The sequence below is a fragment of the Chitinivorax sp. B genome (assembly GCF_005503445.1).
In the GTDB taxonomy this organism is placed as follows: domain Bacteria; phylum Pseudomonadota; class Gammaproteobacteria; order Burkholderiales; family SCOH01; genus Chitinivorax.
The window spans coordinates 1-115,343 of sequence record NZ_SCOH01000012.1 but is presented as its reverse complement, the minus strand read 5'-3'; the positions used below and the strand labels follow the sequence as shown (position 1 = coordinate 115,343).

Annotated in this window: 107 protein-coding genes, 2 pseudogenes and 1 riboswitch (1 of these 110 running past the window's edge); of the genes and pseudogenes, 72 read left to right on the top strand and 37 right to left on the bottom strand. The window is 52.2% G+C overall.

Features of this window, described 5'->3' with window-relative positions; all coding sequences use genetic code 11:
- Window positions 1–63, top strand: the final stretch of a protein-coding gene (locus tag FFS57_RS09755) for an SGNH/GDSL hydrolase family protein (RefSeq protein WP_137937596.1). 1,293 nt of this gene lie to the left of the window's left edge; only the last 63 of its 1,356 coding nucleotides appear in the window; the start codon falls outside the window, past its left edge; it ends in the stop codon at window positions 61–63.
- Between the two features lie 24 nt (window positions 64–87).
- On the opposite strand, the gene FFS57_RS09750 is transcribed toward FFS57_RS09755, so the two are convergent.
- The 3 genes from FFS57_RS09750 to FFS57_RS09740 form a co-directional block, all read right to left on the bottom strand.
- A complete protein-coding gene (locus FFS57_RS09750) occupies window positions 88–1,230 on the bottom strand; it encodes a CaiB/BaiF CoA transferase family protein (protein WP_137937595.1) in 1,143 nt (380 codons plus the stop codon).
- 213 nt (window positions 1,231–1,443) lie between these two features.
- Complete coding sequence (gene cysK / locus FFS57_RS09745) at window positions 1,444–2,379, bottom strand: cysteine synthase A (protein ID WP_137937594.1); 936 nt, start codon at window positions 2,377–2,379, stop codon at window positions 1,444–1,446.
- Between the two features lie 137 nt (window positions 2,380–2,516).
- Window positions 2,517–3,659, bottom strand: coding sequence for an acyl-CoA dehydrogenase family protein (locus tag FFS57_RS09740; RefSeq protein ID WP_137937622.1), 1,143 nt, complete (start codon window positions 3,657–3,659; stop codon window positions 2,517–2,519).
- Window positions 3,660–3,796: 137 nt separating this feature from the next.
- Between FFS57_RS09740 and FFS57_RS09735 the strand changes: the two genes are divergently transcribed.
- Complete coding sequence (locus tag FFS57_RS09735) at window positions 3,797–4,807, top strand: AraC family transcriptional regulator (protein ID WP_137937593.1); 1,011 nt, start codon at window positions 3,797–3,799, stop codon at window positions 4,805–4,807.
- Between the two features lie 105 nt (window positions 4,808–4,912).
- Here the strand turns inward: FFS57_RS09735 and FFS57_RS09730 are convergent, their stop codons facing one another.
- Window positions 4,913–5,530 (bottom strand): lectin-like protein, encoded by a 618-nt coding sequence (locus tag FFS57_RS09730; RefSeq protein WP_171013797.1) that lies wholly within the window; start codon window positions 5,528–5,530, stop codon window positions 4,913–4,915.
- 520 nt (window positions 5,531–6,050) lie between these two features.
- Between FFS57_RS09730 and FFS57_RS09725 the strand changes: the two genes are divergently transcribed.
- On the top strand, window positions 6,051–6,950 hold the full coding sequence (locus FFS57_RS09725; protein ID WP_137937591.1) for an ATP-grasp domain-containing protein: 900 nt from the start codon (window positions 6,051–6,053) through the stop codon (window positions 6,948–6,950).
- Window positions 6,947–7,789: an EamA family transporter gene (locus FFS57_RS09720; protein WP_137937590.1), complete on the top strand. Its 843-nt coding sequence runs from the start codon at window positions 6,947–6,949 to the stop codon at window positions 7,787–7,789. The genes FFS57_RS09725 and FFS57_RS09720 overlap by 4 nt, the downstream gene beginning before the upstream one ends.
- 19 nt (window positions 7,790–7,808) lie before the next feature.
- Here FFS57_RS09720 and FFS57_RS09715 read toward each other — a convergent pair whose 3' ends face one another.
- The gene (locus FFS57_RS09715; RefSeq protein WP_249383957.1) at window positions 7,809–8,291 is read right to left on the bottom strand and encodes a WbuC family cupin fold metalloprotein; all 483 of its coding nucleotides are present in this window, start codon (window positions 8,289–8,291) and stop codon (window positions 7,809–7,811) included.
- Window positions 8,292–8,757: 466 nt separating this feature from the next.
- Between FFS57_RS09715 and FFS57_RS09710 the strand changes: the two genes are divergently transcribed.
- On the top strand, window positions 8,758–9,846 hold the full coding sequence (locus FFS57_RS09710) for a hypothetical protein (protein ID WP_137937589.1): 1,089 nt from the start codon (window positions 8,758–8,760) through the stop codon (window positions 9,844–9,846).
- Here FFS57_RS09710 and FFS57_RS09705 read toward each other — a convergent pair.
- Window positions 9,843–10,163: pseudogene (locus FFS57_RS09705) on the bottom strand (isochorismatase family protein); the annotation flags it as partial. The gene FFS57_RS09710 and the pseudogene FFS57_RS09705 overlap by 4 nt on opposite strands.
- 678 nt (window positions 10,164–10,841) lie before the next feature.
- Between FFS57_RS09705 and FFS57_RS09700 the strand changes: the two are divergent.
- The 4 genes from FFS57_RS09700 (at window position 10,842) to FFS57_RS09685 (ending at window position 15,104) form a co-directional block, all read left to right on the top strand.
- Window positions 10,842–11,792 carry an NHL repeat-containing protein gene (locus FFS57_RS09700; RefSeq protein ID WP_137937587.1) on the top strand — a complete coding sequence of 317 codons (951 nt, stop codon included), beginning with the start codon at window positions 10,842–10,844 and terminating at the stop codon, window positions 11,790–11,792.
- A gap of 91 nt (window positions 11,793–11,883) precedes the next feature.
- Entirely contained in the window at window positions 11,884–12,606 is a 723-nt protein-coding gene (locus FFS57_RS09695; protein WP_137937586.1) for a substrate-binding periplasmic protein, read from the top strand.
- Window positions 12,607–12,736: 130 nt separating this feature from the next.
- Entirely contained in the window at window positions 12,737–14,164 is a 1,428-nt protein-coding gene (gene pyk / locus FFS57_RS09690; RefSeq protein ID WP_137937585.1) for a pyruvate kinase, read from the top strand.
- Window positions 14,165–14,483: 319 nt separating this feature from the next.
- Complete coding sequence (locus FFS57_RS09685; protein WP_137937584.1) at window positions 14,484–15,104, top strand: hypothetical protein; 621 nt, start codon at window positions 14,484–14,486, stop codon at window positions 15,102–15,104.
- Window positions 15,105–15,182: 78 nt separating this feature from the next.
- On the opposite strand, the gene lpcA is transcribed toward FFS57_RS09685, so the two are convergent.
- Window positions 15,183–15,764 (bottom strand): D-sedoheptulose 7-phosphate isomerase, encoded by a 582-nt coding sequence (gene lpcA, locus FFS57_RS09680; protein WP_137937620.1) that lies wholly within the window; start codon window positions 15,762–15,764, stop codon window positions 15,183–15,185.
- Between the two features lie 487 nt (window positions 15,765–16,251).
- On the opposite strand from lpcA, the gene dapA reads away from it, so the two are divergent.
- Window positions 16,252–17,151, top strand: coding sequence for a 4-hydroxy-tetrahydrodipicolinate synthase (gene dapA, locus FFS57_RS09675; RefSeq protein WP_137937583.1), 900 nt, complete (start codon window positions 16,252–16,254; stop codon window positions 17,149–17,151).
- A gap of 173 nt (window positions 17,152–17,324) precedes the next feature.
- Here dapA and FFS57_RS09670 read toward each other — a convergent pair whose 3' ends face one another.
- The 4 genes from FFS57_RS09670 to apaG form a co-directional block, all read right to left on the bottom strand.
- Window positions 17,325–18,038 (bottom strand): hypothetical protein, encoded by a 714-nt coding sequence (locus tag FFS57_RS09670; protein ID WP_137937582.1) that lies wholly within the window; start codon window positions 18,036–18,038, stop codon window positions 17,325–17,327.
- Between the two features lie 88 nt (window positions 18,039–18,126).
- On the bottom strand, window positions 18,127–19,917 hold the full coding sequence (locus tag FFS57_RS09665; RefSeq protein WP_137937581.1) for an ABCB family ABC transporter ATP-binding protein/permease: 1,791 nt from the start codon (window positions 19,915–19,917) through the stop codon (window positions 18,127–18,129).
- A gap of 400 nt (window positions 19,918–20,317) precedes the next feature.
- A complete protein-coding gene (locus FFS57_RS09660; RefSeq protein ID WP_137937580.1) occupies window positions 20,318–20,794 on the bottom strand; it encodes a DUF1353 domain-containing protein in 477 nt (158 codons plus the stop codon).
- A 316-nt stretch (window positions 20,795–21,110) separates the two neighbouring features.
- Window positions 21,111–21,494: a Co2+/Mg2+ efflux facilitator ApaG/CorD gene (gene apaG / locus FFS57_RS09655; RefSeq protein ID WP_137937619.1), complete on the bottom strand. Its 384-nt coding sequence runs from the start codon at window positions 21,492–21,494 to the stop codon at window positions 21,111–21,113.
- A gap of 175 nt (window positions 21,495–21,669) precedes the next feature.
- Between apaG and rpe the strand changes: the two genes are divergently transcribed.
- The 7 genes from rpe to FFS57_RS09620 all read left to right on the top strand — a co-directional run bounded on the left by rpe (window position 21,670) and on the right by FFS57_RS09620 (window position 27,060).
- Window positions 21,670–22,353: a ribulose-phosphate 3-epimerase gene (gene rpe, locus FFS57_RS09650; RefSeq protein ID WP_137937618.1), complete on the top strand. Its 684-nt coding sequence runs from the start codon at window positions 21,670–21,672 to the stop codon at window positions 22,351–22,353.
- Window positions 22,354–22,356: 3 nt separating this feature from the next.
- Window positions 22,357–23,109, top strand: coding sequence for a (S)-benzoin forming benzil reductase (locus FFS57_RS09645; RefSeq protein WP_137937579.1), 753 nt, complete (start codon window positions 22,357–22,359; stop codon window positions 23,107–23,109).
- The gene (locus FFS57_RS09640) at window positions 23,106–23,984 is read left to right on the top strand and encodes a GNAT family N-acetyltransferase (protein WP_137937578.1); all 879 of its coding nucleotides are present in this window, start codon (window positions 23,106–23,108) and stop codon (window positions 23,982–23,984) included. The genes FFS57_RS09645 and FFS57_RS09640 overlap by 4 nt, the downstream gene beginning before the upstream one ends.
- Window positions 23,981–24,667 carry a phosphoglycolate phosphatase gene (locus tag FFS57_RS09635; protein WP_137937577.1) on the top strand — a complete coding sequence of 229 codons (687 nt, stop codon included), beginning with the start codon at window positions 23,981–23,983 and terminating at the stop codon, window positions 24,665–24,667. Before FFS57_RS09640 ends, FFS57_RS09635 begins: the two co-directional genes overlap by 4 nt.
- 131 nt (window positions 24,668–24,798) lie before the next feature.
- Window positions 24,799–26,265 carry an anthranilate synthase component I gene (gene trpE, locus FFS57_RS09630; RefSeq protein ID WP_137937576.1) on the top strand — a complete coding sequence of 489 codons (1,467 nt, stop codon included), beginning with the start codon at window positions 24,799–24,801 and terminating at the stop codon, window positions 26,263–26,265.
- A gap of 3 nt (window positions 26,266–26,268) precedes the next feature.
- Window positions 26,269–26,445 (top strand): chorismate mutase, encoded by a 177-nt coding sequence (locus FFS57_RS25790; RefSeq protein ID WP_349306726.1) that lies wholly within the window; start codon window positions 26,269–26,271, stop codon window positions 26,443–26,445.
- A gap of 159 nt (window positions 26,446–26,604) precedes the next feature.
- On the top strand, window positions 26,605–27,060 hold the full coding sequence (locus FFS57_RS09620) for a hypothetical protein (protein ID WP_137937575.1): 456 nt from the start codon (window positions 26,605–26,607) through the stop codon (window positions 27,058–27,060).
- Window positions 27,061–27,104: 44 nt separating this feature from the next.
- Here the strand turns inward: FFS57_RS09620 and FFS57_RS09615 are convergent, their stop codons facing one another.
- The 4 genes from FFS57_RS09615 to FFS57_RS09600 all read right to left on the bottom strand — a co-directional run bounded on the left by FFS57_RS09615 (window position 27,105) and on the right by FFS57_RS09600 (window position 30,515).
- Complete coding sequence (locus FFS57_RS09615; protein WP_137937574.1) at window positions 27,105–27,452, bottom strand: hypothetical protein; 348 nt, start codon at window positions 27,450–27,452, stop codon at window positions 27,105–27,107.
- Window positions 27,453–27,476: 24 nt separating this feature from the next.
- On the bottom strand, window positions 27,477–27,872 hold the full coding sequence (locus FFS57_RS09610; protein ID WP_137937573.1) for a hypothetical protein: 396 nt from the start codon (window positions 27,870–27,872) through the stop codon (window positions 27,477–27,479).
- Between the two features lie 115 nt (window positions 27,873–27,987).
- Complete coding sequence (locus FFS57_RS09605) at window positions 27,988–28,542, bottom strand: DUF5625 family protein (RefSeq protein ID WP_137937572.1); 555 nt, start codon at window positions 28,540–28,542, stop codon at window positions 27,988–27,990.
- Between the two features lie 266 nt (window positions 28,543–28,808).
- Window positions 28,809–30,515 (bottom strand): cation:proton antiporter domain-containing protein, encoded by a 1,707-nt coding sequence (locus FFS57_RS09600; protein WP_137937571.1) that lies wholly within the window; start codon window positions 30,513–30,515, stop codon window positions 28,809–28,811.
- Window positions 30,516–30,735: 220 nt separating this feature from the next.
- On the opposite strand from FFS57_RS09600, the gene FFS57_RS09595 reads away from it, so the two are divergent.
- Both FFS57_RS09595 and FFS57_RS09590 read left to right on the top strand, forming a co-directional pair.
- Window positions 30,736–31,467 (top strand): YoaK family protein, encoded by a 732-nt coding sequence (locus FFS57_RS09595; RefSeq protein WP_137937570.1) that lies wholly within the window; start codon window positions 30,736–30,738, stop codon window positions 31,465–31,467.
- Between the two features lie 559 nt (window positions 31,468–32,026).
- Window positions 32,027–32,803, top strand: a complete 777-nt coding sequence (locus tag FFS57_RS09590; protein ID WP_137937569.1) for a hypothetical protein — start codon at window positions 32,027–32,029, stop codon at window positions 32,801–32,803.
- A gap of 137 nt (window positions 32,804–32,940) precedes the next feature.
- On the opposite strand, the gene FFS57_RS09585 is transcribed toward FFS57_RS09590, so the two are convergent.
- A complete protein-coding gene (locus FFS57_RS09585) occupies window positions 32,941–33,756 on the bottom strand; it encodes a helix-turn-helix domain-containing protein (protein WP_171013795.1) in 816 nt (271 codons plus the stop codon).
- Between the two features lie 141 nt (window positions 33,757–33,897).
- On the opposite strand from FFS57_RS09585, the gene FFS57_RS09580 reads away from it, so the two are divergent.
- The 4 genes from FFS57_RS09580 (at window position 33,898) to FFS57_RS09565 (ending at window position 38,621) form a co-directional block, all read left to right on the top strand.
- Window positions 33,898–34,263, top strand: a complete 366-nt coding sequence (locus FFS57_RS09580) for a hypothetical protein (protein ID WP_137937567.1) — start codon at window positions 33,898–33,900, stop codon at window positions 34,261–34,263.
- Between the two features lie 253 nt (window positions 34,264–34,516).
- Entirely contained in the window at window positions 34,517–35,803 is a 1,287-nt protein-coding gene (locus FFS57_RS09575) for an MFS transporter (protein WP_171013793.1), read from the top strand.
- Window positions 35,804–35,862: 59 nt separating this feature from the next.
- Window positions 35,863–37,302 (top strand): TldD/PmbA family protein, encoded by a 1,440-nt coding sequence (locus FFS57_RS09570; RefSeq protein ID WP_137937565.1) that lies wholly within the window; start codon window positions 35,863–35,865, stop codon window positions 37,300–37,302.
- Window positions 37,299–38,621: a TldD/PmbA family protein gene (locus FFS57_RS09565; protein WP_137937564.1), complete on the top strand. Its 1,323-nt coding sequence runs from the start codon at window positions 37,299–37,301 to the stop codon at window positions 38,619–38,621. Before FFS57_RS09570 ends, FFS57_RS09565 begins: the two co-directional genes overlap by 4 nt.
- Window positions 38,622–38,726: 105 nt before the next feature.
- Here the strand turns inward: FFS57_RS09565 and murJ are convergent, their stop codons facing one another.
- Window positions 38,727–40,268, bottom strand: coding sequence for a murein biosynthesis integral membrane protein MurJ (gene murJ / locus FFS57_RS09560; RefSeq protein WP_137937563.1), 1,542 nt, complete (start codon window positions 40,266–40,268; stop codon window positions 38,727–38,729).
- Between the two features lie 119 nt (window positions 40,269–40,387).
- On the opposite strand from murJ, the gene rpsT reads away from it, so the two are divergent.
- The 3 genes from rpsT (at window position 40,388) to FFS57_RS09545 (ending at window position 43,756) form a co-directional block, all read left to right on the top strand.
- Window positions 40,388–40,651: a 30S ribosomal protein S20 gene (rpsT, locus tag FFS57_RS09555; protein WP_137937562.1), complete on the top strand. Its 264-nt coding sequence runs from the start codon at window positions 40,388–40,390 to the stop codon at window positions 40,649–40,651.
- Window positions 40,652–40,730: 79 nt separating this feature from the next.
- A riboswitch (cobalamin riboswitch) is annotated at window positions 40,731–40,933 on the top strand.
- Window positions 40,934–41,066: 133 nt separating this feature from the next.
- A complete protein-coding gene (locus FFS57_RS09550; protein WP_137937561.1) occupies window positions 41,067–42,872 on the top strand; it encodes a TonB-dependent receptor domain-containing protein in 1,806 nt (601 codons plus the stop codon).
- Window positions 42,869–43,756: a cobalamin-binding protein gene (locus FFS57_RS09545; protein ID WP_137937560.1), complete on the top strand. Its 888-nt coding sequence runs from the start codon at window positions 42,869–42,871 to the stop codon at window positions 43,754–43,756. The genes FFS57_RS09550 and FFS57_RS09545 overlap by 4 nt, the downstream gene beginning before the upstream one ends.
- A gap of 78 nt (window positions 43,757–43,834) precedes the next feature.
- On the opposite strand, the gene FFS57_RS25170 is transcribed toward FFS57_RS09545, so the two are convergent.
- Complete coding sequence (locus FFS57_RS25170; protein WP_171013791.1) at window positions 43,835–44,377, bottom strand: SPOR domain-containing protein; 543 nt, start codon at window positions 44,375–44,377, stop codon at window positions 43,835–43,837.
- Between the two features lie 615 nt (window positions 44,378–44,992).
- Here FFS57_RS25170 and ndk point away from each other — a divergent pair.
- From ndk to FFS57_RS09440, 20 genes are all read left to right on the top strand, one after another.
- Window positions 44,993–45,418, top strand: coding sequence for a nucleoside-diphosphate kinase (gene ndk, locus FFS57_RS09535; protein WP_137937558.1), 426 nt, complete (start codon window positions 44,993–44,995; stop codon window positions 45,416–45,418).
- A 27-nt stretch (window positions 45,419–45,445) separates the two neighbouring features.
- On the top strand, window positions 45,446–46,531 hold the full coding sequence (gene rlmN, locus FFS57_RS09530) for a dual-specificity RNA methyltransferase RlmN (protein WP_137937557.1): 1,086 nt from the start codon (window positions 45,446–45,448) through the stop codon (window positions 46,529–46,531).
- Window positions 46,528–47,274, top strand: a complete 747-nt coding sequence (gene pilW / locus FFS57_RS09525; protein WP_137937556.1) for a type IV pilus biogenesis/stability protein PilW — start codon at window positions 46,528–46,530, stop codon at window positions 47,272–47,274. The genes rlmN and pilW overlap by 4 nt, the downstream gene beginning before the upstream one ends.
- Before the next feature lie 108 nt (window positions 47,275–47,382).
- On the top strand, window positions 47,383–48,168 hold the full coding sequence (locus FFS57_RS09520) for a RodZ domain-containing protein (protein WP_249383955.1): 786 nt from the start codon (window positions 47,383–47,385) through the stop codon (window positions 48,166–48,168).
- A gap of 37 nt (window positions 48,169–48,205) precedes the next feature.
- A complete protein-coding gene (gene ispG, locus FFS57_RS09515; RefSeq protein ID WP_137937554.1) occupies window positions 48,206–49,483 on the top strand; it encodes a flavodoxin-dependent (E)-4-hydroxy-3-methylbut-2-enyl-diphosphate synthase in 1,278 nt (425 codons plus the stop codon).
- 14 nt (window positions 49,484–49,497) lie between these two features.
- Entirely contained in the window at window positions 49,498–50,757 is a 1,260-nt protein-coding gene (gene hisS / locus FFS57_RS09510) for a histidine--tRNA ligase (protein ID WP_137937553.1), read from the top strand.
- Window positions 50,758–50,780: 23 nt separating this feature from the next.
- Window positions 50,781–51,416 (top strand): YfgM family protein, encoded by a 636-nt coding sequence (locus tag FFS57_RS09505; RefSeq protein WP_137937552.1) that lies wholly within the window; start codon window positions 50,781–50,783, stop codon window positions 51,414–51,416.
- Complete coding sequence (bamB, locus tag FFS57_RS09500) at window positions 51,413–52,540, top strand: outer membrane protein assembly factor BamB (RefSeq protein WP_137937551.1); 1,128 nt, start codon at window positions 51,413–51,415, stop codon at window positions 52,538–52,540. The genes FFS57_RS09505 and bamB overlap by 4 nt, the downstream gene beginning before the upstream one ends.
- 12 nt (window positions 52,541–52,552) lie before the next feature.
- A complete protein-coding gene (gene der / locus FFS57_RS09495; RefSeq protein ID WP_137937550.1) occupies window positions 52,553–53,881 on the top strand; it encodes a ribosome biogenesis GTPase Der in 1,329 nt (442 codons plus the stop codon).
- A gap of 193 nt (window positions 53,882–54,074) precedes the next feature.
- Window positions 54,075–54,323: an RNA chaperone Hfq gene (gene hfq, locus FFS57_RS09490; protein ID WP_137937549.1), complete on the top strand. Its 249-nt coding sequence runs from the start codon at window positions 54,075–54,077 to the stop codon at window positions 54,321–54,323.
- A gap of 89 nt (window positions 54,324–54,412) precedes the next feature.
- Window positions 54,413–55,573 (top strand): GTPase HflX, encoded by a 1,161-nt coding sequence (hflX, locus tag FFS57_RS09485; protein ID WP_137937548.1) that lies wholly within the window; start codon window positions 54,413–54,415, stop codon window positions 55,571–55,573.
- On the top strand, window positions 55,574–56,773 hold the full coding sequence (hflK, locus tag FFS57_RS09480) for an FtsH protease activity modulator HflK (protein ID WP_137937547.1): 1,200 nt from the start codon (window positions 55,574–55,576) through the stop codon (window positions 56,771–56,773).
- Between the two features lies 1 nt (window position 56,774).
- Entirely contained in the window at window positions 56,775–57,659 is an 885-nt protein-coding gene (gene hflC / locus FFS57_RS09475) for a protease modulator HflC (RefSeq protein ID WP_137937546.1), read from the top strand.
- A complete protein-coding gene (locus FFS57_RS09470) occupies window positions 57,659–57,844 on the top strand; it encodes a DUF2065 domain-containing protein (protein ID WP_137937545.1) in 186 nt (61 codons plus the stop codon). Before hflC ends, FFS57_RS09470 begins: the two co-directional genes overlap by 1 nt.
- A 29-nt stretch (window positions 57,845–57,873) precedes the next feature.
- Entirely contained in the window at window positions 57,874–59,043 is a 1,170-nt protein-coding gene (locus FFS57_RS09465; protein WP_137937544.1) for an ATP phosphoribosyltransferase regulatory subunit, read from the top strand.
- A gap of 14 nt (window positions 59,044–59,057) precedes the next feature.
- Window positions 59,058–60,353, top strand: a complete 1,296-nt coding sequence (locus FFS57_RS09460) for an adenylosuccinate synthase (protein ID WP_137937543.1) — start codon at window positions 59,058–59,060, stop codon at window positions 60,351–60,353.
- A gap of 76 nt (window positions 60,354–60,429) precedes the next feature.
- Entirely contained in the window at window positions 60,430–61,137 is a 708-nt protein-coding gene (locus tag FFS57_RS09455; protein ID WP_137937542.1) for a TIGR01621 family pseudouridine synthase, read from the top strand.
- Window positions 61,138–61,503: 366 nt separating this feature from the next.
- On the top strand, window positions 61,504–62,151 hold the full coding sequence (locus FFS57_RS09450) for a class I SAM-dependent methyltransferase (RefSeq protein ID WP_137937617.1): 648 nt from the start codon (window positions 61,504–61,506) through the stop codon (window positions 62,149–62,151).
- A 113-nt stretch (window positions 62,152–62,264) separates the two neighbouring features.
- Window positions 62,265–63,275 (top strand): DUF2156 domain-containing protein, encoded by a 1,011-nt coding sequence (locus FFS57_RS09445; protein WP_137937541.1) that lies wholly within the window; start codon window positions 62,265–62,267, stop codon window positions 63,273–63,275.
- Between the two features lie 12 nt (window positions 63,276–63,287).
- Entirely contained in the window at window positions 63,288–64,832 is a 1,545-nt protein-coding gene (locus tag FFS57_RS09440; RefSeq protein ID WP_137937540.1) for a fatty acyl-CoA reductase, read from the top strand.
- A gap of 41 nt (window positions 64,833–64,873) precedes the next feature.
- On the opposite strand, the gene serB is transcribed toward FFS57_RS09440, so the two are convergent.
- From serB to FFS57_RS09425, 3 genes are all read right to left on the bottom strand, one after another.
- The gene (serB, locus tag FFS57_RS09435) at window positions 64,874–65,728 is read right to left on the bottom strand and encodes a phosphoserine phosphatase SerB (RefSeq protein ID WP_137937539.1); all 855 of its coding nucleotides are present in this window, start codon (window positions 65,726–65,728) and stop codon (window positions 64,874–64,876) included.
- A gap of 11 nt (window positions 65,729–65,739) precedes the next feature.
- A complete protein-coding gene (gene mfd / locus FFS57_RS09430) occupies window positions 65,740–69,144 on the bottom strand; it encodes a transcription-repair coupling factor (protein WP_137937538.1) in 3,405 nt (1,134 codons plus the stop codon).
- Between the two features lie 146 nt (window positions 69,145–69,290).
- Window positions 69,291–69,917: a C40 family peptidase gene (locus FFS57_RS09425; RefSeq protein WP_137937537.1), complete on the bottom strand. Its 627-nt coding sequence runs from the start codon at window positions 69,915–69,917 to the stop codon at window positions 69,291–69,293.
- A 259-nt stretch (window positions 69,918–70,176) separates the two neighbouring features.
- Here FFS57_RS09425 and FFS57_RS09420 point away from each other — a divergent pair, with 259 nt between their 5' ends.
- The 8 genes and pseudogenes from FFS57_RS09420 to FFS57_RS09385 all read left to right on the top strand — a co-directional run.
- Window positions 70,177–71,856: an ABC1 kinase family protein gene (locus FFS57_RS09420; protein ID WP_137937536.1), complete on the top strand. Its 1,680-nt coding sequence runs from the start codon at window positions 70,177–70,179 to the stop codon at window positions 71,854–71,856.
- 112 nt (window positions 71,857–71,968) lie between these two features.
- Entirely contained in the window at window positions 71,969–72,403 is a 435-nt protein-coding gene (locus FFS57_RS09415; protein WP_137937535.1) for a type IV pilin protein, read from the top strand.
- On the top strand, window positions 72,397–72,918 hold the full coding sequence (locus FFS57_RS09410) for a GspH/FimT family pseudopilin (RefSeq protein WP_137937534.1): 522 nt from the start codon (window positions 72,397–72,399) through the stop codon (window positions 72,916–72,918). The genes FFS57_RS09415 and FFS57_RS09410 overlap by 7 nt, the downstream gene beginning before the upstream one ends.
- Window positions 72,912–73,340 (top strand): type IV pilus modification PilV family protein, encoded by a 429-nt coding sequence (locus FFS57_RS09405; protein ID WP_137937533.1) that lies wholly within the window; start codon window positions 72,912–72,914, stop codon window positions 73,338–73,340. Before FFS57_RS09410 ends, FFS57_RS09405 begins: the two co-directional genes overlap by 7 nt.
- Complete coding sequence (locus FFS57_RS09400) at window positions 73,340–74,479, top strand: PilW family protein (protein WP_137937532.1); 1,140 nt, start codon at window positions 73,340–73,342, stop codon at window positions 74,477–74,479. Before FFS57_RS09405 ends, FFS57_RS09400 begins: the two co-directional genes overlap by 1 nt.
- Complete coding sequence (locus FFS57_RS09395; protein WP_137937531.1) at window positions 74,476–75,120, top strand: pilus assembly PilX family protein; 645 nt, start codon at window positions 74,476–74,478, stop codon at window positions 75,118–75,120. Before FFS57_RS09400 ends, FFS57_RS09395 begins: the two co-directional genes overlap by 4 nt.
- Window positions 75,121–75,180: 60 nt before the next feature.
- On the top strand, window positions 75,181–78,348 hold the full coding sequence (locus tag FFS57_RS09390; RefSeq protein ID WP_137937530.1) for a pilus assembly protein: 3,168 nt from the start codon (window positions 75,181–75,183) through the stop codon (window positions 78,346–78,348).
- Window positions 78,349–78,714: 366 nt separating this feature from the next.
- A pseudogene (locus tag FFS57_RS09385) lies at window positions 78,715–79,086 on the top strand (IS1634 family transposase); the annotation flags it as partial.
- Between the two features lie 301 nt (window positions 79,087–79,387).
- Here FFS57_RS09385 and acs read toward each other — a convergent pair.
- The 3 genes from acs to FFS57_RS09370 form a co-directional block, all read right to left on the bottom strand.
- A complete protein-coding gene (gene acs / locus FFS57_RS09380; RefSeq protein WP_137937529.1) occupies window positions 79,388–81,358 on the bottom strand; it encodes an acetate--CoA ligase in 1,971 nt (656 codons plus the stop codon).
- Window positions 81,359–81,643: 285 nt separating this feature from the next.
- On the bottom strand, window positions 81,644–83,308 hold the full coding sequence (locus FFS57_RS09375; RefSeq protein ID WP_137937528.1) for a cation acetate symporter: 1,665 nt from the start codon (window positions 83,306–83,308) through the stop codon (window positions 81,644–81,646).
- Window positions 83,305–83,613, bottom strand: a complete 309-nt coding sequence (locus tag FFS57_RS09370; RefSeq protein WP_137937527.1) for a DUF485 domain-containing protein — start codon at window positions 83,611–83,613, stop codon at window positions 83,305–83,307. Before FFS57_RS09370 ends, FFS57_RS09375 begins: the two co-directional genes overlap by 4 nt.
- Before the next feature lie 392 nt (window positions 83,614–84,005).
- On the opposite strand from FFS57_RS09370, the gene FFS57_RS09365 reads away from it, so the two are divergent.
- From FFS57_RS09365 to dacB, 5 genes are all read left to right on the top strand, one after another.
- The gene (locus FFS57_RS09365) at window positions 84,006–84,266 is read left to right on the top strand and encodes a BufA1 family periplasmic bufferin-type metallophore (RefSeq protein WP_137937526.1); all 261 of its coding nucleotides are present in this window, start codon (window positions 84,006–84,008) and stop codon (window positions 84,264–84,266) included.
- A gap of 108 nt (window positions 84,267–84,374) precedes the next feature.
- Window positions 84,375–85,217 carry an MNIO family bufferin maturase gene (bufB, locus tag FFS57_RS09360; protein WP_137937525.1) on the top strand — a complete coding sequence of 281 codons (843 nt, stop codon included), beginning with the start codon at window positions 84,375–84,377 and terminating at the stop codon, window positions 85,215–85,217.
- An 11-nt stretch (window positions 85,218–85,228) separates the two neighbouring features.
- Window positions 85,229–85,975, top strand: a complete 747-nt coding sequence (locus FFS57_RS09355; protein WP_137937524.1) for an HvfC/BufC N-terminal domain-containing protein — start codon at window positions 85,229–85,231, stop codon at window positions 85,973–85,975.
- A gap of 127 nt (window positions 85,976–86,102) precedes the next feature.
- Window positions 86,103–86,588, top strand: a complete 486-nt coding sequence (locus FFS57_RS09350) for a DoxX family protein (RefSeq protein WP_502705906.1) — start codon at window positions 86,103–86,105, stop codon at window positions 86,586–86,588.
- 18 nt (window positions 86,589–86,606) lie between these two features.
- Window positions 86,607–88,154, top strand: a complete 1,548-nt coding sequence (dacB, locus tag FFS57_RS09345; protein WP_137937523.1) for a D-alanyl-D-alanine carboxypeptidase/D-alanyl-D-alanine endopeptidase — start codon at window positions 86,607–86,609, stop codon at window positions 88,152–88,154.
- Window positions 88,155–88,202: 48 nt separating this feature from the next.
- On the opposite strand, the gene FFS57_RS09340 is transcribed toward dacB, so the two are convergent.
- A complete protein-coding gene (locus FFS57_RS09340) occupies window positions 88,203–88,982 on the bottom strand; it encodes an oxygen-binding di-iron domain-containing protein (RefSeq protein ID WP_137937522.1) in 780 nt (259 codons plus the stop codon).
- Window positions 88,983–89,481: 499 nt separating this feature from the next.
- On the opposite strand from FFS57_RS09340, the gene FFS57_RS09335 reads away from it, so the two are divergent.
- From FFS57_RS09335 to FFS57_RS09325, 3 genes are all read left to right on the top strand, one after another.
- Window positions 89,482–89,799 (top strand): PadR family transcriptional regulator, encoded by a 318-nt coding sequence (locus FFS57_RS09335; protein WP_137937521.1) that lies wholly within the window; start codon window positions 89,482–89,484, stop codon window positions 89,797–89,799.
- Window positions 89,792–91,030 (top strand): DUF1700 domain-containing protein, encoded by a 1,239-nt coding sequence (locus FFS57_RS09330; RefSeq protein WP_137937520.1) that lies wholly within the window; start codon window positions 89,792–89,794, stop codon window positions 91,028–91,030. The genes FFS57_RS09335 and FFS57_RS09330 overlap by 8 nt, the downstream gene beginning before the upstream one ends.
- Window positions 91,031–91,608: 578 nt before the next feature.
- On the top strand, window positions 91,609–92,598 hold the full coding sequence (locus tag FFS57_RS09325; protein ID WP_137937519.1) for a DUF1700 domain-containing protein: 990 nt from the start codon (window positions 91,609–91,611) through the stop codon (window positions 92,596–92,598).
- Window positions 92,599–92,649: 51 nt separating this feature from the next.
- Here FFS57_RS09325 and FFS57_RS09320 read toward each other — a convergent pair whose 3' ends face one another.
- From FFS57_RS09320 to creB, 4 genes are all read right to left on the bottom strand, one after another.
- Complete coding sequence (locus tag FFS57_RS09320; protein WP_137937518.1) at window positions 92,650–93,507, bottom strand: NAD(P)-binding domain-containing protein; 858 nt, start codon at window positions 93,505–93,507, stop codon at window positions 92,650–92,652.
- Window positions 93,508–93,621: 114 nt separating this feature from the next.
- Window positions 93,622–94,530, bottom strand: coding sequence for a LysR substrate-binding domain-containing protein (locus tag FFS57_RS09315; RefSeq protein ID WP_137937517.1), 909 nt, complete (start codon window positions 94,528–94,530; stop codon window positions 93,622–93,624).
- Window positions 94,531–94,760: 230 nt separating this feature from the next.
- Window positions 94,761–96,203, bottom strand: a complete 1,443-nt coding sequence (gene creC, locus FFS57_RS09310) for a two-component system sensor histidine kinase CreC (protein ID WP_502705907.1) — start codon at window positions 96,201–96,203, stop codon at window positions 94,761–94,763.
- An 11-nt stretch (window positions 96,204–96,214) separates the two neighbouring features.
- The gene (creB, locus tag FFS57_RS09305; RefSeq protein ID WP_137937515.1) at window positions 96,215–96,895 is read right to left on the bottom strand and encodes a two-component system response regulator CreB; all 681 of its coding nucleotides are present in this window, start codon (window positions 96,893–96,895) and stop codon (window positions 96,215–96,217) included.
- An 83-nt stretch (window positions 96,896–96,978) separates the two neighbouring features.
- Here creB and FFS57_RS09300 point away from each other — a divergent pair, with 83 nt between their 5' ends.
- Together FFS57_RS09300 and FFS57_RS09295 are read left to right on the top strand one after the other, a co-directional pair.
- The gene (locus FFS57_RS09300; protein WP_137937514.1) at window positions 96,979–97,743 is read left to right on the top strand and encodes a hypothetical protein; all 765 of its coding nucleotides are present in this window, start codon (window positions 96,979–96,981) and stop codon (window positions 97,741–97,743) included.
- Between the two features lie 108 nt (window positions 97,744–97,851).
- Window positions 97,852–98,550 (top strand): substrate-binding periplasmic protein, encoded by a 699-nt coding sequence (locus tag FFS57_RS09295; protein ID WP_171013785.1) that lies wholly within the window; start codon window positions 97,852–97,854, stop codon window positions 98,548–98,550.
- 50 nt (window positions 98,551–98,600) lie between these two features.
- On the opposite strand, the gene FFS57_RS09290 is transcribed toward FFS57_RS09295, so the two are convergent.
- The 3 genes from FFS57_RS09290 to FFS57_RS09280 form a co-directional block, all read right to left on the bottom strand.
- Entirely contained in the window at window positions 98,601–99,134 is a 534-nt protein-coding gene (locus FFS57_RS09290; protein ID WP_137937512.1) for an SRPBCC family protein, read from the bottom strand.
- 108 nt (window positions 99,135–99,242) lie between these two features.
- Complete coding sequence (locus FFS57_RS09285) at window positions 99,243–99,692, bottom strand: DUF2147 domain-containing protein (protein WP_137937511.1); 450 nt, start codon at window positions 99,690–99,692, stop codon at window positions 99,243–99,245.
- 172 nt (window positions 99,693–99,864) lie between these two features.
- Window positions 99,865–100,317: a DUF2147 domain-containing protein gene (locus FFS57_RS09280; protein ID WP_137937510.1), complete on the bottom strand. Its 453-nt coding sequence runs from the start codon at window positions 100,315–100,317 to the stop codon at window positions 99,865–99,867.
- Window positions 100,318–100,572: 255 nt separating this feature from the next.
- Here FFS57_RS09280 and FFS57_RS09275 point away from each other — a divergent pair, with 255 nt between their 5' ends.
- Genes FFS57_RS09275 through mnhG form a run of 7 tightly spaced genes read left to right on the top strand, consistent with a single transcriptional unit; the run spans window position 100,573 to window position 107,055 of the window.
- The gene (locus tag FFS57_RS09275; RefSeq protein ID WP_137937509.1) at window positions 100,573–101,355 is read left to right on the top strand and encodes a TatD family hydrolase; all 783 of its coding nucleotides are present in this window, start codon (window positions 100,573–100,575) and stop codon (window positions 101,353–101,355) included.
- 26 nt (window positions 101,356–101,381) lie between these two features.
- Window positions 101,382–104,135: a monovalent cation/H+ antiporter subunit A gene (locus tag FFS57_RS09270; RefSeq protein WP_137937508.1), complete on the top strand. Its 2,754-nt coding sequence runs from the start codon at window positions 101,382–101,384 to the stop codon at window positions 104,133–104,135.
- Window positions 104,135–104,464, top strand: coding sequence for a Na+/H+ antiporter subunit C (locus tag FFS57_RS09265; RefSeq protein WP_137937507.1), 330 nt, complete (start codon window positions 104,135–104,137; stop codon window positions 104,462–104,464). Before FFS57_RS09270 ends, FFS57_RS09265 begins: the two co-directional genes overlap by 1 nt.
- Entirely contained in the window at window positions 104,461–105,984 is a 1,524-nt protein-coding gene (locus tag FFS57_RS09260) for a monovalent cation/H+ antiporter subunit D (RefSeq protein ID WP_249383954.1), read from the top strand. The genes FFS57_RS09265 and FFS57_RS09260 overlap by 4 nt, the downstream gene beginning before the upstream one ends.
- Window positions 105,974–106,465, top strand: coding sequence for a Na+/H+ antiporter subunit E (locus tag FFS57_RS09255; RefSeq protein ID WP_137937506.1), 492 nt, complete (start codon window positions 105,974–105,976; stop codon window positions 106,463–106,465). The genes FFS57_RS09260 and FFS57_RS09255 overlap by 11 nt, the downstream gene beginning before the upstream one ends.
- On the top strand, window positions 106,459–106,728 hold the full coding sequence (locus FFS57_RS09250) for a K+/H+ antiporter subunit F (RefSeq protein WP_137937505.1): 270 nt from the start codon (window positions 106,459–106,461) through the stop codon (window positions 106,726–106,728). Before FFS57_RS09255 ends, FFS57_RS09250 begins: the two co-directional genes overlap by 7 nt.
- 3 nt (window positions 106,729–106,731) lie before the next feature.
- Entirely contained in the window at window positions 106,732–107,055 is a 324-nt protein-coding gene (gene mnhG, locus FFS57_RS09245; protein ID WP_137937504.1) for a monovalent cation/H(+) antiporter subunit G, read from the top strand.
- Window positions 107,056–107,099: 44 nt separating this feature from the next.
- On the opposite strand, the gene FFS57_RS09240 is transcribed toward mnhG, so the two are convergent.
- Window positions 107,100–108,335, bottom strand: a complete 1,236-nt coding sequence (locus tag FFS57_RS09240) for a choice-of-anchor Q domain-containing protein (RefSeq protein WP_137937503.1) — start codon at window positions 108,333–108,335, stop codon at window positions 107,100–107,102.
- Between the two features lie 572 nt (window positions 108,336–108,907).
- Between FFS57_RS09240 and FFS57_RS09235 the strand changes: the two genes are divergently transcribed.
- Entirely contained in the window at window positions 108,908–110,908 is a 2,001-nt protein-coding gene (locus FFS57_RS09235) for a neutral/alkaline ceramidase (protein ID WP_171013783.1), read from the top strand.
- Between the two features lie 4 nt (window positions 110,909–110,912).
- Here FFS57_RS09235 and FFS57_RS09230 read toward each other — a convergent pair whose 3' ends face one another.
- The 4 genes from FFS57_RS09230 to FFS57_RS09215 all read right to left on the bottom strand — a co-directional run.
- The gene (locus FFS57_RS09230; RefSeq protein WP_171013782.1) at window positions 110,913–111,662 is read right to left on the bottom strand and encodes a substrate-binding periplasmic protein; all 750 of its coding nucleotides are present in this window, start codon (window positions 111,660–111,662) and stop codon (window positions 110,913–110,915) included.
- Window positions 111,663–111,988: 326 nt separating this feature from the next.
- A complete protein-coding gene (locus FFS57_RS09225; protein ID WP_171013780.1) occupies window positions 111,989–112,672 on the bottom strand; it encodes a substrate-binding periplasmic protein in 684 nt (227 codons plus the stop codon).
- Window positions 112,673–113,301: 629 nt separating this feature from the next.
- Window positions 113,302–113,910: a hypothetical protein gene (locus tag FFS57_RS09220; RefSeq protein ID WP_137937499.1), complete on the bottom strand. Its 609-nt coding sequence runs from the start codon at window positions 113,908–113,910 to the stop codon at window positions 113,302–113,304.
- Between the two features lie 284 nt (window positions 113,911–114,194).
- A partial coding sequence (locus tag FFS57_RS09215; RefSeq protein ID WP_137937498.1) for an RHS repeat domain-containing protein occupies window positions 114,195–115,343 on the bottom strand: 1,149 nt, incomplete at its 5' end.

The window sequence follows — 115,343 nt, the reverse complement described above, 5'->3', positions numbered from 1 at the left end:
TTCCCGGCCTTGTTGCCCGGCCTTGGCGTAAAACCCGCCACGCTACTTTCACAGGAGCCTTGAGTCACGTTGCTAAGTCCGTCGAGCTTACCCGTTTGTGATCGGCTGTTCGCACAATATTGCTTGCGAATCTGCACCCAGGCTGCGTCCGACGAATCGATAGCTGGCATGGGTAGTGGAGAACTTGATTGGGCAAGCTAGTTGCGACTGACTCTGCTGGCCGGTTGGTACCTGTACTACCCAGCCTCGGGCTTGTGCATGAGGTTGCTGGCGGGCTTCATCGAAGGTCAGTACGGGTTCGACACAGGCATCCAATTGGTTGAATACGCTATGCCAATGCTCCAGAGTATGTTGACGGAACGCAGTACGGAGCTGGTGTTTGATATGTGCCTGTACGTTGGGGTCCGGTGACAGGCTGTGTTGGGCAATATCCGGTAAGACGAGTGCTGTCGCCAGTTGCTGCATGAACTGTGGTTCCAAGCTGCCGACGGCCAGCCAGCGATGATCAGCTGTCTGGTAATAATCGTAAAAGCTGCCGCCATTCAACATGTCTGATTCCAGGTGGGGTTGCTGGTTGGCAGCCAAGGCCCCGGCACCTGCCAGTGCGTTCAGGGCAAAGGCACAGTCGGTCATGCTGATGTCGATGTGTTGGCCCTCACCGGTCTGGTTGCGATGATTGACTGCTGCCAAAATGCCGATCACGGCGTGTAACGAGCCACCCGCTACATCGGCCAGCTGTACACCCAATGGCAACGGGCCGCTCTGCTGGCGGCCGGTGTAACTGGCGATACCGCTGAGGGCCAGATAATTGATGTCATGCCCTGCTCGATCTTTGAGCGGGCCGGTTTGCCCATAACCGGTGATGGAGCAATAGATCAGTCGGGGATTGATTGCCCGTAATGCCTCGTAGCCCAGCCCCAATCGTGCCATGACGCCTGGCCGGAACTGTTCGACCAAGATGTCATATTCAGCAAGCAAGCGGTGAATCAAGGGCAGTACTTCGTCGCTTTTCAAGTCCAGCGCCAGGGAGCGCTTGTTTCGGTTCAAATAGGCATTGGCTGTGGTATCGCCATCGGCATGCGGGGGTAGAATCCTGGCCAGGTCAGGTCGGGTTGGCGATTCGATCCGCAGCACATCAGCCCCCAGGTCGGCCAGCATCAGCGTGGCATAGGGGCCAGGTAGCAGGGTGGAAAAATCGAGTACTTTCAGATTGCTTAACGGGCCGGGCATGGTGTTTCCAGTTCGTTTTATGTAAGGCAAAGCCTGATAAGAGCCTATTCAATGTCCTATACATGACTATGATCAGCGGGGCTTGGGCAACTCAACACTTCATGTATCACACATGCATGCTGGTATTTGCGCCGTGGTTTTACCCCGCTGGTAGCGGCTCATGACAGGTCTTGAACAGGTTTCAAGGCATCACAAGTCTGCCCGGCCAATCGGTCAATCTGCCAGATTGGCAAACAGGGCGGTAGATAGATACCGCTCGCCGAATGAGGGGATGACCACCACAATCAGCTTGCCGGCATTTTCCGGGCGTTTGGCAACTTGCAAAGCCGACCACACTGCTGCACCAGAGCTGATACCGACCAACAGGCCCTCTTCACGCGCCACACGGCGGGCAGTGTCAAATGCGTCGTCGTTTTTCACCCGGATGATTTCGTCGTAAATGCTGGTGTTCAACACCTGTGGCACAAAACCGGCGCCAATACCTTGAATCGGGTGTGGGCCTTTCTGGCCGCCGGACAGGATCGGGCTAGCATCGGGCTCAACCGCAATACATTGGAATGACGGTTTGCGCGCCTTGATGACTTCGCCCACGCCTGTGATGGTGCCACCAGTCCCAATGCCGGAGACCAGAATATCCACTTGGCCGTCGGTATCGCGCCAGATTTCCTCCGCGGTAGTCTTGCGGTGTACTTCCGGATTGGCCGGGTTGTTGAACTGTTGCGGCATGAAATAGGTGGCCGGATCACCGGCTGCAATTTCCTCTGCCTTCCGGATTGCACCCCCCATGCCGTCCGGGCCGGGGGTCAGTACCAGCTCGGCCCCGTAGGCACGCAACAACATGCGGCGTTCCTTGGACATGGTTTCCGGCATGGTCAGAATACAGCGATAACCGCGCGCCGCGCAGACCATGGCCAGCGCGATCCCCGTGTTGCCGCTGGTCGGCTCCACGATGACTGTGCCGGACTTGATCAGGCCGGCTGCTTCGGCTGCATCGATCATCGCTGCACCGATACGGTCTTTTACGCTGTGTGCTGGATTGAAGAATTCCAGCTTGGCGGCAATGGTCGCCACGCAGCCATCGGTAACGCGATTCAGCTTGACCAGCGGGGTGTTGCCAATCAGTTCGGTGACATTGTTTGCAATACGCATGGCAGGTGTCCTGATAAGGTTGATTCAACCCCGCAAATGTAGTGCTTTTCGCCTGTGTTGATAACCTGCCACCTTAGAACTGTTGGCTAAATGCATATGCCCGAATGTGCACTTGCTGATTGATCTGGTTGGCTGAGTCAGGCCAATCCATTGGCCCGGCCGATGATTTCTTTCATGATTTCGCTGGTGCCGGCAAAAATGCGCTGGATGCGGGCGTTGAGGTACATCTTGCTGATTGGGTATTCCATCATATAGCCCCAACCACCATGTAGCTGCACGCATTGGTCGACAACCCGGCCCAGTAGCTCTGTAGTGAACAGTTTCGCCTCAGCCGCGATATCATCCCGCAGGCGGCCGGTGTTGTGATCCATAACACAACGGTCCACAAAGACTTGACCCACGTCGATCTCTGTCTTCATCTCAGCCATCTTGAAGCGGGTGTTCTGGAATTTGGCTATCTCCCGCCCAAATGCCTTGCGTTCCAACACGTATTCCCGTGTGGTCTGCCAGGCAGCTTGAGCACCGGCAATCGCCGAACAGGCTAATGCCAGTCGCTCTCTCCCCAGCATCTGCATCAGGTAGTAAAAGCCCTGGCCCGGTACACCCAGAATATTGGTTTTGGGGACGCGTACATTGTCGAAGAACAGTTCGGCGGTATCTTGTGAGTGCATGCCCATCTTCTTCAATCGTTGGCCCCGCACAAAGCCGGGCATGCCTTCTTCGACCACCATCAAGGTCATACTGTGCGGATTGGTGGGATCAGTCTTGGCAGCCACGATGACCAAATCCGCCAGAATGCCATTGGAGATGAAGGTCTTCGAACCATTCAATATCCACACATCGTCTTGCTCGATAGCTTGTGTCCGCATGCCGGCCAGATCGGACCCAGCGTGTGGCTCGGTCATGGCAACGGCCAGAATCCGCTCACCACTTACCAGACTAGGCATCCAACGCTGCTTTTGCGCTTCATTACCAAAAGTATCGATATAGGGGGCACACAAGGTGGAATGCAACGGCATCATGAAGCCGGCCTCGTTGATATAGGCCAGTTCCTCACTGATGATCTGATCATAACGAAAATCACGGCAGCCGGCGCCGCCATATTGGGGATCGGCGAAAGGGACCAGATAACCTGCATCGCCAGCCTTGCGCCATACTTCGCGTGACACCATGCCATCATGTTCCCACTGTGTCTGGAACGGGATGACTTCACGGGTCAGGAATGCCTTGAATGAATCACGAAAGATCGTGTGTTCCTGCTCGAAATGCTGACGTTCCATCATGATGGTGTCCTTTATTGTTGGTGTGCGTAACGGCGCGGTTGACGGCTAGCTTAGAAAACGCCTTCCTGCCACTCAATGACGGGAACACTCATCTGCATTGGCAAGAAGCACCAAGGTCGATAGGATGCAGCACCATGGAGCCACGCAAGCACACCATTCCCGTCAAGTTTGTCGATGCCGCCCTGCGCGGGGCACGTCGACAGGCTGTTGATATCGATGCCGTTCTGCAGTCTGCCGGCATTGCACCTGATTTGCTGGCAGCAGCTTCGGCACGGGTATCAACCGAGCAATACACCGCTTTGATGCAGGCGCTGTGGCAGCAGATGGCAGACGAGTTTGTCGGATTCTGCCCGCATGGCCGCTGCAAAATGGGTACATTTGCGATGATGTGTTACACCGCGATTCATTGCGGCACGCTGAAGCGGGCATTGTCGCGTGGTATGCGGTTCTATGGGTTGGTGACGGAGGCGTTTTCCATCGCGCTGACGCAGGATGATCAAGAGGCCACCATTACCTTTACCAATCATCAACTGGATGATCCGGACCACTTTCTGACGGAGTGCTGGCTGGTGATCTGGCATGGTTTGGCATGTTGGCTGACTGGTCGGCGTATCCAGTTGACCCATGCCAGCTTTACTTACCCGGAGCCAGGGCACATCGACGAATATCGGCGCATGTTCTACGCCCGTTCCATGCAGTTCAATGCTGCGACAACCAGTATCCGATTCCCAGTCAATGCATTGTCGCTACCGATCATCCAAAACGAGGTGACACTGAAGCAGTTTCTGAAAACCTCACCAGCCGATCTGCTGGTGCGGCCCAAGAACGACGATAGCCTGAACGGTCAGATCCGCGCCATGTTGCGCAAGCTGCATGACTACCCGGAATTCGAACACATCGCTGCTCAGCTCAACATGACCCCACAAACCTTGCGCCGGCGGCTAAAGGAAGAGGGAACTAGCTATCAGCAGATCAAGGACAACTTACGGCGTGATGCCGCAATCTACTACCTGTCCCGCCCTGAAATCGGCCTGGACGACATTGCGACCGAACTTGGCTTCTCCGAGCCCTCTGCTTTTCATCGTGCTTTCAAGAAATGGACAGGTGTGACGCCGGGGATCTATCGGCAGGAACACGTGAAATAGTGGTGTGTACCACAAAAATAAAACACCCTGACCATAGGCCAGGGTGTTGGAGCCGTGATCGTGTCTGACGTTAGTTGAAAACGCCTGACTGCTCGAAACGGATCATCAAGCTTTGCGCCGGCGTGCGGCAAGCAGGCCTGCCATGCCGATTCCGATCAGGCCGACAGTCATGGGGACAGGTACCTGTACTGTTGGGTTGCGGCTGTATTCGATCAGATAGCCATTCAACTGGCCCGGGTTACCTGGGCCACCATGGTCATTCCAAGCACCGTTACCAGACCACGCAAATTGCAGAAAGTCTTCACCACCGCAGCAGTTGTTTGGTTCACCAGCGGACCAATTGCTATAGCTGGTGGTCGTGCCTCGATTCCAGAAGACGGTACCTGCCTCGGGGCCGGTTACCCATTTCCAGACACCTTCGTCGTTTTCACTGGTCGCATCCCATTCATCGGAACCGCCGATCCAGGCCAAACCCGTGCCAACACTGCTGAAGATGAAATTCTGCTCTTCAGCGGAGATGATGGTAGCCAGATAGCCTGTCATGCCAAGATAGGTGGAAGCCGCTGCGTTGTTCTTGGCGGTTTCCCAGTTAACCGGTGCGGAAACGAATTCGTACCAATGACCATTTGCGCCAGCACCTGTGGTCCATTGAATGGGGGCAGCAGATGCGTTCGCCGCAAAGGTGGCGGCAATAATGGCAAATGCAAGTGACAGTTTGTGCATTTTGTTTTCCCTGATGTGTTGAGGCAGATAAGTCGTGGGTGGATATAAAGCAAAACGCATGCCTGTTGATGGATAGAATCACTATCGCACGCCACGTGCACCCAGCAGGGTTGGCCCATGTCACTTTACACGGTGGACGTAAAGTGAAGTTTAAAAACAATGGGTTGTGCGGTTTGTCTGTTGTGGTGATCTTTTTTGTAAAAATTCGAATATCTAAATAAAACATTATTCGATTGATGACATGAATCCTTGGATGGTTGGGATGATTTGTTAAAAAATCCGACACTTCGGCTAATCTCATACAGCAGTTGTTGTGGTTGCTTTGATGGTGTTGCTTCATCAGGATTGATCCTGATTGGTATGGCGCCGGAGTGCTGTGACGATTCACCTTGCTGCTAGCTGAGCATGGAGCGCCTGAAAGGGCAATGCTAACATCCGGCTGTTATCCACTCCTTATTGTCGTTGCATGCAGATTGGGCGCCATATTTGACGCGGCCAAATGCCAGACGGCCACAACACTATGCCCAAACTTGATGTCGCTATTCTCACTGATGCTCGCTTCATCAGCCCTGAATCAGACAACCCGTACAACTGTCAGATTTTCCTGGAAGAAGCCTGGGTAGCCCATTATCTGCGTCAACAGGGGTTGACCGTTGCCCGTGTAGCATGGGACCAACCAGATTTTGACTGGTCGAATGTGCGGGCGGCTGTGTTTCGCAGTACGTGGGATTATTTCGATCGTTTTGCCGAATTTGAGCCTTGGCTGGATCGGGTCGCGACTCAGACCTTGCTGGTGAATCGCTATGACCTGATCCGCTGGAACATGGATAAACACTATCTGCGTGATTTGGCAGAGCAAGGCGTTGATATTGTGCCGACCCGGTTTGTGGAAAAAGGCAATACGTTGGATCTGGCCGAGATGTTGCGCACATTCATGTGGACTGAAGCAGTGATCAAGCCAGCTATATCAGGTGGTGCCCGACTGACGTTCCGTGTCAATATTGAGAATGTGGCAGAGCATCAAGCCATTCTGAATGATTGCCTTAAAAGCGAAGCAATGATGATTCAACCTTTTGTCCCGGCGGTGCTGGAGCAAGGTGAGTTGTCGCTGATGGTGTTCGACGGTCGTTTCACCCATGCCATTCGTAAAACACCCAAAGCAGGGGATTTCAGGGTACAGGATGATCATGGTGGGGTGGTACACCCATTTTTCCCATCCCCGGATGAAATCGCATTTGCTGAACGTGCCGTGGCTGCATGCCCTGTCGTACCCAATTATGCGCGTGTGGATATTGTTCATCACCAAGGCAAGTTGCGCATCATGGAGCTTGAATTGCTGGAGCCTGAACTATTCTTCAGATTTTGTCCGCCAGCCGCTGAGCGGTTGGCGCTGTCGATCAAACATGTTATCAGCCGATGACAGCAGGTTTGGCATTGTGGGTGTTGTTTGGTGCACTGCTGCATGCCAGCTGGAATACGCTGATCAAAGGTGGGCAGGATAAACTGATGGATACGCTGCTGGTGGCATTGGGCAGCATGTTGATCGGTATGTTATGCCTACCATTTCTACCACTGCCGGCTCCGGCGGCCTGGCCATATCTGCTGGGGTCGGTGCTGGTACATGTCGCGTATTTCTATCTGATCATCCACGCCTATAAGGTAGGGGATCTCAGCGTGGTTTACCCGTTGATGCGAGGTGGCGCGCCATTGTTGACGGCGATCATCGCTGTGTGTTGGTTGGGTGAATCTGTTACAACTGGATCATTGGGCGGTATTGGTTTGCTTTGTAGTGGTATCTTGTTGCTGGCGGGCAATCATTGGCACAGTGGGGCGGATCGTCGAGCAATTGGTTTTGGGCTGACCAATGCGGTCGTCGTGGTAAGTTATACGTTATTTGATGGTTTGGGCGCGCGCCAATCAGGCCATGCTCTCAGTTATACCATGTGGTTGTTTGCGTTGAATGCACTGCCGTTGTTGTTATGGGCTTGCTGGAAGCGTGGCGGCGATAGCGTTGTCGCGGGCATACGGCAAGGCTATCGGCGGATGATGATTGGTGGCGCCTGTTCAGTCGGTGCTTATGGCATCACATTGTGGGCGATGACGCAAGCACCAATTGCGCTGGTCGCGACACTGCGTGAGACTGCAGTATTATTTGCCGCATTGTTTGGTGCCTTGTTGCTGCGTGAGCGATTGGGTCTCTGGCGCATCCTGGCTGCCCTGGCCGTCTGCAGCGGTGCCATGTTGATCAAGCTGGGTTGAGTGATGGCAGAAACGGGATTCAGAGGCCCGTGAATCTCGCCTGAAGACTGGCTAGGTAAGCGGGTGCCTCATTGGTGTTTTCCAAAGGCGCCCAGGCTGGTCGTTCGGCAGTCGTTGGCTGGGCATAGGGCCCGGCCTTGGCTTCAAAGAAGATGGACCCTGACTCCAGCCCAACCAGTGTGTGAAAGGTGCCAGGTGGCAGGTTGACCGCGACATTGTCACCACCGGCTTGCATGACAACTTGTTGGGTGACATTACCATCCTGATCAAATATCAACACCCCAATCTTGCCCCGAAGAATGATGATCGATTCTTCTTTGGTTGGGCTGATATGGCAGTGTGGTGGAATATAGGAACCAGGTTCGATCGCAATCATCAGTCGATGACAGGCATCCTCATTGTGCTGATGAAAGTTGCGATTCAGGCGTAACCGAGGCGTGGTGGCGGCTTGTGCGGCCAGTTGGTTCATGGCCAGTTGGTCGATGAAAACAGCATTGCTCATGAAGATGAATCATCCAAGTACAAAAGCACGAGCTTAAACCAGTGCGTGGGGATTGCCCAGTATGCGGCTATCGCACTCTGCAAGGACCCAACGGATTGGTAAGGGTAAAAGTGCTGGGAATCGCAGGCAAAAAAAAGCGCGAAGAATAAACTTCGCGCTGCAATCTACAAAGGAGAAATAGAGGAGAAACTATCAAGAACTAAAGCTGTGCGCTTGATAATTAGAATTATCTAATATTTTAATTAACTTGTCAACATATCTTGTTGCCTCGCACAACATGTGGGGGACATGCCGTTAAAACAAGCAGATAACTCAACCGTACACAGGTATAATTCCCGACGCTTGGAATGTAGACAGTTGAATGTTCGAATGCCATGCGTGTTTTTACCAGGAAATCAATCATATACGGATAATTTGACGTATATGTGCGAATGCCGAAGTCGATCTCCGCTAATCAGGATGTTTCATGTACTTGCCCGATCCCCGACAGTTCCCTCGTGTTGACCCGAAGAATCCTTTCATCCGCCAGGTAATGCGGGTGCTGACCGCCAGTGATGGAGCCGAGCGCGGTGATGCGAATCAGGTATTGCAGGCTTTGCTGCGTGATACGCTGAACAGCGATGATGACAGCCTACTTGAAGCCGGTTTGCAAAATGCACCTAGCCAGGAAGCTTACAAATACCTGTGGGGTGAACTACGGGAAGTCTTGGAGCAGCCGCCGGAATCGGGCCAACGTGTTGTATTGTTCGCCATTCCATTGCTATTGGTGGCTGCGGCCAGCAAGGGACAGGCACAGGTTATACCCACATTGAAGGACATGGCGCCGCTGGTCGGGATATTGCAACAGCATGGTGTTCTGGCCGAAACTGGCGAGCTGAGTCTCTCGCCCAAATTGGTTGACCTGACTACCTTGCAAGCGTGGCGAGCCAACCAGCAATGGCGCTGGATAGCCAATTTACAGGATGCGGCTCGCGGGCTACCGGTGGCATGGCAGGAAACGCCATTTGTTGCTGCCAGTGAGGCCGTACATCTACGTTTCATTGTTGGTGCCATCATGCACCAAGCAGGGCAACCTAGCCCCGTACGAATGAGTGCGGATGCCACGCAGTGGGGGATGGTGCTGTCACAGCAGATCAGCGAGCAGCTCAAGCAGGATGGCCTGTCTTTACTGGCTATTCCACGTGGCCCGCAGCCTTTGCTGCAGGCTGCGCACAGTGGCCGTTTTGCCCGTCTGGAGGCTGGTTTGCAACTGTTTGCCAGCGGGATGATCCGAAAATTGCGTCAGGCTGGCGAAACACCTGTGGCGGTCATTGCCTCGCATGAGCGCAACGAAGTGCGTATCACTGTTTCGGCCAAGGAAAATTCAGAACGTTGGGAAGGTTATGTCTGGCCTTTGCACCCACTGGATTCGGTTGAACTAATTCACGACAATGCAGCGGCATTGTTCCGCGAATGCCGGGTGGACGACATTCGCGTGTTACCTGACGTTCAGGCTGATATGCGGGATGCGCTGCCATTGTTTTTGAAAGCGCACGATACCTTGCCCAATACTTAAATGGTTTCATTGAGCCAAGGTTGCGGGTTTGGCAGCAAACAATGAGTGCCAAAGTGATCGACAATATGCTGCATGACATGATCTTTTTGTGCTGGAGTGAACGCAGCCAAAGCATCCGAAACCGGGGTGCTTTGGTAACCCAGATCATGTGTAGCAAGCAGCGTTGATTCAACACAGGCGTGAAGTGCGAAGCCGGCGCTGAGCAAGGTTTGAATGCCATGATGGTGTAGAAAGGCATCAAGCTTGGAGCTCGCAAATGCGCTGGCACCAGTACGGCTGTTAGTCACAAACTCTCCGTCCTTTGGTGTACGGGTGGCATGAAATCCGCACTGCCACCGACAAACGTACCTACTTTAGGTATGGCATTACGTAATCCAAGGCTTCCCTTACTCTGTTCGGGTCGGGGTGTCCGGCTTGAAAGTGGAGCCCAATGTGAATCACATGGATATGGTGTTGGCGGGCCAAGCCGAGCAGTTTCTCGCTGTTGGCAATATCCCCAAAAACTGAACCTCCTTCTGCATCAAATGTCGTAACTTGCCGTTCGGCGCCAACCATTCACGTTGATATTCAATGAGAATCAGCGCGGTACCGACAAGGTGGTTCAGCAATCGTGGTTGGTGTGTCTTGCTTGCCTCGCTACATGGTCTGCAAATACTTCCTTTGCAGCAAGCAGCGTGTTCAACCGCGCCGGGAGCCCGGCATAGATAGCTGTCTGCATCAATATTTCCACAATTTCCGCTTGAATTAACCTGACGTTCAATCCTGCATGCAGGTGCACATTCAATGGAGGGGTTGCATGCCCCAGTGCAGCCAATATACCGGGACTAAACACAGCCCCGAATTTCGATGAGAAATGGTCTATATGGCATGGCAATTTGGCCTGGGGGGCGAAGTACGTTGCTGTGAAGATTGAATGACCAAGTATGATTCAGTAGGCACGCTCATTGATCGAGACGTGTCATTGCCTCAAGTCTGGGAGATAGCAGGGAGATAAAATGAGAAAACTGATTATTTCGCTCTATGGGCTTTTGTCAGCCGCATACTCGTGGTCCGCCAACGAAATCACGTTACCTGAAGGGAGCCGCCCTGCCGGATTGGCTGCTGGCAAGGATGGTGGCATGTATGTCAGTAGTGCCAGCCTGGGCGCCATCTATCGGGTTATGCCTGGTAGTGCCAAGGGGGATGTGTTCATGACCGCGTCTTCATTGGGGGCCAGTGCAACCCTGGGTTTGGGGGTAGATGAACGTGCGCAACTGCTTTGGGCATGTACGATTACCGGCGATCTGGTAAAGCCGACTGGTTCTGCACTTAAGGCGATTGACCTGCCAGATGGCCGCGTCAAGGCCAGTTATGACCTACCGACAGGCTCTGTTTGCAATGATCTTACCATTGGTCGTGATGGTACGGTCTATTTGACCGATTCAGCCCAGTCTATGTTGTTGCGCTTGCGTAAAGGGGAGGACCGGGTTGGCGTGTGGTTGAAAGATGATCGTTTCCGTGTCGATGGGGCCGGCGTGGCCACAATTACCGATGGACGAGGTACCAATGGGATTACGGTGGACGGCATGGGAGCGATCATGGTGTTGGTATCCGCACCTGGGCGGCTCTTCAGGGTGCCGGTTCGGTGGGACGGTTCCGCTGGCATGCCGTTGGAGGTCAAGTTGAATCGACCGCTGGTGCAGGCAGATGGGTTGAGGTTGTGGAGCAAGCGTCGTTTACTGGTGGTTGAGGCGGATGGCGGGTTGGCTCGTATCGATTGGGTTGGCGAAACCGGCAGGGTGCAGACACTGGCTGAAAGTGTTGGTCGACCAAGTGCTGTGGTTGTCAGAAATGGCAAGGCCTATGTCACACATGCCAAGTCAGCCTCTGTGGTGACTGATACGTCAGTGGGCGAGCGTCCCCAAGGTAATGCAGGGGTTACTATGTTCGATTTACCCAAGAACTGAACGGTTGCCCCTGCGCCTATTTGTATGGGTGTCATGATCCGAATCTCGTTTTGCTACACTGAACGAGATCGCTCAATCAACTGGGAGTGGCATGTTACGTGTGGTGTTGTGCTGTTTGCTTGCGGCATGGGGGCAAGCCTGGGCAGTGTCGCCGTGGGTTGGTTTTGGCGTTAACAAGCCTCCTTATGTATTTGAAAGTACCCGTTCAGGCTTGGAGGTGGAAATCGTGTTGGCCGCATTCAAGGCGGCAGGCATCGAAGCACGCCCGCTGTTTGTGCCGCAAAATCGCTTGCATGTACAACTGGGTGCGGGGCAGATTGATGCCATTGCGACGACTTCTGAACAAAGTGGCGTCAACGCATTTTATTCCGATGTGTATCTGATTTATCACAATTACGCAGTCAGTCTGGCCAGTAACAAGTTGGTCATCAATCGTGTTGAAGACCTTGGCCGTTATTCGGTGACGGCATTTCAACGCGCAGCATCAATTCTTGGGCCGCGCTTTCGAGATGCGATCGCCAAGTGCCCCAGCTATACCGAACAAGCCCAGCAGCGCACGCGCAATCTATTGCTATACCTTGGTCGGGTGGATGTCATGGTGGGTGACAAGCGTATCTTCAATTACTTCAAGCATGATGTGGCAAGTCAGGTCGATACCGCTCAGCCGGTCGTCTTTCACAATATTTTCCCGCCAACAGGGTATAAGGTAGGTTTCAAGACCAAGGCCCTACGAGATGCATTCAACCAAGGTCTGGCGCAGATTCGGGAGGATGGTACCTATGCCATGATTGAAAAGCGTTACGATGACTACTGAGTTTGCATCAAACCATACCCAGCATGGGGTTTTTACTGATATGATGTAGCAAACTTACAAATATAATGGCCGTCAAGCCGAAGTAATCAGAAATAAAACTACTTCACCAAAGGCAAAAGGAGTCGAATTCATGCAGCGTAGCACCAAAATCGTCGCCACACTGGGTCCGGCATCAAATGATCCGGTAACGCTGGAGCGGCTGATCGCAGCAGGCGTGAATGTAGTCCGCCTGAATTTTTCTCATGGTGCTGCACAAGATCATATCAGTCGCGCTGCTGTAGTGCGCGATGTGGCCGCCAAACTGGGGGTGCCGGTTGGCATCATGGTGGATTTGCAGGGACCCAAGATTCGGGTCGGTAAGTTCGAAAAGAGCAAGATTACACTGAACAATGGTGACCGCTTCATTCTGGATGCCACCTGTGAGATGGGCAATCAGGAGCGGGCAGGGCTTGATTACAAGGAACTGCCAAATGATGTTGGGCCTGGGAACCTGCTGCTGTTGGATGATGGCCGTCTGGTGCTGGAAGTGCTGTCCGTCTCTGGCCCGGAAATCCATACGCTTGTGAAAATCGGTGGTGTGCTCTCCAATAACAAGGGGATCAACCGCCAGGGTGGCGGTCTTTCCGCCCCGGCACTGACAGCCAAGGATATGGATGACATCAAGGTCGCAGCGCAGCTGGAAGCCGATTATGTCGCGGTCTCCTTCCCCAAGAGCGGGGCTGATATGTATATGGCGCGGACCTTGCTGAAGGCTGCTGGGGGCAAAGGATTGTTGCTGGCCAAGGTCGAGCGTGCCGAGGCAATCGTCAATCTGGAAGAGGTGATTGAAGCATCTGATGGCATCATGGTGGCACGTGGTGATCTGGCAGTGGAAGTGGGAGATGCGGCTGTTCCTGCCTTGCAAAAACGCATGATCCGTTTGGCGCGTGACAAGAACAAGCTGACCATTACTGCCACGCAGATGATGGAGTCAATGATCACCAGTCCGGTGCCGACACGTGCCGAGGTATCTGACGTTGCCAATGCAGTGCTGGATGGGACGGATGCGGTGATGCTGTCAGCCGAGACGGCGGCTGGCAAATACCCCGTAGAGACAGTCGAAGCGATGGCGCGTGTGTGCCTGGAGGCTGAAAAGTCGTCCGATTATGTGCTGGACCGAGATTTCCTGCAGCGCGAATTCACACGGGTTGATCAATCGATCGCGATGGCAACGCTCTTTACCGCCAGTCATTTGAAGGTCAAGGCCATCGCGGCTTTGACACAGACAGGTTCGACAGCGCTATGGATGTCGCGTCTGAATTGTGGTGCACCGATCTATGCGTTGACACCGGAAGCCACGGCTTATCGCCGTATGTCCCTGTTCCGCGATGTGTTTCCGACCCACATGCCCTATCACGCCAAACACAGTGATGAGCTGATTCAGGAAGCGGAGCTGGAGTTGTTGCGTCAGGGGCTGGTACAGCCGGGTGACCTGGTGGTGATGACAGTCGGCGATATTGTTGGACAGGTGGGCCACACCAATACCATGAAGATCATCAAGATCGGCGAACGTCGCTGATCTCAGGTTTCATGCCATCTCCTTGTGGGGGCGCCAGGCCGGGGCGTGGGATGGTGTGATCGGCCGACGTGAGGGGCGCCGGGCATTTGCCCGGCGCGTCCAAACGTTATTGTTGATCGGATAATAAATTCGTTCTTCCATTCTTTTAAAAATCCCTGCAATCCTATATTTCTTGCGCTTTCAGGCAAGATTGGCCGTTCAGTCTTTATTTAATATTTGATTCTGGTTATTTCCAGTCCCAGTGGGTTGAATTAGAATGCCCGCCCCCTGAAGGTCAATTGGTTTGCCGTCAGGTTGTACAAGTAACAGGGATTGGAAAATGAAAAAATTGATGATGACCATGTCGATCAGCGCGGCATTGGTTTCGGCTCCCGCAATGGCAGATGAAGCTAAAGCAGGGCGTTCCTTTTTTGGCCTGGTCAGCACCGGTATTACCTATGGTGGCGACACGATGGGCTACATGGAATATACCAATGGTTCGCGGGCTGATCTCAAAGGCGGTGGTTTGTTCCAGCTGGGTGGCGGATTCATGTTTCGTCCCCACGGGGCGCCTTATTCGTTGATAGGGACCATCAACTATCATGTGGATCGGGCCAATGCCAAAAATGGTGAGGCGACATTTGATCGCAAACCACTGGAATTGATCGGTTATTACCATCTGGATCGCAACTGGCGAATTGGTGCCGGCGTTCGCCGTGTATTGGACCCGAAACTAAAAATGGAATTGGATGGCCGTCATCTGGATGTCGACTACAAAGACACCACAGGGATGGTGATGGAGGTCGGTTATGGTGTCGACCGCGCCTGGGCTGGTCTACGCTATGTCCATGAACAATACGAAGCCAAGCATTTCAATCGTCTGGGCCGCCCGCAAGAAACACAAAACTTGGGCAAACAGGATGGTTCACATGTTGGCTTGATCGGCTATTTTGCATTCTGATGTGAATGCTTAATGGCAACTTTGCCAAAAAAAACGGCTGCTTGGATGGCAGCCGTTTTTTATGAGGCAGGATACAGGTCAATGGTAACCCATGCCTTGTTCTACCAAACCAATGAGCAGGTGAATCACCTTGATGTGAATTTCCTGAATCCGGTCGGCATAGCCAAAATGTGGCACGATGATTTCCACATCAGCCAATCCCTTCATTTTCCCGCCGTCCTTACCGGACAGCACAATGACCTTCATGTCACGTTTGCGAGCGGCTTCAATGGCCAACATCACATTGCGGGAGTTACCGCTGGTAGAGATGGCCAACAATACATCTCCTTCTTGACCAACGGCTTCCACATAACGGGAAAACACATGATCAAAGCCGTAATCATTCCCTACGCAAGTCAAATGAGCCGGGTCGGAGATGGCCAATGCAGCCAGGGCAGGACGGTCATCACGGTAGCGGCCGGACAGTTCCTCGGCAAAATGCATGGCATCGCAATGAGAACCACCATTGCCGCAGGAGATGACCTTGTTGCTTGCCTTGAAGCGTTCGACAAGCAACTGTGCCGCATCGTTGATAGCTTGTACTTGTGCTGGATCGGACAAGAAGCGGTTCAGCAACTCGGCCGCTTCGTTCAATTGTTTGAGAATCTCGTTCTGATACATGCGTGAGATGGCCGGTTTTAGCCCAACCATGTGAGGTCATTGGGGGAGCACACATTGTAACCTATCCGACACCGCTTGGCCGCGATCTGCCCGCATTCGCAACGATTGGTCCTTTGACCAGTTTGTGTGGCCACGCTATAGTTTGGGCCATTGTCGATATTTGATGTCACCCGCCTGTGTCTGCTGTCTTCAATCTCTCTGCCACGCGTCATATTGTTGCTTTGTCAGCCGCTGAACGAGTGGAATTGGGCTGCGCGGTCAAATCAAAAAAACAGATGCTCATCTGATGGGCTGCTGTGTCCGTCAGGTGAGCTACCGGGCGGGTAATGTGGTCTTCCAACCTTCTTTCCTCCTGAACCAGTGTGCTCCTGACGGGTCGATATGGCGATTGCTGCCGGCGATTGGCAGCGGGGCGTGCTATCAACAATGAAATAATCGAAAGCCTTGGCCGGATTGCCCGGATAAGGCCTGCAAACGGGAGAAGAAAATGCGAGCTTTGGAAGGCATCTGGGTACCCATGATTACGCCGTTTCAACACGGTCACCTGGATTTGGATGCGGCAGTCAGCGTGGTCAAGCATCTGCTGGCCGGCGGTGTGCACGGTATTATCGTCTGTGGTACGACAGGTGAGGCCGCCACGTTATCGACGGATGAAAAGCACCTGCTTTTAAAAACCGTAATTGAAACCGTTGCCGGAAGGGCGGGTGTCGCAATGGGCGTGGCCGGTAACGATACGCAGACGGTTGTGGCGGATGTGGTGGCATTGACGGGTTTTGCGCTGGATGCATTGCTGGTTTCCGCGCCCTATTATGTACGCCCCGCACAGGAGGGGATTCGACTGCATTTTGAGGCAGTTGCCGCTGCGACCACCTTACCGATCATCATCTACAACATTCCCTACCGTACGGGTGTCAATATCGAAGTTGGCACGCTCAAGCAGCTGGCGCGTAATCCACAGTTTGCGGCAATCAAGGAAAGCGGGGCCGGCAATATGCCGCAAATGATGGATATCATCGGCGAGACACCACTCAAGGTATTGAGCGGTGAAGACAACCTGATCTTCCCGTTGCTGGCGTTGGGGGGGCATGGTGCAATTGCCGCTGCGGCGCATATTCACCCTGAACTTTATGTGGAACAGTACCAAGCGGTGCAACAAGGCAACTATGATTTGGCACGGGCTTTACATTTTGCATTGCGGCCATTGGTCAAGGCGTTGTTTTCTGAGCCGAATCCTGGCCCGGTCAAGGCTGCATTGGCCATGCAAGGTTTGATACAGGATGAATTACGTTTGCCGATGACCACTGTCACCGAAGCATGTCGGGAGCGAATCTCCGCAGCGCTGGGCGAATTGGACAAGGCGCTGGCCAACCTGCCCGTTTCGAATTGATCAGCAGTATCAGGCGGACGCAATACCCCAACGACCAATGTGCTGTTGGGGTATTGTATTTAGAGCCGCTAACAAAACCCAGCGAAGTGATTCTGGTTAGGTGTGCAAACGAAGGCAGTACGTGAGTACGACAAGTTTGCACAACAACACCAGAAGGATTTTGTTAGCGGCTCTTAGTCGTGGATGGGGTGTCGGACTGGCCGCTTGACAGCTTGCTTGAAATTTTCCTGCCGTGGTGAAAAAGCCAGGTTGCGGATAGTCGCATCCCATTGCAATGGTTGTCGAGTGTAGGGATCGATGCACCCCAATGCAATCAGTGCTGCGGGTGTTGTCTGTGCTAGAGTCAGGCCAAGCAGTTGCGCGCGGTTGACCCGGATTTGTTCTTTCAGATCAATGATGTTTCGGTAGTGGTTGTTGAATGACAGATGGCTGGCTGAAGCCAGTATTTTGCCAAGATAGTTATGTTGTGCGATTGCTGCATGATGCAGCTTGCTTTCCGCCACCAGAAAGCTATAGGCAGGCGTCTTTGCATCTGAAATGGTGATTCGGATGTCAGATGAAAAATGTGGCTGTGTCGATAACAGCCGGTATTGCTCAAGCCATTCTGCATGCTGTGTCAGCGTGTGCGCTACCGTTTCTGTTTGTGTCTGCCAGGTTTGCAAACAAACGCCCTGATGTTTTTCAGGACAAGGCAGGAGGGTACTGAGTGGTGCTGACAGTAGCGCGGAATCCGGGTGTTTCCTGCTGCTTGCAGGCTGGGTGTCTGCTGCCATCTGCTGAAGCCGCTCGGTACCCAGTCGTACCATGTCCTCCTTTTGTGCGGCATCCATGCCGACAACCATTGGGTAACCATTGTTGTCAGTATAAGGATAGGGCGATTCAGCCATCAGTGTTTTTGGCTGTACGAAATGATTGCTAGTGGCAGGGGCATCAGGCTGCTCGGTGAAGGCGCAACCTGATATACAGGCAAGGATGTTACAGAACGGCTTCCTGCTTTTTTTCCTCCTGCTGTTGCAGTGCCCACATCTGTGCGTAGTGGCCTTGCCGCTCCAGCAACTCGCGATGAGTGCCACGTTCTACTATGCGACCATGATCCATCACGATGATCTGGTCAGCATCCGCAATGGTAGAGAGCCGATGGGCAATGACCAGAGTGGTCCGGTCTTGCGAGATGGTTTTCAATTCGGCCTGGATGGCTTTTTCGGTACGTGAATCCAGTGCCGAGGTGGCTTCATCGAAGATCAGGATTGGTGGGTTCTTCAGGATGGTGCGGGCAATGGCCACTCGTTGCTTCTCGCCGCCAGACAACTTCAGGCCGCGCTCGCCGACCGTCGTGTCGTAACCATCTGGCAGTCTGCTGATGAAGTCGTGAATATGGGCTGACTTGGCTGCCTCGATGATTTCTTCATGCGTGGCGTCTGGGTGACCATAGGCAATGTTGTAATAAATGGTGTCATTGAAGAGAACAGTATCCTGCGGCACGATACCAATATGGCTGCGCAGGCTGGTTTGAGTCAGATCACGTAAGTCGTGCCCGTTGAGTGCGATGTGACCGGAATTAACGTCATAGAAACGGAACAGCAGCCTTGACAGTGTCGATTTGCCCGCGCCGGAACTACCGACCACCGCCACGGTTTTACCCGCGGGGATGTCGAAGCTGACATCATGCAGAATCTGTCGTTTGTTTTCGTAGCCAAAATCCACCTGCTCAAAGCGAATCGATGCGTGATCGGTGGCCAGTGTGATGGCATTGGGTTTGTCTTCCACTTCGGTGTGTTCATTTAGCAAGGCAAACATCTTTTCCATATCGGCCAGCGAGTGTTTGATCTCGCGATAGACAAAACCCAGGAAGTGCAATGGGGCATAAAGCTGGATCAGAAACGCGTTGACCAGTACCAAGTCACCTAGTGTCATGGTGCCATTGACCACACCGTTGGCGGCCAGTGCCATCAGGATGGTGACGCCAACTGCGATGATGGCGCTTTGACCTGCATTCAAGGCAGCCAGCGACACTTGGTTGCGGACCGCCGCATTTTCCCAACGTGACAGCGCTTCGTCATAACGGCTTGCCTCCCAATGTTCGTTGCCAAAATATTTGACGGTTTCATAGTTCAGCAGGCTGTCGATCGCCTTGGTGTTGGCCTTTGAGTCCATGTCATTCATGGTGCGACGGAACACCATCCGCCATTCAGTCACCAACAATGTGAAGCCGATATAGACCGCAATTGTGCCAATCGTCGTCACGGTGAACCAGATGTCGTATTTCACCAGCAGGATGGCGGTGACGAACGCGATTTCAATCAGCGTCGGCAAAATGTTGAACAATGTGAAATTCAGCAGAAATGCAATGCCACGGGTGCCACGTTCAATGTCCCGGCTCATGCCGCCGGTCTGCCGTGCCAGATGAAAGCGCAGGCTAAGCCGGTGCAGATGGTTGAATACCTTCAAGGCGATCGACCGAATCGCACCTTGTGTTACCTTGGCAAACACTGCATCCCGCAGCTCGCCAAAGGCGCTGGATGCAAGCCTCAACAAGCCGTAGCCAACGATCAGTACGACAGGCAGGGTAACAAGGGCCTGTTTGGTATCCAGATGGTCGACAATTTCCTTCAACATCAGCGGAACGCTGACGGTGGCCACTTTGGCCAGCACCAGGCAGCTCAGGGCAATGGTGACCCGCCATTTGTATTGCCAAAGGTAAGGAAGCAACGTGCGGATGGTTTGCCAGTCATTGCGTGGCAGGGGGTGTTGAGGGTTGGTTTGCATGGTGTTCTCGGGCGGTGGACTGCAGTGACGGGTCCGGATTGAGGGCGACTTCTCATACTATAGAACTCGCAAATATGGGCAGAACCGAGAATAACAAGCCAGTATTGGGCTGCATGCCAGACTGAATAAGGCTTGTGCTATATTGCTTCGATACCAATTTCATCGCCAGATGGTCGCCGGCATATCGGCTGAATACCGTGTGAAGGTGGTATGAAACAGACTGTTGGACGATGTGATGACAGGAAAAATCAGGAGACGATATGATTTGGTTGATACTGGAGGCGGGAATTGCCTTGGCATTGGCAGTTTTTATCGTATGGTGGACGCTGCCACGCAAACCCAAGGACAAATAAGCAGGATGCTCGTGTTGGCGAGCTGCAGATGTGCCTGGCGTCGGTGGTTACAGCATGCCAGCATCCAGCCCGTAATAGGTTTTGATATGCTGTGGCGTCAGGCCATCATTGGTTAGTGCGCCGAATACATTCTTGAGTACCATTCGATCTTCTTCATTGTTGTCCCAAACCGCACCGCCAGCCAGCTTGACTGCCGCAATCATCATCCGGCGCTTGGCCGAGCCAACACCGTTGCGGCGCAATAGGTCTTCCAGCGTGTCATCCGCATTATCGCGGCTGATGGCGTGACCGGCGATGTGGTGAGTGTAGTACAGCCAGTCGTGAACCAGCGCTGGCGCCATCACATCCGGGTGAAAGGGCGTGTAGGTGACTTGCCAGGCTAAGGCGGGTACCGATGCCCCATCATAATGAAAATGACTTGGGATGTTGACCAAACCAAATGGGGTGTCGATTTCGTAGTCGGCCAATAGGCGATAGTGTTCGGCTTCAGGCCAGGGACTCAGTTGTGGTTGTTTGGCTAGCATCGTCAATCCTTCATGAGGTTGATGGAAGTACCCATTCTTTGCAGATCGGGTGCTGTTTTGCTTTTAACCCAATTTAGAGCCGCCATCAAAACCCCGTAAAATCAGTTCCGGTTAGGTGTGATGCGAAACCATACGGAGATACGGTAAGGTTATGCAACGCCACCAGGGGACCAGTGCTTGGTAACAGTAAAACCGTACCAGGCTGCTGATGGCTGGTAGTGTGGTTCAGTTTGAACGCCGGGTTTCGGTGATGGTCGAGATGGGAACTTGGCCGGATGTAAACCGGCCAAGCCGGTAGGTTATTGCCATATTGGCGTCAGTGCAGGGTTCTCGGAATCGACAGTACAAATTCCGGAATCTCGGCTTCGAATGGTATGCCGTCCTCCGCCACCATCTGGTAACGACCATGCATGGTACCAACCGGGGTGCCCAGTGATATACCGCTGGTGTACTCAAAGCTTTGCCCGGGCTTGAGTATGGGTTGTTCACCAATCACACCCAGGCCACGTATTTCCTGCACACTGCCAGTGGCATCGGTGATGACCCAATAGCGGCTGATCAGCTTGGCTGCGGTCTCACCGGTATTGGTCATGCGGATATGGTAGGCGAACACATACTGATCAGCCTGTTCATCCGATTGTTCTTGCAGGTAGGCTGATTCAGCTTCAATGTCAATGCGGTATTTATTCGATTCACTCATAGTGCCGCATTGCACAACAAAACGCTCGGCAGGGCAAGCGGTTTGCGTATCAGGCTGAATGGCATGTGTTACGCGATGCATCATATTTGTTCACGCAAATTTACGGGGCAGTCGAGTCAAGCCGATGCATTGCGGTAAAATGCTGTTTTCTGTCGACACCGTGGATGCCCCTCCCATGCGCAACTTCCGTATTGCTCCCTCGATTCTGTCTGCCAATTTTGCCAAGCTGGGTGAAGAAGTCACCGCGGTAATCGATGCCGGCGCCGATATCATTCATTTTGACGTTATGGATAATCACTATGTGCCCAATCTGACCATTGGCCCTATGGTATGCGAAGCAATTCGCCCAATCACCCGTGCCCCGATCGATGTGCATTTGATGGTGAAACCAGTTGACACTTTGGCTACCATGTTTGCTAAGGCGGGCGCAGATATCATCACCTTCCATCCGGAAGCATCAGAACATGTCGATCGTACTCTGGGGGTGATCAAGGAAGCCGGCTGTAAGGCGGGGCTGGTGTTCAATCCAGCCACACCGCTTCATTATATGGATTACATCATGGACAAATTGGACATGGTGCTGTTGATGTCAGTCAACCCTGGTTTCGGTGGGCAAAAGTTTATTTCTGGTACGTTGGACAAGCTGCGTGAAGCGCGTCGCCGTATTGACGAATACACGGCCAGAACTGGCCGGGAAATCTGGCTGGAGATCGATGGTGGCGTGAAGGTTGACAACATTGCCGAAATTGCCCGTGCCGGGGCTGATACCTTTGTGGCTGGCTCGGCAATTTACAACACGCCGGATTACAAGGCTACTATCAACGCTATGCGTACTGAATTGGCCAGGGTGGCAGGTTGACCCATGCGCTGCTATGTGATTACCGGGGCATCACGAGGATTGGGCCTGGCATTGGTGCAGCAACTGGCGCAGGCAGGCCATCATCTGATCTGCCTGGCACGGCACGAAAGTGAGATGCTGAAGGTCGCAGGGCAGACCGCTGCCAGTTATCGATTCATCAAACAGGATCTGGCCGATACTGTTGCTGTTACCCAACTGGCGGAAGAGCTGTTTGGCTCTTTGGCGGCTATGCAATGGCAAGGTATCTATCTGATCAATAATGCAGGGATGTTGGCTCCTATCGCCAAGGCGGGCGATTACGATGACAGCGCATTGCAACAGGCAGTGGCTGTCAACCTGTTGGCACCCATTCAGCTGGCCAATGCGCTGATTCGTGCTTTCCGCGGATTGGCGTGTGACAAACGGGTGATGAATATTTCCTCAGGTGCAGCGCGCAAGCCTTATCAGGGATGGAGTGCTTACTGTACGACCAAGGCAGGATTGGATCACTATACCCGTTGTGTCGGTGCCGAGCAGGTTGGCGTGTCGCATGGCGTACACATGGTATCCATTGCGCCGGGCGTGGTCGATACCGATATGCAGGGGCTGATTCGCCAGGCTTCGTCTGAACAGTTCCCGTTACTGGAGCAGTTCAAGCAATATCAGGCCAGCGGTGGTTTGGCCAAACCGGAGCAAGTTGCACAAAAGCTGATTGCGGTCTTGCACAGTGAACGATGCGGCTTCGGTGATTTGCTCGATATCCGGGATGTGGCATGACTGGCCAAGTGTTGATTCGCCACCCAGCGCAGCGTGATGCTGAGCCACTTCGGCAATTTATTGAAACACACTGCGCCAATGGTTTTGATGTGGCGACGGCTTGGCGCGTGCTGACGGAAGTCTCGACTACCAGTGAGGATGTATTTGAGCTTTATCAGCACGGGAGGCTATCGGCCGTATTGACATTGGTACCGACTGGCTTTGGTGCTGCCATGATGGATTTACTTGGTTGGGATGGCCAATCGTTCGACGATGATGCCAAAATCCGGCTATTGAAAGCACTCACCAGACGCGCCCAAACTCAAGGCTGCAATGCCATTGAATTAGGTGTCGAGCAATGGCTGCTCGATTCAATCGGGCTATTGCAACAAATGGGGTTCACGCCGCATTTCACGCTGTATGGCATGAGTCGGCCGGCCGATTTGCCCTGTATGGTTTATACGCCGCCAGTACCGTTGACCTGGCGACGTTGTACCGAGGCAGATCTTGAACCCTATTACCAAATGCTCAAGCGCACCTTTGTTCATCCCGGCGTGGTGATTCCTTCGTTTGAGTCGACCGCCACTCATCAGCGCCAAACCCCGGGTTGGGTATTGGCGGACGGTCACCGCCTGGCGGGCTTTGTCAATGTAAAGACATACCAGCAGGCTGGTAGGTCTATTGGAGAAGTGGCCTCCATTGGTCGGGATCCGGATTACCAGAGTTACCATCTGGGAGAAGTGTTGATGAGCAAGGCATTGACTGAGCTCCAGCAACAGCCGTTGGATGAAATCACCTTGGTGATGACTGCGAGCAATCAACGTGCATTGGCGCTTTATCAACGGTTTGATTTCGCCGTCAGTGACGAAACTGATTTCTATCGAAAGGTACTATGACTCGACCAATCATCTGTGCTGTTGCCCTTGATCTGGATGGCACTTTACTCGATACCATCACGGATCTCGCCGGTGCGGCCAATGCCATGCGCCAGCAGTTGGGTTTTGACCCGTTGCCACTTGAGCGTGTCAAGACCTATGTCGGTGATGGTATGGTCAGTCTGGTCAAGCGAACCTTGGCTGACCAGCGTGATGGTGAGCCAACCGAGGCCTTGTTCGAGCAGGGGGTTAGCTTGTTCAAATCATGCTATGACCAGATGCTGCATGATGCGACCAAGGCTTATCCAGACGTGGACGCAGGTTTGCAGCGAATGCAGGCAGTAGGGTTGCGATTGGCATGTATTACCAACAAGCCCAAACGGTTTACCGAACCGTTGCTGATTTCCACGGGTTTGGCACCGTTTTTTGAATTGATTCTGTCCGGTGATAGCTTGGCTGAGAAAAAACCACACCCGCTACCCTTGCAATATGCCTGCCAGTTTTTTGGTATACAGCCGGCAGCGATGGCCATGATCGGCGATTCCATCAACGATATCCTTGCCGCCAAAAAGGCTGGTTGCCTGAGCATTGCGGTACCCTATGGCTATCGCCACGAAGGCCCGGTTGAGGCGTTGGGCGCTGATTATGTAGTATCGGGGCTTGTCGAGGCTGCCGATTTATTGTTGAATATTGGCTCTACCTGATTTGGCTCATTGAGTACATACCATCCATCATGACCTTCCTGACAGACCGTTTGATTCAGCGTTGGCGATGGCGCCGATAACGTCTCGCTTCTTTGTCCCCATCCCAATCAAACTGATTCTGCAGGATCATCATGACTGAACAAGAATTCAGCGTACTGGCCGCGCACGGCTATAACCGCATCCCCGTTACCCTTGAACTGCTGGCTGATGTCGATACACCGTTGTCGGTGTACCTGAAACTGGCCAACAAGCCTTATTCCTACCTGTTGGAGTCTGTGGTGGGGGGCGAGCGTTTCGGTCGCTATTCCTTTATCGGTTTGCCCGCAAAAAAGCGTATCCGCGTGGTTGGCCGCCAAGTGACGGTAGAAACCGATGAAGGGGTGATTAACACCTTTGAAGGGGATCCGCTCACTTTCATCGAGCAATATCAAGCCCAGTTCAATGCTGCACCTACGTCAGGTCTACCTCGTTTCTGTGGGGGCCTGGTAGGGTACTTTGGCTACGAGACCATCCGCTATATTGAGCGCAAGTTGGCGAACGCGAGTAAGCCAGATCCAATCGGCACACCGGATATCTTCCTGTTGCAAAGCGAAGAATTGGCTGTGGTTGATAACCTCTCCGGCAAGCTCTATCTGATTGTCTATGCCGACCCATCCCAGCCAGATGCCTATATCCAGGCACAGAATCGGTTGCAGGCATTGCGTATGTTGCTTCGACAGCCGGTTGCGATTCCATTTCAGCATGGTACTGCCAAATCCCAGGCTGTATCTGAATGGGGCGAGACCAATTTCAAGTTGGCAGTGGATCGCGCCAAACAGTACATCTTCGACGGCGACATCATGCAGGTCGTGCTGGCACAGCGCATGCACATGCCATTTGCAGCCAGCCCGATCTCGCTCTACCGCGCATTACGTACGCTGAACCCCAGCCCTTACATGTTCTACTACGACTTTGGCAGCTTTCATGTAGTGGGGGCTTCACCGGAGATTCTGGTACGCAGGGAGCAAGATACCATCACTGTTCGCCCAATTGCCGGTACGCGCCCGCGCGGCAAGACCCGTGATGAGGATCTGGCATTGGCTGAAGAATTATTGAACGACCCGAAGGAAATTGCCGAGCACGTCATGTTGATGGACCTAGGTCGTAACGACGCAGGCCGGGTCGCGCAGACGGGCTCGGTCAAGGTTACCGACAACATGGTGATCGAGCGTTATTCGCATGTGATGCACATCGTCTCCAGTGTCGAGGGTAAGCTCAAGCCACACATTGGCAATATGGATGTGTTACGTGCCACTTTCCCGGCCGGCACCGTTTCCGGTGCGCCTAAGGTACGTGCAATGGAAATCATCGATGAACTGGAGCCGACCAAGCGCGGCATCTACTCCGGTGCTGTAGGCTACCTGGGTCTGAATGGTGACATGGATGTGGCGATTGCATTACGTACTGCTGTAATCAAGGATCAAACCCTTTATGTACAAGCGGGTGCAGGGATCGTGGCGGATTCCATTCCTGACAGCGAATGGCAGGAAACCCAGAACAAGGCACGTGCCGTAGTGCGTGCTGCGGAGATGGTACAAGCTGGCCTGGACGGTGAGTGAACAATACAGGCTGCAACCTCGCAGGAAGCGATTCGTGCTGCGATTGACAGGCTCGACGCGGACATCGTCATGTCGATTGCAGCGCGTGCTCACCATGTCCAGCAGGCAGCGGCCTTCAAACGAGATACCAACAAGGTACGAGTCCCGGCGCGTGTCGAGCAGATCATGGCCAGGGTATAAGCCTTGGCGCTGGCCAGCGATGTATCCCCTGATCTGATCGAAGTTGTTTATCGCACGATGATTCAGTAGTTCATCGAGCAAGACTTGCGTACCCACGTCAATCTGCAACAGTTGTAAGCAATACCGTCTAATTTGTCCGAACATGTTTGAGGTGACCGTATGAAGCGCATTATCTGTACTCTTCAGCACTGCCTGCTGGTATCCGCATTATTGGTAATGCCAATGGTTGCCATCGCGGGTCCTGATGCGTCCGAACCGGCAACACTGACCATGCGTTTTCAAGCCAGCATGCCGCCCGCCCCAAATGACTTTCAGCTGCAGTTTGTTGGTTATCAGGATACTCGTTGTCCAGCCGATGTCGTGTGTGCTGTAGCTGGCGAAGCACAAGCTATCTTCTGGCTCACCGGTGCCCGTATCCGACCACAATTGATTGCCTTGCACTGGAATGGTGGTGAGCCCAACTGGCGCCTTGCAGTACGTGCTGCGGGGCGGGAGTTTCTGTTACGGTCGTTGGAGCCGCGACCGTTGATTAACGGTACGGTCAACCCAGCTGACTACACTGCTGTTGTGGATGTGCGTAGCTACCATGCCCAGTCGAAAGCAGTCAGGAAATAGTAGCGATTGGCTTGATGCTGTAACCACAAGCCTGGTAAAGCTGTTCATTCAACATATCGCAACACCAGCAATTTTTGCTGGCGAATGATCTGACCAAGCAAATTGGGTAAATTGTCTTCCTCGTCGTGATTGGGATAAAGGCGTAGCAGAAAGTCGATCAGTTTATCAACCTGCACCTCATCAAGCTCATTGGGTCGGATGAAGGCGATATGTGATGCGCCCAATCCCATCAATCGATAGCCAAATTCCACCTCCATGTACTTAGCTAGTAGCCAGTTCTCAAACGGACTCAGATCGCACGAGAAGTAGCCATTTGGAAATGCGTACAGCGTTTCGTAGTTGTGTTTGACGGGTACCAGCAAGATATAGGGCGGCTGGTCAAGGATGGACAACAGATTCAGGTTTGCTGAAGTGAATTAGTCGGGAGTATCGTCGAACAGGTTGATGCCCTTTTTGTAGAGATCTTCCAGCGATACGCCATCACAGTGTTTGCGGAAATTGCCTTCGCGAATGAAAAATTCATCCTTGCTGGTCAGGTAGCCTTGATGTTCACCATCTTCAAAGCAGTCCGGCCCCAGTGAGGAAAGGTCGTAGTCTGCTGTATCGTCCAGATCATGTTTATGCTTGGTGTGCATCGAGGTATAACCCGCCTGGTCGATGTCATCCAACGTCAGCAACACGCGGTGGTCTGGATGTTTCTCCGCCAGTTGCAGATAGCCTGCGATCAGATCTTCATGGTTGTCGATGTGATTAAGCTGATAGCGGTCACATAGAAACTGTTCGCTATGAGTGGTGATCAGTGTATATTCCATTGTCTATCGTATGGTCGGTTCGTTGAATCAAAATTAATTCCGCCTGTTTCGTGGATATTTGGGCAAGCGGGTTAAGTTGTTCTGTTATGTGAGCTTACCCTTGATGATTGAAACATCAAGGATAGCCCGCCCCAGCTCCAGTAAGCATTAAGGCAGCCTCTGTGCCGACTTCTTGTGGAACTGGTACGTGATTGATGATGGTGAGTTGATATTTTCCTTTGGTGAAGTCGATATAACCGAATTGACGCGTTTTGGTCAGATCGCCACTACTGTCCACACAACGTGACTGAAAGCGATGGCTATGTAGTGTTTTCCCGTCCAGGGATGCAACCACCACTTCCATATCCAGTGCAGCACCGGTTTCCCGTTTTTCAGCTTCAGATAAGGTGGCGTAGCGTGCTTCGTCTTTGCAGGCTTGGTGATGGGCGCCGGGTGCTTGGCCCGAGATGGCAGACTGTGCAGCCAGCTCCCGGTTCTGGAAGACGAATCGTAATTGGAACCGATAGCGTTCATCCATGGGGATGGAGACAACTTGTTGCAGGATGGTGCCGGTCTTGGATAGATCGACATGTGGTTTGTCCAATGCCTGATTGCTGAGGCATAGTCCTGATAGCCACATCAATAGGCCGGGAAAGGCTGATTTACAGAGGGCAAGCGTGGTCTCAGTCATGGGCAGTCACTTAGCCAGGGGCAGGCTTGCCATCTTATCGGATCATCTGGGGCTGTCAGAAGGATGATTGCTGTTTGGATGATGACGTATCGCTATTCGATACACCCAGTATCCGAGGGCGAGTCCAGCCACGTTGCATTTGGGTATTGGTGAATGGTGTCTATGACTGATTGAGCGGCGCTACGTTGCGCGCCGTCACTGCTCAAATCGATACTGGTGTATTCAGAAACAATGCGTTTTTGAGCTTATGAGACCAGTTAGTGGTATCAGTGCCCCGTCGCTTTACCGAATCGCGTCAACACATGCTGGCTGATACCACGTGCCAGCTCTTGCTCCCACAGGAAAACCTGCCCAATCTGATCTTGTTGCCACATGGCCGCTTCCTCATCGTTGTGCCCACGGAATACGATCTCGACTGTGGGATTGAGGGTTCGGGCAATTTCCACCATCTGTCTTGCCTTGAGCGAATCTGGTGCGGTGACGACCAGCATGCTGGCACGGGCGATATGGGCCTGGATCAGTACGGCAGGGTCTGATGCATCGCCGGACACGGCAGGGGTGTGGGTGGCGCGCAGTTGCTCGACCAGCTCTCGGTTCTGTTCGGCGACAACAAATGGAACTTGTTGCTCTCGAAGCGTTTTGGCAACCCGATGACCCACCCGGCCATAACCTACCAACACTACTTGACCAGTCAGCAGGGCGGGGTCCGTGGTCATGGGTAGTTCGGCAAGTGGGTCATCACGTTGTTCCAGGCGGCGGGCGAATTCAGATCGCATGCGGATCCAGGCCTGGGCTGGTTCGATGGCGGCAAACAACAGCGAATTGAGGGCTATCGAGATCAATGCACCTGCCAGGATCAGGCTTTGCCCAGCTGCGGGCAATAAGCCAAGTGACATACCCAACCCTGCCAGGATGAAAGAAAACTCACCAATCTGAGCCAGGCTGGCACCAACCGTCAGCGCGGTATTCAAGGGGTAGCGGAATGCCAGTACCAGCACAATGGCGGCAAGCGTCTTGCCAACGATAATGATGGCCGCAACAGTCAATACCTTGACCGGTTCCTGCAGCAGCACCTGTGGGTCGAACAACATACCGACTGATACAAAGAATAATACGGAGAACGCATCGCGCAACGGCAGGGATTCATCGGCAGCGCGATGGCTGAACTCGGATTCACGCATCATCATGCCGGCAAAAAAGGCGCCAAGCGCAAATGAAACATCGAACAAGACTGCCGAGCCATAAGCCACGCCAACAGCGGCGGAGATGACGCATAACGTGAATAACTCGCGTGACCCTGTGCGGGCTACCAACCATAACAGACGAGGGAACAACCGTTTACCGACCACCAGCATCAAGGCGATGAAGGTTGCTACTTTGGCAAAGGTAATGCCAATGGTCATCCATAAAGGCTGCATGGCAGATGTTGAGGCTGGGCTGTGGCCACCTAGTAAACCGGCCAGTGGTGGCAGCAGGACCAAAACCAGGACCATTACCAGATCCTCGACTACCAGCCAGCCGACAGCGATTCGACCATTCAATGATTCAAGTACGCCTTTTGATTCCAGTGCTCTAAGCAACACTACGGTGCTGGCTACCGACAACGCCAAGCCGAAAACCAGTGCGGCACCCAGGTTCCACCCCCACAACGCTGCGGTTCCCATACCCAGCGCAGTGGCCACGGCAATTTGCACAATGGCACCAGGGATGGCGATGCGTTTGACAGCCAGCAGATCTGCCAATGAGAAATGCAACCCCACACCAAACATCAGCAGCATCACCCCGATTTCTGCCAACTGGCCTGCCAGCTCCATATCGGCGACAAAGCCGGGTGTTGCTGGGCCGATCATGATGCCTGCCAACAGGTAACCCACCAGCGGGGGCATTTTTAGCCGAGAAGTGACATAACCGAAAATCATCGCCAAGCCAAAGCCGGCGGCGAGGGTGGTGATCAGGCTGACATCATGAGGCATAGGCAGTCTCGTAACGTGGAACAGGTTGATAGGGTAGGTCGTTGAATTGACCTGCTTACTGGGTAAAACGTTGCATGCCCGCACCATCTGGTCAGTACTACCATGTGTCAGCGGTGTGGGGTACTACCTGAATACAAAGCGACCTGTCTATCGTTTCCATCTGAAAAACGAATTAAACTGGCAGCCTGTATTAGTTTGTGACGAGCCCGCCTGGAGTCTCATGCCGCTTGACTATCTTTCTCAACTGACTGCACCGCAACGTAGTGCACGCGCCAATCTGCATCTGGGTCTTGCGCTGGCCTTCATTGCCGGGGCGTTGAATGCCGGGGGCTTTCTGGCGATTGGTCAATATACGTCCCACATGACTGGCATGCTGTCTTCTGCTGCCGATCATCTGGTATTGGGTCAAGTGATCATTGCGCTTGGGGCATTGTTGTCCATGGCTGCGTTTGTGGCCGGTGCCGCCACAACAGCACTATTGGTCAACTATACCAAGCGCAATCATCCACACAGCATCTATGCACCGACTTTGATGCTGGAGGCCTTGTTATTGCTATTGTTCGGCCTGATTGGTGGTGCCTTGTTGCCACATGAAATTGTCAGCACATCGCTGACTGCGATTCTATTGTGCTACATCATGGGTTTGCAAAATGCGCTGATCACCAAGATATCCAATGCCGAAATCCGTACAACACATGTCACAGGCTTGGTGACTGATATTGGTATCGAATTGGGCAAGCTGTGTTATTGGAACCAGCAACTGACTGGTGAAGATACCCAGCCGGTAGCGGCCAATCGCCGCAAACTACGCATTCACTTGGCCTTGGTGATCGCGTTCTTTCTGGGGGCGGTTCTTGGTGCTCTCGGTTTCAAGTTCGTGGGTTTTTCCGCCACCATTCCGCTCGCCATTGCACTGGTGGCGCTATCCTGCGCACACTTATTTCGTCATTGAGCACTCGCTCAAATCTTCCATTTTTCAGGCCTTGCATTATCTGTATCGGCCTCATATCGCGATATCAGGTGAGGCGCAAGATGGCGGCAAGGCCTCCGGAGCAACCGGCTTTTTCCTTGAGTACTCACCTGCATAAACCCTGACAGTAGGAATAGCAGGAAAGTTGCGTGGGCATGCCTTACTTTCTCGAAAAGTTGCACACCAACCAAGGCAATGCCAGAAAAGGTTTCTTCTATTTTTTGGAATATTATATAAATTTCAAAATAATGTATATATTTTTAATATTTTGATAAAGATCAAATATTGAACATTTTATGTGGTGATGAAATTCTGTTTCATTACAATCTGGTGCTGAAGTTTTGTGATGAAAATTTTTAAGAAAGTCACTATTTGTGACAGTGTAAATGAGTTTGTATCTGTAGTTTCGTAAGTTTTTAAAAGGTTTAAGTTTTTTTGTTTTTATGTAAAATCCGGCCGCTGCCATGACACGTGGTGGCGTCTGTTGGCCAATTACCGTTGGCCAACATATGTTCAATTTACCTTACAAAGGTTAGCAATCATGCAAAACAAAGCACTGAAATGGTTGGCGGGTGGTATCGTGGGCTTCGGTCTGGTGGCTGGCAGCGCATATGCCAATGATGACGATATCGCGGAATCAGCAGCTCTCCCGCGCAATACATTGACCGTGCGTATGGACAAGCTCAAACACTCGTTTGACTTTGTTGACGGTCTGCAAGGCTGGGAAACCGGGTTTGCCGATTATCCGAATGGTGAAGAATCGTTCTATCAATTGACAGCGATGCACGCCCGTTTGCCCGCACCACATAACAATAAATTCGGCATTTATTTGTCTGGCAACAACCATAGTGATGATCTGTTCATGTATGCACGTCGTCCACTGGGTGGGTTGCATCCGTTGACTTACTACAACGTGACTATTGATGTGAACCTGTTGGCCAATGTCGCCACGGGTTGCTATGGTATTGGTGGTGCGCCTGGTGAGGCTGTCGCGGTAAAGGTAGGTGCAACCAGCTTTGCGCCAGCTGATGCCGTTTACCTGGATGGCTGGATACGCTTTCTGGCAGACAAGGGTAATCAAATGAACAGTGGTGCCAATGCGGTTGTTGTCGGCAATCTGGCTGGCGCGGGCAAGTGTACTGCCACCAACCCATTCAGCATGCGTGTGCTGAACAATCGTGCCAAGCCGATCAAAGTTCGTACAGATCAATATGGCGCGTTGACCATCTTTGTCGGAACCGATTCCGGCTTTGAAGGTACTAGCAGCTATTACATCAGTAAAGTGCGGGTTACCGCCCGTAAGGCACTGGATCAATAACGATCCGCGTCAGGGTTTCTGTACTAGCGTGCGGTAGACAGCCTTTCATGATGATAGCCGTACCTCCCGCGATTCCGGCCCATCATGATCGTGTCAGACAGCAGGTCAGGTAAGGAATCTGTTGACTGCAGCCCCTGTCATGACGATATGTCAGGGGCTGTTGGCCAGAGCGGGGCTGCCCATTGCACAGCCTTGTCTTCTGTCGCTTGGGTAAAATAGGCGCCTGGTGTCTTGCCGAAATGGCGCTTGAATGCAGCGATAAATGCGCTGACACTGTCGTAACCCAGTGATAGCCCCACATCCGTCACGGGACGCCCCTCTGCTAACCATTCCAATGCCTTGACCAAGCGCGCCATCTGTCGCCATTGGGCGAAGGTCATGCCTGTTTCCTCGACAAATTTGCGGCTGATCGAACGAGCGCTGATGCCAGCCCATCGGGCCCATGCGGGCAAGTCCCGGTTATCTGCGACCTGATCCATCAGTGCATGTGCGATGGCGGCCAGTCGGCGGTCGGCCGGAAACGGCAGCCGGAGCGGCTCATTAGGGGCAACCTGAAGTTCATCCAACAGGACATCGATCAATCGTTGTTGTTGTGGTGTTCTTGGCTGTGTCGGATCCAGTTCGGCAATGCGTGCAATGAGCGGCGGGATCAGATCGCTGCTTTTCATGACTGCGGGTTGTTCAGGCAATTGCCGGCACAGCTGAGGAGAGAAATAGCTGGAGTAGCCAGCCGTGGGGCCATAACTGTGTGCTGAGTGTACGCAGTTGGGCGGTACCCAGCCAATCGCGCCAGGCGGCATGACCCAGCTGCTTTCTCCTGCATTGATGATGACAAGGCCACTGATCAGAAAGAACAACTGCCCTTCCAAATGGTGATGGGCCTGCGAGCGGTATGCCTCTTCCTGCCGAATTGAAAAGGCGAAAAGATCCGGTACGTTGGTCATGTTTGGCATGTTTGCGTTATCAGCCGTCATTATATCGATAGCAAGCCGTATGTGAATTTGGGTATGCTGCAAACCAATCTTATACGGATGTCTCCCATGCAATGTGATGGATCAAATCTTCAGCAGTCGCCATGCAGGTTGGTTCACTCGATGCAAACAGCCGACGGCCTGTCGCATTGCTCGTCAGCAGAAGCTGTATCCGGGCTGGGACTGGCTGCTTGGTCGACGGGCGAGCGTGAGGCTTGTTTGTCGGCAGTCCGCGACTGGGTGGCGTTGAGCCGCCTTGCCTACGATGTTGAGGCTGAACCAGCCGATCGTGCAGTGGCGCTGGGTAGTCTGCGCGAAGTGATGTGCGACTTGGCCGAGGCTGGTTTTTTTGAACTGTTTGCAATGCGCGATGGTGAAATGGCCTTGCAGTTGTCGTTGCCCATGCGGTTGCCCAGCCAACCGGTAAGCTGGTGGCCATCCGCCATGTTACGGACCATACCTGATCATACCGGTTCACGCGAGCGATAAAACAGATCTGATGGGTACGAGTGCATGTGTTGGGCGCAATGCACGGGAACTGTGCCTATCAAGTGCGGTCATACCTGCGCTAGTATCAGTTGTCCCCTAAAATGTTGGCGGCGGATGGGATGTGGCCGTTTCCAAACCCCAGTTGATGAACTGACTGGCCATCTGTGTAAACAGATGATGTCAGCTGGGGTTTGGGAATGGGATGCGTTCTGTTCGCCGTATTTTTTGCATTTGCAACGCTGGCACTGCCTCCATGCTTGAATCCTTGCGTCAATCGCTGCGCGAAACTGGGCACTCGTTCTCTTTGTTCATGTTGTCTGATTTGCTGACCCTGATCTGCCTGATGGCGGGAAAGGTCGGCCTGTCATGGTGGATCGCTAGTCACGGTGGAGCAAAGGATTTGGCCCTGTACGGTGCCTGTATCTCCATCGTCATACTGGTATTGACCCCGTTATTGTCACCATTTGCCGATCGCTTGGACAAGCGTCAAGTGATTGCATGGGCGCTGTTGGTAAAAACCTTGGGTGTCACTCTACTGGCGGTGGCTGCACAACTGCACTTCTATGATATTCGGCTGATCATCGGCCTGGAATTGCTGGGGGCGGCATGTCTGGCAATGATCATTCCGGCGTCGATGTCGGTTGCGGCCGATGTCGTGCCACCTGGCCACCTGCACCAGGCATTTGCCATGCAAAAGTCTGCGCAAGCATTTGGCCGTACCATCGGTCCTGCCTTGGGTGGGATGGCGCTGGCGGTGGCCGGTGAGGCTGCCGCGTTGTGGCTAGCTGTACTGGCCGGGCTGGTGGCAGCAGGTGTCACCTTCTATATTCCGCCCATGTTGCGCAAGGCAGCGGGCCGGCCCTCGCTCAAGCAATGGTGGCATGATTTTCAACAAGGTATCGTGGTCCGCTGGCGCATTCCGCTGGAGCGTTACTGGACCTCCTTGTCCTTCCTGTACATCATCTTTTTTGCGCCGGCGACCGGTATGTTGGTGCCCTTGCTGATCAAGCATCACGGCCTGTCGGGTGGATGGCTGGGTGTGGTGGAAATGGGGCTGTCGATCGGCATGATGCTGGGTCCCTTGGTCGTTGCGCGTCGGTTGAATGCACGCTTTGGGCGTTTCCACGTCAATCTGTTGTCGATCGCCGGCGAGTCGGTCGGCATCATCCTGGCCGGGGTATTGCAGCAACCGGTGTTGCTGTCGATCTGTTTTGCTTTGGTGGGTATTTCCTTATCCTGCTTTGTACTGAATGGCCAGACGCATCGGATGTTGGCTGTGCCGGAGAACTTCCGCGGTCGATTGATGGCAGTGAACATGGCCATTTACGAATCAGGTAGTGCCATTGGTGCGACTTTGGCTGGTATTGCATTGCTGAGGTTACAGGTCGATCAGCTGTATATTGCCTATGGCACCATTATGGGCATCATGATTACCGGCTACATGGTGTTACCCGGATTCAAGCACTTCCTGAGCCTGTCTCATGATGAGGTGAAGGACTATTACCAACGCACCTATCCGAGTGCGTTTGAACTCAAATAGCCCGGCCGTGACGGTAGGCTGTATCCGTTACGTACCGTGGCATCTCAGGAGAAAGCAGCATGATTGAGGAAGTCAGACAACGCTTCCGCCAGCTTAACCCTGGCGTGGAATTCTGTTCGCTGCGGTGGGTGGAGGAGCGCAGTGAAACCTATTCGGTGCGGCAAGACGTAGAGCAACCTGCCAGTATGACGCTGGATGGTGGGGTGATGATCACCGTTATTCATCGTGGTGGGTATGGTTATGCCGCTACTTCTGATGTGTCGGCCACAGGATTGTCCAAAGCGCTGGAGCGAGCCAAGGCCTGGGCGGATGCGAGTCGCCAGCACTCGGTATTTGACTACAGCAGCGTGGCCTTGCCCCGTCCGGTAGGCCGCTATCAAAGCCCGACACCTGTGGTGCCTCGTGCTTCACGTCGTGAACTACTTGATCTGCTAATGGCTGAATCGCAGGCTTGCAAAGTCAACGACAAGATTGTCGATTGGCATGCATTCATTGAATTCAAGCAAAGCCACCAGCTTTACCTGACACATGATGGTGCTGAGGTTGAGCAGCAGTTTGACTTCGTGGTGCCTGGTCTGGTGGTGACGGCTTTTGGCGATGGCGACAGTCAGTCGCGTAGTTTGGGGGGGCAATATAACGGTTATTGCCGCCAGGGCGGGATGGAGATCATCCATCAGTCTGGTTTGTTCGGCTCGGGGCGCCGTGTGGCAGAAGAAGCACTGGAATTGCTCGCGGCACCCAATTGCCCAAGTGGCAATATGGATCTTCTGCTGAAGCCGGAACAGATGATGCTGCAAATTCATGAATCCATCGGCCACCCGCTGGAACTGGACCGGATTCTGGGGGATGAGCGCAACTATGCAGGCACCAGTTTCGTCACGCTCGACATGTTTGGCCATTATCAGTACGGCTCGGCATTGTTGAACGTCAGCTACGATCCGACGTTGCAGAATGAATTTGCGGCCTATGGCTGGGACGACGATGGTACTGCTGTCCAGAAAACCTTATTGATCGAAAATGGCCTGCTGAAGCGTCCGTTGGGTGGCACCATCAGCCAGGCCCGTGCAGGGACTGATGGCGTTGCCAATTCTCGCGCCTGCTCGTGGAATCGCCCGCCGATCGACCGCATGGCCAATCTGAATGTCGAGCTGGGGGACAAGACCCTGGATGAGATGATCGGTGGCATAGAGTACGGTGTAATGATGGATACCAATGTCAGCTGGTCAATCGATGACTCACGCAACAAATTCCAGTTTGGTTGCGAAAAGGGATGGTTGATCAAGAATGGTCAGATTCAGCATGTAGTCAAGAATCCCAACTATCGTGGTATTTCGGCCACATTCTGGCGATCGCTGAAAGCAGTCGGTGACCATAGCACGTTTGATGTGATGGGTACGCCATTCTGTGGCAAGGGAGAACCCAGCCAGGTGATTCGCGTCGGACATGCGTCGCCAGCTTGCCTATTTGGTGGTGTGGATGTGTTTGGGGGGGAAGAATGAAAAGTTATTTTTACGACCTGGCCGATTTCATCCAGTCTCGCCTCCATGGCGGGGAAGACTACACCGCCTGGTTATCGGGTGAACGGTCTGACTTTGTCCGTTTCAATCATGGCAAGGTACGTCAGGCTGGCGAAGTACAACAACTGTATTTGAGCTTGCGACTGATTCGTGGCCAGAAGCATGTGGCCATCTCGCTGGCGCTGACTGGCATGGTCGAAGCTGATCAGAATCGCGTAGGCGGTGCGTTGGCACACTTGCGAGATCTGTTGGTGGACGTGGCTGACGATCCGCATCTGCTCTTGAACACCATCCCACAAGCTGGAGACCGATATGAATCATCCCGACTGCCTGCCAGTGAGGCCATGGTAGAGGATGTGGTCGCTGCGGCCAATGGGTATGACTTTGTCGGTTTTCTGGCCAGTGGTCCAATGTTCTCTGGTTTTGCCAACAGCTGGGGGCAGCGCAATTGGCATGAAACCGCCAGTTTTAGCCTGGACTGGAGCCTATATGCAGGTGGTGATAAGGCGGTCAAAGCAGGATATGCCGCAACTGAATGGCAACGCGAGCAGTTCCATCATAAATTTGATCATGCTGCGGCGCAGTTGCTGCTACTTCAGAAACCAGCCCGCACCATCGCACCAGGACAATATCGTGCCTATCTGACACCAGATGCAATGGGCGAGTTGATGGGCATGATGAATTGGGATGGCTTTTCGGAAAAAAGCTTGCGTACCAAACGTAGCTCATTGATCAAACTGGCTGATGATGAATTATCGTTGAATCCGATGGTTAATCTGCGGGAGCATACTGTAGAAGGACTGGCCCCTGCTTTTCAGGCGGAAGGATTCATCAAGCCAGCTCATGTTGATCTGATCAGGGAAGGGCGTTTTGCTGGTAGCTTGATCTCGCCCAGAACTGCCAAGGAGTATGGTGTTGTCACCAATGGGGCAGATGGCAGTGAGGGCTTCGAGTCTTTGCAAATGGCTGCTGGCGACTTGCCGCAAGACCGTGCCTTGGCAGAATTGGGTACGGGGCTTTATATCAGCAATCTGTGGTATCTCAATTTCTCGGATCGTATCAATTGTCGAGTAACAGGGATGACCCGCTTTGCCACTTTCTGGGTGGAAAATGGTGAAATTGTTGCGCCATTGAATGTCATGCGGTTCGACGATAGCTTGTTCCGGATGCTGGGTAGCAATCTCGCTGCCTTGACTCGTGAACGGGATTTGTTGGTGGAAACGCAGACTTATGATAGCCGCCAAAGCAATAGCATGTTATTGCCTGGTGCGTTATTGTCGGAAATGACGCTGGTGTTGTAAGCGAATCTGGCTGCAAAATGGAAAAGGCCATGCCTCGGAGGCATGGCCTTTCGTTTCGGCAAGTGTGAACCCAGTTGTTCTTTACAATAGCCTTGGGCTTTTCGCTTACTGTTCCTTGCGTGCAAATTGCCGCGGCCTGACGCCCATCGCCAGTAGCATTACAAAATAGCTGGCAGCACCCAGTGCAACTACCGCAGTCAACTGCCAAGCGCGGGTCAGTGCTGCAGCCTGTGTCCAGCCTCCAAGTTGCTGGGCAGTCCAGTAGCACAGCCCGGCCATGACTAGTGATGCGGCGCAAACCTTTGCCAGAAATTTGCGCCAGCCCGGTCGTGGCATGTAAAAACCTTGTTGGCGCGAGCGCAGGTAGAGCATGCCAGCGTTGAAGCAAGAGGCAATCCCGATCGATAGGGCCAACCCGGCGTGTTGCAATGGGATGATGAACATGAAGATCACATTCATCACTTGTGTTAGACCCAAGGTCACCATGCCGATGCGTACAGGAGTCTTGGTGTCACCTCGAGCATAAAAGCCGGGGGCCAGAATCTTGATGCTGATAAGACCCAATAAGCCGACTGAATAGGCGATCAATGCACGCTGAGTCATCTGCATGTCATAGGCAGAAAATTTGCCATGTACAAACAAGGTGCCAATCAGCGGTTCGGAAAGCACGGCCAGTGCGCACATGGCGGGTACCGACAATAGCAGACATAGTCGCAATCCCCAGTCCAGCAACCTGCTATATTCCTCGGTATTGTTTGAGGCATGATGTTTTGACAAGCTAGGTAGCAGAATTGTCCCCAGGGCCACCCCCAGCACACCTGTTGGGAATTCCATCAAACGGTCTGCATAGTTCATCCAGGAGATGCTGCCATCTGGTAGTAGTGATGCCAGCATGGTATTGATGATCAGACTGACTTGCGCAACCGATACCCCCAGAACGGCCGGCCCCATTTTCTTCAGGATGCGCATCACAGCTTCGTCTTTTAACCCAAGTCGAGGACGAGGCAGCATCCCAATTTGTCGCAAATAAGGTAATTGGAAAAACAGCTGGGCAACGCCGCCAACCAATACACCCCAGGCTAATGCCATAGCGGGGGGATCGAAGTATGGAGCCAGCCATACAGAAAACAGGATCAACGAAATGTTGAGCAAGGTTGGCGTAAATGCAGGGATCGAGAACTTGTTATAAGTATTGAGTATGCTACCAGCCAACGATGACAGGGAAATCAACAGAATATAAGGAAAGGTGACCCGCAGCATGTCACAAGCCAACGCAAACTTGTCGGCATTTTTGGAGAAGCCAGGTGCGGTCATGTAGATTACAGCAGGTGCAGCCAGCATACCGATGGCGGTGACAATAAAGAGTGCGAATGCCAAGGTGCCAGTAACCCGGGCAACCAAAAGTCGGGTTTCAGATTCGTCACGTTGGGATTTATATTCGGCCAAGACAGGGACAAATGCTTGAGAGAACGCACCTTCTGCAAAGATTCGCCGCAACAGGTTGGGGAGCTTGAACGCCGTAAAAAAAGCGTCCGTCGCGGCACTGGCGCCGAACGTATGGGAAATGATCGCCTCGCGCAGGAAACCCAGGATGCGCGAAACCAAGGTCATGCCGCTGACGGTAGTCAGCGCTTTCAATAGATTCATAAGTTTAAGCTGTGAACTCTCAGGCGCGGCGTATCATACGCGATTCTTGCATTGCCGGGTAAGAACACGTATGATTGCGCGTTTTTACAAATGCCTAATTCACTAGGAGTTGACTAAGCATGGCAAACAGCGCACAAGCCCGTAAACGTGCTCGCCAGGCTGACCTTGCCCGCGCGCGCAATGCCAGCCAGCGTTCTGCTTTCCGTACCGCGATCAAGAAAGTTCTCAAAGCAATCGAAGCTGGCGATAAAAACGCTGCTCAGCAAGTGTTTCAGGAATCGGTTGGTGTGATCGACCGTATTGCTGACAAGAAGATTTTCCACAAGAACAAGGCAGCGCGTCATAAGAGCCGCCTGTCTGCAGCGATCAAGGCTATGGCCTAATCGCTTCAAGCGGAATTCATGAAAAACCCGGCCTTTATAGGTCGGGTTTTTTATTGCCCGGTCAAATTTGAAACCTTGTATACTGCGCACCGCTTCAGGTGTCTGCCGTGTCATCGGCAGGTGAAACTGGGAATTGGGTGCGCTGCGGTTTTATCGTTGCTATGCCCAAGCTGCCCCCGCAACTGTAAGCAAGTGCGCCACGTCAATCATGCCACCAGCTCCCTGGGAAGGCGATGTGGAAGTCTTGCAAGCCAGGAGACCGGCCTGAACGTACGGTGGGAGGTCGCGGGGTGTCGACTGGTCTGGATTGTCTTTGGCGTGACCCGTTCTCGCGCTGCCTCCCGGTTGTTGATTTGTGCTTGCGAGGGGCAAGCATGTGGCAAGCTACCTGAGTGTAGCTTGCAGGGAGCCTGTTATGAAACATCACCAACTTGCCGGTCTGTTTACCGTCACCTTCTCTGTTACTTCATTCGCGGTAACGTCATCCACTGAACCAATTGTCGTTACCGCTGCTAGGTTGCCACAGCCCGTTGCCAAAGCGCTGGCTGATATCTCATTGATTTCACGTGATCAAATAGAACGCAGTGGCGCATCGTCAGTGCCAGAGCTGCTACGGCAGTTGCCCGGCGTGGAAGTTAGTCAAAATGGCGGTTTGGGGGCAATCAGTGGCGTATTTTTGCGCGGTGCCAATTCTAATCAGACGGTTGTGCTGATCGATGGCGTGCGGGTTGGATCTGCCACTAGCGGTGGTGCAGCGCTGGAACGGCTGAATCTGGATCAGATCGAGCGTATTGAGGTATTGCGCGGACCGTCCAGTAGTTTGTATGGGGCGGATGCGATCGGTGGGGTTATCCAGCTATTTACCCGTAAGGGGACAACTGCCAGTGCAAGGATTTTGCTGGGAAATGAAGGGCTTAGTGAGTTGTCTGCAGGATTGGCGGGCGGCAGTGCTGCGACACGTGCCAACTTGAATGTCAGTCATGTCTACACAAAGGGCATCAGCGCAACTAACGATCGGATTGAATCTGGTGCATTCAACCCGGATCGTGATGGATATCGCAACCTTGGGCTGGCGGCTGGTGTAACGCATGAATGGCGTGAAGGTCATGATATTGCGGCAACGCTCAATGCAAGTCGTGGTGAGGTTCATTACGATGGCAGTTACCCCGATCCCGCAGATAGCGACTATCGAGCAAGGCAACAACTGGCGTCGGCTCAATTGACATCAACCAATCAATTGGCAGCTGGATGGCGGAGCCGTGTTCAAGTTGGTCAAAGTAAGGATCGCTATGAGAATCTCTATATTGCCCAGAATGATCTGTTCGAGACTATGCAGCGCCAATTAACTTGGCAGCAAGATATCGATATCACTGGCGGGGTGTTCAGTGTGGTGGCTGATCACTTGTGCCAGGAGGTGACAAGTAATACGCGCTATGATGTCAGCACCCGCACCGTCAAAGGTTTGGCGGCGATGTTGCAGCAACGGATGGGGAAACTAAGCTGGCAGGCAAGCGTGCGTCGAGATCGTAACTCGCAGTTTGGTGGCCATAGTACTGGTGGCGCAGCGCTCGGTTATGAGTTTGGGGAAGGGTGGCAAGCAAGGGCCGCTTGGGCAAAGGCTTTCAAGGCGCCAACTTTTAACGATTTGTACTACCCGGGTTTCAATAACCCGAATTTGAAGCCAGAAAATTCACGTAATGCAGAGCTGGCCCTGTCCTATCGTAAGGGTGTCAATCGTTTTGGTTTGACAACTTACCGTAATCGGGTGGTTGACATGATTGCGATCGATCCGTTCACTTTTGATATTGGAAACATTCAACGCGCCAATCTGCGTGGCTCAACTATGGAGCTGGGGACGCGTATCGCAGGTTTTGAACTTGCTGGTAATGTTGACTGGCAGCAGCCCAAGAATATAGAAACGGGCAAGCTGTTGCCACGGCGTGCCAAGCGTCATGGCAGCATTCGCATTGCCAGTGATATGGAGGGCGCGCGTTGGCAGGTGGAGTGGCTGGCTAGTGGTGAGCGGTACGATGATGTTGCGAACACTCAACGCCTTGCAGGCTACGGATTGCTTAATCTTGGTGTGGATGTGCCGTTGGCCCGAGGGGTGGTGTTGGGTGCCCGTGTGAATAATGTTGCAGATAAGCGTTATGAACTTGCTCGGGGCTACAATCAATCTGGTCGTGGTGGTTTTGTCAGCTTGAGTTATCAGTTGAAATGATCAGATTGGGTTGGGTGATCTGGTGGCTGGGAATGGCTGGTGCTGTCGCCGCCCCTGTTCAAGTGACTGATGATGCCGGATTGGTGGTGCGCCTGCGGGCGCCTGCCAAGCGCATTGTGAGCTTGGCGCCCCATGTAACGGAATTGATATTTGCGGCGGGGGCTGGTGATCGGTTGGTGGCGGTGAGTGCTTATAGCGATTTCCCGCCCGAGGCTGCCAAGTTGCCGCAGGTGGCAGATTACAACAGTTTGGCCATAGAGCGAATTGTTGCGCTGAAGCCTGATTTGGTCGTTGCTTGGCAAAGCGGGAGTGCACCTAGGCAGGTTGCGAAGCTGGTTGAATTAGGGATCCCGATATTTTGGTCTCAGCCCAGTCGACTGGCTGGTGTGGCGGATAGTATTGAAGCGATGGGGATCTTGGCGGACACGCAAGTTGCCGCGAAGGCGGCGGCTTTGACGTATCGTCAAAAGTTGACGGAGTTATCTGGTTTGTATCGGCAACGTGAGTCAATCGCAGTGTTCTATCCCATTTGGGATAAGCCGCTAACTACCATTAATCAGATGCACCTGATTAGCGATGTGATTCACCTGTGTGGTGGGCGAAATGTGTTTGGACGGTTGGTGTCGTTGACCCCGCTTGTTTCATCGGAAAGTGTACTGGCTGCTGATCCTGAAGTGATATTGGAAGCAGGTCGGTCGCATGGTGAGCCGTCGGTATGGGGGCGTTGGCCCACAATGCGTGCAGTGCGTTATCGTAACCTGTTTTCCATTTCATCCAGTTTGATATCCAGGCCATCACCCCGTGTGTTGGACGGGGCTGTGCAAGTTTGTCATTTACTGGATCAGGCTCGTCAGCATCGACGGATAGTACGTAAACAACGTTAACACCTACTGGTGGCGAGTACTTCGGGTTGACTATTCATTTACCTCGTCCTGCGCAGGGAGCACTGTCATGATGTGGTGTTAGTTGTTTGTATTTCCAATTGATACTAGAACTGAGTGAATACCCATAGCCTTCAGTTTGCGCATGGTTTCGTCAGCTTCTGCCTTGTTCTTGAATGGCCCGACTTGTACACGACTTTCGATATGGGCATTTACACCATTTTCATTCAATCTTTCTGCTAATGACTTCGCATTTTCATAATTGGCAAAAATTCCCACTTGAACGGAAAAGGCTTGAGGGGCCACAGTTTTTGATCTAATCGGGTGGGGTTGCACGGTTGGTACGGTAGGGCTGGCTGGAGCCGCTGTTACTGGGGCGCTGGGTTGATTCGATTGGGCGCTTGGTTTGGATTTAGGGGGGATTGGAGAAGCGGTTGCCGGTTGGGCAATCGTCGGTTCGACCGGATGCGTTACCAGCTTGGGTGGTAGGCGGTGGGAGGTTGAAGTGGCTGATGGCGACTCAATCTGTGGTAGAGGTGGTCGATGGCCCGGTTTTTCACTTTCACTGGCTGATTCACTGGCTGATTTGTTGGTATTTTCGCTGTTTGCAATATTGGGTGCCAATGTGGGTGATATCCCCGGCTTGGTGGCTGAGATGGCCGGACTGATTGCCTCTGTCTGTGTGGTTGGGCTTACGGTTTCTGTTTCGTCGGGTTGTCTGTTGGTTGTCGACTCTGCAGCGATGGGTTGTGCAACGTCGGCGGTTGGGGTAACGATTTTCGGGGGAGCTGGCTGAGCGGGGGGCATTGGCTGGGGAGATGTAGGTTCAATAACCTTTTCTGGTGGAGTTTTCGTAAATAATTGGCCCAGATCGACTCTGTCGATCAGAGAGAGTGTCAGTGCAGTGCCACCAATTAGCGCTACTGCAATGCCAATGCGGCGTATCAAGCGTTGCTTGATTTCACGTTGTTCATCAACTGCATCTTGATCAAGGTCGGGTCGTTTTTGTTCTGCCACCTCAAGCTCCCTGGTTCATCGCATTGTCCATGCTGGTACGGCGTTGATTACGCTACTTGCGATGCATGACGCCCCGCGCTATCCGTTTGTGCATAAGTTTTGGGCGGATGGTTAAGCCGTGCTAAAATGGCGGGTCGCGTTTATTTTATAAGCAGTTCGCTTGTAAACGTAAAATAAACTTGCAGTTTGTTTCCTTGAATATTGATTTTATTGGAGAGTTTAATGGCTGTTGAACGCACGCTGTCGATTGTTAAGCCGGATGCCGTTGCCAAAAATGTAATTGGCCAGATCTATTCCCGCTTTGAAACTGCAGGCTTGAAAGTCGTCGCAGCCAAGATGACGCACTTGTCTCGTGCTGAGGCTGAAGGCTTCTACGCTGTTCACAAAGAGCGCCCTTTCTTCAAGGATCTGGTTGAGTTCATGATTTCCGGCCCAGTGATGATCCAGGCGCTGGAGGGTGAGGGTGCCATTGCTAAGAACCGCGAACTGATGGGTGCAACCGATCCGAAGAAGGCTGACAAGGGCACTATTCGTGCAGATTTCGCTGACTCGATCGACGCAAATGCCGTACACGGTTCTGATAGCGCTGAAAATGCTGCAATCGAAATCGCCTACTTCTTTGCATCATCCGAAGTTTATAGTCGTTAACTCGGATTCAGTAGGCAGTATCGCTGTATGAAAACCAACCTGCTCGACTTTGATCTCGATGGTCTGACCGCGTACTTTGCTGAAATCGGTGAAAAGCCATTTCGTGCCAAGCAAGTGATGCGCTGGATGCATCACTTTGGTGCGGCTGATTTCAACGAGATGACTGATATCGCCAAGGTGTTGCGTGAAAAGTTGAATGCGCAAGCCGAGGTACGTGTGCCTCGTGAAATGATTGGTCAGTCCTCTGAGGATGGTACGCGAAAGTGGCTGCTGGACGTCGGTATCGGGAACGGTATCGAGACTGTCTTCATTCCTGAAGATGATCGCGGTACATTGTGTGTGTCGAGTCAGGTTGGCTGTGCCCTGGAATGTACGTTCTGTTCGACTGGACGTCAGGGGTTCAATCGGAACCTGTCAGTGTCCGAAATCATCGGCCAATTGTGGTGGGCCAATAAGTCGCTTGGGCGTGACCCGAAAGGCGACCGCATCATATCCAATGTGGTCATGATGGGAATGGGTGAGCCGCTCGCCAATTTCGATAATGTCGTTACCGCGATGCGTATCATGTTGGATGACCATGGCTATGGCCTATCTCGCCGTCGTGTGACCTTGTCGACCTCCGGGTTGGTGCCGGCGATGGATCGCCTGCGTGAGGCCTGTCCGGTTGCACTGGCGGTTAGTCTGCATGCGCCTAATGACAAGCTGCGTGACGAGATCGTCCCAATCAACAAGAAATATCCGCTTAAAGAGCTGATGGCTGCTTGTCTGCGCTATCTTGAAAAGGCACCCCGTGACTTTGTCACTTTCGAATATGTCATGCTCGATGGTGTCAATGACACATTGGCACATGCGCAGGAGTTGGTCTCATTAACGCGTGATGTGCCATGTAAATTCAATTTGATTCCGTTCAACCCGTTTCCGAACTCTGGCTACGATCGATCGTCAAACGACCAGATTCGCCGCTTCCGTGATACGCTGATAGAGGCTGGCTATATCGTGACAACCCGCAAGACACGTGGTGATGATATTGATGCAGCCTGTGGTCAGTTGGCTGGTCAGGTTCAAGATAAAACGAAACGACAATTCAGAAGGTTGACGGAGATCAGGTCATGAATAAAACGATGTGTGGGGTACTGTCGGCTGCAGTGCTCGCCGTCGGTGTGGTAAGTTCCTCTGCGTATGCCGAGAGCAATGCGGCAATGAGTGCCAAACTGCATACTGAGCTTGCAGCTCAGTATTTCAGCTTGCGTGAGTTTTCAGTCGCCATTGATGAAGCCCGTGCAGCGCTGCGCGCAGCACCTGATTATGGGCCAGCTTTCAATATGTTGGGCCTGATCTTTGCGGAGCTTAAGGAGTATCAGGCAGCTGATGAATACTTCCGTAAAGCAGTGCAGTATGCTCCTGCCGACTCCAACGTCAATCACAATTACGGCCTATTCCTTTGCCGCTACCGGAAAGGTGAGGACTCGAACCGATATTTCCAAGCCGCCTTGCGAAACCCTTTGTATCAGACACCAGAAAAAACCTGGGTTGCATCGGCGGATTGCAAGTTGCAACGGGGCGATGCAGAAGGTGCTCGAAACGAATATGCCCAGGCACTTGCTATCAATGCTGATTTCCCGGTCGCATTGGCTGGGTTGGCATCCGCATATTTCCGATTGGAGAACTACAAGGAAGCACGAGCTTACTTTGGTCGTTTCTTCCAGAATTCGGATGGAACTGCGGAAGTGCTTTGGTTGGCAGTGCAAACTGAACGCAAGCTGAATGACACGCAGGCAGAAGCTCGATATCTGACCAAGTTGAAAAAATTGTACCCAAATTCTAAAGAAGCCGAGCTTGCAGCGAACGGACGATAGTGCATGAGCAACGAAACAACACTGATTGATCAGCCGGTTGTCAGACAAGGTCCCGGAAGTGAGCTGAAAGCGGAGCGTTTGCGTCAGTCACTCAGCATTGATGAAGTAGTGGCTAAACTCAAGCTGTCACGCCGACAAGTTGAAGCATTGGAAGCAGATCGCTTTGATGATTTGCCTGGTAATACGTTTGTCAAGGGATTTATCCGGAACTATGCAAAATTGTTGGGGCTGGATGCTGGGCTGCTGATTGACCGTGTCTCCCAGCTTCTGCCTGCTGATGCAGAGATGGCGCCTGTCAAGTTGGAAGGACGTATGCCGCGCATTACAGTTGAGCCTGGCTATTCAATGTCAGCTGATCGGGGTGGCTTTTCTGTGGTTTTAATGGGGACGGTGGCTGCTGTTGTGGCCGGTTTTGTGTTTTACTTCATATTTTTGCGTCCGACATCCGAACCAGAGCTTCATATGGCCGCCCCGGCAACATCGCAAGAAGTGGTTGAGCCGGTTGATGTTACGACCAGTGCGCCTTCGCTCGTGATGAAAACTGCGCCATCAGCGCCGGTTATGCCGCCTGCCAGTGCTCCACAATCTGTTTCTGTTGCTCCTCCCATGCCATCTTCTGCGGCGGTTCAAAATCAATTGCCCGGTCCCGTTAGTGGTGGCACTGCTATCAAGCTGAATTTTGATGGTGAATCTTGGGTTGACGTGCGTGATGCTGATGGTAGGAGGTTAATATCAAAGCTGTTCAGGCCTGGTCAGGAAGAAATACTACAAGGTAAGCCGCCATTCAAACTGATTGTTGGGAATGCAACACAGGTTAAGCTTACATATAACGGTAAACCAATTGATTTGGCGCCATATGTCAAAGTAAATGTGGCGCGCTTTGAGTTGAATTGATTGGGGTAACCCAGTGGAACGTGTATAGAGGTTGTGGATGTTTCGGACAGGAATTCCTCGGCGTAAAGCCAAGCAGGCTATTGTGGGTGGAGTGATCGTCGGCGGTGATGCGCCGGTGGTCATTCAAGCCATGACCAATACCGATACCGCAGATATCCAGGCAACCATTGCGCAGGTTGATGAGCTTTGGCGTGCAGGGGCTGAAATGGTCCGTATCACCGTCAATAGTATGGAAGCAGCTGCGGCTGTGGCAGCCATTCGAGAAGGATTGGATCGGCTGTTTTGTCCTGTTCCCTTGATCGGAGATTTTCATTTTAATGGTCATAAGCTATTGGCAGCGCATCCTGAGTGTGCACAGGCTTTAGCTAAGTACCGTATCAATCCCGGTAATGTAGGAAAAGGCGCCAGACGCGATGAGCAGTTTGCGCAAATGATTGAGTTTGCCTTGAGCTATGGCAAGCCAATCCGCATTGGTGTGAACTGGGGTAGCTTGGATCAGGCTGTCATGGCAAGGCTGATGGATGAAAATGCGGGTCGAGTGCAGCCTTGGGATGCGGATGCTGTCATGCGGGAAGCATTGATCACTTCCGCACTGGAAAGTGCCGCTCAGGCTGTTGCGCTCGGAATGAAGCCCGAAGATATCGTACTATCTTGCAAGGTGAGTGCATTACAGGATCTGATCATGGTCTACCGCGATTTGGCCAAACGTTGTGAATATGCACTTCACCTCGGCCTAACCGAAGCAGGGATGGGCGTAAAGGGGATTGTTGCTTCCAGTGCGGCGCTGGCCGTCCTGTTGCAGGAGGGGATCGGTGATACTATCCGTATTTCGCTGACACCTCAGCCTGGCGAGTCGCGCACGCAGGAAGTATTAGTTGCGCAAGAGCTGCTGCAGTCGATGGGGTTGCGTTCCTTCACCCCTCAGGTAACGGCCTGCCCAGGCTGTGGCCGCACTACCAGTACGGTATTTCAGGAGCTGGCTCGGGATATTCAGCGTTGGCTGCGTTTGCAAATGCCCGTCTGGCGGGATCGGTATGCTGGTGTGGCCGATATGAAAGTGGCTGTTATGGGATGTGTGGTGAATGGCCCGGGTGAGTCGAAACTGGCGGATATTGGTATCTCATTGCCAGGGACTGGTGAAGTGCCAGTCGCACCTGTGTATGTGGATGGTGAGCGCTATGTCACTCTTAAAGGTGAATCGATCGCTGTCGAATTTCAAGCCATCGTTGATGAATATGTCGCTGCCAGATATGGTCGTGGCGAAAAACTAAAACCCAAGGAGCCGCGTACGATTGCGGTCAAACCTGTCGCGTAACGATCACAATATCAATGTCAAAAGAAATTAGAGCCATAAAAGGCATGAATGATATTTTGCCCGGTGAAAGTGATACCTGGCAGTTTTTTGAAGCTACTGTCCGTGATTGGGCTGCAGCCTATGGTTATCAAAATATCCGTACCCCGATTGTTGAAGAGACAAGCTTGTTTGTCCGCTCGATTGGCGAGGTAACCGATATTGTTGAAAAGGAAATGTACAGCTTTGAGGATTCGCTTAATGGCGACAAGCTGACGTTACGACCAGAGGGAACCGCATCATGTTTGAGAGCAGTCATTCAACACAACCTGTTGCATAGTGGGCCGCAGCGCTTATGGTATTCGGGGCAAATGTATCGCCACGAACGTCCTCAAAAGGGGCGTTACCGCCAATTCCACCAAGTGGGTGTGGAGGCATTGGGGTTTGAAGGCCCTGATGTCGATGCGGAGCTTTTGTTGATGACCGCATCACTATGGAAGCGTTTGGGTCTTAATAATCTCGAGTTGCAATTGAATTCGCTTGGTACCAGCGACGAGCGTCTCCGTCATCGTGAGGCTCTGATTCATTATCTTGAGCAGCATCAAAATGTGCTCGACGAGGATGGTAAGCGTCGCTTACATACCAATCCGCTGCGTGTGCTGGATAGTAAAAATCCCGCAATGCAGTCAATCTGTGATGCAGCACCTAAATTGTCAGATTACTTGGGTGATTCATCTTGCACACATTTTGAAACATTGCAGCAGTTGCTGATGGCCTGTGGCATTACATTCACGATTAATCCGCGGCTGGTGCGCGGACTTGATTATTACAATCTGACTGTATTTGAATGGGTAACCAATGAACTGGGGGCGCAAGGAACGGTATGTGGCGGTGGGCGCTACGATGGCCTGATCGAACAGCTTGGTGGCAAATCGACACCTGCCTGTGGTTTTGGCATGGGTATAGAGCGGTTGCTGCTGCTGATGCAAGCACAGAGTATTGAGACGCCACAGGTACGGCCAGATGTCTATTTGGTTCATCAGGGGCACAATATTGGTGCCTATGTCATGCAAACGGCTGAATTACTTCGTGCGCAAGGATTGAAGGTTGTATTCCATGGCGGACAAGCCAGCTTTAAATCCCAAATGAAAAAAGCGGATGCTAGCGGTGCCCGATTTGCTGTAATTGTGGGCGAAAATGAGGCTTCTGCTGAAGTGCTATCGGTCAAGCCTTTGTTGAGTGATGGCGTGCAGCAGACAGTTTCGAAGCAGCAAGCTGTAGATCTGATTAAGCAATAACTTTTGAAAAGTAAGGCAAAAATATGGCCTATGATTTGCAGGAACAAGAACAACTGGATGCCATGAAGGCGTTCTGGAAACAGTATGGCGGCTTGATCGTTGCTGTTGCAGGTGCAGCCATTCTGGTATTGGCTGGTAGTCAAGTCTGGAAGCATCATAACTTGAGTCGTGCTCAAGCGGCTTCGACGGAATATGTAGCCCTTGAGCAGGCATTCGAAAAGAACGATGTTGCCAAAATCAAGGAATTTTCCGGTAAGTTGTCTCAAGAATTTGCTGGTACACCATATGCGTCTCGTGCGGCATTGATGGAAGCCAAGCAAGCTTTTGATAAAGATGATTTGAAGACCGCTACGGAGAAACTTAGTTGGGTCATTGAAAATGCCGGCGAAGCGGAGATCAAGGATGTTGCCAGGTTACGTCTGGCAGCAGTTCAGTTGGATCAGAAGCAGTATGATGCTGCGCTGAAAACCTTGGATGCAGCACCTGCTGATGCGTTTTCAGCTCAGTTTGCGGAAATGAAAGGTGATATTCAATTGGCCCAAGCTAAGCCTACTGACGCGGCCAAATCCTATCAACATGCCCTGAATAAGCTAGAAAAAACTGCGCCAAGCTATCAACTGGTACAGATGAAACTTGATGCACTTGGAGACACCAAGTGATTCGTACCCGTTTAACCTTGGCGGTAGCCCTGATCGGCATACTTGCGGCATGCGCTAGTACAGATAATGCGCCAGAACCAGCCAAGCTGACCCAGATTACTGATTATGCTCAAGCAAAAGTGATGTGGAGTCAGGATATTGGTAGTGCCGACGATTTTGTCTTCAGACCTGCTATAGATGACGGAAAGGTCTATGCCGCAGAGCGTGATGGAGACATTTCTGTATTTGATCTGTCGACTGGTAAACGTATCCTGGGATGGCGAGCCGCTGGCAAACTGTCATCTGGTGTTGCTGCATCGCGTGGGAATGTTGCAGTGGCCAGCGAAAAGGGCGTGCTTTATCTGTATGACGGTCGCGGTAAATTGCGCTGGCAAGTTTTAGCTGGCACTGAAGTAGTGTCAACACCGGTTATTGCAGGGGATGCTGTCATCGTCCATGCAAGTAATGGTGATGTTTCAGCATTCAATCTGGAAGATGGTAAACGACGCTGGGTGTTTCAGCGTGCTATTCCTGCTTTGACCTTGCGTAGTTATGCGCCTGTCGTTGCTGCAGGCAGCATCTTGTATGCGGGGTTGCCCGCTGGCAAGCTGGTTGCATTGCGACGTGATGATGGCAACGTATTGTGGGATGCTGTCGTAGCTCAACCAAAAGGGGCAACTGAGTTGGAGCGTATTTCAGATGTGACTAGTGCTCCGGTTGTGGATGTAGATGTTATATGTGCCGTGGCGTTTCAAGGTAAGGTTAGCTGTTTTGATGCCAGTAATGGCAATCCTGGCTGGAGCCGGGATGTATCCAGTTCGGTGGGGTTGGCTGCAGACAGCAGCAAAGTCTATGTGACAGATGATGAAGGCTCGATCTTGGCATATGAAAAGCGTTCAGGCCGTAATCTTTGGAAACAAGCACGCTTGTTTGCTCGTGGAATTTCTGCGCCAGTAGTAATGGGACGATTTGTTGTTGTTGGGGATTTTGAAGGTTATGTTCACTTTTTGTCAGCAGATGATGGGTCTTTCCTGACCCGAATCAAGACTGACGGTTCCGCAATTCGGACCGCACCAATAGTCATTGGCGATCAGGTGGTCGTTCAAACGGAGCGTGGCGGAATTTTTGCGTTATTTGCAAACTGACGGAGGGTAGTAATGAAACCCACAGTTGTATTGGTTGGGCGACCCAACGTTGGTAAGTCAACCTTGTTTAATCGGTTGACACGTTCGCGTGATGCGATTGTGGCTGATATGCCAGGCCTGACACGGGATCGGCACTATGGCCATGGTCGTGTTGGCGGCAAGCCTTATCTGGTGGTGGATACTGGTGGATTTGAGCCGGTGGTCAAAGAAGGTATTCTGCATGAGATGGCCAAGCAAACTCTACAGGCCGTTGACGAAGCCGATGTTGTTATCTTTATTGTGGATGGTCGGAATGGTCTGACTGCACAGGATAAAACGATTGCGGATAAGTTGCGGCGAAGTGGTCGTGATGTTCATCTAGTAGTGAACAAAGCAGAAGGCATGAATCGTTCCACCGTGACAGCGGAGTTTTTTGAGCTTGGATTAGGTGATCCCGTTGCGATTTCTGCTTCTCACGGCGAAGGTGTGCGTGAGTTGATGGAGGAAGTGCTGGCAAATCTGCCAGATGTATCAGCGGAAGAAGAAGGTAAATCGACCCACCCGAAATTTGCCATAGTAGGGAGGCCCAATGTCGGTAAATCGACATTGGTGAATAGTATTTTGGGCGAAGAGCGGGTGATCGCGTTTGATTTACCTGGTACTACGCGCGATAGTATCTATATCGACTTTGAACGTAGTGGCAAGCAGTACACCATTATTGATACAGCTGGAATTCGACGGCGCGGTAAAGTGAAAGAGGCCATCGAGAAGTTTTCAGTGATTAAGACGTTGCAGTCTGCTGAAGATGCCAATGTAGTTGTACTGGTGTTGGATGCGCAGCAAGAAATTTCCGATCAGGATGCTGCCATTGCTGGTTTTATTTTGGAAAGTGGTCGTGCTTTGGTTGTGGCCATCAATAAATGGGATGGCTTGGACGATTACCGGCGCGATCGGATCAAGCATGATTTGGATCGCAAACTGAAGTTCCTTGGCTTTGCTAAATTCCACTTTATTTCGGCATTACAAGGCAAAGGAGTCGCTGGTTTGTTCCAGTCGATTGATGCTGCTTATGGGGCAGCGATGGCTAATCTTTCGACGCCGAAATTAACTCGCGTGTTGTTGTCTGCTGTACAAAAACAGGCACCTCCACGAAAAGGGCCGGTTAGACCAAAAATGCGTTATGCCCATCAAGGTGGGATGAATCCGCCGATTGTTGTAGTACATGGTAGTGGTCTGGATGAAATTCCGGAAAGCTATGTTCGTTATCTGGAACATACTTTCATTGAAGTGTTCAAACTACAAGGCACGCCTTTGCGTGTCCAGTTCAAGCAGTCACACAATCCTTTTGCCGATAAGGACTGAATGACTTCCTGCCATCGTCAGCTTGTTTGGCTGACGATGGCGTCGCTTCGAACCTCGTTAGGTCGATTTGGCTGTAACCCATTGCACTTGTGCTTACTATGCATTTGTAATGGCCTGTTTTCTGGCTTTTCGCTAGAAATTGCAGTAAAGTTGACAAGGATAAGAACTTCTACATTACCCAGCGGAGTGAAGAATGAGCAATAAAGGGCAAATGCTACAAGACCCGTTTTTGAATATTTTACGAAAAGAACATGTACCGGTTTCCATCTACTTGGTAAACGGTATCAAATTGCAAGGTCAGATCGAATCTTTTGATCAATACGTCGTGCTGTTGAAGAACACAGTTACTCAGATGGTGTACAAGCACGCTATCTCTACTGTGGTTCCTGCTCGTTCTGTCAGCATTCCTTACGAACAGCCTGCGCATAACGCAGACGCTTGATTTTTTCTGCTCCATCCGCATATTGAGAAAGCACATTGCCATGCAATGTGCTTTTCTGCGCCCTAACCTCTCTTTGAGATCTGAATTTAGTGTTTGACCGACATCAAGGCGGCGATGAAGCCGTACTTGTCTGCCTCGACTTTGGTGATGCAGACTATGAAGATAGTTTGATTGAGCTGCGTGAACTGGCTTCCAGTGCTGGTATCGTCACGTTGGCAGTGGTGCAAGGGAAACGCTCACGGCCAGATCCTGCTCTATTTGCAGGTTCCGGAAAAGTGGACGAGATTGCCGAAGTTGTACGGACCTATGGTGCGCAGGTAGTCATTTTCAACCATCAGCTATCGCCAGCACAGGAGCGTAATCTGGAGCGACGCATGCAGTGCCGGGTGGTGGATAGGACTTCACTGATTCTGGATATCTTCGCACAACGTGCTCGTAGTCACGAAGGTAAACTGCAGGTCGAATTAGCCCAGTTGGAGCACATGTCGACCCGTCTGGTACGTGGCTGGACTCACTTGGAACGACAAAAGGGTGGTGTGGGTTTACGTGGTCCGGGGGAAACTCAGTTGGAAACTGACCGTCGCTTGCTTGGGAAGCGTGTCAAAACCTTGAAGGATCGCCTTGCCGTCTTACAGCGTCAGCGACAAGTTCAGCGTAAAGGGCGAGATCGCGCTGGCAGCATATCCGTCTCGATTGTAGGCTATACCAATGCAGGCAAGAGCACGTTGTTCAACGCATTGACTAAAGCCAAGACTTATGCGGCCGATCAGTTATTTGCTACGCTAGATACAACCAGTCGGAAGCTGTTTCTAGATGCGCAGATCAATGTGGTGCTTTCTGATACCGTTGGTTTTGTACGGCAATTGCCTCACACCCTGGTTGAGGCATTTCGTGCCACATTGGAAGAAACCATTCGTGCTGATTTGCTATTGCACGTGGTGGACTCCAATCAAGAGGGGCGGGATAAGCAGATGGAGGAGGTCAATAAGGTATTGCACGAAATTGGAGCAAATTCCATTCCGCAGCTGATTGTATGGAACAAGATTGACCTAAAAGGGGTCTCATCGGCGGTGGAGCGGGACGAGTATGATAGAATTTCGGCCGTTCGCCTGAGTGCACGCACTGGCGAAGGGTTGGACCTGCTGCGCGGTGCAATCACTGAATTTGTCCAGGCGCAGCGGTCTGATCAGGGCTCCTCACAGCCAACGATGCCTTTGCATCTGAATACCAACAACACCGGATCTAACTAGATGGCGCAAAACGACCCACAATGGGGCAAGCGTGGAAACGACGGCCCCCCGGATCTTGACGAACTGATCAAAAAATTTACAGCAAAATTGTCAGGCATGTTTGGCGGAAAGCCCAGTGGTGAGCAGCCCTCCAGTAATGGTGGGAAAGTGTTTGCCGGCGGTGCGGGAATCATTGGTGGTGTGGTTGCCGCCTTATGGCTCGCCAGTGGCTTCTATTCGATTGATCCAAGTGAACATGCGGTTATCACTCGCTTTGGTAAGCTGGTCGATGAAGTAGACCAAGCTGGGTTGCACTGGCGCTGGCCTTTTCCGATTGAACGTCATGAGGTGGTCAATATGTCTGGCATTCGTGCCGTGGAAGTAGGCCATCGTGGTGGTGGTCGTACCAAAGTGCCTGAAGAGGCATTGATGGTGACGGGTGACCAGAACATCATTGACGTGCAATTTGCCGTTCAATACCAAATCGCAAACGCATCAGATTTCTTGTTCAATAACGCATTCAATGACTCAGACGGAAAAGATTTGGTATTACAGGTGGCGGAATCAGCTATTCGAGAAGTGGTCGGCCGTAACAAAATCGATTTCACCTTGAACGAGGGGCGGGCGCTGATCGCACGAGATACTGAACTGCTGATGGCTGCCATGCTCAAGCGTTACAATTCTGGTATCAAAATCACCAGTGTACAAATGCGAAATGCTCAGCCACCTGAGCAAGTGCAAGCCGCATTTGATGATGCGAATAAGGCCGGCCAGGACAAAGATCGTTTGAAGAGTGAAGGTGAGGCTTATTCGAATGATATTGTGCCCAAGGCAAGAGGCTTAGCTGCGCGTCTACATGAAGAAGCTGTTGCCCACCGCCAACGTGTAATATCGACTGCTGAGGGTGATGTTAGCCGCTTCAATCAGATTTATGCGGAATATAAAAAGGCTCCTGCTGTAACACGTGAGCGTATGTATATCGATATGATGCAGCAAGTCATGGTTAATACAAGCAAAGTGGTTGTTGACCAAAAGGCAGGGAGCAACTTGTTATATCTGCCTCTGGATAAGTTGATGCAAATGAGTAATCCGTCTGCAACGGTGTCCTCATCCTCTGTGAATGGCGCTGATAACTTACAGCGCGCCCCTGTAGAAGTGATGACTCAGTCTGTCGAATTAGGGCGAAGTAGAGACCGTGGTCGTGAGCGGGAGGGGCGTTGATATGGAAAACAACAAGATTTTGCCTGGCATTGCGATCGGCCTGCTGGTGTTGATGCTGGCTTGGAGTAGCGCATTCCGTGTTGATCAGCGCAAGTTTGCAATGGTGTTTCAGTTTGGCGAAGTGATTCAGGTGATCGATAAGCCTGGCCTGCATTTCAGGAAACCTTTGCTGGAAAACGTTCGTTACTTTGATAAACGCATCATGACGATTGATGCAGAAGAGCCGGATCGTTTTCAGACGCAGGAAAAGAAGAACGTTTTGGTTGACAGTTATATCAAGTGGCGGATTGTCAGTGTCGAGAAATTCTTCAAGACCTTCAGGGGACAAGAGGGTGTGGCGGCTGATCGATTACGTCAAATTGTCTATGGAGGCCTGCGAGACGAAATTGGTAAGCTCACTGTATCCGAGATCATTTCAGGACGTCGTTCGAATGTGATCGAGTCATTGATGTCACGTACCAATGGTGAAGTGGCTGAGTATGGTGTGCAGGTTGTCGACGTCCGACTCAAGCGTGTCGATTTTCCGACAAATATTTCTGGTGCGGTGTATGACCGGATGCAAGCAGAGCGTAAACGTGTGGCAAATGAATTGCGTTCGGAAGGTGCTGCAGAGTCTGAAAAAATTCGTGCTGATGCAGACCGCCAACGCGAAGTGATTTTGGCACAGGCTTACAAAAAGGCTCAGGAGATCAAGGGTGAAGGTGATGCCAAAGCTGCTGCTATCTATGCAGAAGCTTACAGCCAGAGCCCTGAGTTCTATTCGTTCTATCGTAGCTTGGATGCTTATAAGCAAAGCTTCCGTAACAAGAGTGATGTAATGGTGCTTGATCCAAGTTCGGATTTCTTCAAATATCTGAAGAGTCCTGGTAAAGGGGCAAGTAAATAATGTGGCAGACACTCTTGCCGGCACTGGCACTTATGTTGGTGTTAGAAGGGTTACTGCCACTCCTGTTGCCGAAGCTATGGCGGGAGACATTCTCCCGCTTGATTGCTTTCAATGATGGTCAATTGCGCTTCATCGGCTTGATTTCAATCGTTGCCGGATTATTGACATTAGCTTTTCTGGCCTGAATTTTCTGCCAATTCCGAAAGTATTGCCCATGCATCGCTGGTTGTTGCCTGAGTATATTGCTGACATTCTGCCCGCAGAAGCGAGGCTGGTTGAAGAGAAGCGTCGCCGAGTGTTGGATTTGTTCCATAGCTGTGGTTACGATTTGGTCAGTACCCCGTTAATCGAATACACCGAGTCACTAATAGGTGAAGGTGATCACGATTTGGATATGCGAACCTTCAAGCTGGTTGATCAATTAAGTGGTCGTCAGTTGGGTTTGCGCGCAGATATTGCCCCACAGGTTGCTCGTCTTGATGCGCATTTGTTGAACAGACAGGGGGCTGTTCGCTTATGTTATGCAGGGAGTGTCGTGCAGACTCAGCCCACTAGTTTGCTGGGTAGTCGTGAGCAGTTGCAGGTCGGCGCGGAAATCTATGGTCATGCGGGTATTGAAGCTGATCTGGAAATCATGACCCTGCTATTGGACTGTCTGGCATTGCTCGGTGTGCAAAGTGCGCAGCTGGATATCGGTCATGCAGGCGTCTATCGTTCATTAGTAGGTCATTTCGATTTGAATGCCGAACAAGAACAAGCATTGTTTGCCGCCTATCAGAACAAGGATGTAGCAGAACTGGTTGCCTTGACAGACCCGTTGCCAGATGTTGCTCGCAAGGCTTTCCGTTCTTTATCAGAATTGAACGGTGGTCGAGACGTGATTGAGCAGGCACGTGCCAACCTGCCGCTATTGCCGGGCATCAATGATGCTTTGGATGAATTGGATCGTGTCATGGCAGAGTTGAACGTTATTGGAGCGCAGGGAGGGATCGATTTGGTAGAACTGCGCGCGGCACACTATCATAATGGTCTGGTTTTTGCTGCTTATGCTGAAGGTTGGCCCAATGCTATTGCATGGGGGGGGCGTTATGACAATGTGGGCAGACAGTTTGGGCGTGCGCGTCCGGCAACTGGGTTCAGTTTCGATTTACGTGAGCTGATTGGCAAATTAGAACTCGGCGATGCGCAGAAGGCGATACTGGCACCTTACGCTCCGGATGATTCAGCCTTATATCAGGTGATTCGAGCGTTGCGTACCAATAATGAGATTGTGGTGATCAATCTGCCCGGGCACGAAGCCCATGTGGTGGAATTGAATGTTGACCGTGAGCTGCAAAAGCGTGGCGGTGTATGGCAGGTCGTTCCCTTCGGCCGGTGCAATTGAAACAAGAGGTTGTTATGTCAAGAAACGTCGTGGTGATCGGCACCCAATGGGGTGACGAAGGTAAAGGAAAAATCGTCGATTGGCTGACCGATCATGCCGAAGGGGTTGTCCGCTTCCAGGGTGGTCACAACGCCGGTCATACACTGGTCATCGGTGGCAAGAAAACTGTACTGCGCTTGATTCCATCTGGTATTTTGCGCGAAGGCGTGGCTTGTTTTATCGGTAATGGCGTGGTGTTGTCTCCCGAAGCCCTGCTGAAGGAAATCGGTGAGTTGCAAGAAGCTGGTGTGGACGTTAAATCCCGCTTGACTATTTCTGAAGCATGTCCGTTGATTCTGCCGCATCACGTAGCCATTGACCAGGCTCGTGAAGCCGCCAAGGGCGAAGCCAAGATTGGCACGACAGGTCGTGGTATTGGGCCCGCATATGAAGATAAGGTCGCTCGCCGTGCCATTCGCGTGCAGGATCTGTTCTTCCGTGAGCGTTTTGCGGCCAAGCTGGGTGAGGTGCTGGACTATCACAACTTCGTATTGAAGCACTATTTCAAGGCTCCTACTGTTGATTTCCAGCAATCACTGGAGCAAACCTTGGCTTTGGCTGAGCAGATTCGCCCGATGGTAGGTGACGTATCCCGCATTCTGGCCGATATGAACAAAGCCGGTAAAAATATGCTGTTTGAAGGTGCGCAAGGTACCTTGCTGGATGTGGATCACGGTACCTATCCGTTTGTTACTTCGTCCAACTGTGTGGCAGGTGCTGCATCACCTGGTGCAGGCGTTGCGCCGCAAATGCTGCAGTATGTATTGGGTTTGACCAAAGCCTATACCACTCGCGTGGGTTCTGGTCCGTTTCCGACGGAATTGTTTGACGATGTAGGTGCCGGTCTTGCCAAGCGTGGCAATGAATTTGGCTCAGTAACGGGTCGTCCACGCCGTTGTGGCTGGTTTGATGCTGCGGCACTGAAGCGTTCCATTCAGGTAAACGGTGTATCTGGTCTGTGTGTGACCAAGCTGGATGTGATGGATGGCATGGCGCACATTAAGCTATGTACCGGTTATGTCATTGATGGTAAACCGACTGATATTCTGCCTGTAGGGGCAGAAGAATTGGCTGGTTGTCAACCGATCTATGAAGAAATGCCAGGCTGGTCCGAAAGTACTGTAGGTATCAAGCGGTATGAGGATTTGCCAGCTAACGCCAAACATTACCTGAAACGTATCGAAGAAGTATGCGGGGCACCGGTGGATATTATTTCGACGGGCCCAGATCGTGAAGAAACTATCGTGCTACGTCACCCTTACTTGGCTTGATACCAGTTGGCTGCAGTACTGAAAACGGGCGGTATACCGCCCGTTTTGCATTTTCGGTTTGCCACGAGTTCAATTGATGAAAACACAAATTGTGAACAGCACACCTGCTTTCAATATTGTATTTGATGATGTGCATTTACTGGTGGTGGACAAAGCACCTGGTATTGAATTCCATCGTCAGTCAGACCAGCAATCGTTGATTGATAGGATACGTGCAGAATGTGGGTTGCAAACGTTATTTCCAGTTCATCGTCTCGATAAAGTAACTTCAGGTTTGGTTATATTTGCCAAATCGCAAGCAGTGGCAAGTGAGTTAGGCTGGCAATTTGAGACAGGGCAAATCGAAAAATACTACTTGGCACTGTCTGATCGTGCGCCTCGTAAGAAGCAAGGGCTGATCAAAGGGGATATGCAGAAAGGGCGGGGTGGTGCCTGGCGTTTGTCATCAAGTGTTGAAAACCCCGCAATTACCCAATTTTTTAGCTATTCGCTGCAACCGGGATTACGTCTTTTTCTATTGCGTCCCCGCACCGGGAAGACTCATCAACTCAGAGTGGCAATGAAGTCATTGGGGGCTCCGATTTTGGGCGATACGCTTTATGGTGGAAAGATGGAGGCCGTGGATCGCGTGTATCTCCATGCCTATACACTGCGATTGATGCTATCGGGGCAGCCTTACTTGTTGCAGGCACGGCCAAACGTTGGGGGATATTTTCAACTGATGAATGACAACAAGTTAGAGTCATTACTCAATCCATGGGCATTGCCATGGCCCCGCATTTGAGTATCTACTGAATATCATCCTGATGAGATTGGCGATTGATAAAGCCAACAGATCTGAAACAAGCGGTGTGCAACTTGCGCCATCTCTGCTTTTTGCAGTTCTCCCAAATATTGTCATGACACATGAACGGACCTTGATCTGATTGGTTAATCCAAACAGAAACCATATGACAAGGTTCAAGTTAGAGCTTATACTCGATCCAAATTAGAGTAATAGCTTTATATTGTTGCCGGCAAGTTGGCCATTTCCAATTGCCAGTCTGCAGTGGTTGCATATCAACAGTTGGAGTAAGTGTAGTGATTAGAGGCCTGCACCATGACCAACCATAAGGTCATATGCGCCAGGAGCATGTAAAGGGAGGAGATGATGAAGGATCACTATAAGTTTATAGGCCATTTTTATGATTTGCTGAGCAACCTATACAGCGGCAAATCCATTAAACATTGCAAAGTCGCGATGCTAGATCACCTTAAGCCGGGGGATAGGGTGCTGTTTGCGGGGGCAGGGCATGGAATGGATGCGGTCTATGCAGCACAACGTGGTGCAGATGTGACGGTGGTCGATCTCTCAGAAACTATGTTGAACAAGTTTCAACAGAACCTCGAAAAGAGCGGAGTCAACGTCACCATTCGCAGAGTACATTGCGATATTTTGCATGTCATCGAGTTTGAACACTATGACATGGTAGTGGCCAACTTCTTTCTGAATGTTTTTGAGCACGAGATGATGGTGAAGGTGTTAGCGCACCTGATCAAGCTTGGTAAGCCTAAGGCGCGGATTGTTGTTGGTGACTTCTCATTTCCCTCAGGTAATCTTCTCTCCCGCTTGTTTAAAACATTGTATTGGTATCTAGCCGTTGGGTTCTTCTGGCTATTTGCCAATAACGCTTTCCACAATATCTATAACTATCCCGAAACCATGCGCCAGCTTGGTCTGGATGTGACTGAGAAAAAGCATTTCCGTCTGCTATTGCTAAATTGCTACTGGTCCATCATGGGGCAAAAAGCTACGTGATGATGTTCATAAGCAGTGATTGCTTTCCCCAAAGGGCTGAATGTTGCGTGGGAAGGTTTGTCTGGCAAACATGTCAGTTGGTAAGGCGGTTCAGTAGAGAGGGAGTGGCGCAAATGCAAGATCAAGTATTCGTGCTGGATGCAGCGTCGTTACAACCGTCCATTGACATGTTCAGCCATAGCGAGCGGGTAGGCTATCTGATGCAACATGGTGCACATGCAATGGCCTTTTCGACCATGCAACCTGATATGGAGTACTTTGATGTACCCGGCATTGGATTTATGAGTTATGCCCGGTATTGGGGTATGCAGTTTGTACTGAGTGATCCGGTTTGTGATCCTAAACATCTCAATATCATACTCGACAAGTTTGTAACCCATTTTCCCAATGCTGCCTTTGCTCAGGTCAGTAAAGCTGTGGTGGATCATCTTCATTGGAAACATGGCTATTATGGTACGCAGTTTGGCTCGGAATTGCGTATTGAGTTGAGTAACTGGCATTTGCGGGGCGCCAGGAAGCAGATTATTCGTACGGCGATCAATCAGGCCAAAGTGCAAGGTATCGAGATCAAGGAAGGTCCATTTGACCGATACACCAAAACCATCTCAGAAGCCTGGATTAAAACTCGGCGCTGCAAGAACAATGAAATTCGCTTTCTGATCCGTCCCATGTTAATGGATTACAAAGAAAACACGCGATATTTCTATGCCTACCATGAAGGTCAGGCTGTTGCTTTTGTGTTTTTCGATCCAATTTATCTGGATGGCAAGCTGGTCGGCTACGTTCCGAATATCTCTCGATCTTGCGCACTCTTCAAGCAAGGGTTGTGGTATGCCTTGATGGCATATGCAATCGACGTATTTCGACATGAGGGAGTAGCTTATGTGGATCTAGGATTGGTTCCGTTGATGTTGGCAGATGAGTGCGAACCACAAGAGAGCCGCTTGTTGCGCAGCTTGATGTCAGTGATTCGCGAGCGTGGAGACATGCTTTACAACTTCAAAGGACTGCAATTTGCAAAATCACGATTTGACGGTCAAGTAACCAAGACCTATTGCTGTCACCGGAATGCTCTACCAGCATTGGCAATGGCAGGTATGTTCCGCTTGACGCGCATTATCTGACCGGGGGATGAAATGTCGCAGCCATTTTCCACCGTGCGCTCGGCACTGGCGGGCAAGCGAATTCTGCTGACGGGTACAACAGGCTTCATTGCCAAGGTGGTACTTGAAAAACTGCTATACGACATACCGGAGGTGGGCAAGGTATTGGTGCTATTACGTGGTAATGCCAATTTTCCGGATGCGGCACAGCGTTTTCGCCAGCAAGTAATGACTTCTTCAGTGTTTGACCGGTTGCGGGGGGTATATCAGGATAGTTTTCAAACCTTTTGGCAGGACCGTATCGAATGTGTAACGGGGGAGCTGACTCTACCCGATCTAGGCATGTCACCTGTAGCCTTAAGGGCCTTGGCGCAACGGGTGGACCTTGTGATCAATGTCGCTGCCAGTGTCAATTTTCGTGAAGCGCTGGACCAAGCATTAGCCATCAATACTTATAGTGTGCGGCACCTGCTGGCATTGGTGGAATCGGCGGATTCGATTCCTTTTATTCAGGTTTCCACCTGCTACGTGAATGGTTTCAATCGGGGCGCAATGCGAGAGGCTTTGGTACACCCCTCCCGTGGTGTAATCCCATTCAATCCAGCCGGATACTATGAAGTTGACACCGTGTTGACCGAGCTTGAGTGTAAGATTCAGCAAGTGTGTATGCAGTGGGGGGCGACATCAAAGCTGAGCGACAAGCTTAGGGAATTGGGCATTCAGCAAGCCCAAGCCTATGGTTGGAATGACACCTATACCTTTACGAAATGGCTGGGCGAGCAGGTTGCATTGAAAGCAACGTACGGTAAGACATTGACCATCGTCAGGCCCTCGATTGTCGAAAGTACGCTACGTGATCCAGCCCCTGGATGGATCGAAGGCGTGAAGGTCGCAGATGCAATCATCTTGGCCTATGCCAGACGGAAAGTTGCTTTTTTTCCAGCCAAGCTGGATGAGGTAATCGATATTGTGCCGGCCGATCTGGTGGCCAATGGCATTCTGTTGGCCACGGCAGAGGCTGTACTTGATCCTGATAGACAGCGCATTTACCAAGTCTGTAGCGGGGCTGCCAATCCCATCTGTTTGGGCTTCTTGATCGAATTGTTACAAGCGGAAGCCAGGCAGCATTGGCAGCATTATGATCGCTTGTTCTATAAGGCCCCGACACATCAATTTTGCACGGTGAGCAGAACGACTTTTTTGGCTGGCCTGGTTTTTGCGAAGCTAGGTTTGTCTCTTATCGGCAAGATCCGCAGACTATTGGGTGCTGTTGACTCCTGGCCTGCGTTGGAGGCATTGCAAACGACACAAACATTGGCAACAGTATTTTCTTTCTATACATCACCACGCTATGTATTCCATAACGAACAATTGATGAATTTGGCAGATCGGATGGGAGAGCTGGATAAACAGCTGTTTCCTGTCGATGCCCGTCTTATTGACTGGCCCACCTATCTGTGCAAAATCCATATGGCGGGCTTGAACCGATATGCCTTGCAGGACCGTCATCAGCGAATTGATCGTGTCGACGAGGTGGTGGAGAAGGAGGTGCCGATTTCGGCTAAAAGCCTGGGGTAATGGATAGAGGGTTTATGACAACCCCTATCCATGTTGATGAACTACATAAACCAGTTGATCCAGCCATCAAGTCCAACATGGGTGATGGTATATGCAGCCTGTTGGCGCACGACGGGTTTAGCATGGAAGGCAATGCCCGTGCCTGCCTGTGCCAACATCTTCAAGTCATTGGCACCATCCCCCAAGGCGACGACCTGATCCGGTCGTAGTTGTAGATCGTTACGAATACGCAGCAGCCAGTCAGCCTTGGCCTGTGCATCCAGAATGCCGCCAATCAGACGTCCAGTCAGTTTGCCATTTTCGATCTCCAAGGTGTTGGCGTGTGCGTAGGTTAGCCCCAGCCGTACTTTCAGGCGCTCGGTGAAGAAGGTAAAGCCGCCTGATACTAACAGGGTACGTAGCCCCGCAGCTTGAGCTTGGTGCAGCATGCGCTCCGCACCTGGCGTCAATGCCAGCCGCTCTTCATACACTCGCGTCAGTGCAGACTCCTCCAGCCCGGCCAATAATGCTACGCGTTCGCGAAGTGACTGGCTGAAATCCAACTCTCCACGCATTGAGCGTTCGGTGATGGCTGCGACTTTGTCCTTGATACCCTGCATGTCGGCGATTTCATCGATACACTCAATTGTGATCAGGGTGGAATCCATATCCATCACAACCAGACCAAAATCACTCAACTTGCGTTTACTTTCAACAAAGGCAAAGTCATAGGCCGCTTCGTCACAGAAGATGGCAATGTCGGATCGTGTCTGGGGATCTGCCCCGAGAAGGCGGAAGGCTTGTGTGTCCATACTAGAGTGTGGAATGGCCTCAATGGTATGGGCATTGGCAAGATGTGCAAGGTGCTTGAGGTTTTGTGTGGCAATCTCGGGTGCCTGAATGACAAGCTTGTACATGGAGCAAATCCTTAGGCAAGAGCCTTGAAGAAGTCTTTCAGCAGACGGATTCTAGGCTGTAAATCAGCCAGTTTGGCTTCGATTTTCAGTTTCTCCGGCCCTGCCAACTTGTATTGACGATTGTTCTGAATCAGCTGAATGATCTTCATTGGATCAATCGGTGGATTCGGAATGAACTGGACATGGATGGCTTGCTCGGTGGCATCAACTTGCTTGATACCCAAAGGTTTGCCTGCCAAGCGAAGGCGGTGGCATTCCAGTAATGTCTTGGCGGGTTCGGGTGGCAGCCCGAATCGATCAATCAATTCCTGATGCATTTCATCCAGCTCGTCTTGTGTGTCGCAGTTGGCCAAACGCTTGTAGATCACCAAGCGTTCATGCACATCAGGGCAGTATTCATTGGGTAGCAACGTTGGTGCATGCAGATTGATCTCTGTGGTGACACCCAGTGGCTGGTTCAGATCAGGTTCCACGCCTTTCTTCAGTGCTTTCACTGCCTCGTTCAGCATGGCGCTGTAAAGACTGAAGCCTATTTCCTGCATTTCACCTGATTGTGACTCACCCAAAACTTCACCAGCCCCTCGGATTTCCAGGTCATGCATGGCCAGATAGAAACCCGAGCCCAGCTCTTCCATCATCTGTATTGCTTCCAGACGCTTCTTGGCCTGAACGGTAACAGCGGTCTCATCGGGGGTTAGTAGGTACGCGTAAGCCTGATGATGTGATCGGCCAACCCGGCCACGTAACTGGTGCAACTGGGCAAGGCCAAAGCGATCTGCACGGTTGATGACGATCGTATTGGCATTGGGGATATCGATACCAGTTTCAACAATGGTGGTGCAAAGCAGGACATTGAACCGTTGTGAGTGAAAGTCTCGCATGACGGCTTCCAGTTCGCGTTCGCGTAACTGACCATGAGCAATGCCGATGCGGGCTTCCGGTAATAGTTTTTCCAGTTTCTCCCGCATGTTCTCGATGGTTTCCACCTCATTGTGCAGGAAAAATACCTGTCCACCACGTTTCAGCTCACGTAACACAGCTTCGCGAATGATGCCATCATCAGTACGTGACACAAACGTTTTGATCGCCAAGCGTCGTTGGGGGGCAGTTGCAATGACCGAGAAATCACGAATTCCCTCAAGTGACATGGCAAGCGTGCGAGGGATTGGGGTGGCGGTGAGTGTCAACACATCCACCTCGGCGCGTAATGCTTTTAGTTGCTCTTTGTGGCGCACACCAAAGCGATGCTCTTCATCGATTATCACCAGGCCGAGATTTTTGAATTTGACATCGGGTTGTACCAGTTTATGCGTACCGATCACGATATCGATATGCCCCTCCTCCAACCCCTTCAAAGCCGTATTGATTTCCTTGGATGATCGGAAACGTGACAGCTCAGCAATTTTTATCGGCCAATCAGCAAAGCGATCGCCGAAATTCTGATAGTGCTGTTCCGCCAGCAAGGTCGTAGGTACCAGTACCGCTACCTGTTTGCCACCCATGACTGCCACAAAGGCTGCACGTAATGCCACCTCTGTTTTACCAAAGCCGACGTCACCACATACCAGTCGATCCATCGGCTGACCGCTGGTCATGTCCTGAATCACGGCTGCAATGGCAGATAACTGATCTGGCGTTTCTTCGAACCCAAAGCTGTCGGCAAATGCTTGGTAGTCATGGTCGCTTAATGTGAAGGCATGACCTTGTCGTGCAGCACGTTGGGCATAAAGATTGAGCAACTCGGCTGCTGTATCGCGAACTTGCTGAGCTGCTTTGCGTCTGGCTTTTTCCCACTGGCCGCTACCCAGCTTATGCAGGGGGGCGTCTTCTTGTGCTGCACCGCTGTAACGGCTGATCAGGTAAAGGTGGGAAACGGGTACATAGAGTTTGTCACTACCAGCATATTCAAGTAATAGAAATTCATCTTCTCCATTACCCAGGTCTAAGCTCACAAGGCCCATGTAGCGGCCAATGCCATGCTGTTCGTGGACTACCGGATCGCCAATTTTGACTTCTGATAAGTCACGTAACAGCGTGTCCGATGCTGGCTTTCGGCTTTGTCGGCTTTCCCTGTTACGGGTTACATGGGCATAAAGCTCTGATTCCGTAATGACAGCAACACCATCAGCCAGAATAAAGCCTGCTTGTACCAGCCCTACACCCAGGCAGAAATCTGCATCACCGCTCCGGAAGGTAGCCCAGTCCTCCAGGAGTGTGGGTTTCAAGCCATACTCAGCCAAATAGCCGGACATGGTCTCACGGCGACCAAGGGATTCGGCCAGTATCAAGACTCGTCCAGGATGACTGTGAATAAATGTATCCAGCCTAGTGAGCGGATTGTCAGCCCGACGATCTACCTGAATGGCAGGTAATGTCTGGCTGACGTTGGTATCAATATCACCTGGCGCAACCACATCAAGACGCGGATAAGGCTTGAGCGCTGTGAACAGTTCGTCAGCAGCCTGAAAAAGTGCTGTCGGCGGAAGCAGCGGGCGTTGCTTATCACCAGCCAGCAGCCTATAGCGGGACTGGGTATCCTGCCAAAAACGATTGGCTGCCTGATGCACATCATGATGGGTTACAACAACAATACTGGACGGAACGTAATCGAACAGTGTGGCAGTCTTGTCAAAGAACAGTGGTAGATAGTATTCGATACCCGCAGATGCCAAACCGTTGCCAATATCCTTGTACAGTTGTGAGCGGGAGGGGTCACCTTCGAACTGTTCACGGAAATTCCGGCGGAAGGTGGTTCGGCTGTTGTCATCCATGGGAAACTCTCGTGCTGGCAACAGGCGAATTTCCCGAACAGGATAGATACTACGTTGAGTGTCGACGTCAAAGGTACGAATCGTATCGATTTCATTGTCAAACAGGTCGATACGGTAGGGCAGGGTAGACCCCATCGGGAATAGATCGATCAGCCCACCTCGTACGCTATATTCCCCTGGGCTGTAAACCTGGGTGACATGCTGGTAACCTGCCAGGGTCATTTGTCCGCGCAATTTGTCTAGGTCGATCTTCTCTTTGATTTTCAGGAAGAACGTATGAGCTGCCAAGTATTCCACTGGTGGCAGTCGCTGCATTGCCGTGCTGGCTGGAACGATCAGAACGTCGAAATCTCCTTGGCGAACTTGCCATAAAGTGGCCAAGCGCTCGGAAATCAAATCCTGATGAGGTGAAAAATGATCATAGGGGAGTGTTTCCCAATCAGGCAATAACAACACTTGTTTGCCATGGGCAAAATAACGCAACTCATCCAACAATCTGAGCGCATGTTGGCTAGTTTCAGTCAGAATCAGCAGGGGGCCGTGACTACCAACCAGTTGGGCCAAATACCAAGCATCGGCACTGCCTGCCAGGATTGGGGCTGCGCTGCGCAGGCCCGGTTTCAGCGAAGGAGCTTGAAAACGCATGGGACGTACAAACCAGTCACAGTAAACCGTCGATTATAGCAGTGCCATTTCGTAAGTCGGGAGATTGGGGCGAGCTTATTGCTGCACCCTATGACAGTAGTGCGAGGGTTTGATTGCGAGCGCAGTATCTATCACCGCACTCTTGACTACTGGATGTTTTTGTCCTTGCGCTCTTCCTTCGCTTTCAAGTCTGTCGCCAGTTGATCAACTTCAGCCTGTTGCAGACGGCGAGCGCCGTCAAAACGTTCACGCCAGTATTTTTCCTTCATATTGACAACTTGTACGCCACCACCAGAACTTGGGGCGTGAATGAAACGATCATCACCCAAGTAAATGCCAACATGGGAAAACTTTCGTTTTAATGTATTGAAGAATACCAAGTCACCAGGTTTGAGGGCTTCTTTATCGACATGTTCACCTAGTTTGCTGATGGCCATCGCATTGTGAGGCAGCGCCATTTGTAAAGATTTGCCAAACACGTAACGCACCAATCCAGAGCAGTCGAGCCCTGTTTCCGGGGATTTTCCGCCAAATTTATATGTTACACCCATGAGTGCCAAAGCTTGCAGCACGAGATCTTGCGTCTTGATATCTGCTGTTGAAGGTTTTGCAGTGCTCGAATCGCTGGTTTTGTTGCTGTCCGATTTTGTTTTTGGTTTGCTGGCCTCAGCGCTGGTTGAAACAGGCGACCCTGGTTCCACATTCGGTTCTGCGTGTAAAGGGCTGATTAGGACGCCGATTGTCAGCGTCAACAGGATAGTCAGACTTTTCATAACCCCGAACTCTAACCCATGCCTGATAGTCCTGCCAAACGCGATCTATGTCTTGCTGGCTGTAGCATTTCATTGTCCGATTGGTGTTGACAGTTATTGAATAATGATTTCATTCGAATATTGTGTTTTTGTGGTCAGGGCGAGTAGGTTGCATGTTGACTACATTTTATCAATGCAAGTTCCTGTCAGGAAATGGTGCTGGGCGTGCGTTCCCGTATCATGTCGGCTATAGTCCAAGCGAAAACAATCAGGTCCAACGATGCTTAGGGAAACCTTCAGCGTATTACGCGATTTGCCGCGAGTACGTGAAATCAGCGCAGTGTTCGTCCGTAATGGGCTGGGTGATATTGTCCATCGGCTGGGTATTCCCGCAATGTTTGAGCGAGCGGGGCAAATGTTGCATGTGCCCGTTGACTCCTCCACTGAACCGATACCTGCACCTGTCAGAGTGCGCCTTGCACTGGAGGCGCTTGGACCGACCTTCATTAAGCTTGGGCAAGTTCTTGCGACCCGTGTAGATGTCTTTCCGCCAGAATGGGCCACTGAATTTGAGAAATTGCAAAGCAATGTGCCTGCGGTTCCTTTCGAGCAATTGGAAGCGGACTTGGTGCGAGCATTAGGTGCTCCACTGGCGAAGGTGTTCAAGACGTTGGATATCGATCCCATCGGTGCAGCCTCCATTGCCCAGGTTCACCGTGCCACTTTGTTCTCAGGTGAAGAAGTCATTCTGAAGATACGCCGACCAGGCATCATTCCCAAAATCGAAGCCGACTTGCGCATTTTGCGACACATCGCATCATTGGTTGAGTTTGAATGGCCTGACTTGCGCCGTTATCATCCGGTCTCAATCGTTGAGCAGTTCTCGAGATCGTTGCACCGCGAGCTTGACTTGAGTATCGAGGCGCGTAATGTCGATCGTTTTCGTCGAAATTTTGCAAATGACCCGCGCATCATTGTTCCTACCATTCACTGGGAGTGGACCAGTGAGATTCTCAATGTACAGGAGTACATTGATGGCATTCCGGGTAATGATCTGAAACGAGTTGACCAAGCGGGACTGGATCGACGTGAGCTGGCTGCCATTGGCGCTGATGCAGTGCTGAAGATGATCCTGATCGACGGCTATTTTCATGCTGACCCACATCCTGGTAACGTTTTTTACCTAGACGGGGGCAGAATTGCGTTTATTGATTTTGGAATGGTAGGGCGGTTGCCACATTATCGTCGGGACCAAATTGTCGACTTACTGGCGGCGCTGGCCAATCGTGATGAGCAGGGTATTTTGGATGTCGTGCTGGATTGGAGCAGCGACGCAGTCATTGACGAAGAGAAGCTGGTCGCAGATATAGCTGACTTCATATTTGATTACGAGTACCTGCCGCTCAAGGACATCCGAATCGGTGCATTGCTGAATCATGTTGTTAGCATCATGCGTGAGCATGCCATTGCATTACCACCGGACCTTACTCTTCTGTTTAAAGCATTGATCACCCTTGAAGGTTTGGGGCGTCAGTTGGATCCGGATTTTGAAATGGTTGCTCATATGACGCCGTTCGTCCGTGAGGTTGTCATTAATCGCTATCGACCATCCAGCGTGTTCCAGAGGCTCAAACACGAAGCTGTAGACACGCTGAAGTTACTATCCAGTGCACCCAGGGATATTGGCAAACTAATCAAGGAGATTCGGCGAGGCAAAGTCAAAATAGACCTTGATCTGAAACGGCTTGACCACTTCGGTCAGCAGATCAATCGTGCTTCCAATCGTCTGACCTTGGGCATTGTTACCGGTTGTTTGATCATCGCCTCTGCCATCGTTATGACAGTCCCATCGGGGCCCAAGTTGTGGGGGATGTCCATGTTCGGTTTTATGGGTTTCTTTATCGCATTTATCAACAGCTTGTGGATCATTTTTTCGATCTGGCGTTCAGCGAAAGACTAGGTGGTGTGACATAAGCCGTTTAACGCATGAAACAACACGCTTATCGCACATAGGTTGTCTTGCCTGTACAGCCGAAATACCATCAGACTTAACCAAGTTAGGAGTTATCAATATGCCTTTTCGAAACCGTGGTTTCACATTGATCGAACTGATGATCGCAGTTGCAATCATTGCCATCCTTTCAGCCATTGCAATTCCTAGCTACACCGACTATGTCCGCCGCGGCAAGATTGTCGAAGCACATTCGCTGCTTGCTGACTATCGCGTAAAAATGGAAGTGTACTATCAGGATAACCGAAGCTATGCGAATGCAGGGGCGTGTGGCAATGGGGCTAAGACTGGCAAATCGTTTTCAATTGCATGTGTTACGGGAAATAACGGACAGACATTTACCGCAACAGCAAGTAATTTGGCAAATGTGGGACTAGGGGCGGTTGGTACCTATCAATTTACCGTAAATGAACAGAATGACCAGCGTACGACCGCATTTGAAGGTGCTACTGTCCCCGCAACTTGCTGGTTAGCAAAAAAGGGCGCGACATGCTAGTGCGTGTTCGAGGATTCACCATCCTGGAATTGATGATCACGATTGCCATTGTTGCTGTCGTGACCATGCTTGTATTGCCAGAGGCATCTGTTTGGCTATCGAATTCTAAAACGCGCACCGTTGCAGAGAGCTACCAAAATGGATTGCAGATGGCAAGAAATGAAGCAATCAAGCGTAATTTACCAATCCGATTCGAAGTTCTCAACACTGGTGGTTGGCAAATTAGATTGGAGGAATCCGGTCAGGTTATTCAGCGTGATGTAGCAAGTACTGATGCTTCAATTAAATTTAGCGTAGCGTCAGGAAATGGAAAGACATACGTTGTTTATAGCGGGCTTGGTTCGCTGTGGGCTCCTGAGCAAGCTAATGCTATTGATCAGTTAAATATCACCTCAACAACAATTGCTGCCGATAAACGCGTACCGCTACGGTTAACCATATCTAATCCAAGCGGGGCTGTTCGGATGTGTTTGCCTTCCTCAAGTTTGCCGACAGGGGATCCTAGGAAATGCTAATAAAATCTCGTCAAAAAATGGCTGTGGTGAAAAAGCAGCAAGGGGCGATGCTGCTGGAAGGCTTAATTGCAATTCTTATTTTTTCATTTGGATTGCTGGCAATTGTTGGCTTACAGGGGCAGGCAGTTCGCGATGTGTCTGACGCAAGGGGCCGTATCGATGCTACGTATGTAATGAATCGTATTGTCGGAGAACTTTGGCTGCGCAATCCTGCTTTGTTGGTGAATGGCAAGAAAACTTATCAAGATGCCAGTGATGAGATCGGCGTCTTGGCAATGAGTCTCCCGAATGGTAAGGCCGTTGTAGATGTAAACAATAATCTCGTAACGGTGACATTAACTTGGAAGCCTCCAGCCGCAAAACAGGAAAACAAATTGGTCACTGTTACATCTGTAAATGAAGCGCTAAAGGCAGGTTCGTGATGAGAAAGCAGAATGTTTTGACCCATCATAGCGAACAAGGATTTGGTTTGATGGAGGTGCTTGTTGCACTGATACTTGGCTTATTGACGACTGTTGTCATTACTCAGGTAACAGGTGCTTTCGAGGGGCAAAAGCGTTCCACAATGTCAGGTGGGGACGCACAAACGGCGGGATCGACAGCACTATATTTTATCGAGCGTGACACTAAGAATGCGGGTTTTGGAATTGCAGTGCCGGGTGCTTTAGGGTGTCAATTGAAGGGTACCTATGACAAAGGTGGAGCTGCTGTAAATATTGATTGGAGGCTTGCCCCTGTTCTGATTGAAAATGGTGCTGGTGTTGGGGCTGCCAGTATTGATAGTTTAACAATACTGGCGAGTAATCGAATGGATTTTAGCTTGCCAGCTTCATCGTTAGCTGCAATTGTACCTGCTTCATCCATTGCATATACGGATTCTGTATTTGGAATCAATCAGAACGATATTTTGGCAATTTGGCAGGAAGGCGCTCCTCATTGTTCGCTTGTGCAGGCCACAACAGCGTGTAATGCAGATGCCTATAAAACCGTCGCTGCATGTCAAACGGATAAAGGTGTGGCATTGGATGCGAAGAAGCAGGCAGTGCCACATGTTGTGATGGATGTTGCAGGTGACTGGAATCCTTCGGATCCCACGACGCTTTATCCCGCAGGAGGTTATAAAACATATTCAAAACTCTTTAATTTGGGAACTATTCAAAGAATTTCCTATGTGGTGAATAACGGGAGTTTGATTCGCCGAGAGTTTCAGTCCGCTACTAACCAGTTTGTCGATACTCCTGTAATGGACAATGTTGTAAATATGCAGGCGCAGTATGGTCGAGATACAGATGGCAATGGCATCGTTGAAAATTGGACTGCGGTATCACCGACTACTGCGGCAGAGTGGCAACAAGTAATTGCAATTCGTTTAGCCGTAGTGGCGCGCAGTACTCAGTTTGAGAAGCAAGTGGTGACGGGCCCGAATCCACCGCAATCACCGCTACCTACTTGGAAAGATGGGGCTATAGCCGTGGACTTTTTGGCTGATTGGGATCACTACAGATATCGGACATTTGAAACTGTAATTCCGTTACGGAATCGCTTGTGGGGGCTTTCATGAGGGTTGTATCTGGTAATGGCGTAAAGCGGCAGCAGGGCGTGGTTCTATTTTTTGCTTTGATTGCATTGATAGCCATCACATTAGCCGCAATGAGCCTAATGCGTAGCAGGGATAATGCAGTGGTAATTGCCGGGAATTTAGCATTTAGACAGGCGGTTGTTGCTGCAACAGATGTAGTTGTTGAAGATGCTCGAAATTGGCTGATGGCGAATGCTGGTGACGCAATTGGCACCGGATTGAATACAAGCAAAATTGCAAATGGCTATTATGCATTTTCCACGTTTGGATTGGATGTGACAGGTCAGGCAACGGCCACAAAAAATGATGATGTAGATTGGGATGGAAATTTGGGTGTGGGTCTCAGGGCTTATAAGGTTCCTCAGGCCGAGCCGGCGCTCTCTGTTGGGCAGCAGTTTGCATACGTCATTCGCCGTCTATGTCGCGTCGATAATGTGGGTGTATCTGGGGCTGGGCAGGAGTGTGCTGTCTACACCACGAAAGGGGAAAGTGATTCCAAGCAGGATCAGGATGCAGGCAGTCGAGCGGTGAGTGGTGGGAGGTTTGGATACTATCAAGTAACTGTGCGTGTTACTGGCCCCAAGAATACAGTGAGCTATGTTCAAACTGTAATCATGATTTGAATCGTTGAGTTGCGCTGAATACTGGATCGAAGCTCATAGCGGAATTGAGGAGTAAATGTTGTGAAGAATTCAAAAGCGTTTTTTAAGGTACTATCGATCGCTGTCGGCGTGTCGCTAATTGGGGTGAGTGGGTTATCGCATGCTGCGGTGACGTTGCCAGATAAACCATTATTGGATCCACAGCTACCCAAGCCAAACATATTTTTCATTTTGGATGATTCTGGCAGTATGGCTTGGACTGAAGTGCCAGATACATTACAAAGTTACAGATATTATAACCAGTATCGTAATCATCTATGTAATCCGCTTTATTTTAATCCGGATTTTGATTATGAGAACAACGTTCCGGTGCAACCGGATGGTACCTCATATCCAGTTCCGCTTTTTACTAGTGCACCTAATGATGGATTTGCTTCAAGCTCATCAAAAATCGATTTGAGGAATGCGTTCAAATACATGGTGCATGATAATATTTCTGGGGAGGCGGCCCATTATTATCGCCGCAATGATGGAGTAACTACGGCATCATGTGCGGATAATTCAAAATACACCAAGGTCAACGTTGCTGCATCAACGGATACTCTCCTTAAAACTAGGTTTGCAATTTGGTTTAGCTTTTATCGCACACGCATGCTGGCGATGAAATCTGGAGTGGGTTTGGCATTTGATAAACTCGGTGCCGATCATCGTGTTGGATTCAGTACAATCCAATATTTGGCCAATTCTGGTAATGCTTTAAATGAGTCAGATCGCCGTTTCTTGGGCTTGAATGAGTTCGGTCAAAATTCGCCGAATGCAACCTATGGCGTTGGTGGCTTTCGGAAGGAATGGTACAAGCGACTCTATCAAGGAAATCCGGGTGGTGGCACACCTTTGCGTGTGTCATTGGAGAAAACGGGGAAAATGTATGCAGGGCAGATAACGCCTAGCTCTGGTGATCCAATCCCTGAAAAACAATATTGTCGTCGGAATTATACAATTCTATCTACAGATGGCTTTTGGAATAGTGACAATGTTTCATATGGCGATGTAGATGGGTCGGCACCGTTGCCTTTTAAGGATAAGTTAAAGACGCAAAATACACTTGCTGACGTTGCAATGTATTACTACAACACGGATTTGCGTGATGGCACGAAGGATGCTAGATGGGCAAATTACAAGAATGATCTTCAGGCGTCGGTGGAAGATCCTGCAAAGCATCAGCATATGGTGACGTTTACCATTGGCCTGGGGGTTGATGGTTTGCTCAAGTTTGTACCTGACTACAAAACGAACACGAATAGTGCAACTAATGACTATGTAAATATCTTAAATGATAGTAAGAGTTGGCCTAATCCTAATGCTAATGAATTGGCTAAGGTCGATGACTTATGGCACGCTGCTGTTAATGGTTATGGTCAATATTTTAGTGCAAAGAAACCATCAGATATTATTGAAGGCCTGACTAAGGCGCTACGTAACATTTCTGATCAGGCACGAGCTGGGTCTGGTGTGAATTTCCCGAATCCGCAATTAACCCCTGGCGATAATTTCGCTTATGTGGCGGGCTATACTCCGGGTTGGTGGTCTGGTGAGGTAGAAAAGAGAGAGGTGGATGTTGCTACGGGCGAAGTAAGCGCCAACCCCAAATGGAAAGCCACTGATAAATTGGTAAATGTGCCTTATGCTGATCGTAAGATTTATACTTTCTCTGCAACTGCAGGTGATAAGTTAAGGCTTTTTAGCTGGGGTAATTTGTCGCTTACCGAGCAGGGTTATTTTTCATTGACAAAGCTCTCGCAGTGTCAAGGGGCCACAGCCTATGCGGAATGTAAGAATGCAACGCGTTCCGGTGCGGATGTGGTGAATTTCTTGCGCGGAGATCGTACTGGGGAAAATAAGACTGATAAGTCTGTACTGTTCCGTGAAAGAAAGTCTGTTCTTGGAGATATTATTGGTGGACAGCCGATTTATCTGAGGGAGTCCCCCTTTGCTTTTACCGGGGGTGCATTTGCTTCGCGCGCTGCACGTGTATATGCCGCATCCAATGATGGCATGTTGCATGCGTTCGATGCTTCGGCTAATCCGACTTTGGAGGGCAAAGAGGTATGGGCGTACATTCCACAGCTTTTGTTGCCCAATTTGCATAAGCTGGCAGATATTAATTATGAGCATCAGTATTATGTTGATGCGATGCCAACTATATCCGATATATATGATGGCGCTTGGAAATCCATCCTTGTAGGTGGCTTTAATAAGGGTGGTAAAGGCTATTATGCTTTGGATATTTCCAGTGCGGATAAGCCGGTTGCGCTCTGGGAATATCAGGATGCTGACTTGGGCTATAGTTTTGGTCGTCCAATTATTACCAAAATCCAAGATGGTGCTACTGAGCGTTGGGTTGTCGTTATTAGTTCAGGCTATAACGCTACCAAAGATAAAGTGGTCGTGTTGGATGCAAAAACGGGTACGGTAATCAAGCAAATTCCAACGGGTGCGGTTGCGGGATTGGCCAAGTTATCAGGGTGGGTTGATGACTTCGACGCGGATAATAAAACGCAGTTTGTATATGGCGGCGACCTCAACGGTGCGATGTGGCGTTTTGATCTTCAGGGTGGGACTGCAATGAAATTGATTGACTTGGGTTCAAGTCAGCCAATTACGGTCAAGCCTGAATTGGCTGAAGTCAATGGAAAGCGGGTTGTTTATTTTGGTACAGGCCAGTTGCTTGCCGCGAGTGATTTGACCAACCTTTCCACTAAGCATTTCTTGTATGGTGTGGCAGATAAAGACGCAACAACGGCTACTACAAAGTTAGAGAAGCGTACTATTGCTATTGATAAACTTACTTTGGCTGGGACGGTGACTGGGGATCCGTTGGATTGGAATGTCAGAGATGGATTTTATGCAGAGCTAACTTATGGTGGAGAAAAGGCAACCATTGATCCGCGTATTGTGTCAGGCACATTGGTGCTTTGGACGAATACTCCTGAAAATCTTGAGCCTGAATCGTGCTCTGGTGGGGGATTTACGCGGGCTTACTTCCTTGACTTCAAAAAAGGGACTGGTAGTTCCGTTAAGGTTGTTGATTCCCTATCAGTATCTGGTGCGGTTGTTCAAACAGCAAGTGGTGCAGTAAAGGGGGTTGGTCGGACTGTTGATGGTAAAAATCCTGTAATTGATATTCCGATTGTGGGTGCTGGGGGTAAGGGGCGCCGTGTAACTTGGAGAGAAGTCATTTCACAATGACGGGATCTTTGGATTGTTGGGCATTTGTTTGGAATGGGCTGTAACGTGCCCATGTTCTCGGACTAGATAGTGAGCGACCTGATTGGTTTACCGCTGATCGGGTCGTTTTATTTGTAGCCAGAAAACCGCGTCCTATGGATGTGCTCACCCGGGTGCACCGTGACAAGGTAGTGCTTTTCCAGTGGGATGCAAACCCCACCCGGCGAAATTTGCTCCCGCCGGAAGCAATCAGAGCAATCATGGAGGTAACGAAGTGGTTGACGCCTTTGGTGTAGAGGGTCATTAAGTGACTTGGCGACCCTGCAGGCCGTAATGTGAGTGAACACTGAGCAAGCCTCGAAAAGGGTGATGTGCAGGCCGACCTGTCGGTTGATCCTGGTCTCCAACATGCCGGACCATACCTCGGCCGAGATCGTCAGCCGCTACAAGACAGTTGTCGACATCGAGCGTGGCTTCCGGGTACTCAAATCCGAAATCGAGATCGCCCCGGTCTTCCACCGCTTGCCGAACCGGATTCGGGCGCACGCGCTGATCTGCTTCCTCATCCTGATTCTCTGCCGGGAGCTGCGGATACGCCTCAAGGCCCGGCACAGCCAGCTATCCCCGGAGCGGGCGCTGGAAATCGTGCGGCGCATTCAGTTTCATCAGATCACGTTGCATCAACGCCAGTCCGCTGCCGGTCTGACGACCTTTACCCCGGAACAGAAGGAACTCTTCGACACCATCCGCCTCCCCGAGCGCCTCTATCAAAGCGCTGTAGTGCCAATTCTGAATGCGGGTTTCTCGCATAATCAGTTGCTTACGGATTTTTCTGTCGAACCCCGGGGTTCGCACCCATAGGAAAAGCACCGCCTTGTCATGGCACACGTCAAACTCGGGTGAGCATCAACGGCAAAGTGGTGCACACCAGCCATGTTTATGCTGACCCCGACAGCGGGTAAGGGGACATCAAACCTAAAACTTGCGACCGTGGAGGCATAAAAAAACGCGTGCCTTTGAAAGGCACGCGTCAACCACGCCATCGGTGAACCAGGGAGATTCAGTTCACCGCTTCTTGCAATTGTTGCAGGATGGCTGGGTTTTCCAGCGTCGAGACATCCTGTGTGATTTGTTCACCTTTGGCCAGGGATCGCAGCAGGCGGCGCATGATTTTGCCAGAGCGGGTCTTGGGCAGGTTCTCGCCAAAGCGGATTTCTTCGGGGCGGGCAAGGGCACCGATTTCATGGCTGACCCATTCGCGCAGGTTCTTGGCGATTTGCAGCGCTTCCTCTCTCGATGCTGGGGTTTTCTTCAACACCACAAAAGCCACTACCGCTTCCCCCTTTACCTCGTGCGGTTTGCCGACCACGGCTGCTTCGGCAACCAGCGGGTTGGCAACCAGGGCAGATTCGATTTCCATCGTGCCCAGGCGGTGGCCGGAAACATTGAGTACATCATCGATACGGCCCATGATCCAGTAGTAGCCGTTTTCGTCTCGATGGGCGGAATCCCCGGCTAGATATAGCTGGCCGTTGAATTCTTCCGGGAAGTAGGTTTTCTTGAAGCGTTCCGGATCACCCCAGATCGTGCGAACCATGGACGGCCATGGGCGTTTGATGACCAGAAAGCCACCTTTACCGGGCTCGACCGGTGCACCGGATTCATCGACAATGTCTACGATGATGCCGGGAACAGGTAACGTGCACGAGCCGGGTTTGGTTGGTACGGCACCGGGCATGGGGGTAATCATGTGGCTGCCGGTTTCAGTTTGCCACCAAGTGTCAACAATCGGGCAACGGCGTTTGCCGACCACTTCGTAATACCACATCCAGGCTTCAGGGTTGATCGGTTCCCCCACCGTACCCAGCAACCGCAGGCTGGATAGGTCGTATTGATTGGGTAGATCGGCGCCTAGTTTGATCAGCGAGCGAATGGCTGTCGGTGCGGTATAGAAGGTGGTGATTTTGTGACGTTCGATCATTTTCCAGAAACGGCCTGCATCTGGATAAGTGGGGACGCCTTCAAAAATGACCTGAGTGGCGCCAACGGCAAGCGGGCCATAAGTCACATAACTGTGGCCGGTAATCCAGCCCACGTCTGCGGTGCACCAGAAGATGTCGTTGGGCTTGTAATCAAACGACCATAGCATGGTATTGATTGCCCCCAGCAGGTAACCGCCAGAGCTGTGCTGAATGCCTTTGGGTTTGCCGGTCGAGCCGGAGGTATAAAGGATGAACAGCGGGTCCTCTGCATTCACCCATTCCGGTTCGCAGTCTTCAGGCTGGTCTTCGGTCAGCTTGTGCCACCAGATGTCACGGCTGTCATGCCATTGCGCGCAACCATTGTTGGTGCGTTGATAGACCACAACTTTCTCGACGACGTCGCAGCCACCCATTTCCATTGCCTCGTCGGTCACGGATTTCAGCGCGACCGGTTTGCCGCCACGTAACCCTTCATTGGCGGTGATCACGACACGGGCGCCGGCATCGATAATGCGTTCTTGCAGGGATTTCGCCGAGAAACCACCGAATACCACCGAATGAATTGCACCAATCCGGGCGCAGGCCTGCATGGCCACCACGGCTTCAATGCTCATGGGCATGTAGACCACTACACGGTCACCTTTTTTTACCCCCAGGCTTTTCAGTCCATTGGCGAACTGGCATACCCGGCGATACAGCTCGGCATAGGTGACGCGGGTGACTTGGCCTTCATCGGCTTCGAAAATGATGGCAATCTTGTTGGCCAGTTGGGATAGGTGGCGATCCAGGCAGTTGTAGGAGACGTTCAGCACGCCATCGTCAAACCATTTGAAGAAGGGTGGGTTGGTCTCATCCAGCACGCGCGTGAACATTTTCTTCCAGGTGATGCGTTCGCGCGCCAATTCGCCCCAGAAGCCAGCATAGTGTTCATTCGCCTGATCGCACAGTTGATTGTAGGCTTCCATGCCTGAAATCGTGGCCTTGCGCTTGAACTCGTCTGTCGGTTCGAAGACTCGCGTTTCCTTCAGGATCGAGTCGATGGTGGACATGCTGGGTTCCTTTCCTGTTTGAGGCGGCCTGATGGTATGAGGAGTGGCCTGTTGTGCGTTGGGCTGAAGGGTATCCATAACCTGCTCCGATTTGTTTAACACTCTAGGAGTGCGTGTTTTAGAAATCCAATTGCATTTTCTGATGCTGGAAATCAGCGGTGCTGATTGCACTACATGCTTTGACCGGCAAAAAAAAGCCCTGCGCGGTGAGATGTGCGCAGGGCCCCGTACGATGACCCGCTATTGGTCAAATGCTTGCCAGATGCGGCATCGTCGCCATTTGTCTCAGTGCCGTGACGCAGCTTCGGCACCGATTCCTGTCATTGATCGTACAAATTGTGGCAAAAATGCATTTTGTTCGCGTGTCGCATTATGGCTTCCATCCAGTACAGATAACAGCCATGTTGTAAAGAAGGCGAGTGTCATTGAGAAGATGGCAGGGTTTTTATATGGAAATAATGCATCTTGATGCTTCAGTACGTCTACCCATACGGTTGGGCCGAGCACGATCAACAGTACGGCAGAACTCAACCCGACAAAGCCGCCAATCACCGCGCCACGCGTGGTCAACCCTTTCCAGAACATGCTCAGGAACAGTACTGGGAAGTTGCTGGATGCAGCGATCGAGAACGCCAGTCCGACCATGAAGGCAATATTCTGTTTCTCGAAGGCAACACCCAGCACAATGGCCAATATACCCAGCACCACGGTCGCATATTTGGATACACGCAGCTCATACACTTCATTGCTTTTGCCGCGGGCAAACACGTTGGCGTAAAGGTCGTGTGACACGGCTGACGCGCCTGACAGGGTCAGGCCTGCAACCACGGCCAGGATGGTGGCGAAAGCCACTGCCGAAATAAAGCCGAGGAACAGATCCCCGCCGACTGCTTTCGACAGGTGGACGGCAGCCATGTTGTTCCCGCCAATCAGCTTGCCTGCTGCATCCTTGAATTCCGGATTGGTCGATACCAGCATGATGGCACCAAATCCGATGATGAAGGTCAGGATGTAGAAATAGCCGATGAACCCGGTCGCAAAGAACACAGATTTGCGTGCCTCCTTGGCATCTTTCACGGTGAAAAAGCGCATCAGAATGTGCGGCAGGCCGGCGGTGCCAAACATCAGTGCCAAGCCAAGGCTGACAGCATCGATCGGGTTGGATACCAACTGCCCTGGTGACATGATGGCGGCTTTCTTGTCATGAACCGCCACGGCGGCTGCAAACATCTTTTCCGGGCTGAAGCCGACTTGCGACATCACCATGTAAGCCATGAAGGTTGCGCCCGACAGCAACATGATCGCTTTGATGATCTGTACCCAGGTGGTGGCCAGCATGCCACCGAGCATCACATACATCACCATGAGGATGCCAACCAGTACCACGGCTGAGGTGTAGTTCATTCCGAACAACAGTTGAATCAGCTTGCCTGCCCCGACCATCTGAGCGATCAGGTACAGTGCGACCACAACCAGTGTCCCGGTCGCGGCCAACATGCGGACGGGGGTTTGTTGCAGCCGATAGCTGGCCACGTCTGCAAAAGTGTATTTGCCTAGGTTACGTAGCCGTTCCGCCACCAGGAAGAGGATGATCGGCCAGCCTACCAGGAAGCCGATGGAATAGATCAGGCCGTCGTAGCCTTTCTCAAATACCATGGCCGAAATCCCCAGAAATGAGGCGGCACTCATGTAATCCCCGGCAATGGCCAACCCATTCTGAAAGCCGGTGATGGAGCCGCCGGCGGCATAGAAATCCTTCGCGGATTTGGTGCGGCGAGCCGCCCACCAAGTGATGCCCAGGGTGAACGCGACAAATGCAAAAAACATGATGATGGCGTGCCAATTCAACGGTTGGCGCTTCACGTCGCCAGTCAGGGCCTCGCCAGCCAGGGCCACCGGGGTAGCCAGGGCGAGCAGGGCTCCGCAACCTGTTACAAGTAGCTTGTTCATGATTTGACCTCTTCAACGATGGCGGCATTCAGCACATCAAATTCGCGATTTGCGCGGCGGACATAAACACCTGTCAGCAGAAACGCTGACAGGATCACGGCGATGCCGACTGGGATGCCCAGCGTCATCACGCCACCGCCCAATGCAGCGCCCAACGTTTTCGGGGTAAAGGCCACCAGCAGGATGAAACCAAAATAAATGGCAAGCATCACCACCGTGAGTGTCCAGCCGAAGCTGGTCTTTTTGCGGACCAGCTCGTCAAAGTACTGGTGTTCGAGTACACGTTTCAACAGATCATCATTCATGGTCATCCTCCTTATTCTGGTGATCATCAATTGGTAGTTGATGTGAAAAGCAATCTACTCCCGCACAAAATGGCGGGTCTAATCGCAATTTCTGATAAAGCGAATTGATTGAACCGATGTCATGTTGGGCGATGCCCATCGTGATTGGGGTTATCCCGAGGTTAACAGTCATACTGATGTGCGAAATCAAAAAACATGATGACTTGTCAGATGCTATAGTCATCACGTCGGCATCAGTTGTGCAGGCTGCTGTGGCGCGGGTTGCACAAGTTTTTCCAAATGATGTGTAAGAATTTGCCAGCCCCACCGACAAACGCTGCAAATGGCTCGTAATTGGCTGTTTTGAATCTTGGGCGGTAACGCCGTCATTCAACCGCAGGAAAGGAAAGTAAATGGATAAGAAGCAAGTGATGATTGGTGCTGCGTTGGCAGGTTTGTTGACCATGGGTGTGACCGGCCAGGCCATGGCAGCCGAGAAGGAAAAGTGCTTTGGTGTCGCCACCGCCGGCAAGAATGACTGTGCGGCAGCCAATGGTTCCCATTCTTGTGCGGGTCAGGCCAAGGCCGATAAGGACCCGAACGAATGGAAATATGTAGCCAAAGGCACATGTGAAAAGATGGGTGGCAGCCTGAAGCCGGGTGACAAGAAGTAATTCGGTTCCAGGTTGGTTGACGTAGTTGTCCCGACCGGATCTGTCATCAATTCAAGCCAAGTCGGGCGTGCATCACCTGTTTGCACGCCCTCATGTTGAGGATTGCATATGCCGCCACCTGTTACCGCTTTGCCTGTCGCAGCCGGCATCGGCCTGCGCATGCCGCATATTCGGGAGGTCATTGAAACCCAGCCCACTGTTGCGTGGTGGGAGGTACATGCCGAGAACTTCTTCGGTGGCGGTGCCAATCTGGCTGCACTGGAAGTGGTCCGGTCACATGCACCGATCAGCCTGCATGGCGTCGGTCTGGGCCTGGGTAATGCGGAACCGTTACGACAAACCCATCTGGCGGAATGGACGCGGTTGATCGATCGTATTGATCCGGCTGCCATTTCGGAGCATCTATGCTGGAACGCCTGGCAGAACGACTATTTCAACGATCTATTGCCATTGCCCTACAGTGAGGCTGCGCTCGCCCATATGGTGGAGCGGGTCGGGCAGGTTCAGCACGTGCTGGGACGCAGGATTCTCATTGAAAACCTGTCGAGTTATGTGGCTTTTCCCGAGGATGTGATCCCGGAAGGTGAATTTCTGGCCGAGCTGGTGGTACGTACTGGCTGTGGCTTGTTGCTGGACATCAACAATTTATATGTCAACCAGCGGAATCTGGGGCGAGATGCGGCGGAGGCATTGGCGGCCTTGCCTGTTGATGCGATTGGTGAGATCCACATTGCCGGTTTCGAAGCGCGTGATGATGGGCTGCTGATCGATACCCATGGCGCACCGGTCTGTGACAAGGTCTGGGATCTGCTGGCAGTGGCGTATCAGCGTTTTGGCCCGGTGCCAACCTTGCTTGAGCGTGACACGGCCTTGCCCAGCCTGGCTGAATTGCAGCGGGAGGCAGCCCGCGCCGAGCACATGTTGACTGCCTGCCGCGAACGTCTGGTTTGAAAGGGGCAAGGATGAATCCATTGTTTGCAGTACAAGGCCGTTTCGCAGATGCCGTTGTTCATGGCACCTTGGTCGAGTCGGAGTGGGACCCACATACGCGCGGTTTGTCTGCCTATGCCAACAATCGATTGTGCAATCGTGTCGGAGCCCTGGTTGATGCTTACCCAACGGTGCGGGAGTTGGTCGGCGAGGCATTCTTTGATGGCATGGCGCACGAATACGCCCGCTGCATGGCTTCGCATTCCGGCAATCTGCATCAGTATGGCGATGTATTCAGTGCCTTTCTGCGGCAGTTCGAGCCCGCTAAAACCTTACCCTATCTGCCGGATGTGGCCGCGCTGGACTGGGCCATGCGGCGTGCCTATTTTGAGCATGACGTACCTGCATTCGACCCCGCCAGCCTGGCGACCTATAGCAATGAACAGCAGGCCCGGCTGATTGCGGATATTCATCCTGCAGCCTCACTGTTGCATGCCAGCTATCCCGTGGTCAGCATTTATCAGGCTCATCATGGTGGTGAATGGCCAGCACTCGATCAAGGACCGGAGTGTGCACTGGTGTTCCGTCGAACCAATCGGGTTCTGGTACGAGCGCTGGTTGGTGCCGAGCTGGCCTTTTGTACCGCGCTGATGACTGGAGATGCATTGGGTGATGCTGTGGGGGCAGCTATTCAGAAAGACCCGCAGTTTGCGCTGGGTGACGTATTGATGCGCCTGGTGGTGGATCAGTTGGTGATCAACTTGAGTCTGCCAGCCTAGTTTTCCTGTTTCTGCATTTAAGGTCGGGTTGCTGGCAAATCGCCGGCAGGGAAGCGGCTTGCCGTTGTTGGCCGACCAGTACCAATTCATTTACCACCTGCTAACGGGCAGAGAATGGAGTCAAATCATGGAATCGATCACTGCTTCGCCAATCACCTTGTCGGCCAGACTGATCGCCTTGGTCAATTGTGCGATCGCTTTGTTGGACAAGATGTTACAGCCGCTGGTGCTGTTGGGTATCCGCCTCTACATTGCCAATGTGTTTTTCAGCTCCGGTCTGACCAAAATCGATAATTGGGACACCACGTTGGCGTTGTTTGAAGAGGAATACAAGGTGCCCGTGTTGGCACCCAACGTGGCGGCTGTGCTGGGCACGGGTGGGGAGCTGGTATTGCCGGTATTGCTGGCCTTGGGGCTGGCCGGTCGCTTTGGCGCGCTAGGGCTGACTGTGTTGAATGCGGTTGCCCTGATCTCTTACTATGATGCCCTCAATGAAGCTACACGACTGCACCATTGGCTGTGGGGCGGGTTGATTTTGGTGGTCGTGGCCTTTGGCCCTGGCAAGCTGGCGTTGGATACCTGGTTCCGCCAGCGCTGGGGTAAATCGGCCTGACCAGAAGCGTGATTGGTCATGTCGAGAACGGACGGTGATGTCTATCCTGCCTTGAGCTGTCACGCCGCTCAGGGTAGAGTGGGCAGCCGTTCAGTGTCGTTGTCAGGTTGCGCCATGTTGTCATTCCTTCGCTTTTCAGCCCCCGCTTTTATCCGGACCGGTATTGCCGGTCGTTTGGTCTGCTACAGCATGGCCACGGCATTGCTGCCGGTACCTGTATGGGCTGCAGCGGTGCCCAAGGATATTGGTGCTGCCTTCGCCCGTGCTCGTATTCCGTTAAGCGACGTGGCGCTGTATGTGAAAGTGGTCAAGGACAAAAGGCCACGCCTAGCTCATCGGCCCGATGTGGCGATGAATCCGGCATCGACCATGAAACTGGTGACCACCTATGCCGGGTTGTCATTGCTGGGGCCGGTGTATACCTGGGGGACGGATGTTCATGTCAATGGCAGTCTGCAACACGGTGTGCTGCAAGGTGATCTGATTCTGCGTGGTGGGGGAGATCCCAGGTTGAACCTGGAACGAATGTGGCTGATGCTGCGCGAGCTTCAGTCGCGTGGCGTGAAGGAAATCCGCGGCGATGTTGTGCTGGATCGGGTCTATTGGTCACAGCAAGCCCTTGATGCAAATGCTTTCGATGGGGCTGGGCATCGATCCTATAACGTGCCACCCGATGCGTTTCTGGCCAATTTCCAGTCGGTGCGATTGCGTATTCGCGACGAAGCCGGTGTGATCAGGGTACAGGCAGATCCTGCGTTGCCTGAGCTGAAACTGGATGCCAAGTTGATCCCTGGCAATGGCGAATGTGGTGACTGGCGGGAACAACTGAACATCAGCACCGAACCGATTGGCTCGTTGACGGTCAGTGGCATTTACCCCAGTGCTTGCGGGGAACGCAATTTGTACCTCAGCGCCTTGACGCCACCGGATTATCTGCGTGAATTGCTTAAAACCATGTGGCACGATCTAGGGGGGAAATGGACTGGGAGTTTGCGTGATGGCCAACTGGCTGCGTTCCCGGACAGCCATCTGCTGACTCGTTTCGAGTCGGTACCATTGGCTGAAGTGGTGCGGGATATCAACAAATTCAGCAATAACACGCAGGCGCGCATGTTGTTTCTGGCATTGGGGGGCGAGTTTCAACCCATCGAGCAACTATTGCCACAGGCCGCAGATCGGGTGCGTCACTTTCTGGATGGTCAGGGTATTCCAACGACTGGCCTTGCTTTGGACAATGGTTCCGGCCTGTCTCGTGACGAGCGAATTACGGCAGGCCAGTTGGGCATGTTGTTGGAAAAGGCGGTGAACAGCCCGGTTGGACCGGAATTGATCGCATCCCTGCCCATTGTCGGTATGGATGGCACCATGAAAAAACGGTTGACCGATACTGCAGTTACCGCCAAGGCGCATGTGAAGACCGGCTCCCTGAATGGTGTCCGGGCGGTGGCCGGTATCGTGCACCGTGTAGATGGCCCGGTTGTCGTGGTGGGAATAGTCAATCATCCCCGCGCTTTTGCAGCGACCGATGCGCTGGATCAGTTGATCGAATGGGCTGGTAAGGAATAGCAATGGATACATACGGGGCCTGATTCATCAGGCCCCGTTGCTTTGGGATCAGGCTGGAGCCCGATAATTGGTTTGTGTCATCAAGTCCACGCCACATTCCAGGTGTTCGATCCAGTCCAGAAACGCATTGATGGCCACCTTACCCTTGAAGCTGCGGCCGTGCTGCGGCACCAGCCAAGTGATGTCCATGCTTCGTACCATGTGCACCCATAGTCGGCAGATCTTGTTCGATACCATATAGCGACGATGAAACCCTTCCATCGTCTTCAGATGTTGTTTGAACTCTTCAACGGTCGTGATTGGGCGGGATACCGAATCGTGATGCACCATTGATGCGCCCATGTCACCAGAGAACAGGATTTTCGATCGTTCATCGTAAAACTGGAAATTGCCTTCAGCATGCAGGAAGTGGGCTGGAATCGCCGCAATGCGACTATTGCCCAGTGTGATATAGCCACCTTCGTCCGGTAGATTGATGATACGGCCAGAGAGGTTGCCTGATGTGCAAAAATGCGGTACAAAGCGCCCCCAAAGCTTGGAAACCACCAGCGAACATTGGGATGACACCATCCATTTGTTGAGTGAGCCGACAATGTCTGGATCAGCGTGGGATGCCAGGATGTACTTCAGGTCGCGTGCCGGAAAATACCGGCTCATGGCCATTAGCAGTGATGAATAGGTCATGTTGCCAGCCGGGTCGATCAATGCGCCTTCGCCGCCGGTAACAATCAAGAACTGGTTGGCTTGGATTGCATCCGACGAATCATCCACCAAATCCTCAAACATCAGGCAGATATGCTCGCCGTCGTTGTATAACTCGATTGCCATGTGTATCCCTTATTATTTTTAATAATATTGCGATGCAATATTATGGGGATTGCGATCTAGTTCGATTGATCTAGATCAAAGGGCGTAGGTATAACGAGGCATGTATGTCTATCTTATGTTAATGGCATTAAGCATCATGAGGGCTGGCTCGCGAATGACTGTTGGTGGCTGAGAATCTGTTCAATGCCTTACTGGACACCCACGATCGGGGCTCATGTGCTGCTCAATATCCTCATGTATCACACATACATTTCGGTTTTTGCGCAGCGCATTGCCCCGCCGGCAATCGCTCATGACAGGTTTTGAACAGACTCCAGGCGACAACCATTTGATGAGCGCAGGGATGTGCGTTAACGACGATATCGGCGGCCAGGAATAATATCTTGCATAACAAGATACCGTGCGATATAGTGAAAAAACGCGCATAAACCCAGCGCGTTTTTCTGATAAAGCTACCTTGCTATATAAGGTATCTTTCAATAAAAGACTGCAAACGTGAATGAAAACACAGCTAAAAAAAGGGACGCTTGAAATGTGCGTGCTAGCCATCCTCGAAAAGGCTGACAGTTATGCGTACGAAATCGTTTCAAAGCTGGCAGATGGGGTTGAGATGAGCGAAGGCACGATTTATCCATTGATGCGGCGCTTGCAAAATGAAGCCTGGGTGACAACCTATTTGGTTGAATCTGAATCGGGGCCGCCACGTAAATACTATAAACTCACCGATACAGGCCGAAAGGAACTCGCGTCCATGAAACATGAATGGCACGAGTTCCTGACTGAAGTAAATAAAATATTAGGGGAGGGCAATGAATAAGGAGCAATTCCTCCGCGCGCTGAAACGGGAGCTATCAGCGTTGCCAAAGGCGGACCTTGACGAGGTGCTGGCCGATTATGAGGAATATTTTCATGACGGCTTGGCGAGTGGAAGAGCAGAAGAAGAAATCGCCAAAGGACTGGGTGACCCTAAAAAGATCGCCCGCGAATTACTGGCACAGCTTCGCATTCAGGAGTGGAAAGACAATAAGAGCATGGGTAACCTCATGCGTGTAGTGCTGTCAATTGTCGCACTGGGTAGTTTGAATCTGTTTTTGGCCATTCCGATGCTGATCTTCATGGGGATGCTGACGGCCTCATATGCATGTTCGGTCGCCTTGATCATTATTGGGCTTGTTTGTGGCGTGGCCATGGCACCGGGTATGGCAGAGCAGATGGGCCTGAATGGTACTGTGGTGATTGATGACGACAAGCCAACAGGCAAGCAGGTCAAGATTGATGTTGAAGCCGGGAATGGCATCGATAGCAAGAAATCGACGGTCCAGTCTCCCCCTCCTGTGCCCGCTGTTCCAGGTGTACCTGAACCGCCTAAACCGCCTGGTGTCAGCGCAGAGTCTGTACCGAGCGAAGTGATTCGTAAGGATACGACTGAGTCGGATGGCCGACGCCTGCTTGAAGAACATGAAGATGGCGAGTTGGTTCGACGTGAAGTCTGGGAGCCAAGTGGTCAGCATACCAAGGAGCAATATCAAGATGGTGAACTGGTACACAAGGAAGTGACTGAGGCCAATGGCCGTCGTGTTCGCGAAGATCATGAAAATGGCGAGTTGGTCAGAAAGGAAATCACTGAACCAAGCGGTCGTCGCGTGACCGAATCGCATCAGGGTGATCAACTGGTCCGCAAGGAAGTGACGGGTGCGGATGGTGCACATGTGCTGGTAGAGCGAGACGACCAGGGCAACGAACATGTTCGTATCGAAGGCCCGGATGGTGGGAAAGTGGTCATCCAAAAGCGTGCCGATAAAGAAGGAGCATCAGTTCGGATTCGGGATGGTAAATCCAACAGTGTCGAGATCGATGGTCTGGATGGCATGGATTCCATGCAGGCCAAACTGATCGGCTTTTTCGGTGGAACCATCGGCGGAGCGCTTTGGCTATGGTTCAATATTTGGGTCACCAAATGGGTATTCCGTGGTTTTGTCCGCTATGCCAAATTGAATGTCTCCATCATTCGAGGCGAGCCACAAGCGAATGGTAGTTCTGCAGTTTGATTGATCTCTAAGCAATCTATGAAAAAGGAGCCGACTGGCTCCTTTTTTGTTTTGTCATGATGACAAAAAAGATGTCCAGGACAAAAGTCTGGGCATGCATGGTTAGCATGGGCACTGATTGACAGAGTTGAATGCACTGCTAGTAGTTCAATGCAGCACCCATATTTTTCAGCCTGTGCGTGGATAGTTGATCTCAGAGAATGACGCAAATGGTATGCCAAGTTGGTTAAGACAATATTATTATTATTTAATAACTTGGAGATATTAGCGCGTTGGGTTTAGCCTATTGCATCACGTTGCTAATCTCTTGTGACACTCCTTCCACATGACTGAAAAATCAAGTCCACCTTAGTCGGATATCCCGTTGTCTGCGATGTAAGAATCGTCTGTTGTGTTTGCTGTTGGGGACTGAAACAGACCCATCCTGCATGCCGAATGGCATCTGTCATGTGACATTGATGAAATTTCGCTTGCAGATGATTTGACAGTCATCCGTTGTTGAAATCAGCCATGTCGAATGCAATGGTGCGGGTACGTACAGAATTAATGATGTGGGCTCAAGAAACCGAGGAGGTTGCATGAACAAGGCGCAATTTTTCAATGTTTTGAAGCAGGCGCTGGCTGCTTTACCAGCGGAGGAGCTGGACGACGTGCTGGCGGATTATCACGAATACTTTCGTGATGGCGTGGCAAACGGCCGCACGGAGGAGGAAGTTGCCAAAGGCCTCGGTTCCCCCAGAAAGATTGCGCGGGAGCTGTTGGCACAACAACGAATTCAGGAATGGAAAGACCACAAAAGCATGAACAACCTGCTTAGGGTGGCGGTGTCGATTGCTGCATTGGGCAGCCTGAACCTGTTTCTGGCATTCCCCATGCTGGTATTCATGTTCCTGCTGACCTTGTCCTATATCGGCTCGATGGGCATGATCGCCGTGGGGCTTTTGTGTGGGTTGCTCCTGATTCCGGATGTTGCCAAAGAGTTGGATTGGTCGGGTACCGCGATGGTTGAGGACGGCCACTTCAATACAGCCGATGGAGCGCGCCAGAATCAGACGAGTGCAACGCAATACAGTCAAACTATGCGTCGGGCTTATCACGATGCCAATGGCCGACAAATAGTCGAATATTGGCGGAATGGCGAATTGTTGCGTCGAGAGACGATTGAAACGAATGGTCAGTTGAAGGTGGAAGGAACGCTACGTGATGAAATGACGGGCGATGACAAGGCTCATGTGCGTATTGAGCGTGACACGTTCGGTAATGAGCGGATCCGGATCACCGGCGGGGAGGGTGAGAAGGTTGCCATTGACCGGCGAATAGATCAACAGGCCTCCAGCTTACGAATTGATGATGGCGAGTCGACCGTTCACATCAAAGGCATCAATGGACTGAACACAACGCAGGTCAAGTGGGTGGGACTGCTGCTTGGCCTCGTGTGTGGTAGCGTTTGGCTGTGTCTCAATATCTGGCTGACCCGTTCGTTGATCCGCGGTTGTGTGAAATATGCAAAACTCAATATGTCCATCATTCGCGGAGAGGCACTGGCCAATGGCAGCCCCGCGATCTGATGATTCGGTAAGCTATCCATACCTGATGCATTCGGGTAGTGTGGCAGGCCATCAGCTTGCTGGTGGCTCGCCCAAGCGCATTTTTGCCGCCAAACGGGTCTCGAAATCGCGGGAAGTGTGCGCAGCAAATTGAATGACTTGAGCCAGTTGATTGGCAGGCGAGCCCTGAGGGTGTTGTTCCGGATTGAGGCTGGGATGATGGAAATCCTGATAGGGCGGGTCGATGCCCTGCATGAAGCGTTCCACCAGGGACAGCAGCGTATCACGTAGATTGCTGCTGTATTGCCATAGTTCGTTCAGTCGGGCTGGCTCCAGTGGCAACGGGGTTTGGCTGGCCAATGTATTGGAGAACTGACTCAGGCTGTCCAGCATGGTTTGCTCCAATAGCGCATGGATTTGCCGGATAAAATGGCCACATCCAGGCCCACCTGCATGTAACCAGCCCCGGTTAGGCAACGGTGCAAGTAGGTTCAGGGCGGCCTCGGCTTGCGCCAACCAGTGGGGGGCACCGCCGACTGCCATGGCAAAACCATATTCTATTCCCCAGACATTGCCTGCCATGCCTACATCAATGTAACCGATATCATATTGGGCCAACGTAATAGCCCGCTCGCGACTAGTGACAAATTCGCCGTAACCGAATTCAACCAGCACATCACCGGCCTGGCATTGATCGAGCAGCGGCAGAGTACGCTCTGGTTGATCGCGGTGATGACGTTCTATCCAAAGTTGACGAGGTTTGATCGCAGACCTGGCGATCTTGGCCAGCGGGCTGACAGTGATCGGATAGCCTTTGGCCGCCAGCCGTTTGGCAAGGTAGGTGCCCAGGTCGGTGGTGTGATAAAGCAGAATCGGTACAGATGAGGTCATCAACGAGGGCCAGATAACGTAGCTGGTCAGGGATTGCATGTCGGGCGGAATCAGGGCGCCTCGAAAAACCCTTACTTCCGTCGCAAATGCAGGTTGCTGACGAAAATGATTGTTGACCGGTCAACCGGTCTTGCCCGCAGATCGGGACGGCTGTCAGATATCCTGCAGCAATTCATTGATCATCGCTTCATCCTGCAAATGACGCAAGAACCAATGCAATGCCTTTCCGGGTTGTTGCGACCGCCAAGCCAGATACAGCTTGGATTGTGGTTTAGACTCCTGTACCTCCAGAATGCGAATGCGCCCTGCAGCAGCCAGACGCTTGGCCAGCCCGGCAGGCAGAAACCCTACCCCCAACCCAGCTGCCTGAGCTTCTGCCTTGAAACACATGCTGGGTACAGTCAGGACATCCTGGCCAGTCAGTAACCCTGAGGTGCGCGGCGACAGGCTGCGGGAACTGTCAGCGGCAGAAATGGCACGGTAACGGCGGATTGCTTCTGGTGATAGTGGCAAAGGCTCTCTGCAGATGGGATGTTGGGGGGCTGCTGCAAATTCGAAATGTACTGATCCCAGCTCACGCGTGGCATAACCGCCGCCGGCAGGGCCATCGTCGACAGCACCGATGGCAATGTCAGCCCGCCCCGAGACCAATGCATCCCAGACGCCACCGAACACTTCGGAAGCGATACGAATCCGGGTGGCGCCACCAGACTGGTCAAATGCACGAATTATCGGGAACAGTCGGCTTGGCTCGATCAGATCGGTCAAAGCAATGCGCAGTTCGGTTTCCCAGCCGGTAGCAATCCGTTTGACGCGGCATTCAAGCATATTGGCGGCATCCAGCAATTGCCTTCCTTCCCGCAGCAACTCCGTTCCGGCTGGGGTGAGTTTCGCCCGATGCCCAGATCGATCGAAGATCTGCAGATCGAGATCCTGTTCCAGCTTTTGTACCGCATAAGTAATCGCAGATGGAACGCGATACAGCTCGTCTGCCGCTGCGGCAAAACTACCGCGTCGTTCAATGGCATCCAGCACCAGTAGCGCGTCAAGGGAAATTCGCATGTTCGGAAAAATCGATTGTCTTATGTAGGGCAAGGCCTGTGGCCGTTGCATGTTTGTTCCTTGCATCATAGTCATTGCCGGGCTGCCACGCTAGTGTGGGCATGTTCGGATAATCAGAAGTGGTGCGTGCCATGTGACCCGATCGATCACAGTGAGGATGTGGTGGCCAGTGGCTTATCCGTTTGCTCGGGTCGAGAACGTGTCCGCGATATTGACAGTGGCGCTGGCTGTTACAGCCCGATCCCCACTTGATGTGGAAAGGTCAGACTGGCGCAGGCACCACCTTCAGGAAGGTTACGCAAAGTAATCTGGCCACCATGTAATACAATCGCTTGCTGCACGAAACTCAAGCCCAGGCCACTGCTTTTACGGCTGCCATCAGGGCGGGGTAGGGAGTAAAAGCGTTCGAATACCCGTGGCAGAGCATAGTCGGGGATGCCGCTGCCCTGGTCTTGTAGACTGAGCTGCAAGCCATCTTGATCCAGTTGGCCCTGCCATTGCAGATGGCCACCTGTCGGGCTGAATGCCATGGCATTGTCGAGCAAGTTGGACAAGCATTGGCGTAACAGAAAAGGCTCACCCATGATTGGCAGACGTACCGGTATATTGATGTCGCAGGTCAATTGCTTGCTGGCTAGCAGTGGCTGCTTGTCGGCCGTGACCTGCCGGACCAATTCGGTCAGATCGACTTCGACGGTTTCACGCAGACTTTGTCGTTTTTCCAGTACCGCAAGATCCAGCAATCGCTCGATCAATTGCTGCAGAAAATCCGCTTCGCGATGAATATGGTTGAGAAAACGTTGTTGCTGGTCAGCTGTCATGTCAGCGTCAATCAGCTCCGCTGCGCCCTTGATGGCGGCTAGCGGGCTTTTCATCTCGTGCGTTAGGGTATGCACATAGTGTTCGACATATTGCTTGCCTTCCAGCTCTTGTCGCATGGTTTCAACGGCATGCGCCAGTTCACCCAATTCGCCGCGGCCAACGTCTGGCAATTCGGCGCGCTTGCCCTGGCTGACGGCTGTGGCGTAATCGGCCAACTGGCTGAACGCCCGGGCCAGCCACCATGACAGCGCAAACCCCAGCGCCAAGCTGACCACCACCACGATCAGACCTGCCAGTCTGAGCTTGCGTGTGCTGCGATCCAGAAATGGATCGATACTGTTGGAGGGTTTGCCCAGGCTGAGCACGCCGATGATGCGGCCTTCATCCAGTACCGGTGCAGCCACAAACATGGTGCTGCTGGCAGGATCGTCGGGATTGGTACGGGTGGAGCGGGCGCCATATTGACCACGCAGTGTGTAATATACGTCGCGCCACTGAGAGTAGTCCTGTCCCACCGCCAGACGGGCTGAATCGAACAGGACGATACCCTTGTCGTTTGTCACATAGATGCGGTGATTGGGTGTCAGTTTGTGCACGCCCCAGATTTCGGCATCAAAGCGCCGGTTGAGGAACTGATCTACCGCTTGCGCAAAGCGGCCATCCTGCAGGGTGCCGTTCTCCAGGTCTTCCTTGGCCATATCGGCCAGCAGGTTGGCACTGTCTATCATGGTTTCTTCGGCAGATTGTAACAACGCGGGGCGCAACTCATCTGAGAAGGTCTCCAGCAATGCCCAAACGGCAATGCCCACCACGAGGAAAAAGGCTAGGAAGAAGCGCGCCCGAACCCGCAAAGGCCAAGGGATCAACCGCGGCGTGGCCATGTGAAGCTATAACCCATGCCACGATGGGTTTCGATTGGGTCGCAGTTGGTATCGATCAGGCGAATTTTGGCACGCACGGTTTTGATATGGGCATCGACAGTACGCTCCAGACTGTTTTCCGCATCGGTCCAGATCAGGTCCATCAATTGGGCACGGCTGAATACGGCCGCTGGGCGGCTGAGCAGGGTTTTCAGCAGCAGGTATTCGTAGCGGGTCAGGTCCAGTGGCTGACCGTGCAGCAGAATGCGGGCCTGGGTTTCGTTCATTTCGAAGCCATGGCTGACCGGGGTATTGACGTTGGAGCGGATGCGTTTCAGGATGGCCTTGACGCGCGCCACCAGCTCGCGCGGGCTGAAGGGTTTGACGACGTAATCATCGGCACCGATCTCCAGGCCAACGATCCGATCGATTTCCTCATTACGCGCAGTCAGAAACATCACCGGCACATCGCTATGTTGCCGTAACGATTTGCAGAACTCGAAGCCATTGCCATCGGGCAGGCCGACATCCAGGATGACCAGGTCTGCGCCATGTGCATCGAAGTAGGCTAGACCATCTCGCCCCAGGCTATGCCAGATACAGTCGAATCCGTCGCGTTTCATGGCATAGACAATGGTATCGGCAATGGCCGCTTCGTCTTCGATCAGCAGAATACGTTGCATGGTGGATGGAGTTAACTATCAGGCAGCGGCAATAGTATCATGCACGGTTTGTGCGGTTGCACACTGTTGATCGTCTACTTGCCATGTTCAAAGCTCTGCGTATCCTCATTTTGCTATTCATTCTCGTCAACGTAGCCTTGGCCACTGTATTGAGCAAATGGCGGGCAACGGATTGGAAAGAGCCGTTGCGGGTGGTGGTCTATCCCATTAATGCCGATGGCAGTGAGGTGAGCCGGCGTTACATTGCAGATTTGTCTGACGATACCTTCGCACCGATCGGCGTATTCATGCAATTGGAAGCAGACCGGTACCAGTTGGGCCAGGCGGAACCAGTACGGGTTCGTTTGGGGCCATCGGTGAATGTATTGCCGCCGGCCAGGCCTACGAGCGGCAATCTGCTGTCGACCATGATGTGGAGCTTGCAATTGCGCTGGTGGGCATGGCGACACGATGAGGTTAAGGGTGGCAAGCCCGATATCCGCTTGTTCGTGCTGTATCATGATTCAGCGACCAGTGCGGTATTGGCCCATTCACTGGGTTTGGAGAAAGGCTTGCTGGGTGTGGTGAATGTGTTCGCCGATCGCAGTATGGCGGGTAGCAATAATATGGTGATTGCCCATGAAATGCTGCATACCCTGGGTGCTACCGACAAATACGATGCAAACGGCCTGCCGATGTACCCGGATGGCTTTGCCGAGCCAATCCGTGAGCCACGTTTTCCGCAACAGCAAGCCGAAATCATGGCTGGTCGCATTGCAATAAGTGAAGGCAAGGCTCGCATTCCGGACAGCTTGGCAGAAGTGCTGGTGGGCCCTGCTACGGCGAAAGAGATTCACTGGCAACAGTAAGCAGTCGCTGAGTTGTTACTTGTCTGTCATTGGGTTGACTATACTGGTGAGAGGTTTCGCCGGAGGGTGCCCACATTGCAAACGAGCCATTTGATCAGGCGTCTGCTGTTGGGGGCAGCCGTTTGGATGTACGGCCAGTTGTCCATGGCAGCGTTGTTGAATCTGGTGACAGAAAACGATCCACCCAACAACATGCCGGTAAACGGCAATATCGTCGGTGCCTCTACCGACAAGGTGGTGGAGCTGATGCGCCGCGCCGATGTCGATTACACGCTTGATCTGATGCCCTGGGCGCGGGCTTACCAATATGCCAAGCAACGGGATGGATACTGTGTGTTTTCCACCGCGCGGGTGGAGGATCGTGAGCGCTTGTTTCGCTGGGTGGGGCCGATTGCCGCGACTGAATGGGTGCTATATGGCAAAACCGATTCCCCGCCGGTCGATTCGTTGGATGCGGTCGGAAATCGTGTCATTGGCGGTTATCTTGGAGACGTGATCTCGAGCTGGCTGATTTCACATGGGTACAAAGTCGAATCTGTCAATGAGGATTCGGTCAATCCAGGCAAATTGATGAACGGCCGGTTGGCTTACTGGGCCTCGGCTCGCCCGCGAGCAGAGGCCCTGCTGACCGAGCGTGGCCTGAACGATAAGATCCGACCGTTGCTGGTGTTTGGCAAAACCGATCTTTATCTGGCCTGCCACCTCAGTACATCCGTTGAACTGGTCTACCGCCTGAACCAGATATTGGAAATGATGCGGGCTGATGGTACCTTCACAGTGATTGATCGTCGGTATCTAGCCCCTTGATCTGGTAACGATTGAGATGGCTTGTCTGGCACGCCAGATTCTATGTGACCTCAGGTCGCCGATTCCGCGCGTTTTTTCAGGTTGGTCAGACCCTGTTCGAAATCTGGCCCGATCAGGCTATCCATGACCAACACCAGATAGCGCATGAGCGGATTGCTGCCGACATCTCCATCATTCGTCCAGATCACCTTGGTACCTGTACCAGTACGTTCCAGCTTGAGTTGGCCTTTGGAGCTACTGCCGAAATCCGGGAATACCAGTTCATAGGCGACCAGCTTGCTTGGCTCTGATTGGGTGAACGTCATTTCGCCATTACCTTCGGTACGGCTGATCCACGCCCATTTTGCTCCAACACCACTTTCCGGTCCTGTATAGGTGATGAGCATGGCTGGATCACGTTGATTCCAGACTGTCCAGTGTTTCCACTCTTTGGGGGCATTCAGCAATGAAAATACACGTTCGGCAGGGGCGTTGATCTCAAGGCTCCGCTGTACGTGATACTGGCTGGGAATCAGCATGCTGCCCAACAACAACAGCACAATCATGCCAATCAGCATCAGCAGCATTGTCTTCAACAAAGCCATGGCTTATCTCCTGGGGAATTGGAATGCGGCGAAAGATAGCGTCAGGTTGACTTGCATGCAAGTTGAAATGCAGGTGATTGATGGCTGGAAATGATCTGGCGGGATACCTTATGGTTCACGAATCCAGGTCTGGGTGCGGCCGAACACCGATAGGCCGACAAACCCTCTGACATCCAGCTTCTTGCCGCCATCCTTCAATGTCAGGCTCGCCTTGTAAACGGCGCCATCCTCCGGGTCCAGAATTTCTCCATTCTGATAGCGATCCCCATCTTTTTTCAGCCCCCACATAAACGTCAAACCTGTAATCGGTTGGCCTTTCAGCTGACCTGGGCAGGCGTCACATATGGCATTGGGATCATCCTCAGGTTTGATCGGTACAATCTTCAGGATCTTTCCTTTCAGTTCACCACGTTCTTCCCAGATCTGTACCAGGCCATCTTGCTTGCCGGTTTTGTCATCAACTGTCTGCCAAATGCCAACCGGGCTGCTAAGGTCAGCGGCTTGAATAGACGTGGTGAAGAACAACAAGATCGCTGCAGCAGGGCTGGATCGGAACATGTCTGGTGGCCTTTGGTGAAGTGATTGGCTTGCCAGTATGGCATGACATCTGGGAGGCCAATGTGACAGAGTGTGCCAAATTGGGTGACAGCTCATTTCAATATGTGAATTTGTCCGGGCCGAGATCGATGTGGCCCGGACTGTTCAATGACATTGGCTGTGCCATAGTGCGTTATTCCTCACGGACCCAGGTCTGGCTGCGGCCTAATAACGAAATACCAATAAAACCACGGACTTCGATTTTTTTGCCACCATCGAGAACTTTCAGCTTCGAGCTATACACATTGCCGTTTTCTGGGTCGAGGATTTTTCCATCCGTGTATTCGTTGCCGTTTTTCTTCAAGCCTTCCAGAAACACCAGGCCAATGATCGGTTTACCTTTTTTATCACCGTCACATTTTTCGCAGACTGGGTTTTCCGGTTCACCGGGCTTGGGGAAGTTGCCGATGATGCGGCCGGTCAATATGCCGTTTTGCTCTGTGATTTCAACAACACCACGTGGTTTGCCGGTTTTGTCGTCAATGGTTTTCCATTTGCCGACAGGCGAATCAGTATTTGCCAACGTGAGGCCCGCCAGACCAGTTGTGATGATGGCGACCAGTGTGCGGGTCAGGAAATGGGTCATGTGAGCGCTCCTTCTATTTATGGCTGATCTCGGATGGGCCGTGGCCCGGTTGCGGGATTGTTGCTGAATACAATAGATGATTTTCTGAGGTATCAGTGTGTTGAACGACATTCGCACTGATGTTAGGGGCCTGGCCGAATCGCGTCAAGATGGTTTAGAGCAAATACTCATTGCAAGGAAAGGCCGATTGGCAGCCCGCAACCAGCCTGAAATTGGGATAATCAAACTCTGTTCATCTGCCCGATAGGCTTTGTCATGTTGATCGACACACATTGTCATCTGGATGCACCCGAATTTGATACCGACCGGGATGAGGTGATTGCTGCATCTTGTGCGGCGGGCGTGAGCGGGGTGGTGGTGCCTGCGGTAGGGGTGTTCAATTTTGCCAGCACCCTGGACATGAGACAGCACCATGGCTGTGTACTTGCGTTTGGATTGCATCCCATCTATATCGACCAACACCGTGATGCCCATCTGGCCACGTTGCGGGAATGGGTGGTACAGCATCAACCCGCAGCCATTGGCGAGGTTGGACTGGATGGCTTTGTGCCAGGGCTGGATATGGCACGACAGGAATGGCTATTGGCCGAACAATTGAAGCTGGCCAGGGATTTCGAGTTGCCTGTTTTGTTACATATTCGCAAAAGTCAGGATCTGATTTTGAAACATTTGCGAAAAACCGGTGTCCGATCCGGCATCGCGCATGCTTTCAACGGTAGCCGGCAACAGGCGGACGAATTCCTGAAGCTGGGTTTCAAGTTGGGATTTGGCGGTGCGATGACCTTCGAACGCGCTTTGCGTATTCGTGAACTGGCGGCAACCTTGCCTGACGACGCGATCGTACTGGAAACCGACGCGCCGGACATTTCGCCAGCCTGGGCTTACAAGCAGCGTAATACACCTGCCTATCTGCCCCAAATTGCCGATGAATTGGCGGCTTTGCGTGGTACGACACGTGATGCGGTGATTCGCATGACATACGCCAACGCATGCCAGGTATTGCCACAGTTGGTGGATGCCGTGCTGATTTCCCATTGATTCTTGAAAAGGTGTTGAGCGGATCCATGCTTGCATTGATGCTTTTATTACCATTTGCAGTGGCGGTGTTATTGCCGTTCAGTGGTCGCTTGGGGCTGCGTTTGCCTGCTTGGCTGGCCGGCGCGGTGTGCGCCGGACTGTTGGGCTGGTTAGTGTGGCATGCACCCTGGCCGGGGCTGGATATCAGCTATAGCCATCGCTGGTTGCCAGCACTGGGCCTGCGGTTTTCGCTCAGTCTGGACGGGCTGGGCTACCTGTTTGGCTTGCTGATTGCGGCCATCGGCCTGCTGGTCGTGGTGTATGCCCGGTATTACCTGAGCCGGGCCGATTCCTTGCCACGTTTCTACAGCTATTTGCTGTTGTTCATGGGGGCCATGCTGGGCGTGGTGTGGTCGGATAACCTGCTGCTATTGATGGTGTTTTGGGAGCTGACCAGTCTAAGTTCTTTCTTGCTGATCGGTTTTTGGCACGAAGGCCGTCAGGCGCGGATTGGTGCGCGCATGGCATTGACCGTGACTGGTGCGGGTGGGCTGGCTATGTTTGCCGGTTTCCTGCTATTGGGTGACATCGTCGGCAGTTTCGATTTGCACGCGGTCATCGCCGCCCGGGCGCAAATCCAGGCTGATCCCTGGTTCCCATTGGCGTTGGGGTTGATTTTGCTGGGGGCATTCACCAAGTCTGCACAATTCCCTTTCCATTTCTGGTTGCCGCAAGCCATGGCGGCACCCACCCCTGTATCGGCCTACCTGCATTCGGCCACCATGGTCAAGGCGGGTGTGTTCTTGCTGGCCCGGTTGTATCCAGCGCTGGGGGGCAACGATTGGTGGTTTTCGATGGTGGCCCCGGTGGGCTTGGCGACATTGCTGGTCGGGGCGTATTGCGCGCTGTATCGGGATGACCTGAAAGGGCTACTGGCCTATTCCACCATCAGCCACCTTGGCCTGATCACGCTGCTGTTTGGGCTGGATACTCCTGAGGCTGCCATTGCCGGGGTGTTCCATATCATCAACCATGCCATCTTCAAGGCAGGCCTATTCATGACGGCAGGTATTATCGATCATGAGACTGGCACGCGAGACATGCGGGTATTACGAGGCCTGTACCGTTTCATGCCGGTGACAACGGTGTTGGGCACCGTGGCGGCTGCCTCAATGGCTGGTGTGCCGTTATTGAATGGTTTCCTGAGCAAGGAAATGTTTTACGCCCAGGCATTGGCGGCCCAACCGCTGGGCACGACCTGGCTGCTGCCAGCATTGGCCTGGCTGGCTACCGCATTGAGTGTGGCCTATTCGGTGCGTTTTGTGCACCTGGTGTTCTTTGCCAGGCCGGTGGCTGAGTTGCCACGGGTACCACACGAACCCCCACGCTGGATGCGTATCCCGGTCGAATTGCTGGTGTTGCTGTGCGTGGCTGTGGGCATGGCGCCGCAATACACGGTGGACACCTTACTGAGGCTGGCGCTGCCAAGTGTGATCGGGGAGACGATCCCATCGTTTGAATTGGCGATCTGGCATGGCTGGACGACCCCATTGGCGATGAGCATGGCTGCACTGGTGGTGGGGTTGTTGATCTACCGGTTCATGCATCCGTTGGGCATGTTTGAGCGTCGCATGCCGGTTCATTTGGGTAGTCGTACCTTCGCCACAGCGATGGATGAGCTGATCCGGCTGGCCCGTTGGCTGACGCAGTTGAGTACAGATGAGCAGCTACGGCCATTGCTGCGCTGGATTGTCGTACTGACGTTGCTGGCTGGGCTGTTGCCATGGTGGGCCTATGACGCACCGCGCCGGTTGCCGGATTGGGCAGGTTGGCCCGATGATCCTGGGTTGATCGGGTTGACCTTGATGATGACCGTGGCTGGTTTGCTGACAGTCTGGCTGCGTCATCGTCGTTTGCTTGCCATGTTGATGCTGGCGGTTGTCGGTCTGACTGTTGTGTTGAGTTTTGTGCAATTCGCATCGCCCGACTTGGCTTTGACACAACTGGCGGTGGAGATAGCCAGTACTGTCCTGCTGCTCTTGGCCTTACGTTGGTTGCCAGTGCCTACGGATGCCCAGCCCGAGCCCTGGTGGCCCCGATTGCGAGATGCTGTATTGGCGCTGATTGCTGGGGCTGGAGTGTTCCTGGTGCTGTACTCGGTATTGCAATCACCACAGGACTCGCTGTCTGGCTTTTACCTGGAACATGCATTGCCGTTGGGCGGGGGGGCCAATGTGGTGAACGTGATCCTGGTGGATTTCCGTGGCTTCGATACTCTGGGTGAAATCACCGTGCTGGCGATTGCCGGTTTGCTGTTGGTGAAGTTGTTGGATGATTACGCGGCGGTCCCTCAACCCGCCAAGCCGGATTCGCTGTTACTGGCGACCATGGCACGGCTGATCCTGCCATTTGCCCTGTTGATGTCGGCTTACCTGTATCTGCGCGGCCATCAGGCACCTGGCGGTGGTTTTGTGGCCGGATTGGTAACGGCTGCAGGTCTGCTCGTTCAGCATATTGCCTATGGCAGCGGTTGGGCCGCGCGCCATATGCCGGTCAGCGGTCGTCGACTGTCGGCGTTGGGGTTACTGGTGGCCGTGGGGACAGGGCTGGGCAGCTGGCTGTTCGACAAGAATTTCCTGACCAGTGGCCATGGTCATCTCGACCTGGGCTGGTTGGGCGAGCTGGAGTGGGCCAGTGCAGCGTTGTTTGATCTGGGCGTCTATCTGGTGGTGGTCGGCGCCACCATGGCCATGTTGACACGACTGGCCGCAACCCAAGACCCGCAGGAGGGACATCACTGATGGAGTTGTTGTTTGCAGCCGGTGTGGCGGTATTGACCGCCTGCGGCATCTATTTGAGCCTGCGACCACGCAGTTTTGACGTGGTATTGGGGCTGACCTTGCTGTCTTATGCGGTCAACCTGTTCATTTTTGGCATGGGGCGCTTGCACCCAGGTGCACCACCTTTGATCCGTGATGGTGTAACCCACTATGCCGACCCCTTGCCACCGGCACTGGTCCTGACCGCCATCGTCATCGGCTTTGCCATGACAGCATTGTTGTTGGCCCTGGCTGTACGCAAGCGCTTTGTCAGCCGTACTGACCTGGTCGACGTAAAGGATGGGCGATGATTCAGCATGTCTTGATTGTGCCTGTGTTGCTGCCGTTATTGCTGGCCTGCAGCTGCATGCTGGCAGGGGACAGGGTATGGCTGAAGCGTTTGCTGGTACTGGTTGGCAACACCTTGCTGGCTGCCGTGACGGTGGTGCTGGTGTGGTGGGCAGAAAGCGACATGATCTGGTCCTATATGGCTGGCAGCTGGCCTGCACCGTTTGGTATTGCGCTGGTGCTGGATCGCCTGTCTGCACTGATGTTGCTGACCACCGCTTTGCTGTCCTGCCTGTGTTTTGTCTATGCCTGGGTTCGGGATTGGGATCTGCGCGGTCGGCATTTTCACAGTTTATGGTTGTTGCAGATGATGGGCTTGAATGGGGCCTTCCTGACTGGGGATCTGTTCAATCTGTTCGTCTTTTTCGAGGTGATGCTGGCGGCCTCATATGGCTTGTTGCTGCATGGTGACGGCGAGCATCGGATTGGGCGTGGTTTTGCCTATGTCACCATCAACTTGTTGGGTTCGGCATTGTTTCTGATTGCAGCCAGCCTGTTCTATGGGGTGTTGGGCTCACTCAACCTGGCGGACCTGGCCCGGCGAATTGTGGTGGTGGATGAAAGCCGCTGGATGCTGATTCGTGTGGCCGGCATGCTGCTGTTCGTGGTGTTTGCCTTGAAGGCCGCACTAGCGCCAATGCAACTGTGGTTGTCCGGTACTTATGAGTCGGCCAGCGGGCCGGTGGCGGCGCTGTTTGCCGTGATGACCAAGGTTGGTGTGTATGCAATGTTTCGTGTGTATACATTGTTGTTTGGTGTTGAGGCTGGGCCATTGGCCAATCTATTGTCCCCATGGTTGGTGCCGTTGGCGTTGCTGACCTTGTTGCTGGGGGCCTTGGCGGTATTGGGGGGCCGTAATCTGCGAGCTATTGCTGGAGGGCTGGTGGTGGGCTCGGTCGGTACCTTGCTGATTGGGCTGGTGTTGGGTAACCAGGCAGGCCTGGCAGCAGCCTTATTCTATTTGCCGCACAGTACCTGGGTAGCTGCGTTGTTCTATCTGGCGGCAGACTGGTTTCAGACAGGGCGCGGTACGGTAGGGGATGCGCTGGTGCCTGCACCACGTGTGCCCCATGCAGCCTTGGCAGGAGCAGGTTTTTTGCTTGCTGGCATGATGGCGGCTGGCTTGCCACCGTTCGCCGGTTTTTTGTCCAAAGCATGGCTGTTGTCGGCAGTGGGGCCGGAAAGCCGGGGCTGGATATGGGGTGGCGTGCTGGTGGCAAGCCTGCTGACACTCATCGGTTTGGTCCGTGCTGGCAGTGTGTTGTTCTGGAAAACCACAGACGACACTATGATCCATCGTGATGGCCGGCTGGTCATGGCAGAATGGCTGCCGATGGGGGTGCTGTTGGTGCTGTTGGTGGCTTTGACGGTTGGTGCCGGGGCGATTGGGGATTATTGCCTGCGCACTGCGGATCAGTTGTTGCAGCCGGCCTTGTATTGGCGTGCATTGGGACTGGAAGGGGGTGTCGCGAATGGCTCGTAAATGGCTCAACCTGCCACTGAGTGCGGCGTTGTTGATGGCCTGGTTGCTGGTCAACAGCAGCATGAGTGCTGGTCAACTGGTACTGGGGGGCATTTTGGCACTGCTGTTGCCAGTGTGCCTTGGGCGTTTTCGGCAAGCTGGCACCATCCGGTTGCGTAAACCCCTGCTGGCCATCAGATTGTGGTTGGTATTCATGTGGGATATTGGCGTGGCCAATCTGCAGGTCGCCCGGCAGGTGTTGTTCGAATCTCGACGGTTGAAATCGGAGCTGATCCATGTACCTTTGGATACCAATGAGCCGTTGGTGGCGGTGATGTTAGGGGCCATGGTGACGCTGACACCTGGCACTGTCACCATCGAAGCAGACGCCGAGGCCCGTCGCCTGATCGTACATGTATTGCATACCACCGATTCATTGGCCGTCATTCAAGGCATCAAGCAACGTTATGAGCAGCCACTGAAGGAGATTTTTGGATGTTGAACTGGGCATTGTGGCTGGCAATCGGCATGGTGCTGCTGGCGTTCATGTTGGCTTTCTGGCGTTTGTTACGCGGCCCGGCTGCGGTTGATCGCGTATTGTCGCTGGATACGCTTTATCTGAATGCCATTGCGTTGATCGTGCTGTTGGGTATGGCGTGGTCGGATAAAAGCTATTTTGAGGTGGGCATGTTGATTGCGTTGCTGGGTTTTATCGGAACCGTGGCGCTGGCGCGTTTTCTCTTGCACAAGCGGGTCATGGAGTAGAGCATGGATATATTGATTGCCATATTGGCGCTGGCAGGTGCGGTGCTGACATTGATTGGCTCGTTGGGATTGGTTCTGCTACCCGACACCTTGACCCGGCTGCATGCCCCCACCAAGACGAGTACATTGGGGCTGGCATGCCTGTTGGTGGCATCCATTCTACATTTCTGGCCGACCCAGCCCGGGCTGCATGAGCTGCTGATTACAATGTTTCTATTCCTCACCGCACCTGTATCGGCCCATTTGCTGGGGCGGGTGGCGATGCGCTCACAGCATGGGCATGATCCCAAATCGGCCCACGCCATCCCGCCATCGACGCAGGAATAAAACCAACCCGGCCTGGAAGGTGCGTCCAGGCCGGGTATCCATCCTTACTTCACTTCAACTGCACCAATATCACAACGTCCCTTGGGGGAACGTGGCATGCCGCGTTGATCGACGAACATCGTGCAGTTGGTCTTGCCTGCATCAATCAGTGGGCTGCCAGGCAGTGGTTGGAAGGTGAGGGTTGGGCCTCCATTGTCAGTGAGTGGGCCAAGTTTGGCGTCGGAACCCAAGTAATTATTGCCCAAGTCAACAAAGAACTTGCGATCGGCATGTTCCCACACCGTGTGATTCAGCCAGGCCTGGCCGGCTGGTGAATGCTCGGTATCATTGAACAGCTGTTGCCAGTCGACGTGGCTATTGCCCATTTCATCGCCACGCAGATTGTGTTTGATTGTCGAATAGGAAACACTGAGCTTTCCACCGAAACCATTATAGAGGCCGGAGCCATAGTTGAATCCCCATCCACTGGAGCCGACGTAGTTTTGAGCAATGGTTGAATTGATGATGGCAGCTTGACCAACGTTTGCTATACCACCTCCCCAACCGACTGCAGCACTTAAACTATTGTCCAGAATGGCACTGTTCTGGATGATCATATTGCCTGCATTCTGCACGCCACCACCAAATCCTGACGCAACCGCGATCCCATTGTTGTTCAGGGTGCTGTTCATGATATGCAGGGTTGCACCTGGCTTATTGCAGATACCGCCGCCACCTTCCAGATTGCCCAGATTGAAACCATCCAGTGCAGCAGCTGCCTTTCGCGGTGCGCTTTTCAGGTTGGGGCGCATATCGGCAATAAGCCAATTGTCTTTGATCAACACGTGATCCAGTGTCAGTACACCGTAGTTGAGAATCCCTGCGCCAAAGACGGTTTTGCCCATATCGCTATCAGCAATGTAATTATGGAGATAGCCTTTGGTGATTGTCAGGTTTGCGAGGGTGACGACTTTGTTCTGGGTGATTTGAATAACACGGCTTTTTCCATTGGCATTCAATGTGATGCCTTGTTTGCCGCCATCGATGCGGACGGATTTGTTGAGCAGGATTTCTCCGCTGGTCAAATGAATTACCCGACTGTGATCCGGTAAATTGAAAATGATTTCATTGCCTTGAGATTCTGTGGGAATTTGCTGGAGGATGGTACGCAAGGTTCCCTGGCCAGCGTCATTGGGACTGGTGACGGTATAGAGCTTGGCCCATGACATGGCGGGGAGCGTGATCAGGGCAATGGCAGTGGCAAGCATGGTGTGATTGGATCGGGGAATTGCAGCACGCATAAGCAATATTCCAAAAAAATGATTTGATCGTGATATTTCAAGTTTTTCGAATTCTTGAAATGTCAATATAATTCCAGATTGTTTATTTGAGAGTCAATGTAAATAATGATTTTGGTGGTGTTTGAGCAAGGTTTTATGTGCTGTTCAATTTTCTATTAATTATTAATTTCGATTTTGTGAATGTACGGGGCCGCCATAATTTAATGATTTGATTCAATTGATGGTGCGTTGATGATGATGTTTGGTAGATGTACCGGTTACAGGCAGGTGGGTAGAACGAACTGGGCGCTTCGGCTGGCGAGACCAAATGGAAATGGGGGAACAACAGATCAGCCGGAAGCGGTCCTCACGTCCGGTCATGTGCCATAAGAGCATTTTATTTGTCCAGTTCGCACGGTATTGGGGCTGGACTGGGAACAATGACGGCGGGCGAGGGGGGCCGCTTGCATATATTGCCGCCACACTGGCTGGCCGGTTGAATGTGATATCGACCTGGTATTCCATAGAAATCAAAGTACTATGAAGTTACGGAGGTTTGAATGATAACTTTGTTATGAATGCAAGGAGGCTCTATGAAGCGCATGGTTCGGGTAATGCTGGTGGCGCCATGGATGTGCTGGACCAGCTGGGTGGTTGCCGATAGTTATCTGGTTGGCCGAGGCATGGCCGACATTACCGGGGAGGCGGCCGAGGTCGGCATGATGGGTTATGCCAAATCGGATCAGGTGGCGGCAGGTATTCATATGCGGCAACGTGCACGGGCCTTCATTGTTGGGGACCCAGCCACGGGTAAACGGGTGGTATTCGTCAACACGGATCTGGGCATGGTCTTTCAAAGCATTCAGCAGGCGGTGATCAGTCGCCTGACCGCAAAGTATGGTGCTTTGTACAGCGCGGAAAACGTGGTGCTGGCTGCGACACATACCCATGGCGGCCCTGGCGGGTTCTCGCATTATGCTTTGTATAATTTCACCAGCCTGGGTTTCAACAAAACAACGTTCGATGCCATTGTGGCCGGGATTGTCGAAGCAATCGACAAGGCGCATCGAAATATGAAGCCGGGTCAAATCCGTATTGGGCAAGGTGAGCTGCTGGATGCCAGCAACAATCGATCCTTGACTGCCTATGAACGCAATCCGGCCTCGGAGCGTGCCAAGTGGGGTCATCACATTGATCCAGACATGACGGTGCTGAAATTTTCCAGAGGTGAAACGGATGTCGGTGCCATCAGCTGGTTTGCTACCCATGGGGTATCGATGAAAAACAGTAACCGCCTGATCAGTCCAGACAACAAAGGCTATGCGGCATGGCGTTGGGAGCATGATCTGAAAGGCGTGCGCTACGACAGTGATGAGGATTTTGTGTCCGCATTTGCACAGACCAATGCTGGGGATATGACACCGAATTTGAATCTGGATGGTAACGGCCCGACCCATAATGAATTCGATAACACACGCTTGATTGGCGAACGACAGCTACAGAAGGCACTGTCGATTCATCAGGCTGCGCGGGAGCTTCTGGTCGGCCCAATCGATTACCGCCAGCAGTTTGCAGATTTCTCCAACGTGAATGTTGCCCCGTTGTTCACTGACGGGGAAACACGTCGGACTTGTCCTGCTGCACTGGGGACGGCTTTTGCTGCGGGGACAGAAGACGGGCGGGGTATGGATGGATTCGAGGAGGGCGATTTGAAAGGGAATCCGTTTTTCCAGTTTCTGGGCGGGGTGATCATCCCGGCGCCGCCGTGGGTACATGAATGCCACGCACCCAAGCCGATATTACTGGCAACTGGTATGCAACGGCCATTCCCATGGACACCGGAAGTGTTGCCAGTATCCATTTTGCGCATTGGCCAGCTGGCCATTGTTGCCGGCCCGGCCGAGTTCACCATCATGGCCGGTCGACGTATCCGTGAAACTGTACTGATGGCCCTGGGCGGTAGCGTACGCCATGTAGTGTTCAACGGCTATGCCAATGCCTACGCTGGATATGTCACCACTCCGGAAGAATATGAGGCCCAGCATTATGAAGGGGGTTCCACCCATTTCGGCAAATGGACGCTGCCAGCCTATCAGCAGGCCTATTTCAACTTGGCGACGGCCATGCGACTTGGGGTTCCGGTAACACCTGGCCCAACACCCCGTGATCTGACCAGCAATCAGATGTCGTTTCAGACGGGGGTGGTGCTGGACAATACGCCCATCGGCAAAAGCTTTGGACAAGCCGATCAGCAGCCAGATGCAGCTTATCTGCGGGGTACACGGGTGAATGTGGCCTTTTGGACTGGTCATCCGAAAAACCATCTTCACCGTAATGGGACATTCCTGTCCGTGCAGCAATGGACTGGCAATCAATGGCAAGAGGTCGCGAGAGATGGTGACTGGTCAACGATTTATCGCTGGGTACGCATTGACCCGGTGTGGGGTACTTCTAAGGCATTGATCAGTTGGGATATTCCTGTCTCGGCCAATGCCGGTACTTATCGGATCGTGCATTACGGTGACTACAAGAATGGCTGGACAGGGAGGATCTACCCGTTTGCCGGCGTCAGCCGCAGTTTTTCGGTGCAATGACAGCCTAGGGCAGCGAAGGATAGCGCTGATCAATCTGCCGTAGTGTACCGTCCGTTTCCATGCTTTTGTAGGCAGCCTGCAAGGCGTCGATCACTTTGATCGGGACGTCCAGGTTGCAGGCCAAATACAATTCTTGTCGATTGAAGGAAAACAGAACTTTGACTTGGCTCTGGGCTTGCAATCGTTTGATGATCTGCGGTGACGACAGCCGGCCGGCAGCCCAATAGTCGATGCGTCCAGCTAGCAGATTGCGCAGGCAGACCTCACCGTTGGTTGCGGTCACGATTTTGTACTGTTGGTTGGCCAAATGGGTAGCAACGGCGTCACTACGATAGCCAGCAATGGGCGTATTTTTCAGGTCTTCAAGGCGCCGGACCGGAGGGCTGTCATACCGACCGATAATGACCCATTCGGTGGTAGCCAACGGCCCGATCCATTTGAACAGTGTTTCGCGTTCTGTAATTCGGGCTGTGCCAAACACGCAAGTATCGGGTTGTACCTGGGCCAGATTATAGGCACGTTGCCAGGAAACCGCTTCCAGTGTGTAATCAATGCCGGCCCGCCGCATCAGTTCAGACACCTTATCACCTACAATACCAGTTGCCGAACGGCCATCGGCAGTCGGCACATTGTACGGATCAAGGTATTCGGTGGTCAGTCGTAGAAAGTCAGCATAGCTTGTTCCGCTGCCGATAAACGCCATGCTCAGCAGCAACAGATATGGCACAAGACGACGTGTGCGGTACAAAGACATGCCAGCAGCCATGTGTTCCTACATCAAAATGTCGCGTCTGTTTTAGCGTGGCTAACAATTTGCCTGATACTGCATTGTGTCGCCTTACCGTACCCTTGCACTACCTGCGGTGGGACATCCTGCCCCTGTCGCTGTGTTGAATTTTGTCAGTCACAATTAATATAGGGTATACCACATGGTTTGATCAGCCTGTTGTTACTTGGAGCGGTTCAATATTCATCAGAAACGTCTGGGCAATCTTTGCCAATGGCCCTGCGCTGTCCCCGCTCATGAGAACCAACGGGCGAGCACTGGGTGCAGGTCGTCTGCCCTGGTGACGTGAACGTTCAGGGTTGTTGCATGTATCGCTGATCAATCTGGCGTAACGTGCCATCGGCTTCCATGCTTTTCCAGACATTCTGCATTGTCTCAATCAATTGATTGGGTACCGCCGGGTTGCAGGCCAAGTAGAGATAGCGGCGATTGAAGGCCAACAAAACCTTTACCTTGTCTTCCGCATTTTGCCGCCTGATTATTTGCGATGAGGATAAGCGGCCTGCCACCCAATAATCGATGCGACCCAATACCAGATTTCGCAGGCATACATCTGGGCTGGTAGCGGTGACCACATTGTATTGATGGCTGGTCAGATAAATGGCGGAGGCATCACTGCGATAACCGGCAATCGGTATTTCTTTCAGGTCTTCCAGCTGGTTGATGGGTGGGCTGTTATTGCGCCCGATCACAACCCATTCAGTGGTGGCCATGGGGCCTACCCATTTGAACAGCGCCTCCCGTTCCTCAATGCGAGTAGTGGCGAATACGCAGGTGTTGGGTTGTGTCAGGGCCAAATTGTAGGCCCGCTGCCAGGTGGCGATCTCCAGCGTATACTCGATATTGGCTCGCCGCATGATTTCCATTACTTTCTCACCGACAATACCAGCAATGTTGCGTCCGTCTGCGGTGGGGATGTTATACGGTGGCAAATCTTCAGTGGTCAATTGCAACATTTCGCCAGCCTGAACAGACATGCTCAATCCGATCCCAAGGCATCCCATCAGGCATGCGCGCTGGAACCGGCAGGCAAATGAGTGAGGGAAATTCATGCCAGCTGACCCGAACATACGTGTGTATTCACTATAGGGTAATCTGATCTCGATGAATGTGTTTCATGATGACTGTACCATGCGGCAGTGATAGCAATCAGGCCAAGTCCTGGCTCTACTTTGCTGAACTCCCTTTAGGGTATTGTTTCAAATGAGATTTTTTAGGTTGTCATTGACGATGGCTTCAATACGTCAGTGGTATTTTCAGTCTGCTGGCTACAGGCCTGACCTGGCTGGATCAGCATTTCTTGCTTAATGCCCGCCACGTTGAATCTACCACCTGTTCTGTTGTCACGGGCATCAGAACATGAGCTTGATGACAATGGCCCGGATGTCCCAGACGAAGGAACGGCAGGCCTTGGGCGATATCCGCCGCTTGTCATCGAATAAGGACGTGGTAGCCCTTCGCGCGACCGTCTGTCTCCGACCATGCCGAGCGGGTTCGGTGTATTGCCGAACGCTATGTCCGACGGTTGCAGGTAGCCGTTTCAGCTTAGGCCAGACAAGGCTTGCCGCTGCCAACGGGGGCGGGGAGGGAAGGTGACAAAGTTGAATTAGTATCCGGCATTAATCTGTAGTAGTGCTTGGTAAGTAGACGCTTCAATATGCTGCACGACAAATCCGGTAAGTGCGTTGTGTTCATTTACATACAATGCGACATGGTCGTTGCCCGCAACACCACATCCAACCATCGGGGTATCACCCCACAAAACACACAGATTCCCATCATACAAATACACTCTGACTCGACCGCTGGCGGCGCGCATGTATCCACGTTTGACCTGATCAGGTGCCCAGTAATCGGCCTCAATACCGCCAGATATGAATGAGTCATCCTGAAGGGCCAGCGGTTCGTTGGCATCCCAAGGGCTGAGCAACTGTGCAAAACGCCTACCTATCGACAATTCGATAGACTCCAGGTTTTCGCCAGTGCGAGAGAAGCAAAGCTCGATTTCGCCCCCCTCGCTCAGAATTTGATCTTCAGTTGTGGCACCCAAGCCTTCGTTGTGCTGCAGGACGAAGTAATAATTGCCATGCACGTTGACTGCTTCCTGATGCAGGATGAAGGTTGGTGTTGGCGAGGCCTCGTGGTCGATGCCATATACAAATTTACCGGCCATACCATGCCACTGACTGACTTTTGGATAAGAGAAATGACTCATGACCTTACCGTGAAAAAGTAATGTGTTGACTCAAAACGACTGACCGACAAGCGCGCCGCCACGTGTAAGCACAGAAAGCTTTCAATCAGAACAGCTCACCGTACTGTCAAGAATTGCTGTTGACAGGACCGTCAATGACCGCAAAGCAAACTGGCAGATGCGGGATGTGATTACACTGCGACCTTGTAACACACATTTCCGATCATCTGCCAGCGTTTTGGTCGACGACGAACCGACCATTCCATGCTTGAAGGCGGGTACTTCGTCGGCAATGCTACGGTTGACTAGAGCGGTTGGAGGTGGAAGATCTTAATCACCCGTTTTCCAGCTTCCACGGCCAGCTCTGCCTTCATTTCCCAAGTAAACCCAGGGGTTTGCACAATAGTTGCGATAGCCTTGGCACCATACCCATGCATATGAATGGCGTTCATGACCGCTGTATCGACCAGCCCTTCACGCATGGCAACATGTACTGCCGCTTCAACCTCTTGCAACATCAACGCCTCGGCGAATGTTGTTTGGCCTGCAGTGGGCGCTCGACCAAGCAGTTCCTGCAAATGTTTGGCTGCACCTTTGCCTAGGGCGGTTGATTTGAGCAACACCGTTTCACCGCCCACATTCATGACCATCCGCTCACCCAGCACATGCCGACCGGGTAACAAAGCACCGCTGATCCCGACGCGCTTGAGAATGGCTAAGTTCTCAAGGTTTTTGCTGAATTTGGCGAACTTGCCAAATTTGACAAGCTTGGCACCAAGATTGAATACACCACCAAAGATGACGCCCTCAGCTGCGCCTACGATAAAGTTGGTGGCAATGCGCTCCATCGAAGCGTTGGCTTGCCAGTTGATGGCCACATTTAATGTGCCACCAATGGCCATTGTGACGCCAATGGATCCCATCGAGAATTTACCGGTGGGATCGATGTTTCCGACTGGATCACCGTTGGCATACAAATAGTCATGGAGCGTAATCGGGTTTGCCAGATTCCCGGCATGGGTGTCTTGACTGACAAACCGTCCGGTTTCCGGGTTAAGGTACCGGGCACGCAAGTAGTACATGCCGAGCTGAGCATCATGCTGCTCGCCACCAAAGAGATAGGTATTGTTTGTGTTGCCAGTCTTGTTGAGGCGTAAACCCCAGGCATCGTAAGCATAGGTATCGGTGACCGAACCCGTGTCAGATGTCAGCAGACGGGTGCTGCCCAGACCGTCATAATGGAAATAGGCCTTCTGGGCTTGCGTTTGCTGATATATCAGGTCATTGCCATAGGTAAAGTGTGTCGCCTTACCTGTCGGGTCTTGTTCCTCTAATACCTGTGCATAATCACGATTCGCATCGACCAACCAGCTGGTCTTGGCAGAACCATTCACCGTCTGGCTGACGCGATTACCCTCAGCATCATACGCATAGCGAACGGAGGTACCGATGCT

Bases quoted from the DNA above. Each gene is read 5' to 3' on its own strand.
- FFS57_RS09730 (WP_171013797.1), bottom strand. From the start codon at position 5,530: ATGCACAAACTGTCACTTGCATTTGCCATTATTGCCGCCACCTTTGCG.
- FFS57_RS09285 (WP_137937511.1), bottom strand. From the start codon at position 99,692: ATGTTCCGATCCAGCCCTGCTGCAGCGATCTTGTTGTTCTTCACCACG.
- FFS57_RS09605 (WP_137937572.1), bottom strand. From the start codon at position 28,542: ATGACTGAGACCACGCTTGCCCTCTGTAAATCAGCCTTTCCCGGCCTA.
- cysK (WP_137937594.1), bottom strand. From the start codon at position 2,379: ATGCGTATTGCAAACAATGTCACCGAACTGATTGGCAACACCCCGCTG.
- FFS57_RS09735 (WP_137937593.1), top strand. From the start codon at position 3,797: ATGGAGCCACGCAAGCACACCATTCCCGTCAAGTTTGTCGATGCCGCC.
- FFS57_RS09290 (WP_137937512.1), bottom strand. From the start codon at position 99,134: ATGGCTTTGTTGAAGACAATGCTGCTGATGCTGATTGGCATGATTGTG.
- rpsT (WP_137937562.1), top strand. From the start codon at position 40,388: ATGGCAAACAGCGCACAAGCCCGTAAACGTGCTCGCCAGGCTGACCTT.
- FFS57_RS09325 (WP_137937519.1), top strand. From the start codon at position 91,609: ATGAACAAGGCGCAATTTTTCAATGTTTTGAAGCAGGCGCTGGCTGCT.
- FFS57_RS09665 (WP_137937581.1), bottom strand. From the start codon at position 19,917: ATGCAAACCAACCCTCAACACCCCCTGCCACGCAATGACTGGCAAACC.
- FFS57_RS09725 (WP_137937591.1), top strand. From the start codon at position 6,051: ATGCCCAAACTTGATGTCGCTATTCTCACTGATGCTCGCTTCATCAGC.
- FFS57_RS09415 (WP_137937535.1), top strand. From the start codon at position 71,969: ATGCCTTTTCGAAACCGTGGTTTCACATTGATCGAACTGATGATCGCA.
- FFS57_RS09365 (WP_137937526.1), top strand. From the start codon at position 84,006: ATGGATAAGAAGCAAGTGATGATTGGTGCTGCGTTGGCAGGTTTGTTG.
- FFS57_RS09670 (WP_137937582.1), bottom strand. From the start codon at position 18,038: ATGGCTGAATCGCCCTATCCTTATACTGACAACAATGGTTACCCAATG.
- FFS57_RS09585 (WP_171013795.1), bottom strand. From the start codon at position 33,756: ATGCCAAACATGACCAACGTACCGGATCTTTTCGCCTTTTCAATTCGG.
- mnhG (WP_137937504.1), top strand. From the start codon at position 106,732: ATGGATATATTGATTGCCATATTGGCGCTGGCAGGTGCGGTGCTGACA.
- FFS57_RS09330 (WP_137937520.1), top strand. From the start codon at position 89,792: ATGAATAAGGAGCAATTCCTCCGCGCGCTGAAACGGGAGCTATCAGCG.
- FFS57_RS09465 (WP_137937544.1), top strand. From the start codon at position 57,874: ATGCATCGCTGGTTGTTGCCTGAGTATATTGCTGACATTCTGCCCGCA.
- FFS57_RS09600 (WP_137937571.1), bottom strand. From the start codon at position 30,515: ATGCCTCATGATGTCAGCCTGATCACCACCCTCGCCGCCGGCTTTGGC.
- FFS57_RS09270 (WP_137937508.1), top strand. From the start codon at position 101,382: ATGCTTGCATTGATGCTTTTATTACCATTTGCAGTGGCGGTGTTATTG.
- ndk (WP_137937558.1), top strand. From the start codon at position 44,993: ATGGCTGTTGAACGCACGCTGTCGATTGTTAAGCCGGATGCCGTTGCC.
- FFS57_RS09685 (WP_137937584.1), top strand. From the start codon at position 14,484: ATGAAAAAATTGATGATGACCATGTCGATCAGCGCGGCATTGGTTTCG.
- trpE (WP_137937576.1), top strand. From the start codon at position 24,799: ATGACTGAACAAGAATTCAGCGTACTGGCCGCGCACGGCTATAACCGC.
- ispG (WP_137937554.1), top strand. From the start codon at position 48,206: ATGTTTCGGACAGGAATTCCTCGGCGTAAAGCCAAGCAGGCTATTGTG.
- serB (WP_137937539.1), bottom strand. From the start codon at position 65,728: ATGTACAAGCTTGTCATTCAGGCACCCGAGATTGCCACACAAAACCTC.
- FFS57_RS09710 (WP_137937589.1), top strand. From the start codon at position 8,758: ATGTACTTGCCCGATCCCCGACAGTTCCCTCGTGTTGACCCGAAGAAT.
- FFS57_RS09505 (WP_137937552.1), top strand. From the start codon at position 50,781: ATGGCCTATGATTTGCAGGAACAAGAACAACTGGATGCCATGAAGGCG.
- FFS57_RS09550 (WP_137937561.1), top strand. From the start codon at position 41,067: ATGAAACATCACCAACTTGCCGGTCTGTTTACCGTCACCTTCTCTGTT.
- FFS57_RS09750 (WP_137937595.1), bottom strand. From the start codon at position 1,230: ATGCCCGGCCCGTTAAGCAATCTGAAAGTACTCGATTTTTCCACCCTG.
- FFS57_RS09450 (WP_137937617.1), top strand. From the start codon at position 61,504: ATGAAGGATCACTATAAGTTTATAGGCCATTTTTATGATTTGCTGAGC.
- FFS57_RS09355 (WP_137937524.1), top strand. From the start codon at position 85,229: ATGAATCCATTGTTTGCAGTACAAGGCCGTTTCGCAGATGCCGTTGTT.
- hisS (WP_137937553.1), top strand. From the start codon at position 49,498: ATGTCAAAAGAAATTAGAGCCATAAAAGGCATGAATGATATTTTGCCC.
- FFS57_RS09580 (WP_137937567.1), top strand. From the start codon at position 33,898: ATGCAAACAGCCGACGGCCTGTCGCATTGCTCGTCAGCAGAAGCTGTA.
- FFS57_RS09265 (WP_137937507.1), top strand. From the start codon at position 104,135: ATGGAGTTGTTGTTTGCAGCCGGTGTGGCGGTATTGACCGCCTGCGGC.
- FFS57_RS09400 (WP_137937532.1), top strand. From the start codon at position 73,340: ATGAGAAAGCAGAATGTTTTGACCCATCATAGCGAACAAGGATTTGGT.
- pilW (WP_137937556.1), top strand. From the start codon at position 46,528: ATGAATAAAACGATGTGTGGGGTACTGTCGGCTGCAGTGCTCGCCGTC.
- der (WP_137937550.1), top strand. From the start codon at position 52,553: ATGAAACCCACAGTTGTATTGGTTGGGCGACCCAACGTTGGTAAGTCA.
- FFS57_RS09545 (WP_137937560.1), top strand. From the start codon at position 42,869: ATGATCAGATTGGGTTGGGTGATCTGGTGGCTGGGAATGGCTGGTGCT.
- FFS57_RS09340 (WP_137937522.1), bottom strand. From the start codon at position 88,982: ATGGCAATCGAGTTATACAACGACGGCGAGCATATCTGCCTGATGTTT.
- lpcA (WP_137937620.1), bottom strand. From the start codon at position 15,764: ATGTATCAGAACGAGATTCTCAAACAATTGAACGAAGCGGCCGAGTTG.
- FFS57_RS09640 (WP_137937578.1), top strand. From the start codon at position 23,106: ATGACTGGCCAAGTGTTGATTCGCCACCCAGCGCAGCGTGATGCTGAG.
- FFS57_RS09370 (WP_137937527.1), bottom strand. From the start codon at position 83,613: ATGAATGATGATCTGTTGAAACGTGTACTCGAACACCAGTACTTTGAC.
- FFS57_RS09595 (WP_137937570.1), top strand. From the start codon at position 30,736: ATGCCGCTTGACTATCTTTCTCAACTGACTGCACCGCAACGTAGTGCA.
- hflC (WP_137937546.1), top strand. From the start codon at position 56,775: ATGGAAAACAACAAGATTTTGCCTGGCATTGCGATCGGCCTGCTGGTG.
- FFS57_RS09375 (WP_137937528.1), bottom strand. From the start codon at position 83,308: ATGAACAAGCTACTTGTAACAGGTTGCGGAGCCCTGCTCGCCCTGGCT.
- hfq (WP_137937549.1), top strand. From the start codon at position 54,075: ATGAGCAATAAAGGGCAAATGCTACAAGACCCGTTTTTGAATATTTTA.
- FFS57_RS09335 (WP_137937521.1), top strand. From the start codon at position 89,482: ATGAAAACACAGCTAAAAAAAGGGACGCTTGAAATGTGCGTGCTAGCC.
- FFS57_RS09320 (WP_137937518.1), bottom strand. From the start codon at position 93,507: ATGCAATCCCTGACCAGCTACGTTATCTGGCCCTCGTTGATGACCTCA.
- FFS57_RS09255 (WP_137937506.1), top strand. From the start codon at position 105,974: ATGGCTCGTAAATGGCTCAACCTGCCACTGAGTGCGGCGTTGTTGATG.
- mfd (WP_137937538.1), bottom strand. From the start codon at position 69,144: ATGCGTTTTCAAGCTCCTTCGCTGAAACCGGGCCTGCGCAGCGCAGCC.
- FFS57_RS09250 (WP_137937505.1), top strand. From the start codon at position 106,459: ATGTTGAACTGGGCATTGTGGCTGGCAATCGGCATGGTGCTGCTGGCG.
- FFS57_RS09280 (WP_137937510.1), bottom strand. From the start codon at position 100,317: ATGACCCATTTCCTGACCCGCACACTGGTCGCCATCATCACAACTGGT.
- rpe (WP_137937618.1), top strand. From the start codon at position 21,670: ATGCGCAACTTCCGTATTGCTCCCTCGATTCTGTCTGCCAATTTTGCC.
- FFS57_RS09645 (WP_137937579.1), top strand. From the start codon at position 22,357: ATGCGCTGCTATGTGATTACCGGGGCATCACGAGGATTGGGCCTGGCA.
- FFS57_RS09425 (WP_137937537.1), bottom strand. From the start codon at position 69,917: ATGAAAAGTCTGACTATCCTGTTGACGCTGACAATCGGCGTCCTAATC.
- FFS57_RS09230 (WP_171013782.1), bottom strand. From the start codon at position 111,662: ATGTCTTTGTACCGCACACGTCGTCTTGTGCCATATCTGTTGCTGCTG.
- FFS57_RS09460 (WP_137937543.1), top strand. From the start codon at position 59,058: ATGTCAAGAAACGTCGTGGTGATCGGCACCCAATGGGGTGACGAAGGT.
- murJ (WP_137937563.1), bottom strand. From the start codon at position 40,268: ATGAATCTATTGAAAGCGCTGACTACCGTCAGCGGCATGACCTTGGTT.
- FFS57_RS09440 (WP_137937540.1), top strand. From the start codon at position 63,288: ATGTCGCAGCCATTTTCCACCGTGCGCTCGGCACTGGCGGGCAAGCGA.
- rlmN (WP_137937557.1), top strand. From the start codon at position 45,446: ATGAAAACCAACCTGCTCGACTTTGATCTCGATGGTCTGACCGCGTAC.
- FFS57_RS09445 (WP_137937541.1), top strand. From the start codon at position 62,265: ATGCAAGATCAAGTATTCGTGCTGGATGCAGCGTCGTTACAACCGTCC.
- FFS57_RS09620 (WP_137937575.1), top strand. From the start codon at position 26,605: ATGAAGCGCATTATCTGTACTCTTCAGCACTGCCTGCTGGTATCCGCA.
- acs (WP_137937529.1), bottom strand. From the start codon at position 81,358: ATGTCCACCATCGACTCGATCCTGAAGGAAACGCGAGTCTTCGAACCG.
- FFS57_RS09565 (WP_137937564.1), top strand. From the start codon at position 37,299: ATGAAAAGTTATTTTTACGACCTGGCCGATTTCATCCAGTCTCGCCTC.
- FFS57_RS09315 (WP_137937517.1), bottom strand. From the start codon at position 94,530: ATGCGAATTTCCCTTGACGCGCTACTGGTGCTGGATGCCATTGAACGA.
- FFS57_RS09395 (WP_137937531.1), top strand. From the start codon at position 74,476: ATGAGGGTTGTATCTGGTAATGGCGTAAAGCGGCAGCAGGGCGTGGTT.
- FFS57_RS09260 (WP_249383954.1), top strand. From the start codon at position 104,461: ATGATTCAGCATGTCTTGATTGTGCCTGTGTTGCTGCCGTTATTGCTG.
- FFS57_RS09695 (WP_137937586.1), top strand. From the start codon at position 11,884: ATGTTACGTGTGGTGTTGTGCTGTTTGCTTGCGGCATGGGGGCAAGCC.
- pyk (WP_137937585.1), top strand. From the start codon at position 12,737: ATGCAGCGTAGCACCAAAATCGTCGCCACACTGGGTCCGGCATCAAAT.
- FFS57_RS09235 (WP_171013783.1), top strand. From the start codon at position 108,908: ATGAAGCGCATGGTTCGGGTAATGCTGGTGGCGCCATGGATGTGCTGG.
- FFS57_RS09610 (WP_137937573.1), bottom strand. From the start codon at position 27,872: ATGGAATATACACTGATCACCACTCATAGCGAACAGTTTCTATGTGAC.
- FFS57_RS09700 (WP_137937587.1), top strand. From the start codon at position 10,842: ATGAGAAAACTGATTATTTCGCTCTATGGGCTTTTGTCAGCCGCATAC.
- dacB (WP_137937523.1), top strand. From the start codon at position 86,607: ATGTCGAGAACGGACGGTGATGTCTATCCTGCCTTGAGCTGTCACGCC.
- FFS57_RS09470 (WP_137937545.1), top strand. From the start codon at position 57,659: ATGTGGCAGACACTCTTGCCGGCACTGGCACTTATGTTGGTGTTAGAA.
- apaG (WP_137937619.1), bottom strand. From the start codon at position 21,494: ATGAGTGAATCGAATAAATACCGCATTGACATTGAAGCTGAATCAGCC.
- FFS57_RS09455 (WP_137937542.1), top strand. From the start codon at position 60,430: ATGAAAACACAAATTGTGAACAGCACACCTGCTTTCAATATTGTATTT.
- FFS57_RS09410 (WP_137937534.1), top strand. From the start codon at position 72,397: ATGCTAGTGCGTGTTCGAGGATTCACCATCCTGGAATTGATGATCACG.
- FFS57_RS09275 (WP_137937509.1), top strand. From the start codon at position 100,573: ATGTTGATCGACACACATTGTCATCTGGATGCACCCGAATTTGATACC.
- FFS57_RS09350 (WP_502705906.1), top strand. From the start codon at position 86,103: ATGGAATCGATCACTGCTTCGCCAATCACCTTGTCGGCCAGACTGATC.
- FFS57_RS09570 (WP_137937565.1), top strand. From the start codon at position 35,863: ATGATTGAGGAAGTCAGACAACGCTTCCGCCAGCTTAACCCTGGCGTG.
- FFS57_RS09635 (WP_137937577.1), top strand. From the start codon at position 23,981: ATGACTCGACCAATCATCTGTGCTGTTGCCCTTGATCTGGATGGCACT.
- FFS57_RS09715 (WP_249383957.1), bottom strand. From the start codon at position 8,291: ATGAGCAATGCTGTTTTCATCGACCAACTGGCCATGAACCAACTGGCC.
- FFS57_RS09740 (WP_137937622.1), bottom strand. From the start codon at position 3,659: ATGGAACGTCAGCATTTCGAGCAGGAACACACGATCTTTCGTGATTCA.
- FFS57_RS09660 (WP_137937580.1), bottom strand. From the start codon at position 20,794: ATGCTAGCCAAACAACCACAACTGAGTCCCTGGCCTGAAGCCGAACAC.
- FFS57_RS09590 (WP_137937569.1), top strand. From the start codon at position 32,027: ATGCAAAACAAAGCACTGAAATGGTTGGCGGGTGGTATCGTGGGCTTC.
- creB (WP_137937515.1), bottom strand. From the start codon at position 96,895: ATGCAACGTATTCTGCTGATCGAAGACGAAGCGGCCATTGCCGATACC.
- FFS57_RS09240 (WP_137937503.1), bottom strand. From the start codon at position 108,335: ATGCGTGCTGCAATTCCCCGATCCAATCACACCATGCTTGCCACTGCC.
- FFS57_RS09405 (WP_137937533.1), top strand. From the start codon at position 72,912: ATGCTAATAAAATCTCGTCAAAAAATGGCTGTGGTGAAAAAGCAGCAA.
- hflK (WP_137937547.1), top strand. From the start codon at position 55,574: ATGGCGCAAAACGACCCACAATGGGGCAAGCGTGGAAACGACGGCCCC.
- FFS57_RS09575 (WP_171013793.1), top strand. From the start codon at position 34,517: ATGCTTGAATCCTTGCGTCAATCGCTGCGCGAAACTGGGCACTCGTTC.
- FFS57_RS09420 (WP_137937536.1), top strand. From the start codon at position 70,177: ATGCTTAGGGAAACCTTCAGCGTATTACGCGATTTGCCGCGAGTACGT.
- FFS57_RS09225 (WP_171013780.1), bottom strand. From the start codon at position 112,672: ATGTCTGTTCAGGCTGGCGAAATGTTGCAATTGACCACTGAAGATTTG.
- FFS57_RS09220 (WP_137937499.1), bottom strand. From the start codon at position 113,910: ATGAGTCATTTCTCTTATCCAAAAGTCAGTCAGTGGCATGGTATGGCC.
- dapA (WP_137937583.1), top strand. From the start codon at position 16,252: ATGCGAGCTTTGGAAGGCATCTGGGTACCCATGATTACGCCGTTTCAA.
- FFS57_RS09300 (WP_137937514.1), top strand. From the start codon at position 96,979: ATGTTCAAAGCTCTGCGTATCCTCATTTTGCTATTCATTCTCGTCAAC.
- bufB (WP_137937525.1), top strand. From the start codon at position 84,375: ATGCCGCCACCTGTTACCGCTTTGCCTGTCGCAGCCGGCATCGGCCTG.
- FFS57_RS09720 (WP_137937590.1), top strand. From the start codon at position 6,947: ATGACAGCAGGTTTGGCATTGTGGGTGTTGTTTGGTGCACTGCTGCAT.